Origin of the sequence: Microcoleus sp. D2_18a_D3 (genome assembly GCF_036702455.1) — a bacterium.
GTDB lineage: Bacteria > Cyanobacteriota > Cyanobacteriia > Cyanobacteriales > Microcoleaceae > Microcoleus.
On sequence record NZ_JAUBTK010000003.1, the window covers coordinates 1 to 115,343 of the forward strand.

The window sequence follows — 115,343 nt, forward strand, 5'->3', positions numbered from 1 at the left end:
CTTCCTTCTTCCTTCTTCCTTCTTCCTTCTTCCTTAGTCAGTAGTCAGTAGTCATTAGTCAGTAGTCAGTAGTCATTGCTAATGAGGAAGAGGGAATTCATATTCCTTCTTCCTTCTTCCTTCTTCCTTCTTCCTTCTTCCTTAGTCAGTAGTCAGTAGTCATTAGTCAGTAGTCAGTAGTCATTAGTCATTGCTAATGAGGAAGAGGGAATTCATATTCCTTCTTCCTTCTTCCTTCTATCCTTTACATCCGTTACATCCGTTACATCCGTTACAGAATCCGTTGCCGAACTTCCTTCTTCCTTCTTCCTTCTTCACCCTTGGGAAAGCAATTTTAAGTATTGCCGAATTAAGCCAATCGTGACAGCGGGAATTTCTAACTGCGGAGTCAAACCTACGTTTTCCAGAGGTTGAAAAACTTTGATTGCGTCGGGGTTGAGATTTGCCAACCGCTGGCCGATATCGGGCCCGGTAAACTGCGATTTTTCTCCCCAAATAATCGCTGTCGGCGTTGTTAGCTGAGTGATGTACAGCGACAAATCAAAGCACAAATCTCCCCGCACAAAAGACAGGGCTGCATATTCTGCATTTGGTTCCAAAGCAGATTCGAGGTAAGCATCAACAATTTCTTGGTAAACGCGACGCGAATCGGCAAATTGGCGTTGTTCTAGGAAGCTACGGATGCCGCCGTCTGTGGCGATTCCGGTACTGTATAGCAATTTGTCTAAAATCGGCGTGTTGACTAGCTTAGCGAAGAAACTGCTGCCGTAATCTTGTCCGAAGTCCGACAAACCGCTGGGTATGGTCAAAATTAGGGATTTGAAGAGATCCGGCCGTGCGATCGCAGCTCGAATCGCGATCGCCCCCGTTAGTGAAGAAGCAATCACATCTGTCGGACTGCCGCAAGTTTTTTCTAGAAATTCGATCAAAGTTGTGATATAATCTTCAACCTGATAATTTCTTGCCGGATGTTCCGATCGCCCCCAACCGATTAAATCAGGTGCTAAAATTCGATATTCGGTCGCAAAAGCCGGATAAACTTTCGACCATTCGTAGGCACTCGACCCGCCACCAAAACCGTGAAAAAATACTAAGTTTGGCTTATTTTCCGAAGTTGAGGTCGGCAACCCCATCCAAGGCATTTTTTCAGCAGTGTAGTAGACCATTCTGCCGAGAGAAGTAACTATTGATCGCTGACCGAAGCCGAGGGGTACAAGCATAAACTAACCTCAATCGCTGTTATATTTTAGATTCTTTTCCGTCGCCCCGTCTCTGTTTAAAAAACTTGCAAAGCTGGTGGCGTTTTTGTAAAGATTGAGTAATGATTTAAATCTATTTTAGTACAGGTGAAGCGTGAAACTACAGACAGCAAGTAACTTTTGCGATTTGGGCAATTCGGCTGTGTAGTTATCCTTACCCTTGCAAACTAGCGCCGATCGGAGATAATAGCAAAATGATGGGTAAGACCCCTCAACAAAATAGAGTCTGTTCGCCAGCCCCGAAAGCAGGCGCTCGGAAAGCAGGAGTATTAGAACTCGCTTTCAGGCAGGCGGCAGGTTGGCTGAGGCTCGCCAATCACGAATTATTAATCACGATATTTTGCGGAGCAGTGGCTTTTGAGGTCGAAAGTCTTTGTTGGAGGGCGGGCGATGGGGTTTCGATTCCTAATTGCAGGTTTGGCAATCACTGGCCTCGCCGTTATCAATTCCAAAACACAAGAAACAACTAATCTCAGGGAGGTCTACTAAAATGCAACTGCTCAGAAAAAGGGATCGCGAGGGTTTTATGGTTGATGCGAAAAGTCTTCAATCGGACGGGTTGGCAGAATTTGACACAGCCTGTCGAAGCATGGATTTAAACGGCAAAAAGTCTTTTGTCGCTACTCCAGAACGATCGGGCGCAGGCTCAGATGTGCGATCGCGCGCCACGGTACCTGCGATCGTCCGCGTAGCTTTAGAAGACTTGAAATGCTTTGAAGTAGTAGAACACCAGTTTGCACATTGGGGGGTGACTTTTAGTAATGCCGTCGCCATCCAACCTTCAAACCCAGCATTTTTCACGGGTTCAGGGGCAACAGTGTTAATGGGAGCCCCCAAAAGCGGACTGATAGAAGTAATTTTTAAGTATCCAGTTCGCTGGGTGTCAGGACTTGTCACCAGTTCGCGACGAACTGTTTTATCTGCTTGTGATATTGACGGCAACCCAATTGTTCAGGATGAAATGCCGGCGCCCAATCTGATCGGGTCTAATTCTCCGATCGCCCCTAGGGCTCCCCTGCGCGTAAAAGCTCCGAATATTCATCGAATTACTTTTTACGCTTTTGACGGTCAGCTAGTAGTCGATGACTTGATTTTTGGATTTTAGACTTGAACTAAATCACCCCATAGTTCGCTAAACTTATCCATAGTTAATCCTTAAGAGGAATTTCTATGTGGAAAGTGGCAGAATTTGGAAAATTAGTTGGAGTTTCGTCTTCTACCTTACGGCGTTGGGAAAGTGAAGGCAAGTTAGTCCCCAATAGGACACTAGGCAACCAACGTCTTTATACAGATAGTCACCTTAGTATCGCCCGAAATCTGAAAACAGGTAAAACACCAAACCGAGTTATCGTCTACTGCCGCGTCTCATGCGCTGGACAAAAACCAGAGTTACTTCGCCAGACACAGGCTATGGAACAATTTTGCTTGGCGCAAGGTGTCTCCATCACTGACTCGATTCAAGAGATTGGGGGAGGACTGAACTTCAATCGTCCCAAATTCCTGCAAATCATACAATGGGCGATACAGGGCGAAGTCAAGATGCTATACGTGGCTCACAAAGATCGACTGTGCCGATTTGGATTTGAATTGGTCGAGCAAATTCTACAGTGGAATGGCGGAACGATTATCGTCGCCAACGCCGAAACCCTTTCACCGCAGGAAGAATTGACTCAAGATTTACTGTCGATCATCGACGGCTTTTCTTCCCGCCTCTACGGATTACGGAAATATCAAGCAAAAGTTAAGAATATTGTAGAGGATATAGATCCTTGTTCAGAGTCCCATATACCTCACCAAGTAAAAAAGTCAAAGTAAGTTTAACTATGTTTGCCGTCAAACGATCGCTAAAATTGAATAACAACGAAGCGACTTTGAGGGCAAAACACGAAGCATGGAGGCAGGTTGTGTTTAATTTCGGGTTCTTGCGAACCCTGATTTATAGTGAGGGCAAGCTTTCGGACTCGAAGGCGATCAAGGAAGTCAAAAAAGTTCTCACCAACTACCTCAAGAAGCAATCTGAATTCGCTTAGATAAATCGGTTGTCTAGCCGAGTCTACCAAAATGCTTTGATTGACTTGAAAGATGCGTTTACTCGATGTTCTAAAACAAGCTCAAATTGTGGGAATAAAAAAGATATGCCACTGGGCGTTCGGACTTATTATTGTCCTGGTTGTGGTAGATATATCGATCGCAATTGTTGGAATGCAAGCGTTAATATTTTGAACTCTTAACCCTCGGCAGCCAGGGGGATAGCCGACTCCCTCCACTACGTTGGGCCCAATAGCGTAGGAAGTAAACTCGGATTATCTAAAGATAGCTTTAGATAAGTTTAGATAATTTGTCCGAAGCAACAAAGCCATAAGTAGCGTCCCAAGTCTGCAAACCTTCGAGAAGGGCATTGCGGACTAAAGCTTCTGGTTCCCGACTCAGCATCAGGCGAAAGCACTCGGCAGCGCGGGAACGGGCGATCCTCTGCGAGGGCTTCGCTAACGAACTTTTGACAGAGCTCAGAGGGCCAAACCCACCCTGATTCACCAAATCGGTCATTTGCCGCACTGCAATCAAACGCTTCACGGGGTCAGCATCAGTCAAATCCGCCAAGATGCGATCGAGCACCACTTCATCTTTTGCGGCCCCCAGACTCAACCCTTGCCGCAGCAACAGCCAGGGAATCGCGATCGTGCCCAAATTCTGCAAAATTAGGCTCAAAGCCATCCAGTGGCTGCTTGAGTCAGCCCAAATCGCCAAACTCATGTAAGCGCCCAAGGTAGCAATGCCGCCGGTGCCGACGGCTAAAACGAACCGCCGGTTCGGGCCCTCCCAAAATTGCTCGCCTTTTGCTCGCAGCAATTGCCAGTCCCACGACTGCCCTCGGTAAACCAGCATCATCGCTGCTATCCCCAGGCCTGTGGAAAACAGTAACTGACTGTTCCACCACCCCCAAACTGCTGCCAGGGTGACAACTGCCAGCCAACCTTTCGATCGAGTCAAACTCTCTAGCAGCCACTTGAGAAACGCAGTAGAAACCACAGGCGATCGGGCCCACTCGCTCTTGCCATCTGTCCCCCGGCGCATTGTTTCGGCAGTCCGGCCTGTGGCTGTTGGGGTTCCCGGCGGATCGTCCGAACTAAATTTCCTCAAAGCTTGGCCATCCGTCATTTCTATAGACAGGTCGCTCAAGGGGAGATTACCGAGTTCCAAAGTGCGATCGGACACTTTCACAGGCGATCTATTCAGCTTGGTTGTAGTTTTTTTAACTTGATTCATACTGACTTCTTTGAAAAATAACTTAAAGTTATCCAGGCTTTTTTAGCACTGATTTAGATTCTCGGTAAACAAGAGTCTAAGACTCTATGATACCCGAAATTCAAACCCGTGGCCAGTACCGCAACTGCGCCAAATTCCGAGAAATCCTTACCAAAAATAGGGCTATAGAAGATAGTTGAGAAAAGCACCACAGGTTAACAGGGAATATTTCTGCATCACTCTTGAGACAGAATGGCGATCGGAGTTGGCATGATGGCAAAAACTCGAAATTTTTTAATTTCCGAAAATAGGGGAATTTTGATTGACACTCCCCGGCAGACCAGCGCGGGGATTCTTAAGACAGCAATTTGAGTCTTAAAGGCGATGCCAAAGCACCTCTACCGATTCCACTTAGATCTAGTCCAAGCATTATCGCTACTTTTCTAGCAATATTTGCACAACCATTACAATCTGCATTGATTAGCCAACCTTGAGCCGTTCTGTACAAACCGCGCTTAATTCGTTTGCCACTAGGAAGCCACCCTTCGGGTTTTTCGCCAAATTTAGGTAGCAAGTCATTATCGACAAACGAAGCTTTGGAAGAATAGGATTCTTCAGCTTCAACAAACCTTAAACCGTATTGCTCGCACAGTTGAGCTATTCTATCTTTCAGTCTGCCCGTAGGGATTTGCACAAACTTTTGATGAGTTTTGCTTCCCATATTGACAGACTCTTTTTGTCCTTTGTTCCAACCAAAAATAACTGGACCGATTTGGTTGTCTAAGCAGTGCTGAATTACTTTTCTTGCTGCTTTGTTGACGGCATCTCGCATTTGGCGATTACGTTTTTCAGTTAAGCCTGCCAATCTTTTAGACCAGTAGCCGTTGGCTTTCCCTTTCATGAGAAAAGCAACCCGTTTGTTATATCCTTGATTGAGGGACTTGAGATGTTTGCCGTCAACGATAAAACTTGTGCCGATATTGCTCAAGCAGGTTAGCCAGTTGTCTATTCCGTGGTCAATTGCTAAGCATTTGGCAGGGTCTACATTCGCTTGGACATCCTCTGTTTTGTAAATCAATTCCAAGTAGAAACAGCCATTCCGGGGAAGAATGCGATACTCTCGAATTGTTGTAAAATCTAGATTAGATGGCATTGGTAGGAAAAACGCATCTAACCCGAACCACGCTTTAACCTTGCTTCCCAGAGGAAATCGCAGCATCCCATTCTTAAGTTTTACGGATCTTCCTGTAAACGTTACAAGTGCCATTCCACCTTTACGGTATCCCGGCAATTTAGGGTGTTGCGTAACCGTTCCATTTTTGATTCCTCTGAGTAAGCCCATAAAAGACTTAAAAGACTCTGCTACCCCTGTCAGAATTTGCTGAGCTGTATCTGAATAGAACGCTTGATAGTGCAGGTTTCTATCTTCAGTTCCCAAGACTTTATGTAGCTTAGCCCGGTTCGGAATCTTGCCAGTTTTAAAGTATATTTGGCGAGAATAATAGATACCGCAATTAGTAAGCTTTGCCGACTCGGAACACAGATATTCAAGAATCGCTTGAATGCTTGAATCAGCTCGAATTAGATTTTGTTGACAACCAAACATTGCTGAATCCTCCTATAATTTATAGTACAGCAAAAAGCAGGACAATCTATTAAGAAATATTTAGATTTTATATTAAAAAGGCGAAGAAAAAACCGGCCACTGAAGAAGGGGCTTCAGACCCAATAATTTGGTGATTCAATTCGTCCGCCAAGAAATGCACGACGAAAATTTAGCCTTTTGCCCGCTGGCTGGGGATGTCGCTGCTACCCCGGTGTCTGATGAGGCTGGGTTCAGCTTGACCGCTAGCTGGACGAACCGCCGCCTCTGGGCGGGCAGACAATCCAGACAGTATTGCTTGATAATTAATAGCAGAAGCATTCCTAAACTGCTAAGATTTTGGAATTAATGGGAGTTGAGTTAATTAAACCGGGTTCTGCTAAAAAGGAGTCCCTGATGCTCATGGGCAGGGGTTAAATGGCGGAACCATCTCAAGTCGGGTAAATTAACCGTCATTCTTGTAGAGGCGCCTTTAGGCCCGATCGGCAACATCAGCCAGATATCGGCGCAAAACAGCCCCGACACCTGCATATTATGGTCGCTAAACCGGACTAGATAGCAGGAAAGCCATCATCCGCGTTCCAACCCGTAAAGCAGCAGGGCAAACAAGCAACCGCGCGATCAGGTTCGGCAAATGCGGAGGCTGGAACAAACAGCGGCTTTTGACCAAACTCAGACAGAACTGCTGCCCCAAAGTGTGTCTGCGGAGGTTAGGCTAGTGAAGAGAGGAAAAGAATAGTTACGATCGAGACTTGATTAGTCTACCTTGTAATTTATTGCTCAGTTGTCAAGCCCAACAGTTTTGCATTCTCGCGATGAGCGAGACTCTTGGCACTTCCAACAAGTGGGGAACTCGACCGTCAAAGAGCTTGGGTTTGATCGCACAAGCCCTTAGTAATATGTAAACACCTTATCGATAACTCGCCGGAACAATCTTGCAAGAAAACCCATGTCTAGTATGCACAACCAATTCACGGTTCACTTCTGGGGCGTTAGAGGTAGCATAGCGTCTCCCGGGGCAGAAACAGTACGTTACGGGGGCAACACGCCCTGTGTAGAAATGCGAGTGGGTGACAGTCGCCTAATTTTCGATGGCGGTACTGGATTGCGGGTTTTGGGACAAACTCTCCTGTCCCAGATGCCCGTAAAAGCTCATATGTTTTTTACTCACTCTCACTGGGATCACATTCAAGGATTCCCATTTTTTGTCCCAGCTTTTATTCCGGGGAACTGCTTTCACATCTATGGGGCTATTGCTCCTAATAAGGCTACTATCCAGCAGCGCCTCCACGACCAGATGCTGCACCCCAATTTTCCGGTACCCCTGCAAATTATGGGGGCAGACCTGAAATTTAACGATATAGAAGTGGGCAAACCGCTGGAAATCGGAGAGATTAAGGTGGAAACTGCTTTGCTCAACCATCCGGGCGAAGCTATAGGCTACCGCGTAAACTGGCGGGGGTATTCGGCTGCTTACGTGACTGATACTGAACATTTTCCCGATCGTTTAGACGAAAATGTGCTGTATTTAGCTCAGGATGCTGATGTGCTGATCTACGACGCTACTTATACCGATGAGGAGTATTATGCCCCGAAGAGCAGCAAGGTCGGCTGGGGACATTCGACTTGGCAGGAAGCGGTGAAGGTGGCAAAGGCTGCTAATGTCAAAAAGTTGGTGATTTTTCACCACGACCCGCTGCACAATGACGAGTTTTTAGACAGGGTGGGAGAAGAAGTGGCTCAAAGGTTCCCGAATAGTTTGATGGCGCGGGAAGGTTTGTCGTTACAATTGCTGCCTCCTGATAACGATTTGTCTGAAGCGTCGGTGCAAGCGCCTCAAGTGTCTGTCTGATGGATTTGAGATTGTCAGATGGTTCTGAAATCTCGATCAGTGAAATCTGACATTTAAGCGAGGGCTGACCGAAAGCATCCAGGATACAAGCCCCCGGATTCATTCCGAAAGCAGACTCAGGACCGGTGAAATAAAAAACCTGTATCCCATGAAACTTGCCCCCCGAATTTATCCGTGGGGTCAATGCTTCAATCGAAAATCTAAAATCTAAAATCTAAAATCGATTGACCTCAGTCAAAGACGGATACCGTGCCACGTACTCCTGTCGTGGAAAACCAAAAAGTTTAGACCAAAGTTCAACCTTCCAGATTTATCTGTGGAGTAAAATCTAAAATCTAACATCTAACATCTAACATCGACTGGCGATCGCAATCTGGCTAAGTATGTCAAAATTTTAAGCGTGTGGGTAACTTCTTCTTGTACCGCTGCTCTGACTCCAACTTCTGTTGCCTTGGGAAACTTTGATGGTTTGCACCTAGGGCATCGACAAGTCGTGCAGCCAATTTTAAATCGATCGCCTGGGCAAAATTCTGCGACGGTTATTGCGTCGGGGCAAAACTTGCGCTCCAACGCTGGCAAAGATCAAAATTGGGAAACAGAACATCCGGCGACCTGCGAAAATGACTCAGCAGCACCGCCCGATCGAGCCGGCAGCAGTCATAATTTCGATGGTTTGATAAGCCTTAAGGCCGACGGCAACAGCCTCTCTGGGATCGATTCTGATGGGGTCGATCGACTTTACAGCACTGTGCTGACATTTGATCCGCACCCGCAAGAATTTTTTACGGGTCAACCGAAAAAACTGCTAACACCTCTGGCAGAAAAGGTAGAATTGCTCGCAGCAATGGGCGTCGAGCAACTTGTGCTGCTGCCGTTCGATCGAGAATTGGCGGCTTTGACTGCTTGTGAGTTTGTCGAGGAAATTTTGGTGCGGCAACTAAAAGCGAGTCGAATTAGTGTGGGGGTTGATTTTCGGTTTGGACGGGGACGCGCTGGGACGGCTGTAGATTTACAGTCGATCGCCGCCGGTTACGGTATTGATGTTGCTCTTGCACCGCTGCACAATTGCGGTGAGGGCGATCGGATCAGCAGTTCTGCAATCCGCGAAGGTCTGGCATCCGGCGACCTTACAAGAGCGAATCAGTTGCTGGGCCGACCTTACAGTTTAGTCGGGACTGTGGTTGGCGGACAGCGGCTGGGCAGGACGATCGGATTTCCTACTGCTAATATCGAACTGCCGCCGGAAAAATTTTTGCCACGTTTTGGCGTGTACGCGGTGCGAGTCTCGGTAAAGCATGGATGGGAAAAGATGAAAGATGGAAGTTCTTCCTATCAGCAGGAAAATGCCAAATCTCTAATCCCCGCAGTATCATCAAATTTATCTTTTGTCAATGGGGTGATGAATGTTGGCTGTCGCCCGACGGTAGACGGGCTGCAACCCACTGTGGAAGTTCATCTGTTAGATTGGTCTGGGGATTTGTACGGTCAAACCTTGAGCGCGAGTTTGGTAGAGTTTTTGCGACCCGAACAAAAATTCGCTTCTCTGGATGCTCTCAAAACTCAAATTCAGGCAGATTGCGATATTGCTAGAAGCCTCTTAACTGCTAAAGTCTAATAATTATGTGATCTAGAACAGCGTCATAGGTTTAAAAAATGGTGGAAGATGAGTCAGAATCAATTGTAGTTTTACGAATACGAAGTTCGCAAGGCAAAGACTCAAGATTTTGGTCATTTGATGTTTGATCCACAATTAGCAATTAGCACTTAGTAATCAGGGATATGAGACAACATATTGAGCGACTCAAACAAAATCTAGGCAAAACTATGGTGGGCAAAGCGGATGCTATTCGCTTGGTGCTGGTAGCCGTGCTTTCGGGTGGGCACGCGCTGCTGGAAGACGTGCCGGGTGTGGGAAAAACGCTGCTGGCGAAGTCTTTGGCGCGATCGATCGATGGGAAGTTTCAGCGGATTCAGTGCACTCCCGATTTGTTGCCGACGGATATCACCGGTACTAATATTTGGAATCCGCGCAGCGGAGAGTTTGAGTTTTTGCCCGGGCCAGTTTTTGCTAATGTTTTGCTTGCCGATGAAATCAATCGGGCGACGCCGCGAACTCAGTCAGCTTTGCTGGAAGTGATGGAAGAAAAGCAGGTGACAGTAGATGGAGTTTCTCGGAATGTTCCCGCGCCGTTTTTTGTGATTGCGACTCAGAACCCGATCGAATATCAAGGCACTTTTCCGCTACCGGAAGCGCAAATGGATCGGTTTACTTTGTCTTTGACTTTGGGCTATCCCGCTGCGTTGGAAGAGTTGCAAATGTTGGAACGGCTTTCTGATAGTTTGGCTGTTGAAGATTTGCAGCCTTGTATTTCTTTGGAAGAAGTGCAGGAATTGCGCCGTTTGTGCGCTGCTGTGAAGGTGGAAGGCTCTTTGAAACAGTATATTGTAGATTTGGTGCGATCGACGCGCGAGGATGAGGAGATTACTCTGGGGGTGAGTCCCCGGGGTGCGGTGGCTTTGCACCGGGCATCCCAGGCTTTGGCGTTTATTTCGGGGCGGGATTTTGCTACCCCGGATGATGTGAAGGATTTGGCACCGCACGTACTATCTCACCGGTTGATTCCGGCGGGGGGAAGGAGGGCTAAGACGATTGTTGACAAGTTGTTGCGGTCTGTCCCTATTCCTTAAAAAGTTTGTAAATAGGTTGCTTTAATTAAAGGAACAGGCAAGATGCCTGTTCCACAAAGAATTACAGCTTAATTAAAGGAACAGGCATCTTGCCTGTTCCACAAACAATTAATTTTCCTGTGGGGAGTAGGGGTTGGGCATCCTGCCCGCCCTTGAAAGACTTATTAATAATGGTGCAAGATGTCAGTTAATCAATAGGTTTTGCACCATTCTCAAGCACTCTCAAACAGCGCCACTAATTTCTTTGCCTCTAAATCAACATTGTGTTGTTGAGCAACCCGTTCTGCTCCTGTTTTCCCCATTTGTTCTAGTTTTTCTAGAGGTGCTTCCAATACCGCGCGCATCGCTACGGCTAATGCTTCTGCGGAACCGGGAGGAACTAACCAACCGCAAACACCGGGTTCTACGAGCTCCGGGATGCCAGCAACATAGGTGCTAATTACGGGCCGATTGAGAGCGAGGGCTTCCATAATTACGACGGGCAAACCTTCAGCAAAACTCGGCAATACCATTGCCCGTGAAGCTAAAATCTCTTGCTGAACTCGATCGCCACTGGCCCAGCCAGTAATTTCTATATGGTTTTGCAGGCCGAGTTGCAGAATCTGCTTTTCAATATCCGATCGCAGCGGCCCGTCTCCTACGAGTACCAACTTAAACTCTAAGCCTTGAACGGCTAGCAAGTTAGCAGCTTCTAGCAATAACAAATGACCTTTTTGTTCGCTGAGCCGCCCAACGCAAGCTAAGCGGGGTGCTGCGGGTATGGGGACGTAGGGTGCAGCTAAAAATGCGGCATCTACGCCGCAGTGTATGACGTGAATTTTTGACCAAAAAGTGCGATCGCACCACCGAAAAAGCTGACTTTTACCGAAGGAACTAACTGCTGCTACAAAGGTCGATCGCTTAATTTTTTCGTCTAAGGAAAGAAGTGTCGCTTTATCAAATTCTTCAGGGCCGTGAACGGTGAAACTGTAAGTGGGGCCGCCAAGCACGCGGCACAGCATTGCGACTGTTGTGGAATTTGTCCCGAAATGAGCGTGAACGTGTGCTGTACCGGATTCTGCAAACCAATTTAAAAGAATGCAAGCTTCTGCTAAATAAGCTAGATGCAGCAAAATCCCCCGTTCCGAGTGCCAGCCAACTTTGAACATTAACCGCACAGCTTCGATGAATCGAATGGGTCTAGTTGCGACAACGCGGAGCAAACCCCACGCTAACCCCTGTACACCAACTCCTAAGATTACTTTAGTCAATTCTTGCTCTAGTTTGTCGGCCTCATCAACGAGTTCTGACTCGCAGGATCGGATCGAAAAACGTGCGACTTTCATGCCGCAATTTTCGACTGCTAGGACTTCTCTGCGGACAAAGCTGTGGCTGACTTTGGGATATTGGTTGACTAGATAAGCGATGTTCATGAACGGGGATAAAATTTTATGGTAAAGCTTAGATCAGTCTAGCCTTTAATCGATCGAAGTCAAGTGATTTTCTGTAAACGAGCGCTTATTGTTGTCAATCATGACTGCAACTTATCTGAATTGCTCAGTAATTCGCACTGTTGAAATACATAATTTATGGCAGCAAAAAGTTTGTCTAAATCGTCTATTAAATAAGATTTTTGGTTGAGAGTAAAAACATTAGTTTTGAGTTTGCCAAACTGCCATAATTTGCCGTTGGAAACAATGCCGAATACATCTTGTTCGGGTTTGTCATTAAGCCGTTGAGCTGCGATCGCTTCGGCTAAACATTGCGCCCATCCAGCCTCAAAATCATCTTGTTTGGCTTCTATAATTACAAAATAAGGTCGATCGAATACCAATTTACCTAAAGGAGATTTTTGAGCTAAAATATATTCAGGAAATCCGTTAAGATTAGCATCGCAGTTTAAGGCTTGGTGGCTCCACAAAATGAAGTTTTTGCGATATTGCTTCCAAACTTCTTTTAAAATCGGCACAATGATGTATTCACAAATAGCGTATTCTGAGTTGTTGACGACATTATCTTGCCTGACAATTTCTAAATCTTCTCGAAAGTAGTCAGGAATATTAAATGCACTTTCAACAATAAAATTTGCTTCAATATAAGTGATTGTAAATTCTTTGAGAACGGCAGCGATCGTTTTATAAGCACTGAAAGGCATATCGAGATCCCCAACAAATGTTTCAGCTTAATTATAGCGGGCTAAATTAAAGCCACCTACTTGGTCAGGTGGCTGGGAAAAAATGCAAGATTACGAATTGGCTAAGCAAAGTTGTTGCCGAAGTTCTGGGGGAATCGCTTCAAAATGCTCTAACAGAAAATTCATCAAGGCGAGGTGACGCAAGTCGTGCAGTTGGGGATGGCGGTGCTTGCCTCCCCTGGTAAACCAGCGACGCACAGTAGAAAGCGATCGACAGCAAATGAGAGCTAGAGCTTCTTGCGGGACATCCCATTTTGCGTAGAATTGCTGCGGAGTCATCGCCAGTTGACAGTCCGCGTAAAGCTGAATGATTCGTTTTTCTCGCTCCGTAATCGGGCGAGGCGTGAAAGAATGGTGTATCATAGAGGTGATTTTTTAATTTTGAATCGGCCAGTGCCCAATTTGCGGCGCTGGCTTTTGTTTTTGGGGGCTTTGTTTTTTGGCGCGATCGCACTTGACGATCGCCTATCTAAACTGCCATATTGACAATATATACGTCTACCTTTAATATGTCAATAGTCTAATCCGAATTTTCAGATTCCTCTCTGTATTTGAATCCTGCCATCTCGGCTATCAAATCCAAATGTTTTGATGTGGAACGAGCAGGCAATTGCCCGTTCTCCCAATCGCTGACTGTAGCCTGTCGCACGCCTATGTGTTGTGCAAATTTTGCTTGTGTCAACCCCATATGGAGACGCAAAGCCTTGATGAGTTCGCCATTCCACTGCACGCCATCGCCCGCCTGCCGAACCTGAATTTTCGGAATTAACTTGCGAAAAGTTACCCGTTGTGAGTCCAGATCGACAGTTTCCACCCGATATCCTGCCTCCATCCAAGCGGTAGCTTGCAGAGCGCCCTTTTTGCGGTTGCTCCACCAAGCTTGCTGAGTGCGTGCGGAAGGGGGGAGTGCGTCGTTTAGCAATGCCTCTATTTCGGCGAAGTTGAGGGTTACTTCGTCGAGATGGCGATTTTCGCGCAGATAATCTAAGAGCGACTGGTACTTGCTGCCCTCCTTCATGCGGTGTTTTGTGAGGTTTTCAGATATAGAATGCCACAAATCGGGGGATGACGGGGAGCGGATGGGAGTGGGGGTGCGATCGGCAATTATTTATTTAGCCAGACACTTCCATTGTGTCGGTTGCCTAATATTTGGAATTCTTATCAATATAAAACATAAAAAATTGCGATCGCCCTTGACGGAATGGATTCGGAAAGGGCGATCGCGCGTCTGAAAAAGTGTGGGAAGCAATTAGGTCGATCGATTAAAGTCCCCTTGCGGGGAAGAGGTGAAAACTGAATCAACTGTTCAATCACCATACTAGAGGCGTGTTTCCATCCCCTTGCGGGGTAAGTTGAAAGACTTGTTGAAGTCTTTGGAAAATTTTCACTCTCCAGTCTTCTAAAGAATAGCTGTCATTTTGATAAAAGTCAAGCCCTTCTCTGCAAAAAAGAGCCGGATGATGATAATCTCCCGAACTCTTTTTTGTTGTCGATACTATTGAGTATTACTTACTCGAACTGAGCAAGAACGATTTCCTTGTCAGGAAAACTAGCTACTAATTTTAGACTCCCACCAATAGCTTGGATGTAGCGAGAGAGGGCAGATACTTGAAGAGCATCTAGGTTCTCCAAATCAGAAAAAGTAGAATCAACAGCGTTGATGTCTTTTTCTATATCTTCCTCTGTGTACCCCAACGACTTTTGAAGTTCCAAAAGGGTAAGATGGAGTAAGGCGAGTTGAACTCGCGTTTCAATCTTTGCCCTTCACTCTGGCGTCATCCGCTCTCGTAATACACTAAAAGGCTTTGTTCTGATATCAACCATTAGACAGCTATTACTTGTAGATATCGTTGTTTCAGCTTACACATTTAACCTTGTTGATGGTGCCGTCTTCTGCAATATCAACAATCTCAACCTTAACTGTTTGTCCTTCAGAAATATCTCTAGCTTTTTTGGGTTCATTCTTTGTGATTTTGACACTCCCCAAAATTTCATAAGTCACTTTATTCCCTTTTATGCGTGTTACCTTGGCCTCCAAAATTTCACCAACTGCAAAGTCATGACTATCGCTTTCCAACTCCTCAAACAGTTCATCAATGGTTTGAGGTTTAACAGTGCGAGCTTTAGCTTGGTCTAAGGCAGCATATAGACAAGCTGCATTAGCAGGTGAGCTAAGTAAGTAGATAGTTTCTTCCATGCTGCTTAACTCATCAGCAGCAATGAGCGCAACGTTCTTACCATCCTCTCTTTCGAGAATAACCACATTCTGGCTCTCAACAACTTGGTTGCAGAGTTGATCTAGATTGGATTGAGCCTGTTTGTAAGTTTTGTAGGTTAACATTTCCTAAGTTTCCTAGTAATTCCATGACCTCCATTAAAGCGAGTGAAGTCAAAATACTATGTAGGCTTTACGGGCTACTAGAGGTGTCTCCTGGAGCGTGATTGCTACTGACTCCAGGAGAGTAGAATCTACAACAAGCTTTGTGCTTGCATCACAGGTTCAGTTTTTAGTTGTTTGTGTAATGAAATCGAGCTTGCAGAAAATCAATTTGGTCAGGGCTGACGAAATAAACGATACGATGCTTGTCGTTGATACGACGAGACCACACATCAGCGCCCATATACTTAAGATGCTCTGGTTTTCCAATCCCCTCAAATGGATGATGCTGGATATCCTCAATTAACTTGCGGATACGCTTTAACTTTTCGGGATCTTTCTTCTGCCAATACTTCAGGTCTTTTTTGAACTGATCCGTAAAAACCGACTGGCGTAGATTCTGCTCCGGCTCGTCACCAGGGTATTTTGTCATTACTTCCTCGCTTGTCTTTAAAAACGATCTAGCTGATGGTTGAAGAATTGATTCAGTTGCTCTAGCTGAGGCTTGAAGAGTTGGTTCAGGTAAGTCCGGTTTTTTGAGTCTGTACATAGGTCGCTCGCTCCCAAAAAGTATCAAATTTTACAAACAAGGCTCACAGTTTAAAATGTGAGCCTTACTTTTCATATTACACTATATATTACACTCTGAACACGCTCGGTATGGTAAAAAATTATCACTCAGAGTATTTTACCTTTTTGGGACTGCCATCCTCCTTAAGGTCTAAAATTTCAACCTTAACCGTTTGTCCTTCAGAAATAGATTGGGCTTTTTTCGGTTCTTTTTCAGTTAGCCTGATAGTTCCCAGAATTTCATATGTCACCTTGTTTCCTTTTACAGCAGTAACTTTTGCTTCGACAATTTGACCCACTGCAAACTCATGACTGCCGATCGCCTTAGCAATTTCAACTTGTCTCGCTGACTCTACAACTGGGGCCACAACTTCTCCAATCGGCCCCGCTTCTTTGTAGTAACGCATCAAACGAGATGCCCAACCTAAAATTTGCAGCAAAGTGCTAGCATCCCCTTGAAATCCTTTGAGACAATCGCTACAAGCTTTGTCGATGCTGCGGTAATAATCTGTGGTTTTGCCACTGTGTCCGATTTGTCTGCCATTACCGACTAGGGTTTTAAGATACTTGAAAAACCGGGAATTGGCATCAGCTTGATTTTGATTAACTGCATTGCGGAGATAGGCGATCGCCTTTCCCAATTCATTTACATCGGTTTGTTCTTTAACTAGAGTTTGAGCGATCGCGTGGGCAATTCCCCACTGGTTTTCCGTCAAAGATTCTCTCACTAATTCAGTATTCGACATCTTTAATACATTCCTGTTGGAGGTTCGCGATCGGTCGGATATTTCAACACTTCAGCTAGTTGTTGCAATTGAGTTGCTTGCACTAAGCTAGAATGAGCAGCTTGAATATTTTTTTGCATAAATTGTTGCAATTTTGTGCCAGCCATGCTGTCAGATTCGGGAGGCTTGTAGGAGGAATAGCGATCGCGCAAATCTCCCTTGTTCTGCAAAACCTTTGCTGCTGTTACCTCCACAGTCATCGTTCCCATGCCGATCGGCTTCCCGCCGCCTACCTTGAGGGCGATCGCATATTTTGGATCTTGTCCCAACACAATCAAAAGCGTTCCTAACTCTGCTGCTGTTAAGTTTTTGAATTGTATCTGTGTTTTGAAAGTATACTCTTTAGCCGCTTGCTGAACGGTAATTCCTTGATTTTGACCTTTGTCGATCGCCCGAATTGTGTGATAGTAAAATTTGCGCCCTGCTACGTTGCCTCTTGCGTCAAAATATGCTCGTCTTTGATCGGGGCGGGGACGATATAAAGATGGCATAAATCCCGTAGCAAAGCCCGTATTTTGGCATTTAGCATCGCTGAATTCAATTAGCCCTTGCCAATCTAAGGCACCGAATACTTGACTTGCCGGACAGAGTTCTTGTTTATTTTTACATGGCAAGCGTTCTTGCGGAATTTTATCTCTGTATCTGGATGTAATTACTGCTAAGGTGCTGTTAGTAATGGCTTCGTATGCTGACCGGATGCAGCCTTTGAGAGAACTGCCTTGAATTGATAACTTTTGGTCAATATTTTGAACCATTGTTTTGATTAAAGGCACGCGACTGCCTATGTCGCTACCCATGACAACTACCCCTGTAGAGACGTGCAAAGTAGTCTGAACTTTCAAAGTTAGAAACAAAGTTCCGTGCAGGCGATCGCCCAAATATTGGTGATGTCCGGCCGGAGGCTTTTTTGGCGGTCGTTCCTTGGGGAAACTAATTAATTCATAAGGTTTAGGTTCTCCAGTTTCAGCGGGATTATTAGAAACTGGACTACTTGGCGGCGGTGTAGAACGCCGGGGTTTTGGCAGGGGATTATTAGTCATTTATACTCCTGACTGTGAGAGCGACAAAATGAACGGTAGCAGTTCTTTTTTCTTGAAAGTATCGCTGACCTATGCTAATATTGTTAGAGACAATCTTTTCATTCTTTTCTCCTTTATAGACAAAAGTTTTAGGGAATTTGGGTTCGTTAAGGGGGTGAAAGTAAGCCGTGCGAGCGCAAATTTGCCACTCGCAATCTTTATCGATCGGCTCAAATCCTTCTAAATCGGCTTCAACTCGACTCAGCACTAACGCTTGATATGCACTTCCCTGCTTTTTCCAGCGCAATTCGCGATCGGCATTAAACATTTGCCCTTCAAAACCGGGGAAAAACTCATCGGGCAATTTCATACAAATGCCGCTGACTGCGTGGGGCGATCGCACAAAATAATAACTTTTCTCAGTGGCTAATTTGTCTAGCAAATTCTTAAGTTCTGCTGATGATGAAACTTGTTTAAAACCAACATATCCTGTCATGCTGCGGCCCCTCTTAAAAATTCACTCCAAGCCTGAACTGCACATTTAAATAAATTGGGCACACCAGTCTCACCGTCGCCTTGCCATTTTAGCTGCACTCCAAAATCTAAATCCATCGGTTCAGCAGCAATAGGGGTTTGTTCGCGATCGGGTTTAGAAAAGCCATAATTTGCGGCTTCTTCAGTATCTAAAAATTCTCCTGCACCCAGCAAAAAAGCGTGTCCCCATCGACCGGGTTTGACTATTTGTTGAATTTGGCGAGTATCTCGATCTAATTTACAACCGGGATATTGAACTACGGCTTCGTTATATTTGACTGTCACCGTCCCCAAACCGCGAGATTTAGCAAAACCGATCCCAAACCAACCATCATTTAAGTCTCGCAAAACTAAGCCAATTAAGCCTAATTGTGCTAAGGAAAAGTTTTTGAGATGTATTTTAGTGCGAAATTCTCCGGCGGTGCAGACTTGGTAGTTAAAGGGGCCAACGGCTACGGAACCGAAAACGCGATCGATCGCAACTCCATTGCGTTCTTGAATTTTGAGCTGTTTTTTATCAATTGGGTGAGCATCTTCTATTCTAAGTCTGCTAGCAATTGAAGTGTTGCCGAAAAGGCGATCGGTAAAAGAAGAGAACTTGTAAATATCGCTGGATGATTTATCTTTCAAGTAATCATGCTTGTCATTCAATGGATCGTTAGCCCAGAGAACTTTCGGATCGTTAGGATTGCTATCTCTTCCTAGGGTTCTGACAATTCTCTCCGCATGAGCGCGAATAGCACCTTTTAAACTGCTTCCCGGTAGATAAATTGACTTCCCTCCTGCATGGTAAGTCTCGACAAATTCCATATCCGGTTTAGTTGGATCGGCTCCTTCTTTACCAGATTTGATGAGAATTGGGCCGTCGGGAATTATAGTGAGGGCGATCGTGCAATGATTGACAAATCGTTTGTGCATGAGTGAGTAAATTAAGAGATAGTTAGAAATTAAGCAGCTACTAACTCATCAAGCTGAATTTCGCATTGCTGAAAAACATAGTTGACAAGAGCAAATAGGCGATCGATTTCCTGAATAGTGTAGAAAGCTTGATTGTGCATAAAATTCTGATTTTCAAGTTTGCCAAACTCCCATCCTTTTCCATTAGAAACAATCCCAAATATTGTTACCTGCAAATCGCCATTTAACCGCTGTGCTGCAATCATCTCAGCTAAACACTGCGCCCACCCTTCGTCGAATTTATCTTGCTTAGCCTCAACTAACAGAAAATAAGGTTTTTCAAACACGAATTTTCCCAAAGGAGAGCGTTTAGCCAAAATATATTCAGGAAAACCAGACAGATTCAGGTCGTAGGTAAGAGATCTATGGCTCCAGAGAACAAACTTACTATAATAAGATTTCCAGACTTCTTTGATGACTGGATATATCAAATTTTCGCACACAGCAAACTCTGAATTGTCCACAACTGCTTCCCGCATCATAAATGCTAAGTCTTCCCTAAAATACTCAGGGATATTAAATTCAGTTTCTCCCATGAAATTAGCTTCAGTATAAGTAATCTGAAACTCTTTGAGAACTTCACCGATATCTTTATAACTGCTGAAACCCATAGGAACCTCCTTTATGCAATATTTAGTTTTACCCTTGAGCTGTTTGAGTAGGGGATGATTGAGAAATGTTATTGTTCAGTCGATCGATCAGCTTTTGTACCCACTCATCTTTATAATCGGCCGCATCTTCATAAGCCGTTTCATCTCCCATCACTAACTTTTTTAAGTATTCTAACAAAAATTCGGGATGGTCTTCGACATCAACCCAGCGCATCTTATCAATTTCTAGTTTAACCACTCCTAAACCGCGCGATCGCCCGCCTCCTAGGGGTATTTGTTCGGTTTCAAATTGATGCAAACCAATCATTAATAAACCCAATTCCCAATCCTGAGCATTTTCAACTACTGCTTTAAAATCAAAGGGAGTTGCGGCGGGGACAACTTGGTAGTCGTAGAGTTTGCCATCTGCGGCGGTTTCTGTGTCTCTGTCAATGGCTACTCCATCTCGTTCTTGATATTGTCCGAACCACGCATCGGGTTGTACGGTTAAATCGCGGACTTGGAATTTGCTGGCCATCCAGGGAGAACCAAATAAGTGGGATACCATATCTGTTTGTTGTAGGGTCACTGCTGTTAAAGCAAAGTCATAGGTATATTTTTGCTTCAACGAATTGAGTTGGTCTTCAGACAGTAATGTTTGATTTGTTACTACCTGCACTAAGTCTCTTAAAGAAAAATTCCTGAATTCATCATTCTTTTTCACCGAATGTAATGTCACTATTTTTTCTAAATCTAGTTCTTGGATAAATGGAAATCTATTGTTCTTAACTTCCTCAACTATATTCACTACAGCTAAATTCTTGAATTCGTCTTCCTCCATTAAAAGATAGACAGCTAATAATTGCTTTAAATCGCACTCTTTAATGCTTTTAAGCTCATTAGCTGTCAGTGACCATTCATTCTCAATAGCTGGATTTGCTACCAGCTTGCGATCGCTTCCTAAAATTCCTCGGAGGAAGCTTTCGAGGCGCGATCGTAAAGCCCCTTTAAAACTCGAACCGGGAATCAAAGGTCGCTTCAAAGCATCTTTGATTACTGGTAAATCGGAGCCGATCGGTTCTGTGGAACGTCCAGCACTAATCCGTAATGCCGTTACTGTTGTGAGGATTCCTGTGATTTCCAGTCTATTTTTGAAAGTGTCAAACATAATTCACCATCATTAATTAATTTACAAATTCCATACGCATGAAAGGGGCATACGATCGCCGATCAGTAGCAGGATTGACATTAATATTACGTGCATATTGCGCTCCTTCCTGGTCTTCGCGGATTGCTCTCCACACCAGCATACGCCAACCTTCCACAGATACTAAATAGCGATCGGTCGTTCTACCAGGCTTGAGCCAGCGCAACCCATTCCCAACGTTAATATGTTCATATTGTTGAAAACTATCTTTGGAACTAGCAGCCTTCAACAAAAAAGCAAATGGATCGCACTGTTGTAGTTGTGCCAAATTATCAAAACAATCTCTGATAGCCTTTTGAGAAAGAAAGGGAACTAAAACTGAAGGCTTACGCATTTCCTCAAGAAACAAGAAACCTACACCCGAAATAGTTACTCCTTCCTGGGAAAACTCAATTAGCGGTTCAAACGCTGCTCTTTCAGGATAAGGGACACTATTTTCCCATTCTGCTTGAGGAATTGCTGTCTCACGCTCAATCTTTTCAAGTAAATCTTTATAAGCTTCAAATTGCGATCGCTTAAATTCTACAGGAAGTGGAGGTAATTCTATAACTGTAGTTGACTGTTCAAAAATATAATCACACTTAACTCCTTTCAACATCCCCAGTAAAACTGTATAAGGAACCAGTGCTTTGTATCCTCCTGTCGGATTCAGAATAATATTACTTGCCTCATAGCTATTAACTTCTTTAATAATGCGCTGTACAAATTCAACTACTCCTGTTGTTCGGAAAAGATCGGGATCTATAACTTGAAGCCCCGGAACTGATTCTGCTTTGGCATATATACCCTCCCAATGATGTTTGAGATATTTCTCAACCGCAAGAGCGCAGCAATATCCGTCGTCCGTACTTGAAGCAAGCAAAATTATTCTATCCTGATTGGTAATCCCAATCCGAACAAGAGAATGAATTTCCGCTGATAAGTCGTTCTTCAAGCTTTCTCCTTCTGGACGGATATCACGGAAAGTAGAAAATATTGTTTCAGCAGCACATTCCATATTTTGTTGCTGTCTAACCCAATTAGTTAGCTCCCGTGGTTTAACTCCTGAAATTTTTCTTGCAGCGCTGATACCTACAGAACATATAACTGTCTTAACCATTTCAAAATATCCTATTAATTTATGGAATACTGTTGTAGATAGTTAGAGGTTTTGCCCATCTCGCAGATACTTGAGGTGACGAGAACCGTAACCCAAATAACGGCGAATCAGTTCTAGCCAAATCGGCTTAAAATCTATTTGCGAACATTCTGCAATGATTTCGGCAGTTTTTTTGATGTTACCATCAATATCTTGAATTAGCCTTTCAGCTAAAGATTCTTTCCCCCTTCCCCATTTTTTATCCCTTCCTACTTGATATCGGATAAAGTTTTTAATAGCTTCTGCACTATCTGTTGTGTCAGCTACACGCACTAAATTGCGAAATTGAGATTCTTCTAAATCGCCATATTTGGTGTTATCTAAAGCATCCTGAATCCAAATTACTAAATCATCTTCTGATTGGCGAATAGCTCTTTGTACTTGTAACTCAACTTTTTGTTCGGTTGTTATACTCATACTCGATTCTCCCGAAATATAAGGTGAAACTCGTTGCAAATTTGAATTTGTCCGAAACCTTCGCAAGTTCGATCGCCCACTCCTTTTTCTTCTAACTCTCCTAGTTTATCGATCCAAATATCTGGTCGAGTCGTGCTAAATAAATACACTCCTCCTTTATTCGTGATTAGCTCGACATCTTTCATCAAGCCCCAGCCCGCATTCCAACCAGACAGAAAATCATAACTGCTGTAAGCCGCCTCCAAATGCAAAGAGTCAGCTTTATCTTCAATCCCTGCAAACTGGTGCAACATCTTTTCGGATATTACAGTGGTACGCCGCCAATTTTCAGTCAGTATAGCATCGGATTGCAAGTCGAGAGTGAAGTAAGTTCGATTTGCTGGTAACTCTTTGATAGGATTGCCAAAAACTCCCCATTTATGCCATCGCCATTCTAGCTTTTGATTGAATTCAGCGATGCGATCTCTCACATCTGTTTTAGCATCAACAGGCTTTTTTGTGTTTATTTCAACTTTTCCTAATCCTCTGGAAGTCGAACCGCCCAACCGAAAGTTTTGATGACGCTGCTGAATAAAATCCCGCAAAGATTCTGCTAAATCCTCCTCCTCGACTAAAATCGCACCTCGATAGTAAACAGGATTTTGTTTGTTCTCCTGAGATTCATTCAAAACTTCCAGACTGTAAAGTATTTCTTCCTCCGATGTACCTCTGCGGCGATTAATCCCAACTCGCGTTAACAGACGCTTTTTAACGCTTAGGCTGTAATATTTATTTTCAACTACACAGTAAAAACTAATGCCAGCAGGATCGACTCTCCCTCCGTCTTCCGGGCAATTCGGATCGTAAGGATATCCATAAGCTTCGGCACAAAAGCGATCGATTAAACTATCAAAAACACCATGAGTTTTAGGTTGGGAACCAATCTTATTTTCAGACGTGAAACCAGGCTTATTTTTAGAACTGAGTGCAGTTGCAGGTAAAACTCTAATTTCTTTAATCCTGGATTGAGGAACCGGGTGTTTTTTTATTTGTAATGCAGAAGGATAAGCATTTTGGAAAATTGCTGCATTGTCACTCAAGAATAAAGCTTGAAAATCGCCGCCATTTTCGGTCAAATCAGCCGATCGCCCATTCGATAGATCCAAAATCTGAGCAGCCACAGCACCCCGAATCACCGTACCGGGAATATAGTCTACAGCTTCGCCAATCGAACCGCCCGCTTTCTGACGGGCGATCGCCAAAGCAGACAAAGCCTTAATTTCCAGTTCAATTCGCTGCATTTTTCCTTCCCCTCGCTAGAAAATCCCAATCTGCTTCAGTCCCTTCAAACTGCGGTAAATTTTCCCAACTCAGCCATCCCAAACCAGCCGATTTACTTCCACCCAGTGCGTGAATGTGTTTGAAACCAGCCAACATCAAAGGTTTGGCGTAGCTGGGGCAATTTGGCAACAGATGAATTTGACCTTCAAACTTTAGTGAAACATTAGGTGGAGAAGTCTCCAAAAAGTAGAGTTTTTTCTCTTCTGCGGTGCGGCGACGGCGATTCACTGTCACCCCCGGACGTAGAAAATCTGCCAAATTTTCCGGGTCTTCCGTACAAATCAAATCGTCAAAAATTACCCGGGATGGCAAAACAGGATCGCCGAAAATTTGACTTATTAAACAGTGATAAGTCTCATCATATCCCGATACTTCGTATTCGCGGCGCTTAAATTTATCCGGTGCATTTTCTCTGCGGATTACCATTTTTCCCGGACTAGGAGACTCGCAAATCTCCCAACCCAAACCTCTAGCAATTTTCTCGCATTCGTGGCGGAGGCGACCTTTGATTTGAGAACCGGGAATTAACAAGTTTCCTTCTGCATTGCGGACAATTGGCTTATCTGCAATGGAAGCGGAGGAACCGCCCGCGCCTACACACAAAGCTGTATCAATTACTGCAGTAACTGTGTAAGTGTTAATTGAGCTTGATAGCGTCCTGACAACAATCATGATTCAACCTCCGTCTCTACCAATTCTTCGGAAATCAACTCGGCATCTTCTAATTCAATGAAATCGTAAATATCCAAAAGTTCCCGCCAGATGGTTTCATAAACTCCCTCTTTTAAATCGAACATCCAAGGTGCAACATTGCCTTCATTAGTTTTAGCTTTGCACCAAGCTTCTTCAAATTCTTGTCTTAATTCTTTCTTTCCCTGCTTGAGTCTGGTTCGGAAATAGCGGTAATTGAGGATGGTTGTTTGTTTTCCTTGTTCTAGGAAACTGCGAATTTGGTAGAGTTGCGATTTCGGAAATTCAGCCTTTTTCAGCGCTTTGACAGACTCTATCAATCCCCCAATTTCGTGCAAAGTGTAAGGTGCGGCGTATAGCTTAAGTTTTTGAGGACTTTCTTTGGTTAATGCTTCTTTGCGGAAGTCCTCAATGCTGGAGGCGATCGCAGTTACAGATTTCATCACAAAAAAATCCACTGTACCTCCACAGTATCCGCGGTCTTTTAAATCTTTAGCACGTTTTTTGGCGGATTTTAGTAATTGTTCGTAAAGTTTTTTTGCGTAGTAAATCGGAGTTTTATAGTCCGCAATCAACACGCCGATCGATGTACTTAATTGACAATTAGCAGTTCCTGCATTTTGACTTAAGTAGCGGTGACACTTACTGAGATCGATAGGTTTTTCTGATGGCTGAGTTTGATAGTCACCTTTGATTTCCACACCGGGTATCTGAACTTGTCTGAGCAAAATTTGTTCAAACTGTTCTCCGATGGTTTTGGCGATCGCCAATGCCCGATCTGCTGGTACAATCAAGATAATATCATCGCCACCAATGGTAATAATCTCAAAGGGATGAATCCAAGCGCCATCTGGAAGAGTCGATTCTGACTTGTTATTTCCTTTAAGTTGGCGAGGATGAAGATGCTCGGCTAAGGCTTGAAAAACAGCATATCTAGTAGCATTGTCAACATCATCGCTAAATTCTTGATATTTTTGGGGAGTGGTAATTTTTTGAATATAGCCACCCATGTTATTACCATCAGCATAGATGTAGGCTACAAAGCCATTACTCACACTGCCAAGCTGAGTTAAAGATTGAGCTATTTCAACGTCTTCAAGGTTGTAGTTGTAACTGCCGCAGTATTTATTAAGTTTTTCGGAAGGCTTTTTTAAGAAATCCTCAAACTTGTCCACCCAACCTTCAATGACATCAGGATGCCATTCTGTGTACCAATGAGTTTCCTTTATTTTTCCCTGCTTAGCCCGATCGCCCGCTTTGCGTTTGCGCGCAGAAACCTCAGAAAACCAAGGATTGCCCGGAAGACCTTTTTGATTGGAATTGTCGGGATTGTCGGTAGCCCGAGTAATCGCCGATCGGCGATCGGCCTCATCCCTTTGTAAATAAGGGTGCGTTTCCAAGATCGGCGGGTAGCGACGGCTGGGCCGATTTTCAAATTTATTGCCACTCCGTCGCTGATTAAAAAGCACAGCCAATTTAGTAGTTAATTCATTAAAACTCTTGCGATTTGCAAAGGCCTCTTCCACACAAGATGGGTCAGCAATACAGGGTTCGTTTGGCTGTTTATCCAGCTTGCCAAAATAAGCCTCTACCACGGGATTTTTATATTCTTGGCGGTATCGCTCGAGCCAAAAGGTTTGTTCTATCGCGTCTCGCAGCAAACCAAATCGAATTTCTAAAAGCTTAAACGTATCTCCAACCGCGCATGAATTAGCAGTTATGGTTTCAAAGGAATAGCGTTTTTCAATGGCATCAGTTAAGTCATTCACAAAAGCTGCTGGGCAGAAAGCTAAGATATTTCCGCCAGTAGAATAAACAATCATTTCAGGAATCAAAGCTTCTGAAAGCTTGGGTTCGCCAAGCTTGGGTTCGCATGGAAAGTTTTCCTCCAGCCATTTTCTTACTTTTTGGAAGTGAACATTGTAACGTTTGGATTCAGGAGTTTTGTTAAAAAAAGCAGGCAAATCAACTAAGTTTATCCGATCTAGAAGTGCAGATGCACCGCGAATATCTGGGAGTTTCGCCTCGTCAAAAACATACTGCTTAATCTTAGTTGCACCGCCGTAAACTAAGCCAATTTGCCCGGTTTGATTCCACAAGTTCGGGTATTTATTTTGCAAATCAGTAATTGTTTCGGGAAACTCTGCTTTGGGAATCTTGTCGGGAATATTCAGAAGTTCCCGAACCCGATCGACAATTTCCCTCACATCCTCCGGAACTTCCTCCCCAGAATTCAAAGCCCGTCGCATTTCCTGCAACACGCCCATCTCAAATTGAGGTTTGCGTCGATCGCCCCAAGCCAGACACCAAGCAATACCAGTCGCGATCGAACTCCAACAACTTTTCATATGCAAACCACTCCCAATCAGGTTTAACAGCCCCCAGATTGCCTCAATAATTGGTAATTATTCAACCTGCAATTCCATCTAATTTCCTATTGTCACCTAAATTTTCCAGAAAATCACCAGCCCGAAAAATAATCGCCCAAATCCCCAAAAAACCAGCCACTCTCGCAACTCTCACAACTCCCCCAACTCTCACCACCAAAGATTTTTCTGAAGCGACTTGCTCTGCATCTACCCAAGATGACAGCAAATAAGGTAAAGTAAACGGCACAAGAGTCTAGCACTCTCGAACTGCCGCACCTCGGCAAACCCGCCCTTGACCAGCAAAACTGACTGGTACAGGCGGCATTAACCGCAAACCGTCAACCCCTAACAACCGAGAAAAATGCAAACCTACTACTACGTTTTAGCCAGCCAACGCTTTTTGCTAGAAGAAGAAGCCCTAGATGAAGTGTTTAAAGAAAGAACTCGCAACTACAACGAACAAGAAAAAGAAATAGACTTCTGGTTAGTCAAACAGCCCGCTTTCCTAGAAGCACCGATAATGGCAGAAGTTAAAGCAAAATGCCCTCAGCCAGCCGCCGCTATTATTTCTACCGATCCAGTCTTCATCACCTGGTTGAAACTGCGATTAGAATATGTACTGACAGGTGAATTTCCAGCACCATCACCAACTATTCCCGATGCCCTCGCATCCCTACAGACAGCATGACTAAAATAGCCAAATATCCGACAAAACAACTAACAACAATTAGGGGTAAATTGTACAAATTTATTTTGTCTCTCCCCCTATTTTCTGCTACTTCAACCGCCCTTTTGGTATTGACAATTTTATCGAGTTCTGTTAAAGCTCAGTCGAGCTGCCAACCGCCTCAGCCCGATGAATATCTACTGTTAATTGTCACCCCAACACCTGAACAGCAAGAAAGAGCAAAACGCTCTTTCCCTGGAAATACTAACAACACAGTTTGTCGGTACATCAATGACACGGTGACGCGAGTTGGTGGCTTTCGCGACTCCCAAATTGCCAGCGATTGGGTTAAATACATCGAAGATGTTGTCGGATTGCAAGCTTACGTAGTACGATCGCCCGCAGCCGCGCTACCCCAAAATTTGCCAGTCTACAACCCTCAGCCAGCGCCGGATTCTGAACCAATAACCAATCCTTCAACGGGCAATCTTGCCTTCAATCCCCAACCCCTGGGCCCTGGTTATGCAGTGTTAGTAGATTACTTCAACCAACCGGAATTAGCCGCCCAAGTCAGGCAAGCATTAGGCACGCAAGTAGGCTTAGCTTCCTACGGTCAGCGTCCCTTTTTATTCGTCGCTTATACAACGGATCAAAACGCCGCTACTGCTGCAGTAAAAACATTGAGCGATCGAGGTTTTTGGCCGATGTTAGTAGACAGCCGCCGAGTTACCGTAATTGCTCCCGCTGTTCGCTAAAAGATAAAACTTGGCAATTCAAATTGCTTCTTGTCAAACAAAGTCCGCTTAAGGGAACTAATAACAATTATTGTTGTGGTTGGGATTCTAGCGGGCTGCTTCCTAGCTGACTTTCTGCCCGCTTTTTTGCTTCTATTGCCGCTCCGTAATCTGGTTTGTAGCGAATTGCTTTGTCATAGGATGCGATCGCATCTTCGTATCTTTTTACCGCCACAAGCGCATTGCCGTGGCTGTACCAGGCTTCCGAGTAGTCAGGCTTGACATAGACAGCTTCATTGTAAGATACTAGCGCATCTTCGTACCGCTTTAAATTGGACTGAGCATTTCCTCTATTGTACCACGCTTGATACTCTTTCGGGTTTAAATCTAAGGCTCTGCTGTAACACTCAATTGCTTGTTCATACCTCCGCAATTCGTGGTAAGACCAGCCTAAGTTATACCACGCTTGATAATAATCCGGTTTTAATTTAACCGCTTTTTCGTAAGCTTCTACCGCTTGTTCATGCCTCCGCATTTTCAGCAAAGCGATGCCTTTACTGTACCACCCTTGATAAAAATTTGGCTGAAACCGCACGGCTTTTTCGTAGGCTTCAAAAGCTTCTTGGTTTTTGTTTAATTCTAAGAAAACATTGCCTAAATTGTACCAAGCTTCATAATTATCGAATTTAATTTCAACTGCTTTTTGATAGGATTCTACGGCTCGATCGTACTGTTTTAATTTTTGGTGAGCTTGTCCCCGATTGTACCAGGCACGGTACAAATTGGGCTGAAATTTTACAGCTTTTTCGTAGGAGACGAGCGCTTCTTCGTACCGCTGCGAATCTAACAGAGTATCGCCTCTGCCTTCCCACGCTGCGGCATAGTCGGGCTGGATTTTCAAAGCGTTATCAAAAGATGCGATCGCCTCTTGAGACTGTTGCAACTTATCCAAAGCATAACCGCGTCCCGTCCAAGCTTCCAAGTATTCCGGCTTTAATTCTATGGCTTTATCATAAGCTGACTGCGATTCTCGATATTTTTTCAATTCGTACAAAGTTTTGGCTTTTTCCTGCCAAACTTCCGCGTAGTCCGGCCGGAGAGTTATTGCTCGCTCGTAAGCTGCCAGAGCTTCTTCAAATCGGCTTAAATTGTAAAGAGTATTGCCTCGGTTGTACAGGTCAGTTGCATTAGCCGAATTCAAACTATTTACACCATAAATAGATGCTATAATACTGATGCCAATTAAACTGGCGATCGACAATATTTTTAAATACAGTTTTTTGCGGTGTTTTACAGGCTTATTCGCAGCAGCAACCGGAGGCAATACAGGAACTGTACCGCTGAAAGAATCTTTCAATTCTTTAATAGCTTGCAGCGTTTCGCCGGCACTAGAATAACGCTGGCGAAAATCGTACTTTACCATCTTATCTAAAATCTCCGCAAATTCAGGACTGACTGATGTTTTGTCCTGCCAAATAATTTCCTCTGTATCGGGGTTTTTTGGCATTTGGTGAGGATTTATGCCAGTGAGGAACTGAATTGCGATCGCACCTGCGGCATAGATATCGCTGCTGAGTTTCGGGTTGCCGTGAGCTTGTTCGCTGGGCATATAACCGGGAGTACCAATGCTGACACTCAAGCTATTCTTGGGCTGAGGAGTGGTGATTTGAGTAGTAATTTCTTTGACTGCGCCGAAGTCAATTAAAACTAATTTTCCGTCTCTATCTCGGCGGAGGATATTGCGGGGATTTACATCGCGGTGAATGACATTTTGCTGGTGTACAAAATCTAAAATTTCCAGAAGTTCTTGCAATATACAAATAACTTGATCTTCCTGCATGACTCCCGCATTCCCAGGAGAAGCGGGCGTAATTTCTTGACTTAAATCGTGACCTTCTATAAATTCTTGAACTAGGTAAAACTCTTGGTTCTCTTCAAAAAAAGCAAAAAGTCGGGGAATGCGATCGTGATTTCCCAACTTGTACAAAACTTGTGCTTCCGTATCGAATAAACGTCTTGCTACCTTTAGAGTTTCGGGATCGGTTGCGTGAGGTTTAAGCTGCTTGACGACGCAGAGGTGATTGCCTGGTAGCTGCTTATCTTCAGCTAAATAAGTTTGAGCAAATCCGCCGCCTCCCAAGTGACGGATAATACTGTAGCGATTGCCGAGTGTTATTCCAAGCATGAGATTTACCTAATATTCCTAGTCTTTTGGAGAATTAGCTTCCAACCAAGCTGTTAAATCTTCGGCATCAGAAAAATCTAACATGGCTTCTGCAAGATTCTCTAATTTGTCGATCGGCAATTGGCGAATGCGGCTTTCAATATCGGGGTTTATTTGACCTAAACGGCGACTCAGCAAGCGCATAATTAACCCTACTTGTCCTTCTTGTCTGCCTTCTTGTCTGCCTTCTTGTCTGGCTTCTTCTCGGCCTTCTTCTCTGGCTTCCTCGACCAAACTTTGCATATCTTGCACAAAAAACTCTTGCTTCTGTAACGTATCAGATTCCTCAGAAGTCAAATTAACCTCATTAGCCATTTCAAAAGCTCTCCGAATTTGCGGAATTTCACTCATTTTTGCTGGAATTTCTTCTAAAATACCACAATGTTTGAGAAAGTAAATCCACTTATCTTTAATATTTTCTAGTGGCTCCAATTCCTTCTTGAATTTTGGCAACTCCACAAAAACCAACTCAATCTGATTGTAGGGATAATCAAACAGGTGAGTTTTTTCTTGAAAAATAAATCGGTAAGTAACATCTTGACAATTATCAAACATTTCAAATTCTGCTATCATCAAAGAAATTACAGGTTGAAATCCTTTGTACAATTCTCCTCTCATTAATTGAGTTCCATAAGTTTTTGCGCTATTGTACAAAACTAGCTTAGCCAATGTCTCCACGTATAGAACTTGGATTTCAATAATTACAGACGTGCCGTTGTTAAGTTTTGCTATAACATCTAAGTAGCTATCTTTTGCTCCGACTATTTTGAGGACAACATAAGGGTCGATTATCTCTAACCTTTCAATTATGGGTTGCCCTTCATAAAGGATAGCATTCAAAAAACTAATCAGAATATCCGTATTTTGGGCGGAACCAAATATTTTTGTGAAGGCAAATCTAATTTTGGGATTGATAAATCTCATGCTATTTTTCTCCCTTGAGATTGGTATGGTGCGCGCGGCACACCATACTTTAATTTTACTTTAAACGGCTTTCAAGATTTCGTCATCTACTGAAAAATCTATCTCGGCTTTGTCCCGTCCCGAAATTAGATAATCATTCTGGAATGAATCTTTTAGCCCCGAAACTAAGTCAAATTCCGGCTGCCAGTTAAGCTCGGTGACAGCTTTATTAACTGAAGCGAAAAAGTGCTGCAATCTCATCGGAAAAGCTTTCTTTTTGCCGAAGTCAAATTGTTTCGGATCGTAGTGTACAATCTTAATAGCATCAGGGGATTTGCCTGCGGCTTGAATGCAGGCGCGGGCTAAACCGTCAAAGGTGACAAATCGATCGCCCGAAACGTTGTAAATTTGCCCGATCGCCCTTTCGTTGCCCAAAACCGCCGCCATTGCTTTAGCCAAATCCTGACAGTGCCCCAACTGCGTGAAGTGCATGCCGTTACCGGGAATCGGAATCCGTCGATCGCGTACAATGCGATCGAAAAACCAAGCCTCTAAATCGTTATAATTTTGGGGGCCGTAAATGTAAGTCGGGCGAATCGAAGTCCAAGGCAAACCCGATGTGGCCAAGTAATTTTCGGTTTCGCATTTACCCAAGTGCCGGCTTTTAGGATCGGTAGCGTCCCCTTCAATATGAGGCATTTGATCCGATTTCAAATAAACCCCCGCAGAGCTCATGTAAACAAAGTGCTGCACCCGCCCTTTAAATATTTCAGCTAAAGGCTTTGTATCGCTGAGTTCGCGGCCGTTGTTGTCAAAAACAGCGTCAAACTCGACCGTCGATAACTTTTCTTGCAGTTGTTCAACATTTGTGCGATCGCCCTGAATCTGTTTTACGCCCGGAACCGGTACAGGCTTGTTGCCCCGGTTAAACAACACCACTTCATGCCCTTGTGCTGCTAAAATCTTAGTAAGATAAACCCCGATAAACCGAGTACCGCCCATCATTAAAATTCGCATTATTTTCGATGCTCCTTACAGTTAGTGTAAATATCTTACAATAAAGTTATGCCCTAGGGCGTGTTTTCTATCCCCGGACATCCCCCTAAATCCCCCTTAAAAAGAGGGACTTTGACACTGATTATTTCACCTTTTTAAGGAGGCTGGGATTTTGAATCTCATGAGAAATCACTCAGAGTAGATAATTCATCCGTGTATCCGTGTCCTCATCCGTGTAGTGCTTTCCTTCTCCAATACTTTCAATTTGCCTAAAATAGCCCTATGCAAGTTCCCCGGCTGCATCCCGAAACAATCGAAGAAGTTAAACAAAGAGCCGACATAGTAGACGTTATTTCCGGTCGCGTCGTGTTGCGTAAACGCGGGAAAGAATTCGTAGGTTTGTGTCCTTTTCACGACGAAAAATCTCCCAGCTTTACAGTCAGTCCCGGCAAACAAATGTATTATTGTTTCGGCTGCGGTGCAGGCGGCAATGCTTTTAAGTTTCTCATGGAATTGGAGAAACGCCCTTTCAGCGAAGTAGTATTAGAATTAGCTAAAAATTATCAAGTTCCCGTCAAAACTGTCGAACCAGAACACCGACAAGAATTGCAGCGGCAAATTTCTCTGCGGGAACAACTCTATGAAATTTCAGCACTAACAGCCAACTTTTACGAACACGCTTTGCGGCAAACCCAAGGAGAAGAACCCTTAGCATATCTCAAATCAGAGCGCCAGCTAAGCGAAGAAACTATCCAACAATTTCAATTAGGTTATGCACCCCAAGGTTGGGAAGCACTTTACAGTTATTTGGTAGAACAGAAAAACTATCCGGCGCAATTAGTCGAACAAGCTGGATTAATTGTACCCCGAAAAAATGGCGGCAGCGGTTATTACGATCGCTTCCGCAATCGCATTATGATTCCCATTCGCGACACCCAAGGCAGAGTCATCGGTTTCGGCGGCAGAGCCCTCGGCGACGAACAGCCGAAATACCTCAATTCTCCCGAAACAGAACTGTTCGACAAAGGCAAAACTTTATTCGCCTTAGATACAGCGAAAACAGCCATTAGCAAAGCCGATCGCGCAGTGGTTGTAGAGGGGTATTTTGATGCGATCGCACTTCACGCCGCCGGCATCTCCAACGCCGTCGCTTCCCTCGGCACCGCCTTAAGTTTAAACCAAGTGCGGCAGTTATTGCGGTACACTGACTCCAAACAAATTATCCTCAACTTCGACGCCGACAAAGCAGGAACTCAAGCAGCAGAACGCGCAATTGGAGAAATAGAAAAACTCGCTTATCAAGGAGAAGTGCAACTGCGGGTACTCAACATTCCCGACGGCAAAGATGCCGACGAATACCTCAAAACGTACTCCCCAGAACAATATCGAGAATTGCTCGAAAATGCTCCGTTGTGGATCGACTGGCAACTGCAACAAATGCTCGTCAATCAAGATTTGAAGCAAGCCGATACTTCCCAGCAAGTCACCAAAAAAATCATTAATTTATTAACCAATATCACTGACGACAATCAGCTAGCACATTACCTGCAAAAGTGCGCCGAACTTCTCAGTAAAGGAGATTTTAGACTCACAAAAATGATTGCTGAAAACTTGCTCAATCAAGTAGTCAGCGATTGGGCAAAGCGGCAAAGTCAAGACGAATCTTTAACAATGCCCCTGTTAATTAGAAACAAGCTGAAGCCGAACAAACAATATAAAAAGCAGCGGGCAAGCGGCGAAAACAACAACTCAAAATCCAGCTTATCTGCTGTAGCCCGCAGTCTTTTAGAAGAAGCAGAAGCGCAATTATTGCAGATTTATTTGCACTGTCCCGAATACCGCCAAGATGTTAGAGAAGCAATAGAAGCTAGAGACGTGCAGTTTAGCCTTTCTCACCACAGATTTTTGTGGCATCAGATTGTGAATGCCGAAATATTGCACAAAATGTCTTTACAAGTAGCGCCTTCTGAGTTAATATTGAAATTGCAAGATAGCTTCATAGAATATCCAAATCAACTCAATCAAATCTCGCATTTATTTCACTTAAATGAGTTCTCGGAAAGAAACGTTTATCGCGCCCCTCTAGTAATTAGATCGGCCCTCGCCTGTATCGAGCAAATTATCAGCATGAAGCGCCGCCGAATTGCACTCAATATGTGGGAAAAAGCCAAGAGCGCTAGCAGTGGCGAAGAGGCTATAGAATATCACAAACAATTCTGTGCCGAACAAGAATGGCTCAAGGAATTAGAGAGGCTGCGTCAAGTTAATTTTTACGATTTAACCTCCGTACCTTGGGGCTAATATCCTTTTATATTTTAGATTTTAGATTGGGGATGACTCGTTCGATAGAGATTGGAAGCTTGCCTGCGGTTACATTTTTTTAACTGAGATAAGGAATTTATTCCTTACTACAAACCTGTTTGTAGTAAGGAATTTATTCCTTTATTCAACGAGCCTTTTAATAGTCGCAAAAAAGAGTTTCGCGAGTATCTCTACCCGTCACCGGATTAGTACCTTTTGCCACTTTACAAAGTTTTTCTATCATATCATCTCGCAGCAGTGTCTCTGTAAAATCAGCACCGTCAATGACTGCTCCTTCGAGTCTGGTATTGTAAGCGAAAGCACCCTCAAGGATAGCATTAGTTAAATTTGCTTTCATCATGCGAGCTAAATCTAAAGTAGCACCCGTGAAATTAGCGCCTTCAAAATTTGCCTCTTCCATATTGGCCGCAAAAAAGCTGACACCCCGCAAATCTGCATTAGTAAAATTGCTGTTGCGAAGATTAGCTTTATTAAAACTGTCGTCAGTCAGAACTTGTCCACTAAAATCAGCCCCGACTAGGATTTCTTTGTCGTGATCCAAAGCGAAAGCAGGTGCGGGATTAATGCCGATCGCCCCAGCGGCAATTACTGCTAAAATAACAAAACTCAGCAAGAAAGTATAAATATGTTGGCGAATCCGAGAAATCATCATACAAGTTCAAGCTAATGGGCAGTCGTGACAGTTCAGAATTGAATTCTACCAGAAAGCGCGTCAAGCGTAGCTATCCCGTAGGGAATCGCCCGCTCGCCACCGCTGACTCCAATTCCCCCCAATCCCCAAACTCTAGGGATATCGGCACATTGGGAGAAAACTTAGTCGCCGAGTGGTTGCAGCAGCAAGGTTGGGAAATCCTGCACCGGCAGTGGCACTGTCGCTGGGGAGAGATTGACATCATCGCACTCGGAAGAGATGAAGAAAGCGCAAAAAACCAAGTTCTTCCCAATCACCATTCCCAAACATTAGCATTTGTAGAGGTGAAAACTCGCCGCCGGGGAAATTGGGATGCTGGTGGAATGCTAGCTGTTAGCACAACAAAACAAGCCAAACTGTGGCAGACAGCCGAAATATTTTTAAGCACTCACCCAGATTTAGCAAATAATTCTTGTCGCTTTGATGTCGCCTTAGTCAGGTGCGAATCTTCACTACCAAACACTAAACAAATATTACCACCATTAACAGCAGCGAACTCTCAATCCGCCGTTGCCGGAAACTACCGACTCACCCTGCAAGAATACATTCGCTCGGCTTTTAGCATTTAAAAGTATATAATTAAAATTTAGAGGGTAAAATCTCAAAGCAATGGCACTAGGTAATTTTTAATTGTTAACTTGCCTAGGCTGTCGCGCATTTCTCTCTTGAGCTTTAACGGAGCTGAAAAAAGCGTTAAATCTTCTCCCGCTTTCCCATTCTCTCGCTCTCCTGTTCTGTCATCACAGTTAATGTATATGCGTAGCAATCTAGGCGAGAGTTTCCGGGCAATATCCCAGACCCTTGACAAACTGCTGGCGAAACGCTTCAATTTCCTTACGGTCAGGGCAGCCGTGACAAACCACTGCCACCTGGTAGCGGCGCATCACGCTCAGGGGCGATTGTCCGGTTTCCAAACTCCAAAGCGCCATTTGCAAGCGAATTTCAGGATCGTAAGGAATCCCGAGTTCGTTCATAAAAGCCCGAAAATCCCCGTGCATTTCTGGAGTTAAATATTGGCTCATTTTCACCTTTACCACCCATCCGTCAATTTGGTGAATAACAGTGATAAATTGCAAGGGAAGATGATGAGCCGTGCGTAGGTAATCCACGACTCTCAGAGTAAGGCTAGTATTGGCGATGTAGTAGAGGTATTCCATAACGATCCTTATGAGCAAAGCTGATGCTACACCTCTATCATGGCGGGCTATACCCGCTGCCACAAGGGGAAAAGCACCCGACTTTGGATGGGGGTTTTTACCCAATTTGTTACCCAGTTGACAGATCGATCGCACAGGAATTCACTTGATGACAGAGCTTGACTGGTCTTTGGACGGCTACGACTACGAACTTCCGCCCTCGCGCATTGCCCAAAATCCCGTAGTGCCGAGGGACAGTTCTCGCTTGCTGGCTGTAGATTCTCCCAGCAGCCACCAACACCGGATTTTTAGGGATTTACCCGATTTGCTGCAACCGGGAGACTTGTTGGTACTCAACAACACCCGCGTGCTGCCAGCGAGGCTCTACGGGCACAAACCGAACGGCCCGGCTGTTGAGATATTGTTGATGGAAGAACGGCAGCACAACTGTTGGCTGGCTTTGGTTAAACCGGGGAAACGCTTAAAGTTGGGAGCAAAAATTGAGTTTGATCCCATCGCCCCTGCCTGTGAGGACTCGACCACAGCTCCTTGCTGTTGCCTTCCCGATGCCACGATGCCCGATCGTCGTCGATTGACTGCAACAGTTATAGAGAGGGACGACGCAACAGGGGGACGGCTGCTGGAGTTTGACATCCCCACAGATGAGAATCTGGTGAAGTTTTTGGACGAATACGGCCACGTACCCCTGCCGCCCTACATCGACAATTCCCAAGCTTCAGCGGAACAGTACCAGACTGTTTATGCCGATCGGCTTGGGGCGGTGGCTGCCCCCACAGCAGGCCTGCACTTCACCGAAGAATTGTTCAGCCGCTTGGAACAGCGGGGAATCGAAAAAACTTTTGTCACCTTACACGTCGGAGTAGGGACGTTTCGCCCGGTGGAGGTAGCAGACGTGACGGCTCACAAAATGCACGGCGAATGGGTGGAAGTAACCCCCGCCACCGTCGAGAAAATCCGCGAAACTAAAGCCCGAGGCGGGCGGATCATTGCCGTGGGTACAACAGCAGTGCGAGCTTTAGAGGGAGCGGCAGCCGCGAGCGGCGATTTTTCCTTGCAGCCTTTTTGTGGCGCGACCAATTTGTTTATCTACCCGGGCTACAAGTGGCGGGTTGTAGAGGGGATGATTACCAATTTTCACTTGCCCCGCTCTACTTTGATGATGATGATAAGTGCGATGATTGGAAGGCCTCGGCTGTTGGATTTGTACCGAGAAGCGATCGAGCAACAGTACCGCTTTTATTCCTTTGGCGATGCCATGCTGATTTTACCAACAGCAAAAAAGGATTGATCGATCGGGCATCGGGTTCGCCCCATGCCCGGTATTCCGTTTCTATTCTTCCTCCTCTTCTTCATTGCCGGGATACACGAAGCTGTTGGAACGTCCAGTCAGAACAGATTTGCCCAGAGACAGAGCTTTCTGAGCTGCCACTACAGCTTTGCGCTTCCATGTGGCCTTACGCATATTCTTCTTGGATTTGGAGGTTTTCTTCTTAGGGACTGCCATGACGCTAAATACTTTCTGCTTGCTTATATAGACAAACAAACATTCTAGCCGATTTTGCCGGCAATGCTTACTCGAAAAACGGCAATAACTGCTCGGTAAGTAATATCCAGTAGTAGGGTGCGTCAGCGATTAGCTTCGGGAAAAATCGACCAAATCCCCTAGGTAACGCACCCGCAGCAGCTAAAGTTCGTGAAAGTGGTAGATCACAACGCCAGTTACGGCATCGTTCTCGATACTCACATAACCGGTTTTGAGCATTGCCGTGAAAGCCTCTTCCACTTCGGCAAAAGTAGCGCCGGTTGCCATCACCCCTTGGGTGACAGATAATCTTCCGTTCTTGGTATAAGCTGCCTTCAGGAGTTTAACCCCTAACTGGTCTGGAGTTTGCTTGGGGTATGTCGCGGCGATCGCCCCGCTGCTGGGATATAGCGGTATACCTTCGCGAGATACGCCGAGTTTGCCCCTGAGACTGGCATTGTGTTCGTCCACCATGTTCGGCAGCAGCAGCAAGTCAAACAATTGCCCAAACCCAAACAAACCAAAGGTAAACAGCCACAGCAAACCACTACCAATCTTGCCGTTGTAGAGGCGGTGGAGTCCGAAGGGGCCGAAAAAACAAGCTGCCCATAAAAGGTAACTAACACCTAAATTGCTCATTTTCTGACCGTCCTGCCTGATTATTCTAGAATTGGAGTCCCTCTATACATTTTGTACTTTCTATGTCGTGTTTAAACAGCTTGACACCAGCAGATATTTGTGAATTGTCCGAAATTATTGGTTATTTACTACCAATTCCCCAATTCCCTGTTTTGCCCATGCCCCATGCCCATGCCCAGTGAGTAATTCTGCGTAGCAATTCTTAACGCCAGCAACATATTTGCGCGGGCGAGAGCTTGGTAAACTGGAGGGCGTGGAAATTACAGCAGCTTAGACCTAGATTCCACACGGAGCGCCAAAGCAAGCGCGCCGCCAGCGCTGGCCGGACATACACGAGCGCGATCGCCCGCAGTACCCGACAATGGAAACAAGCGAGTAGTTATAAGCAGAAATCCAATAAAAATATGGTAGATTCCCTCAAAAAACCCACTTTTGAAGAACTGCGGCCGGGAGTGAAAGCCCCAGCCAAAGAAACTATTCTCACGCCGAGATTTTACACAACCGACTTTGACGAGATGGCCAAAATGGACATCTCGGTAAATGAAGCCGAACTAGAAGCAATTATCCAAGAGTTCCGCGTTGACTACAACAAAAACCACTTTGTGCGGGATGAGGAGTTCGCTCAATCTTGGGATCACATTGACGGCGAAAAACGCCAGTTGTTCATTGAGTTTCTAGAACGTTCATGCACCGCTGAGTTTTCTGGGTTCTTGCTTTACAAAGAATTGGGACGCAGGCTCAAAGACAAAAATCCAGTGCTCGCCGAGGGTTTCAACCTGATGTCGCGGGACGAAGCGCGGCACGCCGGATTCCTCAACAAAGCCCTCTCGGACTTTAATTTGTCCCTGGATTTGGGTTTCTTGACAAAGAGCCGGAGTTACACATTCTTTAAGCCGAAGTTTATTTTCTACGCGACTTACTTGTCTGAAAAGATCGGTTATTGGCGCTACATCACGATTTATCAGCACTTAAAAGCGCATCCTGAAGACCAGATTTATCCGATTTTCCGATTCTTTGAAAATTGGTGCCAAGATGAAAACCGCCACGGAGATTTCTTTGATGCGGTGATGAGAGCTCAGCCTCAGATGTTGAACGATTGGCGCGCTAAGCTTTGGTGCCGTTTCTTCTTGCTGTCAGTGTTCGCGACAATGTATCTCAATGATATCCAGCGCGCCGGTTTTTATCGATCGCTCGGACTCGATGCTCGCGAATACGACATCGAAGTGATTAAAAAGACCAACGAAACAGCAGGCCGCGTATTCCCCGTGATGCTGGACGTGAACAATCCTGAGTTTTACGAACGGCTGGATGTTTGCCTCAAGAACAATCAGCAGTTGACCGCAATTGTTGCTTCTAATACTCCGAAATTCTTGCAGTTCTTCCAAAAATTGCCTTTGTATCTGTCGAACGGCTGGCAATTAGTGAAGCTGTACTTCATGAAAACAATTGAATCACCTTCAGTACAGGGCGCTGTGCGTTAAGTTTTGATTTTTCATCCTCTGTGACGGCGGTTCTGCGACAAGCAGAACCGCTTTTTTTTGGATATAATGTTAGATTAGTTTTGAGGGGCGATCTAGTTTCAAATTCAATTGAGCGAAATTTATGAAGGAGTTAATTGTGAGATGAAGGGTGAGTAATATGATATCGGGAAGACGCAACTCTTTTGCAGACTACAAACCAGATGGACACAACTGGATAACTTTGATGACAGGAGAATACTATCCAGATATATTACAAGAGGCTTGCCAACTTTACGAACCAGTTTTAGTAATGTTTGGGCAATTACTCAGGACTTCTGAATCATCAGTGCGCCTATTTATACAGATTTCTGAGGTTCCTAGCACATGGATGCGAGTTCAACTTCTCAGGGTGTTTCGCAAGTATGTTAGCCCTGAGATTCCAGTTGAAATGCTCAGAAGGAAAAAAAAGACAGCGGATATTTGCAATCAGTTTGGATCTCGTTTTAGGTCTGTTCAAGAAGTTCAAGCTGCATACATGACTCGTCCAATTCCCGACGAGGCAATGTCAGCTTTGTTGTGGGAATACAAAAGTCGTGGCAACAAAGGATACGACCTAACTGAAAGATTTTTCTCCTTATTCCGCTTACACTTTCCCTACTTGGCAATCAGAGGGCCAGAGCGAGCAGGAAAAGATATCCTGATGGGAAATGTCTTCGTCAACTATCCCAACCCGAAACGTCCTGTTGATTTTGTGATTTACGATATTAATGAAAATGACTTGCTGGCAATAGGATTGGCAAGATATGATTCAGATAGAGGCGGTGCACAAGAAGACGACCGAACAGGTGGTTATCGTAGCTGCGCTGATGAAATCCTCAGTTATACACAAAATCATAACTTAAGAACTAAAGTAATTTTCCTGAATGATGGGCCTGGTCTCTTACTCGGATCGATGTGGGATGACTACGCAAATATTGAAAATAGCTGGCAAGATAAGATTATTGTATTGACACTGCGTATGGTTCCAGATCGGATTACAGTGGAATGGCTGCGTTCTTGAAAATAGGAGTGACAATGGCTACGGGTATTTCAAAAAAACAATCGCAGGGTGAAGCTGCATCTAATTTTAGTGAAAGCCAATTAAACAATAGCTTGGATGCGTGCTTTTCATATCCAGGAAAAGTGCCTGCAAGTGAAGTTTTAGACACTCATCAAGCTGAATGTGTAAAACTGTGGTCTAGCAATGAACAGCTAAGTCTGGCAAATGAAAACCGTCTTTACTATGGTGATAATTTACCAATTATAGCATCTTTACTTAAAGATAGTTCAGTAAAAGGTAAAGTAAGATTAATTTATATAGATCCGCCTTTTGCCACTAAAAGTGTGTTTCAATCACGTTCTCAGACTGAGGCTTATTCTGACTTATTAGGAGGGAACAGCTATATTGAATTTATTCGTCAGAGGTTGATACTCTTGAGAGAGTTATTAGCTGATGACGGCTCAATATATGTCCATCTTGATGATAAAATGGCCTTTTATATCAAGGTGATTATGGATGAAATTTTTGGTCAACGCAATTTTAGAAATTGGATTACTCGCAAAAAATGTAATCCAAAGAACTACACAAAAAAGACTTACGGCAATGTTTCAGATTTTATCCTGTTTTATAGTAAATCAGATACTTATGTCTGGAATCGTCCTGTTGAAGAATGGACAGATAAGCGCGCCAACAAAGAATATGAATACATTGAAAAGGAAACTGGACGGCGATATAAAAAGGTTCCGATTCATGCGCCTGGAGTGCGAAATGGCGAAACTGGAAAGTCTTGGCGAGGGATGAATCCGCCACCAGGAAAGCATTGGCAATTTCCACCTCAAACACTAGATGAAATGGATGCTAGAGGGGAAATATATTGGTCTGCAACAGGAAATCCCCGTCGCAAGATATATTTGGATAGCAGTAGCGGGATTCCCGTACAAGATATTTGGCTAGAGTTTCGCGATGCTCACAATCAGAATATTAAAATTACAGGTTATCCCACTGAGAAAAACCGTGATCTAGTTAGTAGAATTATTCGAGCTTCATCAAATCCTGATGATTTAGTGCTCGATTGCTTTGCCGGTTCGGGTACGACTTTGAGTGTTGCTTCGGAGTTTGGGAGGAGATGGATAGGAATTGATAATAGTTCTGAGGCGATCGCAACTACTTTGCGCCGTTTTGCTAAGGGTTGCGAACGGATGGGCGATTTTGTCAGCCAGCAAACATCCCTACACCAGAATCCATCGGATGACGAGTCTCGCCAATTATCGCTTTTTAACTTAGATGAATCTATATTTCAAGCTGAGTCTCCCTTAGAAAAAAGCGAGATGATTAATAACTTTGATCTTTATGCAACTGATTCGTTTGCTGGGGAACTAGAAAATATTGTGAGGCAATGGATAGAATGGCAGTAGCAGCGTACAAAAAAAAATCACAAAAAGCATTCTGCCAAATCGCAAAAATTTGCTCGACTATTACCATATAAGATTGATCAGCAATTAATCAAACTTGATATCATAACTGTTTTTCATAAAATTTATCGCCATTCCCCCTGAAGCGTAAAAGCCGCCCAATAATAAGGAGAACGCCACTCTTCCTGCTTCAACATTTCCAGTTGCGCCGCCCTCAATGCTGCCGCTGGCGTTAACCCTTTTTGCAGCATTCCCTGATAGAAACTCGACATTAACGTAGCTGTTCCTTCATCATCCACACTCCACAAACTCACCACAACTCGCTGAGCCCCCGCATACATAAATCCCCGCGTTAACCCTACCATGCCCTCGCCTTGAATGTTCTGCCCCATTCCGGTTTGACAGGCACTTAACACTACTAAATCTGCTGCTAATTTGAGATTGAAAATATCAGTAAGTCGCAGGAATCCGTTTAAGGGATTGCCCTTTTCGTCTACCAGTGACAAGATGATTCCTGATAGTTCCGGGTTAGTGCTATTCGCTAAACCGTGAGTGGCAAAATGAATGATTTTATATTGGCTTAAGTTCTGACTGGTTGCTGCGGCGCGGCTGGCTGCAAAATCCAAAGATTCGGTACGAGAATTGGCTGGTACTAATGCTTGAATGATTTGAGCTTCTTGGCGTGTAAATTTTAAACGGCTCAACTGTATGTTATTGGCGCGGCTAGAGCGGCTTAAACCGAGATTTACTGATTCGATTGCTTGGGGATTGCCGCTATTAGACTGGGTTCTGACTCGTTCATCCTTAGCGCTAAAAACTGGATCGGCGAGCATTGCTAAAGTCCGAGTTGGGGGTTGTCTGTCATTGTAGTTTTGTCTTAAGATTCCCAAGGTGGAAGCAGAAGGCAGCAGCACAATTTCATGGTCTACAATTAAAGGCGGATTCGGATTTCTACCTGGTGTTTCGGGGAGCGAGAGGGCGGCAAAGGGGAGGTAATTGAGAATGCCATCGCCAACAATCAGCAGGCGTTTTTGAGCGAGTTGTGCTGCTACGGGCTGTAAAATAATTTGACTGAGCGTGTTGTTAGCTTCAGCAACTCGATCGGGAATGTTGCGGTAGCGCGGGTTAGTCACAGCATTGCGGAAATTGCGGGCGGCTTTTTCGATGTCAACCTGTTTGGGCAATTCATAACTGGTGATGCTGGTTTTAGTCACAGCCCAGAGATAGCTACGATGTTTCCCTAAAGAATACTGGAGTAAAATGGTATTGTCATCGAGGATTTGTTGTTGAATCTGTGCAAGCGTTAGAGGTTGCGGTTGGGTGAGGGCGGCGTACCGGGGGCTGGTGGAGCGGATTTGGGCTTGAATGTCCTGATATTGTCCTAGTAAAGTTTGCCGTTTTTGGTCTAATTCTGCTTTTTCTGCGGGGGTATGATTGGGGCGGCTTATAGTTTCGATTCGCCGTGTTTCTAAGGCATCGAGTTGCTGTTGTAAATTGCGTTCTTGCTGCAATAATTCCGGGGCTACACCTTGGCGAATATCGGCGTTTGCTTCTTGAAGAAGTTCGAGAAGGCTGCGGGCGCGGGAACTTTCGCTGGCTTCTAAGGCTTTGCGATCGTAACCAGAGTTGGGATTGGTTTTGTGCAGTTCCATTAACAGGTCAATGTATAACTGGTAATAGTGTTGTACGGTGGCAAAGTATGATATGCGGAGCTCGTGGTTGGTAATTTTGGTGCGGAGGTTTTCGATGATTTTGATGGAGGTTTCAATGTCAGTGAGGGCTGCGATTAAATTGCCTCGATCGCCTTTGAGAATAGCCCTATTGTAGAGGGTGAGAGCTTCCCCAGGACGATCGCCCACAGTGCGAAACAGCGGCAGGGCTTGGTTGAAATATTCTTCTGCTTTCTCCAGTTTTCCCAATTCTGAGTAAGTATTACCTACATTGTTGAGGCTGTTGGCTTCTCCACGCCTATCGCCCGCTTTTTGTCTCAAATCGAGGGCTTGTTTGTAGTAGTCGAGGGCTGTTTGTTTTTCTCCCAAATCATAGTAGACTATGCCAATATTGTTGAGGATAGTGGCTTCCTTAGTCCGATCGCCCATAGCCCGGAATAAGGGAAGGGCTTGGTTAAGATACTCTTTTGCTTTCTGTTTTTCTCCCAAATCGTTGTAGGCTAAGCCGATGTTGTTGAGTGTGGTGGCTTCCGCAGTGCGATCGCCCAAAGATGTATCGCTGTTTGCGGGTAGGTTCGAGATGTTGCTGAGGTTGATACTTGCTTCAGGGCGATCGCCCATTTCCCGAATTAAGGAAAGGACTTGGTTATAGTAGTCGATGGCTTGCTGTTTTTCTCCCAAAGCATAGTAGAAGGCGCCGATATTGTTGAGGATGAGGGCTTGCATCTGGCGATCGCCTACAGTCTGAGACCCAGAAAGGGCTTGCTTGTAGTAGTTCAGGGCTTGCTGTCTTTCTCCTAATCTATTACTAATCAAGCCCATTATATTCAGCGTCTCAGCTTCCTTGTCCCGATTTCTAAGCATTTGATAAAGCGAACGCGCTGCATCAAACTTTTGCAATGCCTCCTGGTAAGATGCTGCTGTTTCCCGATCGAATAGTCGCCCAGCTTCCTCAACCAATCGCTCGGCTTCATCTGTTTTTTGATTTAATAGTTGTTTGTTTTTCTGAATTAATCGATCGGCTTCCCCATCCGGGATTTGATTTCTACTGAGATCCAGGGTGGTCAGATATACCAATCCCGCTAAAGGTTTGGCATCTGCGATTTGATTTCTACTGAGGTCTAGGGTGGTCAGATTTGTCAATCCCGCTAAAGGTTTGGCATCTGCGATTTGATTTCTACTGAGGTCTAGGGTGGGCAGATTTGTCAATCCCGCTAAAGGTTTGACATCTGCGATTTGATTGGATGCTAGGAAAAGCACTATCAGATTTGTCAATCCCGATAATGGTTTCAAATCTGCGATTTTATTGCCACTCAAATAAAGAAAATTCAACTCCGTCATTGTCGATAAAGGTGTCACATCTACAATTTGATTAGATGCGAGGGACAGCCCTGTTAGATTAGTCAATCCCGCTAAAGGTTTTACATCTATGATTTGATTAGCTTCGAGGAAAAGCTCTGTCAGATTAGTCAGTCCCGATAATGGTTTCACGTCTGAGATTTGATTGAATTTGAGGACGAGGGCTCTCAGATTAGTCAGTCCCGATAAGGGTTGCACATCTGTTATTTGATTTACACTGAGGTTGAGCCTTCTCAGATTGGTTAATTTTGATAATGGTTTGATATCGACTATTTGATTGTCAGCTAGGTAAAGTAGTGTGAGATTAGTCAGTCCCGATAATGGTTTCACGTCAGAGATTTGATTGGAAGTGAGGGTGAGAAATCTCAGATTAGTCAGTCCCGATAAGGGTTGCACATCTGTTATTTGATTTATACTGAGGTTGAGCTCTCTCAGATTGGTTAATTTTGATAATGGTTTGATATCGACTATTTGATTGCGAATTAGGGAAAGTTCTGTGAGATTAGTCAGGGTTTTTTGAGCGCGATCGCACTCTTGTGTTTTTGCTTTTGATAGCAACACCTCCACCGTATGTCTGGTTTCAGGGGGCAAATTCTCTTTGTTGGTACAGAAATCAGCAAAACTTTCAAATGTCTGGGGATTTGGCGCGGCCGCAGATCCCATCAGGATAGTCGCACCTACAGCTAACCCGCAACGCCCCCAAATCGAAAGTATGGGATTCATAAGCACTCGCTCAAAAAAGACATGATTAGCTGCTATCATAATCTATCGCACCTTGTGATGCACCCTTTTCCTTCCTGCTTGCCAATTAGATCGGGAGCATTTGGTGAAACAATAGTCGCTACTGCTTCTCGCTGCACTCTCCAAGCATTATTAGAAACCGGGTTTAAGAAACCGAGTTGTTCCAAAAAACCTGGTTTCCCCTAAAAAATTCGGTTTCGGCACAAGTCCTATTTTACGTTAGTCTCAACTCAGGAATTTTAAATTAGCGATCGCCCTCAAATCTAGCATCCACTATTTGCTGCTGTTTTATGAAAATCAACAAAAAACAATTTAACAGATCCACTTTTATTTTTTCCCTAGGAATGCTCGGCATTTTCCTCGTGTCCTTAAGTCTGCGCTTTTGGGAATTAGAGCGATTTAACACTTTAGTATTTGACGAGGTTTACTACGCTAAATTTGCCAACAATTATCTCACAAAAACTCCTTTTTTCAACGCTCACCCACCTCTTAGCCAGTACATAATTGCGATCGGCATTTGGATCGGCACTCACCTTCCCTTCGGACAAACAGCCGTCAACATTAGGGCTGGCTCCCTGCTTTCTCCTTGGGATTACCGCTGGCTGAATGCTCTCACAGGTTCCTTTATTCCCCTAGTTGTGGGAGCACTAGCTTATCAGCTAGTTCCGCGCCGCACCTTTGCTTTTATTGCTGCTTTATTTATCGCCTGCGACGGTTTGTTTTTAGTGGAGTCTCGCTACGCGCTGAACAACATTTATCTAGTTTTATTTGGAATTTTAGGTCAGTTATTTATTTTAAAATCCGTAGAAGCCCAAGGTAAAAAGCGCTGGATTTGGCTCGTACTCGCCGGAATAGGTTTCGGCGCATCTGCTGCTATCAAATGGAACGGATTGTGGTTTCTTTTCGGTACTTATCTAATTTTAATCTGTGCTTGGGCAGTTCGTTTGTTCCAGGGTAACAGAGGAAATGAAGAACAAAGCCGCGAGGTAGATTCACCTCTAATTCCTGCCGAAAGTCCCGTACAAAAACTGACTCAACTCAATTTTATAGAACTCTGCTTAAGTCTAGCTATTATTCCTATTCTAGTTTACAGCATCTCTTGGATTCCTCACCTGCACTTTAATCCAACTCCCAATTTCTGGCAGATGCAAACGGAAATTTTGACTTATCACCAGCGGATTAAAAGCGGCCCCGATGTACATCCTTACTGTTCCACATGGTACAGTTGGCCTTTGATGCTGCGCCCCATAGTTTACTTCTACAAAACTGCTAGCAGCAATGCCCAACCAGATCCGGAGTTGCCGCCGTTACCTGAAGGTGCAACTCAGGCAATTTTTGACGTTCACGCAATGGGAAATCCATTGCTTTGGTGGCTTTCAACCTTAGCTTTACTGCTAGTAATAGGAGTTTTAGTTCACCGGGTTTTGGTGTGGGTGCAAACGCGCAGCGAGGCTTCTGTTGACACGATAGAACAGCAGCGGCCGATTTTGTTTCCGCCGACTGCTGAAATGTGGCTGGGGTTATATTTAATAGTTAATTGGGCCGCTAATTTGCTGCCTTGGGTGAAGGTGACTCGCTGCATATTTTTGTACCATTATATGGGCTGTTCTGTGTTTGCAGCCTTAGCGCTTGCTTGGTGGACTGACAGGTGGCTGCACAGCCCTCAAACTCGACTCCGAGGGATGGGGGTAACAATTATTTTTCTGGTTTTGGGTGCTTTTATTTTCTGGATGCCTATCTATTTGGGACTGCCTTTGTCGCAAATTGAATGGAAAATTCGGATGTGGCTGCCATCTTGGGTTTAAGTTAAAAATAATTTTTTTATTAACGGGCAAGATGCCCGTTCCACAAGAAAATTAAGTTTTGTGGAACAGGCCGGAAAGCGGTTTCACAAGAAAATTAAGTTTTGTGGAACAGGCATCTTGCCTGTTCCTAACGGGCAAGATGCCCGTTCCACAAGAAAATTAAGTTTTGTGGAACAGGCATCTTGCCTGTTCCTAACGGACAAGATGCCCGTTCCACAAGAAAATTAAGTTTTGTGGAAAAGGCCGGAAAGCGGTTTCACAAGAAAATTAAGTTTTGTGGAACAGGCATCTTGCCTGTTCCTAACGGGCAAGATGCCCGTTCCACAAGAAAATTAAGTTTTGTGGAACAGGCATCTTGCCTGTTCCTAACCAAGGTGCAAGATGTAAGTTATAACATTTATGACAAAGGTGAGTTTGCAAAAGCGAGCATTATTTTTGATAGAGTGCTCGATAAACTGGTTCGCCCCGTTTCAAAGTAGCAATTTCTCTTTCAGTAGCCACAGGTAGGGGATTTTCTGCTAGCCAGTTGTCGCCGTTTTGACGTTTAAAACTGGGGTTAGATGAAAAGCGATCGCACATTTCTCTTTCTACTTCCTCAATATCTGACTGAATAAAAACTTCGCCGCCAATTGCCAGATAAATTGCCAATTCATTAACTAATTCCTGCTGCACTACCCGCCGTTTGTGGTGCTTTTTCTTGAACCACGGATCGGGAAATTGAATGCTAACTCGCTGCAAAATACCTGCGGGTAAAGTTTCTAAAATGGGCTTCAGAGAACTATTCGCATTGCAAAACAAATAATGCAAATTTGTCAAGCCTTTTTCGTCCCGCCACAGATTCGCCTCTTCTACCAGAGGTTCCCGAATTTCTAAGCCGAGAAAGTTCCAGTCTGTTTGGATTTGCGCCATGTGCCACAAAAACCGTCCTCTGCCGCAGCCGATATCTAAATGCAGCGGTAAATTTAAGTCGGCATAGATTTTAGTCCAATCCGGGGGACTTGCAGATGCTTGATATCTAATTGATAGGGGATTGACGTGTTCCCGCACTCTTACTCTGGCCAATTTTGCTGTCTCCTGAATGTAATTTTTAACCGCAGATGAATGCAGATGAACGTGGATTAACGCAGATAAATATTGATTTTTGCGATGTTGTTCCCTACTTTTTAATTAATGAGCAATCTTAAATTGCAGAGTGACAATTTTAAATTGCTCATTATTGCATTAGGCCTCTGGTTCGAGGCCTGCTGCTCTTAATTGTGCAGCTAGTCGATCGGCCCGCTGCCGCTCCCTTTCTACCATCTCTGCTCCCCACAATAACATCTCTCCGCTCTCATCCCACCAGCGCAACCAATATCCGGTTCTTTCGGCTTTTGTACCCTGCCAAATACCTAGAAATAACCCAATTCCTTCAATCCAATAACGACCGTTTAAATCTGGTTTCTGTATTTGATAATCTCCTGATGAATCCAACTGGTAGACTTCTAACACTCCTGTGGCTGGCTCAAAAAGTGCATAAATTGGTACTCGCAATACTTGTCTATAAAAAAACCATTTCCCCGGTGGATAAGTTGGCTTGTTAGAATATTCATCGTAGGAAGTAGTTGACAAGAACTCCATGACGAATGCCGGAATTTCTCCTTCTAAGTTCGGAGTGTAACTGCGGCGGATTTCTTGACTAGAAAGCGGCTGTACGTTGGGAACATAAAACAAATCGGGAGCTTTGATAACTAGCTTATTATCTAAGGTGGCACAAATCCCCATATTAGGGGCAACTAATGTTCCCTCCAAAATTAGCCCCGCGATTTCTAAGATTTCTCGCAAGGCGGCAGCGAGTAAGGGTTGGTCGATATTTTGCAGAGGTTGCTCCTCTAAAATGAAATCATCTGGTAATTTTTCCCAGATAATTTTCAAGTCGGTTGTACGGACTGTCACGGTATTTTACCTCTTATTGTTTTAGGCTTCAGGTTCAATGCCTGCTGCTCTTAATTGTGCGGCCAATCTTTGCGATCGTTCTCGTTCTTGTTCGGCCCGTTCTCGTTCTTGTTCGGCTTGCTGTTGAGCGATTACTCTTTCTTGCCTTTCTCTTTCTACCATTTCTGCACCCCACAATAACATCTGGCCGCTTTCATCCCACCACCGCAACCAATATCCCGTTCTTTCGGCTTTTGTTCCCTGCCAAACCCCCAGAAATAACCCAACTCCTGCAATCCAATAACGGCCGTTTAAATCTGGTGGTTGTACTTCATACTTTCCTGATGAACCCAACTGGTAGACTTCTAACACTCCGGCGGATGGTTCAAAAAGTGCATAGACTGGCACTCGCAATATTTGCTCGTAAAAATACCATTTTCCGGGGGGATAAGTTTTTTTGCTAGAATATTCTTCGTTGGCAGTAGCTGATAAAAATTCCATGACTATCGCCGGAATGTCTCCTTCTAAATTGGGAGTGTAACTGCGACGAATTTCTTGACTAGAAAGCGGCTGTACGTTGCGGGCATAAAACCAATCTGGAGCTTTGATAACTAGCTTGCTATCTACTGTGGCACAAATGCCCATATTTGGAGCAATTAATATTCCTGCTTCTATTAGCCCCGCGATTTCTAAGATTTCTCGCAAGGCGGCAGCGAGTAAGGGCTGGTCGATATTTTGCAGAGGTTCCTCGTCTAAAATGAAATCGTCTGGCAATTTTTCCCAGGTAATTTTTAAGTGGGCTGTACTGACTGTCATTGTATTTCACCTCTGAATGAGATTACTGGAGTGCGGCTCGTAATACTTCGCGATGAAAGAGCGATCGCTCTACTATGAATTTTATCCGGTCTGGAGATAAGGCGTCGCCGTTGGCATAGTGTTCAATCCAGGTTTTGCTGATTAAATAAGGATCGTCTGGCAATTCTGATAATAAGTATCCTGGCATTTCTAGCTCTTCCATTAACTGGCTGACTTTCGGATCGTAGCTGAGGGCAAAACAGCGGCATTCTTCGGATGCTGCCATAATTAAACTGTGGTAGCGCATCCCGATCGCCATTTCGACTCCCCGGAACACTCCTTTCAATTTTCTCGGATCGTCTAAACTGAGGATGCGGCTCGTTTTCGGCAGGGCTTCGTGCAAATGTTGGGCAATTTCTAAGTCGTGAGACGCTTGAAAAGGCAGCAGCAAAATTAAGGTGCGAGTTGCTTTTTGAAAGTCAACTAAAGCTTGAGTTAAGATTGACAAACGGGCGGGAGTTAGTGTAGAATGAGAACGCAAACAAACAGCAACTCTGGGCGCAGGTAAATCCCACAAACCTGACACGGGAGAATTCTCCAAAGCCCACACAGGATCAGGCGCTAAAGTAAAGGGAATTTGCCAATCTGCAAGTAAAGTAGCTGAACCTTTATCCCGCACGCTGACGCCGGTGCATCCCGCAAAACAGCGCTGAGATAACTTGCGAGTCATTTCGCGCTTCAAAGGCCCAATTCCCTGGGCCCAGGCAACAGTTTTTAAGCCCATCCGCTGCGCTAATCCCATCAAACCCCCATAATAGAAAGGGCTCGCAATGCTAGTAGCGTCTTGGATTAAACTACCGCCGCCCCAAATTAGCGCGTCGGAGGTGCGGAGTGCTTCGAGAACTTGGAACGCATTCATGCGATCGCGCGCAGCTACCCCGTACCGCTGATTTGTCTCGACAGGATTGCCAGACAGGACGATCGGCGTCACCCCATCTGGTAACATTTGCAGTAGCGATGCCAACAGCGCCTCGTCGCCGCCGTTGCCTTTACCGTAATAGCCGCACAAAATTGCTCGCATTTCTACTCTTTTCTTTGTTTGTGATGGGGAATCTAACTATTTTAGATTTTAGATTTTAGATTTTTTTGATATTTGAGATTTGATCCTACTACCAAAAAAATGCTACTGTCAGCAAGCTTCAAGGCTTTACGTCATCAGTCAGCTCAAATCGCAAATCTCATAAAATCTCAAATCGCTAATCTAAAATTGTATGACGCATCATACTTTATATGACACTTTCGTAAGTCCCGATAGATAAATCTTTCATCTTCGTTCACAATACAAAAAATGCACGCTTTGTCAATTCCCACCTGGATTATTCACATCTCTAGCGTCGTCGAGTGGATTGCCGCCATCTGGTTAATTTGGACTTACGGCGAAGTCACTCAAAACCGAGCTTGGTGGGCCCTTTCCGCCGCAATGCTGCCCGCTCTCGTCAGCGCTATGTGTGCCTGTACATGGCACTATTTTGACAACTCTCCGGCCCTAGAATGGATCGTTACCCTGCAAGCGGGGATGACTCTCATCGGCAATTTTACTCTGTGGGCGGCGGCTTGGTGGATTTGGCGATCGGCTCAACCCGAAAAAATTAAAGATTGAAAAAGAGGTAAATATTTTGAAAAAAATCACTATTTGGGTCAAATTAGCCGCGAGTTCGCTGTTGTTAACAGCCGGATTTTTGCTTCCCAGTAAAGCCAACAACACTTCCTTACAACTCGCCCAACAGCCTAACTGCAAAAGTCCTCAAACTACACAGGAGCAGAATGCGTGTTCCAGTCAAGAGTTTAAGGCAGCAGACAGAAAACTCAATCAACTATATCAGCAACTTCAGCCGAAACTCAACAGCAAACAAAAGCAAAGATTGATAGTATCACAGCGTAGTTGGCTCAAGTTTAGAGATGAATCTTGCAATTATGAAATGGGGCAGTTTGAAGGTGGAACTTTGGCTGCTTCTACCTACGGTTATTGCAGAGCAAGGGTGACACAAGAACGGGTTAAAGATTTGGAGCGTTATTTGCAACAAGCAAATTTGTAAAAGTTCGATCGCGAGCGAGAATAATTTACCCATTCAATCATCAATACCGCAACAACCTCATCTTTTGCGCTTCTAGAAGCCCCTGCACAAACCAGCTCAAGAGGGATATAAAGCTTTGTTTTTTATTTTACGCTTTGACACGCCAATGGTGTAGAATCTAAATTCTCAAATCTTATATTTTAAATCCCTATGTCTTTCGTTGGTTTGCACATTCACAGCGATTATAGCTTACTAGATGGGGCTTCTCAGCTACAACAGCTCGCAGAACGGGCGGTGGAATTGGGGATGCCCGCGATCGCCCTTACAGACCACGGGGTGATGTACGGCGCGATCGAGCTAATCAAAGTTTGCCGAAATAAAAATATTAAGCCGATTATTGGCAACGAAATGTATGTCGTCAACGGCGACATTGAAGTAAAAGTTAGAGGTAGAAGAAAATACCATCAAGTGGTTTTAGCTAAAAATACCCAAGGTTATAAAAACCTCGTCAAACTAACCACAATTTCCCACTTAAAGGGAATGCCTGAAAGAGGTATTTTTGCCCGACCTTGCATCAATAAGGAACTGCTAAAACAATACTCCGAAGGTTTAATTGTCACCAGTGCTTGTTTGGGTGGCGAAGTTCCCCAAATGATTCTGCAAAACAAGCTAGATGCTGCCCGTGAAGTAGCCACATGGTATAAAGAAGTATTTGGGGAAGATTACTATATAGAAATTCAAGACCACGGTTCCCCGGAAGACCGGATTGTTAATGTTGAAATCGTCAAAATTGCCCGCGAACTCAAGATTAAGATAATTGCCACCAATGATTCTCACTATATTTCCTGCAACGACGTAGAAGCACACGATGCTTTACTCTGCATTAACACCAACAAACTGATTGAAGAAGACAAGCGGATGCGCTACAGCGGCACTGAGTATCTTAAGTCTGCGGAGGAGATGGCGCAACTGTTTCGAGACCATTTGGATGATGAAACAATCAAAGAGGCGATCGAAAATACTCTAGAGGTCGCAAATAAAGTATCGAGATACGAGCTCACAGGAGAAGCTCGAATTCCCACAATTCCTATTCCCCCAGAACATACAGCCGATACTTATGTAGAAGAAATATCCTGGCTGGGACTCTTAGAACGCCTCAAAGCCCGCACCCGAAATGAAATCCCCCCCGTCTACAAACAAAGACTAGAATACGAACTGAAAATGCTTCAGCAGATGGGCTTTTCGGAATACTTTTTAGTAGTTTGGGACTACATAAAATATGCTAGAGACAACGATATTCCAGTAGGGCCAGGACGCGGTTCTGCCGCAGGTTCTCTAGTTGCCTATGTCCTCAAAATCACCAATATAGACCCCGTACACCACGGACTACTATTCGAGCGATTTCTCAATCCCGAACGCAAATCCATGCCAGATATTGATAGCGATTTCTGCATAGAAAGGCGGGACGACATGATTAAATACGTTACTGAAAAATATGGTAGCGACCGCGTAGCGCAAATTATTACTTTCAATAGAATGACATCAAAAGCGGTCTTGAAAGATGTTGCCAGAGTGTTAGGCATTCCCTACAAAAAAGCCGACGAAATGGCAAAATTAATTCCCGTATCGCGTGGAAAACCGGAAAAACTTAAAGTGATGATTTCCGATGATACACCTGCACAAGAATTTAAAGAAAACTATGAAAAAGCTATTTGCATTAATGAAGAAACAGGTACAGAAGTCCCCGTTCGTCAGTGGATTGACATGGCAATTCGCATTGAAGGAACTAACAAAACCTATGGCGTTCACGCCGCAGGTGTGGTAATTTCTTCAGAGCCCTTGGATGAAATTGTACCGCTGCAAAAGAATAATGAGGGTGCTGTAATTACCCAATATTTCATGGAAGATTTGGAATTTCTGGGTCTGCTGAAAATGGACTTTTTGGGATTGAAAAATTTAACAACCCTACAGAAAACAGTTGATTATATTAAGCACACCCAAAATCAAATTGTCGATCCAGAAATGCTACCTTCTGATATAGAGCGCAGAGCTCAAGAGACTTTTGGCAGAATCAAAAAGTTACCTGATGATGTAGATAAAACTTATAGACTTTTAGAAAGAGGAGATTTAGAAGGTATTTTTCAGCTAGAATCCTCTGGAATGCTGGATGTAGTGAAAAAACTCAAACCTTCCTGTCTCGATGATATTTCTTCTATTTTGGCACTTTACCGACCTGGGCCGCTGGATGCAGGTTTGATTCCTCAGTTTATTGACTGCAAGCACGGTAAAACAGTTGAGTACGATCATCCGCTATTAGAACCGATTTTAAAAGAGACTTACGGAACGCTTTGCTTTCAAGAGCAAATTATGCGGATGGCTCAAGATTTGGCAGGCTATTCTTTGGGGCAAGCTGACTTGCTTCGGCGCGCAATGGGCAAGAAGAAAGCTGATGAAATGCAGAAGCAAAAAGAAACGTTTATCGACGGCGCAACTAAGAATGGAGTCAGTCAAAGAATTGCTGAAAAGTTGTTCGCGCAGATGCTACAATTCGCTGAATACTGCTTGAGCTATGACACGAAGATATTGACGGTGGAATATGGGCCGATGGCTATTGGCAAAATCGTTGAGGAAAAAATTGAATGTACTGTTTATAGTGTTGATAGCAACGGTTATATTTATACACAGTCAATTGCACAGTGGCATCGCCGTGGGCAGCAGGAGGTCTTTGAGTATTGCCTGGAAGATGGCTCGATAATTCGCGCCACAAAAGATCACAAGTTTATGACTGTTGGCGGTCAAATGCTGCCCATTGACGAAATCTTTGAACAAGGATTAGACTTAAAACAAATCAACTCTAGCTCAGATATATAAAATGTATCTCGACTATAGGCAGCTAAAATCGGAACACAAGGATCAAATCATTTCTGCTTTTAATCAGGGCATGGAGTGTCGAGACATTCCTAACTACCTTGGTGTGAGCGAGAGAGCAGTTTCAAGGGTTTTAAAAGAAGCGGAGATTAATACTAAGCGGCGAAACCGCTATACTTTAAATGAGAGCTATTTTGATGTAATTGACTCTCAAGCTAAAGCTTATTTGTTAGGATTGATAGCTGCTGATGGCTGCGTTACTCAAACTAATTATGTAGCTTTTGAATCTATTGACAAAGAACTCACAGAAATGCTCAGCATAGAGCTACAATACTCTGGTGAGATTAGAATTGTTCAGCCTCAAAATTATGCTCCTCACTACCGAATAAATTTTTCTTCTGAAAAGCTGGCAAGCTCTTTACAGGGCTACGGCATCATAACAGGAAGAACTTTTTCGGAAGTTACCTATTTCCCTAACTTAAAATATTTAGGGTCTTATGTGTTAGGCTATTTTGACGGTGACGGTTGTGCTTATGCAAACAAAGGTAGAAGTGGCGGTTTAGTCTGCATTGTTGGTTCCTTTGAATTTGCCCGCGAACTAGCAATGCACCTAGGGATGGGTTCTGTACAAGAGCATCAATTAAAAAAAGTTTATTATTGGAGAATCTTTAGTCGAAAAAATATACAAGCATTCTATGATTTTGTGTATCAATATCCCCGCTTGGGATTGCAACGAAAGAAAACTAAAATAGAGGCTATTCTCAGGAGTTACAAACATGGTTAAAATTATTAGTCGAAAATCACTAGGAACTCACGAAGTCTATGACATAGGCGTTGAACGAGAACATAACTTTATCCTAGAAAATAGTTTGGTGGCATCTAACTGTTTTAATAAATCCCATTCAATGGCCTATGCCTATATCACTTATCAAACGGCATATTTAAAGGCGAATTATCCTCTAGAATACATGGCTGCACTGCTGACTGCTAACAGGGGCGATCAGGATAAAGTACAGAAATATATTGCCAATTGTCTCAAGCTGGGTATTGAGGTTGAGCCGCCAGATGTTAATAGCTCGGAACTTACTTTTACACCGCTGCCCAAACTGATGACTGGCTCTGCAAAAGATAAAATTTTGTTTGGGATTTCTGCTGTTAAAAATGTGGGAGAAGCGGCAATTGAAAATATTTTGGCGGCGCGGCAGGAAGGGGGTAAGTTTAAATCGTTGGCTGATTTGTGCGATCGCGTAAATCTCCATTCTGTTAACCGCCGCGCTTTAGAAGCATTAATTCAATGCGGTGCTTTTGACAAAATTGAAAATAACCGCAAGCAATTAGTAAACGACCTAGAAGGAGTGATGAAATGGGCCGGGGAGCGCAAAAGAGACCGAGAAAGCGGCCAAGGTAATCTCTTTGATTTGTTAGGTGCGAATAGCTTTGGCAAGTCAGTCAATACCTATGAGTCTGCACCTAAATCTAAATTGGTACAAGATTATGACCAACAGGAGAAATTGCGTTTAGAAAAAGAATTGCTGGGCTTTTATGTATCAGAACATCCCCTAAAGTTTCTCATGCAAGTAAACCCAGACCCCGATGTAGTGACTCTCGAACAGTTAGCAGATAAAAAGGGGAAAGTATCAGTTATTGTCATGCTCAGCGCTATCAAAATGGTAGTGACCAAAAAAGGCGATGCGATGGCTATTTTGCAGTTAGAAGATTTGACACATCAAATAAAAGCTGTGGTGTTCCCCAAGGCTTACGAACAAGTGAAACCTTACATTGTAGAGAATGCGATCTTACTGATTAGTGGAAAAATCGAGAAAGATGGGGAGGAAATTCAGATAATTGTAGACACTGCAAAGCCGGTTGAAACAGTACAGGTTGAAGAGGAAATCGAGAGGGTTCAACCGGAAACACCAAACTCTTGGCCGACGGAACCGGAAACACAAAACTCTTGGGCGGCGCAACCGGAAACACAAAATTCTTGGGGGGCGCAACCGGTCAACATTGTACGATCGACAAAACCTGTCGAAGTTTTAGAAATGGTGATTGTCAAGCTGACACCGCAGCAAGTACAAGACGGCAAAAAACTCAATTCCCTCAAAGCTATTTTGCAAGAACTTTCCAATCGTGGAGAAGGTGCTAGCGTTTCTGTGGGAGGAATTGTTGTCGGTGAATATTCCTGTCAACCCCTTCGTATTAACCCTCAATTGTGGGTGCAAGATGGCGAGGGAACTGTTAGCCGTCTTAAGTCGGCTGGATTTGATGCTTGGGTTTTTCCTCTAGACAATCGCGGGGATGCTGCGGTGTTTCGAGAAATGCGATCGCAACTTAATGTACATTCTTGGGCCAGTCGCTTACTTGACACTAACACCGATCGCCTTCACCAGTATCTCAATTATCTCGCCCAACTAAACAGACGCCCGCCAAATTAACACTTCGCCACCATCCGCACCGGTGACTAAAGTTTGACCGTCAGGACTAAAAGCCACCGGATTGCACCCAGCAACAGAGCACAAACATTCTCCTGTTTCCAGGTTCCAGAGTTTAACCGTACCGTCTCGACTGCCGCTAGCCATAGTTTCGCGATCTGGACTAATCGCCACCGAAATCACCGCATCAGAATGCCCCCTCAAAGTATTAATCAATTCCCCTGTATCGGCATTCCACAATTTAACAGTAGCATCGGCACTTCCACTGACAATCGTTTTTCCGTCTTGACTAAATGCGATCGCATAAACCCAATCTGAATGACCGACAAAAGTCCGTATACTCTCCCCAATACCTACCAGCCACATCTTGATAGTTTTGTCAGCACTGCCGCTGGCAAGCATCATACTTTGAGGGCGAAAACTAACAGATAAAACCTTATCAGAATGTCCCGAAAGTTTTTGAACCAATTCTCCGTTGCGCTGGTTCCACAATTTAATACTCTGGTCGCCGCTGGCACTCGCAATCGCTCCAGAGTCGCAACTAAAAGCCACCGAGTAGACGGGACCGTAGCGGTGACTGTACGGCGAACCAAAATCGCTATAAAATTCGCGAATCATCGCCTTTTTATCCAGCTTCCACTCAATAACTTTTCTGTCAAAACTGCCGCTAACTAGCATTCTCCCGTCTGGGCTGATTGCCACAGCATCAACCGTTGCGGAATGGCCGAAAAAAGTATGGATGAATTCACCTGTTTGCAGGTTCCACAGCTTAATTGTTTTATCGTCGCTGGCGCTCGCGAGAATATTGCCTTGAGGATTAATAACCACAGCATTAACCGGGGCGGAATGGCCTTGGAGAATGCGATCGCACCGCCAGTTATTAGACGAGAATAATCTCGGATTGCCAGCGGATGGCACAACATGAATCTTCTGGGGCGGCGCGGCCGAGACGGCGGTTGCTGTATTGGGCTGCGAGTTAGTTACTGGCGAATTAATAGCTATTTTTGTGGGCGAATTATAACTGATTTGAGAGCGGGGATATTGCCCAACATTTACCAAATCTTGCAACACTTCAGCAGCGGATTGATATCGCTCTCTTACCGAATCTTTGAGCAATTTATTCAAAATAGTTGCTAATTTTTGGCTGACTTTTATGCCTTTTTGTGCCAAGTGCGATCGCCAAATCCATTTGCATTCCAAAGCATCGAACAAATCCTTCAATACCGCCCCAGTTAGCAGGTGAATGCAGGTAACGCCCAAACTGTAAAGGTCGCTCGCCGGATACGCCTTGCCACTGCGAATTTGTTCAATGGGCGCATAGCCAGCAGTTCCAGTTATCGTCCCAGTTTGCGCCTCCGAAAGGCCGGTAATGTGCTTAGCAACTCCAAAATCTACTAGCACAAACTGACCCCCCCTGGCATTCCCCTGTACAGCAGGAGATTCAGCGACAATTTGCCCTTTCATGCCACCAGAAGATTGAGTTAAATTTGCCCCTCCTTTTCCTTTACTAGGAGTCGAGCTGGGATATCCCGCCACCCACAAAGTTTGGGAATTTCTCCGCACAATATTTTCCGGCTTAATATCGCGATGAATCACCTGCTGCTCGTGAACAAATTGCAAAACAGGCAACAAATTGATCAACAATTCCCAAATCTGTTCCTCGCTAAAAGCTCCCCGCTGCTGCAACTCCTGAAACAAATTATTTCCCTCGATTAACTCTTCCACAAGATACAGACGTTTGGCTTGTTCAAAAGAAGCCAGCAAACTTGGAATTTGCGGGTGTTCTCCGAGTTCGTGCAGTCGGTGAGCTTCTTGTTTGAACAGTGCAGTTGCCTTTTCTAATTCAGCTTTTTCTTGAACTTGGGGGAAAAATTGTTTGATGGCGCAGGGAGTTTTCAACCTATCTTCATCGACAGCTAAAAAAGTTCTGCCAAATGTTCCTTCACCGATAGGTTGAAGGGCGCGGTAACGCTCTTTCAGTAGCAATTTAGAGCCGCACGCCAGACAAAAATTGGTTGAGTCAGCATTCTGCGGCTTTTGGCAATGGGGATTGAGGCAATAGCTCATCTTTTTTCCGGCCTGGAGATTCCCACCACAGCTAAACTTAGCAACATGGTAGTCTGTTTCCACTCACGCCCAGAGCACCATTCTCGATAATACCTGAGAAACTCGCTTTCTTGACCCAAAATCTCGGCTCTCAAGTTGAGCCCGTGGCAAGAAACCAAGGTGAGGACACTAGAAGTGCTTGATGTGAGTTTCCATATATTCTAATGCTTTCCTCAAATTTTGCAGGTTGGCGGCTCACAAACTGGTATGTCAACAGTTAACTGGTAATTGCAGCTATTCGGGAGCATTTCTGCCCAGAGCAAATACAAAGCTGAGACGATCCCGGCTATTCTCCCCCGTCTAAAAGACCCTCTGGCTCCTCACCGCCCTTCTGTGAGGATGCTTTGGCTTTAATCACTGCTTCTCTAAAGCCTAAAACTAATAAAATATTGGCAAGTGTCAAGAATAGTTCCGCAGAACCGTGCAGCCAATCGACATTTGCTAGTGACTCGTTGTAGGCCACTTTTGCGTAAATTGCTGCGGGAATCGTCACCGCTACAAAAACGAGAGTCCCGTAAAATCCCATCAGAGCTAAACGGGGTGTTTTTCCCGATCTAGTCAAAAACCAGAGAAATCCCAAGTAGGGAAATAGAGACAGAACAAATAAAGTTTCTTTTGAAATCATTAGTAATGGGTGAGCGACCAGATACTATGATAAATTAAAATATCAAAAATTAGTGTGAATAATTTTTAACTTTTGATATTTAGTTTTTACTATTTAATTAGACAGATGCAGCCGTTTCTACCGAACCGCTATAGAGTCACCCAAGACCATAGCTCTTAACCCAAGCCGCAGCAGTTTGGCAGTATTCAACACCCCTTACCCACGCGGTGACCAAACCCGTAACTTTTCCCCTAACACCGTTTTTAGCATAACACATTTTTCACCCCGCCCGTCTGTTAATTGTCCATCACTCCCAAGCTAGCCAGCAATTAGAAATAGAGACGGTTCCAAAGTTTTCTGTCTGCTAGGCATCAAGCAAGCATCGTTCAAAACCTCTAAATTCAAGCCGTTATTTCTATCTGCTGCCAGAATTTCATTCAGCTTAGCATCAAAATCAAAACACGGGCCGCAATCCCAAACTTTGAGTTCCAACCGTCCCTTAAACACCCTAATTTCTAGTTGAACAGGAGTTTCTACTGGCAAATTTTTGTGAGCGTGGCGAACTGCATTAGTGAAACTTTCAGCCAACGCCAACTGAAAGTTCCACCAAACTTCATTGGGGAGCGATAAACCTTTCAACTGCTCAAACCACAACAAAACTTGAGTTAAAGCATTGACATCTGTTTTGACTTGCAGGCTAATATGTTGAACACAAGTTTCATGCAGTTCTTCTTCCTGCTCTGTTTCAGTCTGCCAATCCCAGGTGTTTAATAAATTCATTAACCCATCTAAAACGCTAGCCTTTTTTATATTTTGGGATCGATCGCGATTTTCTACTTCGTAAGTTTTGCTCAGCGACAAACAGTTTCGATTGTCGAGAGTCCGCGTGTAACTGAGTTCGTCTGCAATCTGCCACATGAGTTTGAGCCCCCTGCCGCCTTCTGCAAGTCGATCTATGCTGTTAGACATCTATTTTCCTCGTTTGAAAGTATTAGCTGTACTCAATTCTCCCACCCGCCGAGACACGTGGTATTTTTTTTATACTTGCTTGCTCGGTATTATTTCGGGGATCACACAAAAATGCTATCTTTTTTATAGAAAGCAGCGCATCAGCAATATGTCTTAAGAGTCTAAGCCAATTGGCTTATTTACCTATCGCCTGTACGGAGAACGATCGCCCTGTGCAGCTAAATCCGACTCCATCGATTACAAATACTGATCCGCTGTCGGAGTCAGCCACTTGTTCCAGCCGTCGCAAGCTCCCGAATCCCTGGTATTCAGGGCATCCGGCCGTTGGCCGCTCGCTGCAAAGAAGCCTTGAGGTGCGCGCTTTCATCCCCAAGGCCTAAGTAATATCCGTGAGGGCGATCGAACCTTACACCGTCGAGTCACGTCCATCCACTAGACTAGGACTTACGCAAACAACCCAGTTTCTGCTTAGAATATTGGGTTTGGCAGCGAGGAATGAACGAGGAAACCGGGTTTTTGGGCCCGCGCGCGTAAGTCCAGCAGACAAATCGGTGATGAAAGGCAGTTAGAGGACTTACCCAGACTATGACCAAAATCCAACTGAAAATTCTGACTGCAGCGATAATGCTACTCCCATTTTGCGCCGCACTTCCCTTACAAGCTCAAAATCTGTCTCTAGTCAAGCGGCTGCTAGAAACCAGAGGATGTCCCGGATGCGACTTATTTGGCGCTTCGTTGAGCCGTGCAGATTTGTTTGGCGCTTCCTTGAGCCGCGCAACTCTCAGCAGGGCCGACTTAGTTGATGCCGACTTGACTGCGGCTGACTTAATGGAAGCTAATTTAAACAACGCCAACATGAGAAACGCCTTTTTGGCTGACGCCGACCTCAGCAAAGCCGACATGAGCAGGGCAGACATCAGGGGAGCCAACTTAGAAAATGCCAACCTCAGCGAGAGTTTTCTTCGAGAAGCATCCCTCCAGTTGGCTAATTTAAAATGCAGTAATTTGAGCGCCGCTAAACTAAGTAGAACCGACCTGAGAGTTGCCGATTTAAGCGGCGCAAATCTCCGCGGTGCAGACCTCCAAGAAGCCGATTTAAGCGGTGCAAATCTCCGCGGTGCAGACCTCAGAGCGGCCGACTTGACCGATGCGAGATTGAGCAAAGCTAATCTCACAGATGCCAATCTCTGCGGCGCCCGGATGCCGGATCGCAAAATATCTCGGCGAGGCTGCGGAGTTAAGAAAGAACAAGCTATAAGCACGAACAATTACTGCAATTATTGCTATGCCTTGAATGACTGGTGGCTGGATGTATTAAGGTTTTACTAAGCGGTATCATCGCCATAAATGCTCCGCTTTAGATATGTACTGTTAGAAGTGCAAGCAGGCGGTACAGATATTAAACTAAACCTGTTACCGCCAAGACCTTTTATCTACTTTGAAGAACCTAAAAATTGGCTCAGTATTTGCAGATATTCTGCGCCCCCGATCTGTGCCACATTAGTGTGACCTCCATCAGGAACTATGTACAACTGTTTGGGCTCAGGTGCTGCATCAAACAGTTTTTTGGTCATTTCCACTGGAACTACATGGTCAGCAGTCCCGTGAATAAAGAGCACGGGCATTTGCAGGCGATCGACTTTTGAAAGAGAATCAAACCGCTGTGTCAGCAAAAAATCGATCGGAAACATCCAAAACAGCCCTTTTTGGAAATTCACCATCGCCCGCGTCGAAGTAAAAGAGCCTTCTACGATTAACCCCGCAGCCTCCGGGTGACGCACGGCTAGATCGATCGCGATCGCCCCTCCCAAAGAATGACCGTAGAGATAAATTTGATTAGGGTTAATCCCCCGCTGTTTCACCAAATAATCCCAAGCAAGTTGAGCATCCTCATAAACCTGAGATTCACTCGGAAAATCGCCCTGGCTTTTTCCATAACCACGATAATCCATCACAAATACCGACAAACCTAATCGATGAAATCGATAAGCGTGTTCGACATTTGCTCCCACATTTGAAGCATTGCCGTGCAGGTACAAAACTACCCCCCCTAACCCCCCCTTGTTAAGGGGGGGAACCGGAGCGACGGCCCGTGTCTCACTTTGCGGGGACGTTCCGACTCCTCTAGCTCCCCCCCTTGGCAAGGGGGGGCTGGGGGGGGTATCCGAATCTCCGGTGTTAACAGAGGGCACAGCCTCCCCCTTTCTTGCTCCACCCCCAGCTTTGGGGGGGCTGGGGGGATTTTCCGAGGCAGGAATCCACCACCCGTGCACGCTGTCCACCCCGCCTGTTTTAGTTGGAATTGGCAGCCAAACATCTTGATATTTCAACTCAAAATCATCTGGCGTAGTTTCGATCGCGCGCGCGGGAAAAAAGATAAACTTACCTTGTGCTACAAATAGGAATACACAAGCAGCAGAATAAGCAACGGCCAACACTATCCCAAAAGCTATTAGCGATTTAGACAAAAGGAATACTAGCAACTTGTTCATAGATAGAGCACGCGGGAAAGTAGAGATCGCTCAAAAGCTAATGGCAAATGATTAATTCAGACAATTAGCCAAGATCGATTACTAACTTCCGCCGCAGCATTCCGCCCATTTTCAAAAATTAATGCAATTCCGGGTGGTGTAAGTGCCAATTTGTAGACTGTTCGTAAGCGTGAGCCACTTGAAACAACCTAGATTCTTGCAAAACATTACCAATCAGTTGTATACCCACGGGCAGTCCTTTCTCATCAAATCCGCAGGGCAAACTCAAAGCTGGCAAACCAGCAAGATTCACGGGAATAGTCATCAAATCTGACAAATACATACTCAGAGGATCATTGAATTTTTCGCCTGCCTTAAATGCGGTAGTAGGAGCAGTGGGACAGACTAAAACATCAACTTGAGAAAAAGCTTTTTCAAAGTCTTCTTTAATCAAAGTCCGAACTTTTTGAGCTTTTAGATAATAGGCATCGTAATATCCAGCCGACAATACGTAAGTGCCGATCGCAATCCGGCGTTTAACTTCCGCACCGAACCCTTGAGAGCGGGTTTTGGCATACATATCCAAAAGATTATCGGGATCTGGAGATCGGAAACCGTATTTAACTCCATCATATCGCGCCAAATTTGCCGAAGCTTCCGAGGGAGCAATAATGTAGTAAGTGGGCAAACCGTAGCGGAACCGGGGACAAGAAATGACTTGAATTTCTGCGCCCAATTGTTGAAATTGCTCGATCGCCTTAGTAACAGCGTCTTTAACCCCCGATTCCAGCCCGACACCAAAAGTTTCTTTAATTACACCAATTCTAATCTGACCCTTCGGTCGCAAACTGGGTCTTAAAGCTTGAGCGTAGTCAGGAATTGGGACATTAAGACTCGTGGAATCTCTCGGATCGTAACCGGCGATCGCCCCCAACAAAATCGCCGTATCCTCAACATTTCGGCCAAAGGGCCCGATTTGATCGAGAGAAGAAGCATAGGCCACCAAACCGTAGCGAGAAACCAACCCATAAGTCGGTTTCAGCCCCACCAACCCGCAAAAAGCAGCAGGTTGGCGGATTGATCCCCCAGTATCCGAACCCAAACTCACGACACATTCTCCAGCGGCTACCGCTGCGGCAGAACCGCCAGAAGACCCTCCGGGCACGCGCTCCAAGTCCCAAGGATTCGCGGTAACTTGATAAGCAGAAGTTTCCGTCGAGCTCCCCATTGCAAACTCGTCCATATTCGCCTTACCCACAATCACCGCACCGGCTGCTTGGAGTTTCGAGACGACGGTTGCATCGTAGGGAGGGACAAAATTCTCCAAAATCCGAGAGGCGCAGGTTGTGGGAACGCCCTCGGTGCACATATTATCTTTAACGGCGATCGGGATACCGGCCAACAGGCCAATTTGCTCTCCGGCTGCGATTTGGGCATCCACTTTATGGGCCTGCGCCAATGCGCTGTCTGCTGTCACGCACAGAAAGCTTTTCAACTTCGGCTCTAGCTGGGTAATTCGGTCTAATGCTTCTTGAGTAATTTCCACAGCAGAGCGTTCTTTATTGACCAGTTGTCGGTGCAACTCGCGGATGGATGCCATGCTCGTACCTTTATCATTTCTACTTTGAGACAATACAGTTAATATAACTGGCAATTGTACCTGCTTACAGCCCGAAGGCAAAGTCGGCTATTTTTGTGGCGAAAGTTCGAGCCTCGAAGAGGGCTCCGCTAACGGGCGATCGGTCATTTTATATACAATAGATTAAATTCCCAAAATCCCACGGGACACAAAATAGCGATCGAGTTTTTCACCTCATCTTTTAACCTACCAAGAATGCAACTGTATCAGGACTGATGCAAAAAGTGGTTTGACGCTAGATTTATATAAGTAAGGGGTAAGGTGTGCAATGCGGCCCCTACATAATTAGGTTCGGTATCCAAGAATGTCTATGCAATAGCGCAATCATTAGGAAATCAGTCCTTCCCAATTCTGTAATCTAAATTCTCAAATATTAGAGCCCAGTTTCTCTTCGACGCCACCAGGATTTATGGTAGAAAAAATGCAGGAAAAATAAACTAATCCTAGATTATGACTGCTTTATTCCGGGCAATATTCAGACTCTACTAAAATTTGTTTGTGTTATAAGAAAATTCCATCTAACAGAGAGGAGCTTTATTCTTAATAGCAGACTTACCAGCATCTGAAGATGATTTTTTACATAATTAATAGCGTCCTGCGACTCCCGAAAAAGATGAAATAAAAATATAAAATGATGCTAATAAAATATTAGAGAAAAACGCTCGATACCCTAATAATTAGGGTCAGATTAGGAAGAACACTTTTTTAGTCAAAAATGACTGAAAGTTATCAGTCATCCGAGTGAATTAATGGGGGCGGCGCGATCGAAGAAAATAGCGATCGACCTTTTCCGATACACGCCCATTGTGCCAGGGATCAAAAAGCCTGCCAGAAATCTGGGGTTCACAAAAAAGCTCGAAACCCTCACCGCCACGCCGAGGTCTCCTGTGGCGCGCACCTGCAAAAAAACAGCAGTCCTTCCTCAAGTGCGACTAGCTGCGTGCATCGGGGGTAAAAAAAGCTACTTATTTGCCACCACGATCCCCAGGAAAATAATTTCATCCGGAATTATCCCCAAAACCAAAGATATATGGTAAGAAGTTCCCGATGCCCCGTTGGAGGAATGCCACCTAAAGCTCACTTAGAATCCCACCTGACGGCAGAGGAACTCAAAATTCGCTACCGGCAGGCACAAAACACCACAGAGTCGCGCCGCTGGCACTTGCTGCTGTTAGTTTCCAGAAATTGGACTATCAAACAAGCAGCCCAAGTCGTAGGCCTCAACTACGACTACGCCAAAGAAATTGTCCAGCGCTACAACCGAGAAGGGCCTAACTCTGTGAGAAATCGCAGCGGAGACCGCCAGCCCCCTCCTGCGAAATCCTTGCTGAATCCTGAACAGCAAGAAGAACTGCGACAAGCGCTGCAAGGCCCAGCCCCCGACGGCGGAGACTGGACAGGCCCCAAAGTAGCTCGCTGGATTGCCGAAAAGACCGGTAGCGATCATGTCTGGCCCCAACGCGGCTGGGATTACCTCAAGCGGTTGGGTGCTGACTGGCGACGGCGGCGCAGAAAGTAGATAGTTCCCCATATTTAAAGGGGGTTGATTGCCTTCGTGCGATCGCTCCCTTTATTTTGGTTATTTTGCCACATTGGCGCGATCGAACTATTTTAGATTTTAGATTTTAGATTTTAGATTTGTTCTCCTATCTAAAATCTAAAACCGTTTGACTGATGTAACAATAGCTGCTTATATTGAATAGGGTTGTGTGGAGGATATTAAATATGCGAGATATCAGGTGTTTTTTGTCGATCGCCAACAAGATGGCGGCAGTAGTAGCCGGCATTGGACTGGTTCAGATGTTAACCATCGCAAGTTCATTCTCTCAATCATCTAACCCGCGTTCCCTAGACGAACTATACAAAATTCGCGATGGGCTGATCACCGAATTAGAACAACCCTCATCTCCCTCCCCAGAACCAACCCTGCTCTCGCGCTTAGTTCCCGTTGCCGCCAATCCTCAAGAACAACTGCTACAGCAGTTGCAAGCGGTGGAAGCTCAAATATTAGTAGAACAGAGGGCTAACGACAACTTACAGCAAGCAGTCCGTTTAGCTAACAGAGCCGTAGAAACTAAACGGCAGCAAAATAAGTCGATCGAATCTTCGCAGCAAACTCAATTTTTCTGGCATCAGGCCCTCAACAACTTGCAGGAAGTTCCTCAAAATTCATTTTTAGCTTCCCTCAGTGCCTCAAAAACTCAAGAATACCGGGAAAATTTAACAGCAGCAACCTCTCAAGTGCAGCAAGCAAAATCTGATTTGTTGGGTGCGCTTGCCAGGGAAAGCGGTTTGTCGGCTCAAGCTTCGATCGGCATTTGCAACCTTTCTAGAGAGTGCGTAAACCTGCGGGGCGATGTGCCTCCTGTCAGTCCAGCCAGCTTAATTAAATTGCCCATTGCTGTGGCGCTGATGCAAAAAGTCGATAAAGAAAAAATTAGTCTGAACCAGGAAGTATTAGTCACTCGCGGTAATTTCACCGAAGACGCATCGGCAAAGATTAGGTCTAATCGCAATTATCCGCTACAGCTACTGTTAGAAGAAATGATCTATCGCAGCAGCAATATCGCCACCAATCAACTAATCGATTATTTGGGATCGGATTACATCAATCAATATTTAGATAATAGCGGTTACGAAGTCACCCGCGTCAACTTCAAGTTGATGGGGGAAAGAATTATGCCCTCCAACCCCGGTTCTGGTCGCAACCGCCTGACTGCTAACGAACTCACCGAAATGATGGTGCAAATTTACAACGGCGAAACACCCGGTGCTAAACTGTTAATAGAAACTCTCAACCGCCAGTACGATCACGCTCTGGGATTTGCCGCCTTGCAAGGAACTAAAGCTCAGTGGTTGGGCGAAAAAACCGGTCAAAATTCCAAGGTGCTCGGCACAACTTTAGCGATGAGCATTGACGACGAGGCCTATGTGATTACTGTGATTGACAGCCGCAGCGGCGAGCTACAAATGCGCCAGTCTATTTCTAAAATTGCCGATTACATGGTCCGAAACCCCAGCTTTTGACCGCTGGAATATACAATTTATAGCGGGGACAACGCACCGCCCAAACAGTTAAAAAATGCCGCATCAACAACTCAGTGTTTCCGTCAAAGGCCAAGGGTTTCCGATTCTCTGCTTGCACGGCCATCCAGGTTCCGGCGATTGTATGTCGGTATTTACACAACACCTATCAAAGCGGTTCCAGACGATCGCCCCAGACTTGCGCGGCTACGGCAACAGCCGCACCTCAGCTTTCTTTGAAATGACCGATCATCTGGTCGATTTAGAAGCACTATTAGACAGATTAGGAGTCGATCGGTGTTTGGTGATTGGATGGTCTTTGGGAGGGATTTTAGCCCTGGAATTAGCCATGAAATATCCCCAGCGAGTCACCGGTTTGATTCTCCTTGCATCCGCAGCCAAACCACGAGGAAGTCACCCTCCCATCTCTTGGCAAGATAACCTTTACACAGGTTTAGCCGGAATTATCAATTGGGCCCTACCCGGTTGGCAGTGGAATATTGATACTTTTGCTAGGCGATCGCTCTTTCGCTACTTGATACAGCAGCATACAGCCACCCCTTACCGCTATTTAGCACAGGCAGGTACCCCCGCCTACCTCAAGACTTCCAACACGGCCACCAAGGCGTTAAATACCGCTCTGAGGGCTGGATACGATCGACTGATGCACCTGGGCGACATTCATTGTCCGTGCTTGGTGTTGGCCGGAGAGGGCGATCGGCACATCACCTCCGCATCCAGTTTAGAAACCGCCCGCCACCTCCAGGATTGTCAGTGGCAGTGCTATCCCAATACAGCCCACTTGTTCCCTTGGGAAATTCCCGATCGGGTACTCGCAGACATCGATCGCTGGATTGAGAGTCACCCCGAAGCAGTTGGCAATTGCGAGTGTTGAGTTTTGAGTTTGTCACAAGCAATTTATCACGCAACACTCAAGAGTTTTGAAGTTATAACTAACAACTCAAAACCGCACAGCGTTGCGAGGGAAGCGTAGCCCTCTCAAAACTCAAAATTCCCCCGGCTTCTACTGACCGCTCAAAACCGGCCACAGCCCTCCATCACCAAGCTTTCCCAAATCTTCTGCAACCGTTAAAGTAATTGGTTTGCAGCGGTGAATCGAAACACTAACACCTTCTGCCCCTTCATTTTCTATGTCTTCTACATATCCTGCTTTTGCAGCTTCCGCCTCTCCATTGGTTAAGAACGGGCCAAAATAGTAAATGCACCGCGGCGCTGAAGTTTTAACTTCAACCCACCAAGCCAATCCGAAAAAATTGAGCAAGCTAATCAAGAATTCTTTCATGTGCTTTTCTAATGTATTTGACGGTGTTTTCAGGGTGCTGCGAACACGCCTAGGCTGTTGTTATTTACACGTGGCTGACTGCTGCCAAGAACCGATCCAAACCTATTTAAATATATCTAAATAGATTTGTGTCGAATTCCTGTTTGAATGTAGGGGCAAGACCCCTTCTACTTTCGCCTGAACAAGTAACGACAGTCGATCGGCTATCCTTACTTGTTCCCGGTGTGGTGCCACTCCATTCTGGGCGGCATTCACAATAAGCTACTCTGTTGTGCTCTTTTTTTCAACCACCTTTACGATCCGTGTACGTGAAACTTTTTGGGCCCGCGCTGGCGGTAAATTTCGTATAAAGCCATCCCCGTTGCTACCGAGACATTCAGGCTAGGAGTATGGCCCCTTAAAGGAATTGAAACTAATCCGTCACATCCGCGCTGTATCAAAAGGCTCAAACCGTCAGCTTCACCACCCACCACTAAAACAGTGGGCCCGGAGAACTTGACTGTCTCTATAGATTGACCGACGCCTGCTGCAGTGCCATAAATCCAGAATCCAGCCTCTTTCAGTTCTTCCAGCGCCCGGTTAAGATTGACAACCCTGGCCACGGGCAGGCTTTCCAATGCCCCTGCTGCCACTTTTCTCACTGCCGAGGTAATCCCAACAGCGCGCCGCTGCGGAATCACCATCCCCTGAGATCCCAATGCTTCTGCGGTGCGAATAATCGCCCCTAGATTGTGCGGGTCGTTGAGTCCTTCTGCTACCACAATTACTGGATCTTCGCAAGCCGACTTAGCCTTTGCGATCAGTTCGCTCAAATCCAGGTATTCGTAAGCTGATACTTGAGCGGCTACGCCTTGGTGGTTTGCTTTGCGCGTGATGTAGTCGAGGCGCAAATCGTCAACTTCGTCAATGATGCTGCCGTTGGCTTTGGCTTCTGTTAGCAAGCTGTGAAAGCGGGGATCGTAGCGCAGGTGGGGAACAACCCAGATCCGGTTGAGGACTTGGTTTGTTTCTAAAGCTGCTTGCACCGCATGGCGGCCGTAAATCATGTCGTCTGTGTCTGCGTCTGGTTGCACGACTGTATTTGAGGCACTGTCAACAGGGCGAGTGTCTCTGTCTTTGTCTCTGTCTCTGAAATGGTTGCCCCGGAATTCCTGCGGGCTATTGTCTTTGTCTCTGTCTTTGTAATAATTGCCCCTGGATTCCTGGGGGCTGCTGTCTCTGTTTCTGTCTCGGAAATTGTTGCGGGCCGGCTGCGGGCTGCTGTCTCTGTCTCTATCTCGGAAATTGTTGCGGACTGGCGGCGGGCTGCTGTCTCTGTCTCTGTCTCGGAAATTGTTGCGGACCGGCTGCGGGCTGCTGTCTCTGTCTCTGTCTCTGTCTCTGTCTCGGAAATTGTTGCGGGCCGGCTGCGGGCTGCTGTCTCTGTCTGGGTAATAATTGCCCCTCGATTCCTGCGGGCTGCTGTCTCTGTCTTGGAAAGTATTATTTCTGCGAAGGGATGGTTGGCTGTCGGAATCGGCTCTCCGTTTGAAAATTGCTCTCACGGGCATTTCTCGCGATTGCGGGGCGAAGGTCGATCGCTTTTGAGGCGCGTCTACTCCGCGAGTGTCGGGACGGGGCTTGCGTTCAAAGCGGGGAGAGGATGGTTGTGAGTCCTGACGGCGGCCTTCGCTTTTGAATGGCTTACTGTCGGAATTCGATCGCGAAAAGTTGGGTTTGGTAAATTTTCTCATTGGTTTCTTGTGCTCAAAACGTTTTGGCTGAAGGCTAGTCGATTGTAGATTGTAGATGTGAGATTCTTGATTGAGGGAGCAATCTTTGGGCTTTGAGATTTGAGATAGTCTAGCGAGGGAGCAAGGATTTTGCTGTGTTCAAATAGCTAGTTAATAACTGATAAATCTTGTTTTGCCGATCGAGATTTTTGCGGTTTTATGTTAGCCGTGCCAGGATGGTTAATTAACCCCTCCCCATTCCCAACTCTTAACTGCTAAATCATTTCCTTCTCAAGTTCTAAAAGTGCCAGAATCTCGGTCAATCTTTCGGGATCGGTGAGGTACAAATATCCGATCAAAGTTTCTAAGCTGCTGGCTTGTTGGTATATCTCTGGATCTGCTCGCTTGGAACGGCCCGCTGCAGCATTGCGGCCGCGCTTGACAATTGCTAATTCTGTACTGTTCAAGTAAGGAGAGATCGATCGCAAATGACGCGCTTGAGTTTCGGCTCGTACTTGCCCCACCACTAATTCGTGATAAGCTTGCAATCTTTTGGGTGGGACTAAGTACGAACTGCGAACGTAGAGTTCGTACACTGCATCTCCCAAATATGCCCAGGCTGCGGGCGAAATTCTTTCTATTTCTGCTGGTGTAGCCCTCGCAGGATGCACTCGATTTAAACTGATATCCGTCAGACTCAGTTTGAGCCCGTCATCTGCGATCGGCGACATACTTTTTTAAATAAAACTTCCGCACAGCTTGGTTTTTGTAGTCACTTACTTATTTCGTCTTTCATCACTTCAGCAATTATAGCTTTCCCAGGAGTGTTCGCTGTCAGATCACGAAGCGAGATATATAGGCAAAGCTTGGCGCGACGATGGCACTCCTAAAAAAGGCTTTTTACCAAAGCGGGATGCTCTAATTTTTATACCATTTTTTCGCGTGTTTGCCACACATATTTTACTGCCCATCCACCGAAACTCTAAGCATCGGGGAAATAGCGGCTGGCGCGTGTCGCAGCTTCTGGGAAAATCGGTATTGTTTTACCAACAAAAAAATAAAAATTGGCTATCCAGCGTTGAGAACCGGATAGCTAATTTAATTCACTTTGGCGTCAAGCATCCTTGACGTTTTTTACCGCCTCATCAACCGAAGGCTGCAAAGACAAAAATTTCTCTAAGCGAACCAGTTTAACAGTCTGAGTTACGCGGGGATTTGAGACAATTTGCAATGTCCCTTCCAAGGTTTGGGCTTTTTTGACAAGTTGCACAAGTGCGCCCAAGCCTGAACTATCCACAAAGTCTATCTGAGACAAGTCCAAAATTACGTGTTTTGGGCCCTCGTCAATACATTTGCTTATTACCTTCCGAAAAGTTGCCTCAGAAAAAGCGTCCAGCAGGCCCGTCAGGCGAAATAACTGATAGTTATTCTTGACTTCGCGAGTGCCTCTGAGGCTAACGGTCAGGGTCAATGACTCAGGAATGACACCCTCCTAGCTAGATATGGCTTAAAGTCGAGGCTTCATTATAGGAGTTTTTTGGTCTTTTGTCTACAGTTTTTTAGTCATGAGTCATTAGTCATTAGTCATTAGTCAGAAGCGATCGACACAAACAGCCTCTGATGACTACTGACTAATTACTGCTGACTAAGGACTATTTACTGCTGGCTACTTTCTGATTGTCTCGCATTGACTGCACGAATCGATCGAATAAATAGTCGGCGTCGTGCGGGCCCGGACTGGCTTCCGGGTGGTACTGGACTGAGAACAGTGGCAGAGTTTTATGCTTCAATCCGGCTACAGTGCGATCGTTCAAATTGAGATGAGTAATTTCTACTTCGGGGGCTAGGGAATCGGGGTCGATCGCAAAACCGTGATTTTGGCTAGTAATTTCTACTTGCTCAGTTAAACCCGCTGGATGATTCAATCCCCGATGGCCGAACTTAAGTTTAAAAGTTTCTGCGCCCAAGGAAAGTCCCAAAATTTGGTGTCCCATGCAGATGCCGAATACGGGTTTGTCCGACTTTAACAAAGCTTTCGCAGTCGCGATCCCTTCCGTTACCGCCGCCGGATCTCCGGGGCCGTTGGACAGAAAAATGCCGTCCGGGTTGTATTTGAGGATTTCCTCCGGCGACGTGTCAGCGGGGACAACGATTACCCGACACCCGTAACTCGCCAGACGCCGCAGGATGTTGCGCTTGATCCCAAAGTCTAGCGCTACCACCGTCCACATTTCGCCGTTAGTAGGTTTGACTGTAGGACTGAACTCCCAAACCGAGTCCGTGGCTTCAGACCACTCGTAAACCTTGCGGGTGGTGACTTCCCGAACCAGATTGAGCCCGTCCATGCTGGGGGCGTCTTGTACTAGCTCCAAAAGCTCTGCTTGGTCGAGAATCGTGGTCGAAATGCCACCGTTGATCGCTCCCACCGTGCGAATTTTGCGAGTGAGGGCGCGGGTGTCGATCCCGTAAATGCCGGGGATATCGTACTGTTTTAGGTAGTCTTGCAGAGATTGCGAGCAGCGCCAGTTGCTGGGGCGGCTGCATACGTTGCGGGCGATCGCACCTCGAATTTGCGGGCGCGAGGATTCTTCGTCTTCGAGATTTACCCCGGTATTGCCCAATTCTGGATAAGTAAAAGTTACAATTTGACCACAATAGCTGGGATCGGTCAATACTTCTTGGTAGCCCGTCATTCCCGTATTAAATACTACCTCGCCAACGACGGTGGCGTCAGCGCCAAACGACCAGCCGCGGTAAGCAGTACCGTCAGCCAGGACTAGGAGAGCGGGTTGTGCAGTTGAAAGTGACATGGCATCCTTAATTACTTTCGTTTGGTTTCATTCTTACCACTGCCAGGGATTTGATGCTAGTCGGCAATATACAGATATTATTTTAATTTGTGCAAGGGGTCGGAAAAGCAAAGCACTTATGCCACAGGTAATCAAAAAGCAGCAATACAGCAGTTCGCAATCTTGGTGAGGTATGCCCTATGCCCTATGCCCTATGCCCTATGCCCTATGCCCTATGCCCTATGCCCTATGCCCTATGCCCTATGCCCGCTTATAAAGCGTGTACCTCATGTTACTGAGAAAGGCTATAAGTGCAAATTCTCCATCTCCCCCCGCGCCAGCAATTTCTCTGCCAGCAGCTTAGGTGGCGGGCGGAAATTCTCTATCTATACCAAATCTATACCAAAAGGCAGTTGTCGCTGTTACGATCGAGCTACAGCGTTTAATCAAACTATGGCCAGCAAATCTCCCTTGCCTTTACTCTCAAACTCAAAAAAGCCTCTACCGATCCCTCACAACCTGCGCCAACCTTTACTGGTTTTAGCAGGGGTTATTTCTCTGAGCAGTTCAATTTTAGTAGGGACTGTTGCCAACTCCTCGCGAGCAGTGGCTCAAGAAAGTGAGGGATGCTTCATGCGGAGCTCGTCAGGCAGAACCGTCAACCTCAGCCAATCAGTCTGCGGTTTTCTCCCTAAAGAATTGACTCCCAGCACTTCGGCGGCCGCAAAGTCGGGAGTGTTTCAGGCAAAAATCAAACGCCGAGAGGCTAATATCCCCGTCATAGAAGTCACGTTTAACGGCAAACAAAAGTTCGAGATGATGGTAGATTCTGGAGCTAGTGGCACAGTAATTACACCAGCAATGGCTAAAGCCTTGGGCGTTGTTCTCCAGGGAACAGTGCAAGCACAAACTCCCAACGGAGTAGCTACTTTTCCCCTCGGTCGCCTGACTTCTATGGAAGCTGGGGGTCTGGCGGTTAACAATGTAGTTGTCGCAGTCTCGCCATCCCTAGATATCGGACTGTTGGGTCACGACTTTTTTGGTAATAAAGATGTGACTATTAAGCAAGATGTCATTGAATTTCGATCGCGCTCTTAAACAGAAGGAAGAAGGAAGAGGGAAGAAGGAAGAAGGAAGAAGGAAGAAGGATTTTTTTTACTAACCAACAAGAAGAGAAGAGAGAAAAAAGTTTCCCAACTTGAAAAAGTATGAATGCAGAAGGCTGAGTTTTAGACGGTTTGAGCGGGAAGATTTTGGCGTTCTAAATTTTTCTTTACTTCTTCCCTCTTCCTTCTTCCCTCTTCCTTCTTCCCTCTTCCTTCTTCCCTCTTCCTTCTTCCTTCTTCCTTCATTTCAAAAACTCAATCAACTGCTGCAACTTCAACCAAGATTCACCGCTCAATAAAATGTCCTTAGCCATAGAAACTCCTGCTGCGTGAGAACCCATAGGAATTGCGCCTCCCACCTGAAAAGCCAAAGACGCATTCAAAGCTACAACATCCATTTGTGCGGGCGTACCTTTGCCTTGCAAAACGTTCCGCAAAATCTCGGCGTTTTCCTCAACATTTCCGCCTTTTAACGAGCCGATCGCACTTGGTGTCAATCCTACCTTTTGGGGGTCTAAAGTAGTGAGTTCCACTTTGCCATCCGACAAAACGGCCAAATCAGTCACATCTCCCAACCCCGCCTCGTCCAACTTTTCTCTGCCGTGAACGACTACAGCTAACTCAGTCCCCAACTCGCCCAAAGCTTGGGCAATAGTTGATACCAGACTAGGATCGAACACCCCAATTACCTGCCCTGTAGGGCGCATAGGATTGACAAGGGGCCCTAATAGGTTAAAAATAGTCCGCACCTTCAAAGTGCGCCGGAGCGACGCTACAGCCTTAAGTGCGGGATGCCACCCAGGGGCAAATAAAAAGGTGATGCCTACTTCGTCTACCGCAGCTTTTACCTTCGCGGGATCGGCGTTGAGGTTGACTCCGAGTGCTTCCAACACGTCAGCAGAACCCACTTTGCTCGATGCGGAGCGATTTCCGTGTTTCGCGACTCGAACTTTGCCGGCGGCGGCCACAAAAGCGACAGCAGTGGAAATGTTAAACGTGGAAGCGCCGTCGCCACCTGTGCCGCAAGTATCAATTAATTTGAGATTGGAGATTGAGGATTTGGGATTGAAAACGCTCTCCGACTCGCCTGCAAGCGACTGAGAATCCAATACCTGAGCCATTCCTACCAATTCTGGGGCAGAGATGCCTTTGGCTTGGATGGCCGCTAAAATTGCTCCTGAAAGGACGGGGGGAATAGCTTCTGCTAGCCATCCCTGCATCAAGTCGGCTGCTTGGGCGCGTGAGAGAGATTGTCTGTCTAATAGTTGTTGCAGGAGGGCTGGCCACACAGGAGAATCCGCCGTCTGGGTTGAAGCAAGGGATAACTCTGGCGTTGCTAGGAGAGGAGAATCTGTCATTTATTAGTTTTTAGTCAAATTTAGCTCGATCGAGCTTTGCGGCCAAACCGAGAATCGATCGGGATTTTACCAGACTTGCCGACCACATTTTGCGCGATCGCACCCAGATTTTTGCCCAACTGCCAGCACCGCTACAGAATTTTTCCCCCCACAGCAGCAGAATATGAATTTTTTGATACAACAATTACCCTATTGTTGTGCCAACTTTACATAGAAACCCCTGATCATACAACTGCCAGCCCGCAGTCTGCTGTATTATCTATCAGCAAGAATACTTAACAGTAACTCAGAGAACCCAAAGACCGATAAAAGTTTCCTACAGGAGTTGCGGAGACCCAAAAATTTTAGATTTTAGGAGAACCCCAGATTCATCTGTGGAGTCAACTTTCATCTAAAATATAAAATCTCAAATCGACTGACAGCTCCGACAGTGAGCATTTAGCTCATACAGGCGGGTTAGTTGTCTTGGGTAAGAGTCGATCCCACTCTCACCCAAATCCTAAAAATACACTTTTGCGGTTGTAGAAGTCGCAGCCTTTTATTGTAACAACATCCTTGCTACTAACTTATTTCAGGGTATTCAACTGCTAATATATTCAGGGAGATTTCAAGGAGCAGGTTTTGCTCGAACACCTGCACCGCAGGCCGATCGATATGCCAATGCGATCGTGACAGCCAGTCAAGCCTCAAATAAATACCCGAACAACTAAACTTTCTGCAGCAACCACTAACAACTAACAGCCCAGTAGGACAGATGAATAAACACACTCGTCTCCGGCTGCGACACACCATCTTTCAGCCTAACTAACGGCTCAAATTTAACAGGCGGTAGACCAAAAATATTCACCTCACACACAAGAGCAGGGTATTCACAAGTGGGAAATCAAAAATTAGAAAATAAAGCGATAGAATGCCTGAATGTCGCGGAGGCACTGCACCAAATGGAAGCAAAATATTATAGTATGTTTGAAAATGCTGTGTCTGGTATTTTTCAAACAACTCAATCCGGTCGCTACATCAGCGCTAACCCAGCTTTGGCTCGAATCTACGGATATAATTCCGCCGAGGAATTAATGGGCTGTCTGACTGATATCAGCCATCAGCTTTACGTCAATCCCGATCGCCGCGATCAGTTTGTTTATGCTTTGCAAGAACAGGGCATCGTATCGGATTTTGAGTCGCAGATTTATCGCCGAGACGGAACAATAATTTGGATCGCTGAGAATGCGCGGGCTGTCTGCGATGAAGCAGGTAAATTGCTCTACTACGAAGGTTTTGTAGAAGATATCACCCAGCGCAAGCAAGCAGAATCTGGACTTCGAGAAAGCGAAGAACGCCTGCGCTTAATAATTGAAGGCGTTAAGGATTACGCTATATTCATGTTAGATCCTGATGGGTATGTAGCTAGCTGGAATTCAGGTGCAGAACGCATTTTGGGATACAGAGCTCATGAAATAGTCGGCAATAATGCGGAGTGTTTTTTCACGAAAGAAGATATTGAAATCGGCAAGCCCCAAGAAAAATTAATCAGGGCAGTGGCAGAAGGTAGATACGAAAATGAAGGCTGGCGGCTTCGCAAAGACGGATCAAGATTTTGGGCGAATATTATTGTTACTCCTTTGCGCGATGAAAGGGGAAAGTTGCAGGGCTTTTCTCAAGTAATGCAGGATATTACTGAGCAAAAGCGGGCGGCTGAGGAAAAGATGCAGTTGATTGCTTCTTTGCAGGCGTCGGAAAAAAAGTTTCGCACTTTGTACGAATCGACGACTGATGCGGTAATGCTGCTAGACGAAGAGGGTTTTTTGGATTGCAATCCGGCTACTTTAAAGTTATTTGGATGCAGCACTGAGTCGGAGTTTTGCGGCAAGCATCCTGCCGAATTTAGCCCGCCGTTGCAACCGGACGGACAAGATTCTATGAGTCTTTCTCAAGAGCGAATTAATACGGCTCTGCGATCGGGAAATTGCCGTTTTGACTGGCGGCACTGCCGTTTGGATGGTTCTGAGTTTCCGGCGGAAGTGCTGCTAACTTCTATGGATATCGGCGGCAAAATAGGGCTGCAAGGCGTGGTGCGCGATATCACTTATCGGGTGCAGGCTGAGGAAGCGCTGAAGCAGGCTAATGAGGTATTGGAATGGCGGGTTAAAGAGCGGACAAGTCAGTTGGAAGAGGCTATTAAAAAGTTGAGATTATCGGAAGAAAAGTTTTCTAAGGCTTTTCGGTCGAGTCCAGATCCGATGATTATTACTACTTTTGCTGAGGGTCGTTTTATAGAAGTTAATGATAGTTTTCTGTCGATGACTGGTTACAGTTTAGAAGAAACGACCTGGAATACAGTACCGGGGTTAAATATTTGGGTAAGGCCTGAAAATAGACTTAATTTTAGGCGAAGTTTGCACGAACAAGGTGTTGTTCGCAATCAGGAATGCGAGTTTCGGATGAAGTCGGGATCGGTGGTGGTGTGTTTGCTGTCAGCGGAATTGATTAATTTGGACGGCGAACTTTGTATGCTGGCGGTGATGACAGATATTACCGATCGCAAACACGCCGAAGAAGCCCTACGGGAAAGCCAGCGGGCCTTGGCGACGCTGATGAGCAATTTGCCGGGAATGGCCTACCGTTTTCGCAACGATGCCGATCGCAGTATGGAGTTTGTCAGCGAAGGTTGCTATCAGTTAGCCGGCTATTCTCCTGAAGAATTTATCGGCACTCGGCAAGTTTCTATATCGGAATTGACTCACCCGGACGATCGCGAGAATTTGTGGAATGCCGTGCAAGTTGCCTTACAAGAAAATCGACCCTATCAGCTAAATTACCGAATTACTACTAAAAACGGCGAATTAAAATGGGTTTGGGAGCAAGGTTTGGGAGTGTTTTCCGACTCTGGAGAATTGATAGCCTTGGAAGGGTTAATTACTGATATTTCCGAGCAGAAACGCAGTGAAGAAGCTTTGCGGCGATCGCAAACAGAGTTAACCAAACAAAAACTTCAACTCGAAAATACTTTGCACGAATTGCAGCAAACTCAAGCTCAATTGATTCACACGGAGAAAATGTCTACTCTCGGTCAAATGGTAGCCGGTGTTGCTCACGAAATTAACAATCCCGTTAGCAGCGTCTGCGGCAATCTCGTCCACGTGGGCCACTACACCGAAGATTTGCTGAATTTGCTCGATATGTACCAGAAGCACTGCCCGCAGCCGCCGGCAGCAATTCAAAATCAAATTAAGGATATCGAATTAGAGTTTCTGCTAGAAGATTTGCCGAAAGCGATGTCTTCGATGCAGGTTGGGGCCGATCGCATTCGGGAAATCGTGCGATCGCTCAGAAATTTCTCCCGCAAAGACGATTCTCAAATGAGCAAAGTTAACCTGCACGAAGGGATTGAAGGAACGTTGCTGATTCTGCAAAGTCGCCTGAAAGCCAGAGGTAACTATCCTGAAATTGCGGTAATTAAGGACTATGGAAATTTGCCTTTGGTTGAGTGTTATGCCGGGAAAATCAATCAGGTATTTATGAATTTGATCGGAAATGCGATCGACGCGATCGAGGAATACAACGAAGGGCGTTCAGTTGCCGAAGTCAAAGCTAACCGCAGCAAGATTAAAATTAGGACTGAAGTCCAAAACTCCAATGCTGTAATTAGGATTTCTGACAACGGCCCCGGTATGCCCGAAGAAGTTTCCCAGCAGTTATTCGAGGCTTTTTTTACCACCAAACCCGCCGGCAAAGGCACCGGTTTGGGCCTGTCTATTTCCTACAAAGTTATCGAAGAACACGGTGGCAAACTTAGCTGCGTGTCTGCACTCGGCCACGGAGCCGAGTTTATCATAGAATTGCCGATCGAACAACCGTAGTCAGCAGTCATTAGTCATTAGTCATTAGTCCTTAATCAATAGTCAGTAGTCAGTAGTCAGTAATCAGTAGTCATTAGTCAGCAGTCATTAGTCATTAGTCATTAATCATTAGTCAGCAGTCAGTAGTCCTTGGTTATTACTAAAAATCACCAACTAACAACTGTCAACTACCAACTGACAACTGACAACTGTCAACTGTCAACTGTCAACTGTCAACTAACTACTGACACCTTTCCCAATAAATTCGAGCCACCTTATCCCCCGGATTTTGCCCCAAACAATCCGCAAAAAGTCCCGCAGCTTCCCTAAAATTATTCATATTGTACAAAGACAAAGCCTCAGTAAATATTTCCCTAGTCCCTAACTTCCCCGCTTTAACTTCCGGCAAATCCGCATCAAAAACTTCATAAACAGTCACCCATTCAGACTTACCCTTAACCTGAACTTTATCAATTACCCGAATAGCATAATCAGCAGGATTTGTCAAGCGATCGAAAGTCTGCTGAGTAATTAACAGCGACAGCCCGTAATTCTTCGTCAAACTTTCAATCCGAGAAGCCAAATTAACCGCATCGCTAATCACAGTACCGTCCATCCGGCTTTTTCCGCCCACTATACCCAGAATCAAAGAACCAGTATTGATTCCCACCCCAATCTCCACTGGCACATAACCCACAGAAGCGCGATCTCGATTGTATTCAGCAAGAGTATGCAGCATCGCAATTCCCGCTTTCAAAGCATCATCCGCCCCCTCGCTAAACAAAGCCATAATTGCATCACCAATATACTTATCAATAAACCCCTGATTTTCCACAATCAGCGGTTCCATTCGACTCAGAAAAGAATTGATAAATTTGAAATTTTCTTCCGGTGTCATTTGTTCCGAAAGAGTAGTGAAATCGCGGATGTCAGAAAACAAAACTGACATTTCCAACTCTACCGCTTCTCCCAATTTAATATCAACAATACTGTCACATCCCAAAAAAGATAAAAACTGATTGGGTACAAAGCGACTTGTCGCCTCCGCAATTTCTAATTCTGCATCCAGTGAAATTTCCAAATTGCAATTGACCTCAAAGAGATCCTCGATGAACTTTTGGCGTTCTGCCTCAGCTTCTTTGCGTTCCGTGATATCTTGAATAGTGTGGATAGCATAAACAATATTTCCTTGTTGATCGTAGATGGGAGTAGCGAAGATTTCTAGGGGAATAATCTTGTCGCCTTGATGAAATTCTGCATCGTCAGCCGTAGCACTTTCCCCATTCAAGGCGCGCACGATGGGCAAATTCTCCGTAGGATACTTTTGATTTGTGCCTGCTTGATAGAGTTGATAAACCTCTGACAATTGCTTGGAACTGGTATCGGGTACAACTCCTTTACCAAATATCTCTTTTGCTTTCCGATTGATGTAGTAAGGTTGGCCGTCCGCATCCAGCACACCCACACCAATCGGCATTGCTTCCAAAAACTGTGTCAACCGATTTTCGTTTTCGTGTAGTTTAGCAATGAATACGGTTTGCTGGCTGTTTAACTCGGCCAACTCCTGATTTATTTGCTGGAGTTGGGCGTTTTGTTGTGTCAGTTGTTTATCTTGAAGATAACTATTTAGCGCTTCTCTAACCGTCAATTTCAAGTCTTCAGCTTGCCAAGGTTTGGTAATATAACGATATAAGTTTGCAGAGTTGATAGCATTGGCGATCGCCCCAATATCTGCTTGTCCTGTCAGCATAATTTTTATAGTTTTAGGCGAAATTAGATGAGCCTGTTTCAACAGCTCATCTCCCTTCATATCAGGCATAATGTGGTCGGAAATAATTAAAGGAATTTCATCCCCCTCCTCTAGCAATTCTTCAATTAACTCTAATGCCTCTTGCCCACCTTCAGCAATTTCGATTATATAATCATTGCCAACAGCCTCTTGCAGTTCTGCTTTGAGGCTCCTGAGTACAGTTTTTTCATCATCAACACAGATAATTACCTGTTGGCTCATAGTTTAGATAAACCAGATTTAATAGTTTCTAGCAAATCGGATTCCAACCAAGGTTTAGATAAGCAACAATGAAGGTTAGCCTGTTTTTTTGCTCTGTCAATTGCTACTTCATCAGCTTGACCTGTTAGCAAAATTTTAATAACCTTGGGATATTCCTTGTGAATTTGAATCAGCAACTCATCTCCCCTGATACCGGGCATTAACCAATCAGAAATAATCACAATAACGCTAATTCCCTCCTCGTTGAGGTCATTAATTACATCTAAAGCCTCCTCAGCATCCTCAGCCCCTTCATAGATGTAGGCATCCCCAAATGCTGATGCTAGCTGCGTCCTGAGACTGTCTAACACCATTCTCTCGTCGTCAACGCACAAAATAACTGGTTTAGACATCTCTTTTTTCTCCTTTTTAATTGTTATTAGTAGCAAAAGTAGTCAAAGTAGTAAAGTGTATTAGTAGGCCCCATCTTATCTTAAGATGTCACAAGTCAACGGCTCCCCAGATCCTCTTGCCCTCCCCAGTAGCCGCAACCAAGCAATTTATCTGCGTAGCAGCTTAGCTGAGCATAACGCATCGTACTGCTGTTTTACATCCGTTTCCCGTGGAATCCAAGTTATTGGCATCATAACGCTTTAACTTTTGAAATACTCCCAGTTGGGTAGATTGCAGGTTGGGTGTAACTGACATCTTGCACCATTCTCAAGAACAGGCATCTTGCCTGTTCCACAAGAGATAAATTTTTTGTGGAACAGGCATCTTGCCTGTTCATAAAGGTTTATTGACAATGGTGCAAGATGTGAGGTGTAACCAAGTAAAACCCGACCTACTTACTACCTTATATCGTTTGCGAGGTTTGACCAGGAATTTCTTGATGGTACCCGCCACGTGATTTATCCCTGGAATCAATCCCAAATCGAAAATCGAAAATCCTCAAGCCCCCGCATTTATCCGTGGGGTCGCCTCTAAAATCTAAAATCTAAAATCTAAAATCGATTGACCTGCTTATACAGTGCTCATTGGCAGGAAAACATTAAATGTAGTTTTGCCCGGAATTGATTCGACTTCAATTTTTCCCTGATGCTTGTCCACAATCTTCTTGACAATATCTAGTCCTAATCCGCTGCCTTCTCCTGCCGACTTAGTAGTAAAAAACGGGTCAAATATTTTCGTTTTTATCTCTTCTGGTATCCCCCGGCCGCTGTCGGTAATGCTAATTTTAGCCTGGTAATCTTGAGCCGTTAACTCAATTGTTAGCGTGCCTCGATAATCCATTGCTTGCAAAGCATTATGAATTAAATTCGTCCAAACTTGATTGAGTTCGTCGGGATAGCACAGTAGCGGCGGCATTTCGGCATAGTTTTTGATGACCTCAACTCCCTGTTTGAGGAGATTTTGATACAGGGTTAAGATTGTTTCAATACCTTCTGTAATACTGGCTGCTGTTTTTTCGCCCGACTGTTCGTAGCGGGCATAAGTTTTTAAGGCAAAAACTACTTTTGATGCTCTGTCTGTGGCGGTGTTGATAGTAGCGATGCCTCTTTTTAATTCGGAAAGTTTGTAGGCGATTTCCAAGAGATGTAAACTATCGGATCTTTGCAACAAAGGGACAAAGGTATCAATTTCATTATAAACGCCCATGATCACTAGGCGATCGGCTACGGTATCGGCACTGTCAATTCCTAATTCTTCCAGTTGGCTTCTCAAAGCTCTCTTCAATTTGCGTTCTTCTTTGGTTGATAAGCTTGCTTCTTGTTGGAGCGATCGCTGAAGTAAACTCAAGAAATTATGTGCTTCTTCTGGGGAGAGAGATTGAAAAAGTGCGGGCAACTGTTCTAAAGTTTGATTCAAGAACTTAGAAACATTTCCTGCTGAGGAGCGAATCGCGCCCAGGGGAGTGTTAACTTCGTGGGCAACTCCGGCAACCAGTTGTCCTAAAGCGGCCATTTTTTCTGATTGAATCAATCCTTCTTGGGCGGCTTTGAGATTGCTTAAAGCTTGTGATAATTCTTGAGTGCGTTCTTCTACTTTTGCTTCTAAATTGGCATAGAGTTGGGCATTTTCTATGGAGATGGCGGCTTGAGAGGATAAAAGTTTTAAGACTGCTAATCTGTCGGGAGTAAATGCACCTGTTGTGAGGTTATTTTCTACGTAAAAGATGCCGATCGCCTTTCCTTGATGTTGAATCGGCAGACACAAAACCGACTTGGGTTGATGCTGGATGATATAAGAGTCAGCAGCAAAGGTAGCCTCAGTCGTCGCATCATTAATTACCAAAGTTTCTTGGGTGCGCGAGACATAGTTAATAATCGCGATCGGAATTTCGTTAGAGTCAACAACGGGAGTTGAGCGCAGGTTGCACAATTTACCGCTCGCACATTGAGCCGCGACGAAGAAAGAATCTTTTTCTCTCAAAATCATAGCTCCTTTTTCTGCGCCCGCATTCTCAATCATCACTTGCATCAAAGTGGAGAGCAACTTATCGAGGTTGATTTCTCCTGAAAGTGATTGAGAGGCTTTGATTACTGTTGCCAAGTCCAGAATTTTTGAAACACCTGAACTGGTACTAGCAACAGTTCCACTCATCATTTTCGCAAGTGTCTGACCTCTCTTTAAGCTCGTTTTCGGGTGAAAAATAGGCGTTAGTAATTGGAGATAGTGCTGTTCTAAATCCTCAAGTTTTGCCTTGGCTCCCCAGCGTGCATAGGCGTAGTAAGCATCCGTTAGGTAGACTTGGGCAATTTTTTCTTTTCCCCAGCTTAAATAGAATTTGGCTGCCAGCTCATTGCTAAGTGCTTCTTCGTTAATGTACTGATTTTCTTTAGCGAGTTTAATGGCGCGATCGTAATAATCCATCGCCTCCATATTTTGACCTAAAACTCGATGTCGTTCAGCCTCTACTAAATACCATTTATGCAAATAATTCATGGGAGCATTTTGCGCCCACTGATGCAGGGTGCTTTGATAGGTTTTCACCAAGGCAAGAATGGAAGCTTGCTCGGTTTCTGGCTGTGTCGGAAAAAGTGCCAGGTGGGTGAGGGCGGCATAAAAATGGAAAATGGGAACAAAAACCGATCCCGATACTCCCATCAAATACTGTTTGACTTGGGAAATGTGGTCTAGGGCAGCCGTATAATTCCCATAGCAGTAAGCAAGCAGCAGTTTGAAGATGCAGGCACAGGCGATCGCCGTGAATTCATTATCCTGATAGTGCTTGGGAATCATCACCGTTTCATCGTAGGCGGAGCCTATTAAGCAATCCGGCCGCATACGGGTTTCCCTCAAGTTCTGCACCGTCTGCTGAACCATATCCAAATAAATCTGAGCAGAATATTGTTTCAACTGCGCCATAACAGCCCTGTAACCTGCTATTTCTGGTTCCCAAGTGTCTAGTTCTACCCCAGCGAATAAATGCGTATAAAAATAAATATATATGTTGTAGCCAGCGTCTACAAAGTCGCCAGTTTCCATGCCAGCCGTAAAGCCATCTTTCACCGTCGGTATCGTTGCCAAAAGAGATTCTTGATGATGCTGAATCCAGCCACCAAACAAAAGTAGAACGGTGGGCTTGAGTTCGGGCACATTGAACCTATCCAGCAATGAGAGTGCCAATTGCCCAAAGCCGTAGCCCGTTTCCACCTCTTGTAAAAAGGCACATAACACCATCCCGTGCATCGCATACCCCACCGTCGATGCGGGCGCATTCCCAAAGGAGAGCGATAAACTCACCATCGTGGAGCTCAGCAGGGGCAGCAAACCGGGCATTCCCTGGAAAATGGGTGGAAACAACATACCAGACAGTTGCATAGCTGCCTGAGTCTGTGGATTTGTCATCACAGGTAGGTCAACCAATTCCTCAATCCTTCTGCCGCTTAGTTGGCTCGCAAGGGCTTGTAGCGCTTTGCTAATCTTGGCTTTATCAGGCTCGGCAGGGAGTTCAATCCCCAATTGCCAGAGTGCATCTCTTGCTACTGCGATCGTTTCTAACACCTTGCTCTGGGCTGTCTGAGCGGCAATTTGAATTTCGTAAATTTTAACTCGATCTAAAATTGTCTGAGCTTCTTGCAACACCAGTGCTGCCATCTCTTCCATGCCATCAAGGTCAGCATTCAAATAGGCGGCTTCGGCAGCAGCAACATAGAGATTCAGGGTCAATTCATACTGACTCTGCCAGCAGTTGGCCCTCAAGAGTTGAATCCCTGTTTGCAGATAGATATTTGCCGCAGCATAAGCAGTTGAAGCTTTAGCTTTACGTCCGGCAATTAAATTTAATTGAGCTAATTGATCTCGCTCAGTCTGATAGTCAATTAACTCCAACCCCATATTCAACTGGTTGACAATATCAAAAATTTTATCTTCTATTTCTGCTTCAGGAGTATTCCTCAACAGCAGTTGCCCAATTTCGAGATGGGTTGACTGTTTCTGGGATTCGGGAATCAGAAAATATGCTGCTTGCTGCACTCGGTCATGTAAAAACTTGTAGGGAACCGATAACTCCGACGCTTGTGCAACTTCAACTGATTCCGAGTCCTGAAAAAACTTGTAAACTTCAGTAATCGGAATAACTAACCCTTCTTGCAACGCTTTCCACAAATGACCCGCTGTCTCAGTATGAGATTTTTCATGAACAATTGCCAGGGTTGCTAAGTCAAATTGGTTGCCAATACAAGCTGCAAGTTTCAGAACATTCTGGGTATCTAGGGGCAACTTTTGCAACATAATCGCCATAAACTCGACCACATCATCGATCAAAGCTTGCGCCCTAACTCGGGCAATATCGCATTGCCACCCCCCCCCTGCACCCCCTTGCCGAGGGGGGGTTGGAGGGGTAAAATCAAAGGTAATTAACCCATCTTTATGAAGAGATTTGAGAAATTGAGTAGCAAAAAAAGGATTGCCTTTGGTTTTAGTAAAAATTAGTTCTGTCAGAGGAATCGTCCTTTCTGGCGGACAGGAAAGAGTATCGGCAATCAGGCGATTCAGGGAAGTTTTGTCTAGGGGTGCTAAAGTAATTTGGTTGACTGTTGCAGAGTCTTTGCGAAGCTCATCCAAGGTCAGGATCAGTGGGTGTGCTGGAAAAACTTCATTATCCCGATACGCTCCCATTAACAACACATAGCGGGTCTTCGTCTCGCTCCTCAACAATTGCATTAGCTTCAATGAATCCGAGTCGGCCCACTGCAAATCATCCAAAAAAATTACTAAAGGATGCTCTTTTGTTGCGAACACTCTGATGAAATTTTGAAATAATAGATTGAAGCGATTTTTAGCGGCTGTTCCCTCTAGTTGGGGGACTTTTTTCTGCTGGCCAATCAGGTGTTCTAATTCAGGAATGACATCAATAATGACCTGACCGTTTTCACCCAAAGCCTCCAATATTTTGACTTTCCATTTCTGCACCTGGGTCGCACTTTCGGTGAGTAATTGCCGCATCAAATTCTGGAATGCTTGTACCCATGCAGAAAAGGGAATATCGCGCTTGAATTGGTCAAATTTTCCTTTGATAAAGTAACCCCGTTGGCGGACAATGGGTTTGTGAACTTCATTCACTACAGCGGTTTTACCAATGCCGGAAAAGCCAGCCACTAGCATGATTTCGACTCTCCCTTGCTCCCCGTTGTTAAGGGTGGGGTGACTGATGCGATCGAAGGCCTCTAATAGCGTCTTAACTTCAGTTTCTCTACCGTAGAGTTTTTCGGGAATGACGAAGCGATCGCAAATATCCCTATTCCCCAAGGCAAACTGACTAATATTGCCATTTTTTTGCCATTGCTGCCAACAATTTTCTAAGTCATATCGCAGCCCAATAGCACTTTGATAGCGTGACTCGGGAGTTTTCTCCATCAATTTAATAATGATATTATTCACCATCACCCCAATAGCTGGAACCAGATTTATTGGGGGAGTTGGAATCTTGGCAATATGACAGTGAACTAACTCCATTTGATCGGTAGAGTTAAAGGGTAATTCCCCTGTAAGTAGTTTGTAAAACGTGACTCCCAGCGAGTAAAAATCGGTGCGGTAGTCGATACCCCGATTCATTCGTCCCGTCTGTTCTGGGGACATATAAGCTAGGGTTCCTTCTAAGACGTTTGGGTTGTGGATTTCCTGTTTTTCTCTGGGTAAAAGAGAGGAAAGGCTGAAGTCAATTAATTTAACTTCTTTAGTTTTAGGGTGAATGATAATATTCTGGGGCTTGATATCTTTGTGGATAATTCGGTTATGATATAATCCTTCTAGGGTTTGGACAATCTGAATCGCGATGGGCAAAAACTCATCTAGCGGTAGGGGCGAAGTATGGGGGGAAGAAACCTCAGAATTACTTGATAGGCGATCGCCCAAATTCTTCGCTTCAGCATTAGCAGTATACTCAGCAAGGGAAACACCGCCAACATCCTCCATTACCAGAGCAAAAGCATTGCGGTAGTTTAAGAGTGCAATGGGTTTGACAATTCCCGGAAGGTCAAGATTTTTGGTAATGGTGTACTGATTCCGCAACTGCACCAGTTCGCTAACAGTGGGATACTCGCTCAATAGCAGTTTGATAATTACTTTTTGGTTTGACTCAGAAAGTCCTCGATAAACCTGTGTTCTAGAGCCATTGTAGATTTGATCAATGATGCGATAGCCGGGAATTGTTAACAAATTATCAGTCATGCTGAAGAGGTTAAATAAAGATTCTATAGATGCTACCGGAGCCTGAAAATGATAAATTTGGGAATAGACTAAGACAACTCTATTGCTTAGCTCGTTTCTCTAACAAGTGATACACATTGTTCAGCCTGTACTAGCTGAATTTTTTAATCGGAAATTCTTGGTTTTTCAAATTTTATATAATTGCGCTGGAATTAGCTAAGTTTTTCACCGTAATTTTAAGATTTTCGACAAGGACTAAAAGACACTCGGTGAAAAGCCGATCGCCCGCAGCGTTCCAAAGCCAATTTATGTTTAGCAGTACCGTATCCCTTGTTATTTGTCAAGTCATATTCAGGATACTTAACAGCCAAACGTACTATTAATTCATCGCGCCAAACTTTGGCCACAATACTAGCAGCAGCAATCTGAATCGATCGCGCATCACCCTTGATCATCGTCTCTTGCTCGATCGACAAATTGGGAATCCTTTGATTCCCATCAACCAAACACAAATCCGGCGTCACCTTCAACTTCAAAATCGCCCGCTTCATCGCCAACAAAGAAGCCTGCAAAATATTGAGGCGATCGATCTCCCGCACCGAAGCCGCACCAATTTGACAGTCAACAGCCACAGCCCGGATTTTCACAGCTAACCGACTCCGGGCTGCGGCACTCAACTGCTTGCTATCTCGCACCCCGCAACTTGCTAATTCATCGAGAACTTCGTCGGGCAAAATGCAGGCGGCAGCCACCACCGGCCCGAACAAAGCGCCTCGTCCGACTTCATCCACACCCGCAATTAGTAGAGTGTTCGAGGGAGAGGGGGAAAGGGGAAGATGGAAAGATGGGAAGAGAGTAAAAATTTCTACTTCTTCCTTCTTCCCTCTTCCCTCTGACTTCTTCCTTCTTCCCTCTGACTTCATATCACTCATCCACAACGGCTGACGAGCGGCGGCGGCGACGACGGTTGATAGCCGGCTCCTCGGGTTCGCTGGGTTCGCTGGGTTGGCTGGGTTCGCTGGGTTGGCTGAGTTCGATCGGCTCATTGAGTTCGATCGGCTCATAGGATTCGATCGGCTCATAGGATTCGATCGGCTCATAGGATTCGATCGGCTCATAGGATTCGATCGGCTCATAGGATTTGATCGGCTCATAGGATTCGATCGGCTCATAGGATTCGCCCATCACATCGCTGGATTCCTCGATTCGCTCAAAACCATCAGTTTGGTCGATCGAACTCTCGCCGTAAATTTGGGCCTCATCATCCTCAGAAAAAACAGGCTCAACTACCGACCTTTCTGGATAATAATCCCGTTCCTGTGCATTCTGTACAGGCGCCGTCGGTTCAAATTCAAATTCGAGCTGCTCGAAAGGCGGCTTGTTCGGGGCCGCTCCGGGGAGAGTCACCGAAACGATCGCATTCTTAGGATTTTTCACGCTGCGATCGGTAAGCACCAAAGGAGAAACCCCCATCAGAGCATAAACATCCTGCTCCTCCGCCGTCATTTCCACCGAAATCACCTCTGGAGGCTCCACCATCGGCTTCATCAACTCAGACTTAGCGGGACGCACGCGATCGAAATCCTCGCGCCTGCCCACAGTCGCCATATTCACTAGCCCGAAGCCCTCCGACGCGGCCCGGATGCCGGGGGGTGCGAGATACTCAGAGCGCGTATCCGCGACGGGCGCGCTCGAAGTATTCGGCAGCCGCAACTTGCTGCGTACCGGTTCCTCCTCCGCCGGGAGAGCAAAAGGCTCTTCGCCAATCCGGCGGCGGCGGCGCCGTCTAGTTCCGTTCCCCAAATCCTGATAGCTGGGATGGTTGAGCAAGTCCAAAGGCGAGGCGTTACTGCCGGTCTCAAAATCCGAACTTTCGCTCTGAGTCTGAGGTTCCCAAGCAGCCCTAGCAGGTTCGGGGGGGCGTTCTTCCCGCACTGGTGCAGGAGTTGCAGCCGCCACAGGCGTCAAGCTGCGGCGTTCCAATCCTTCGGGCAAATTCAACAAAACGCGGTTCGACGTAGCAACAGTGCGATCGGCCGATTCCCGCACCGCTGTGGCGAAGTCTTCTTCTCCGGGCAAGCGCACCAGATGACCCAATCCGCTGCAAGTAGGACAACTGTGGCCGAACAACTCGTAAATATTTTGACCTTGGCGCTTGCGAGTCAGTTCTACCAGTCCCAATTCCGACAGTTGAGCGATTTGCGGTCGAGCTTTGTCAGCTTTGAGAGCTTTATTGAAATGTTCCAGCACCTGCAACTGATCGCGGCGGGATTCCATGTCAATAAAGTCAACAATAATCACCCCGGCAATATTGCGTAACCGCAGTTGTCTAGCAATTTCCGTGGCTGCTTCGCAATTTGTCCAGAGTACCGTTTCGCGAGCCGTCGCCGATCGAGTAAACGAGCCAGAGTTGACATCTATCACCGTCAGCGCCTCAGTCGGCTCGATAATCACATAACCACCCGAAGGCAAATCAACCCTTGGTCTGAGGGCTTCTCGAATCGCAGCGTTAACGCGGAAAAATTCTAAAATCGAGGCGCGCTCTCGGTGGTGGTCGATCAAAACTCCCGCAGGAAGTTTACCGCCGTTCCAGCTCATCAACTGCTGCTTCACCCGCTTAATTCCATTTTGCGAGTCCACCACAATCCGATTCACGTCACCGCTGAACATATCCCGCAGCACCCGCTGGATAAAATCGTCATCCCGGTTGAGCAGTGCCGGCGCCCGCGAAGTACCGCCTTCGAGTTGAACGGCTTCCCACTGTTTTTGGAGGACTTCCAAATCTTCCATGATCGCTTCTTCGGTCATCCCTTCAGCTTCAGTGCGTACCAGCAGCCCCATCCCTGCCGGTTTCACCAAAATAGCCAGGGCTCTGAGGCGGTTGCGCTCGGCTTCCGACTTGATCCGCCGCGAGAGATTGACTCCCCTGCCGTAAGGCATCAGTACCAAATAGCGGCCCGGCAGGGTAATGTTGCCTGTCAGCCGGGGGCCTTTGCTGCCCGTCGGTTCTTTCATTACCTGTACCACCACTTTCTGCTGGGGGGTCAGGAGTTCTGTAATTGCTCCTGCCGAGCGTTTAAGGCGCAGGGGGCCGAGGTCTGTGACGTGCATGAACCCGTTACGTTCTGGATCTCCAATATTGACGAATGCCGCATCTATCCCAGGGAGTACATTTTCGACAATTCCCAAGTAAATGTCACTGACTTGGTGGCTGCCTGTGGCTACCACAAGTTCTTGGATTTGATCTTCTGAAAAGACGGCAGCAATGCGATGCTGCTCTGCTATAACTATCTGCTTTGTCATTCAATTTCCTCAAAAAACTGGCAGCAAGTTAGAGACACTTACGCACTCATAGTGCCTCTGACTTAGACTGTAATTAGTAGTAGCTTGAAGAGTTATTAGCTGTGAGTTGGTGCAGGGTGGAAGGAAAGTTAACTGTTGACCGTTCACTGTTAACTGTTAACTGTTGACTGTTCACTGTTAACTGTTACAGATAAAGTAGTTAAACCCGCCCGTACAGAGTTATGAGTTATGCTCAGCAGATAAATCTGAGAGATAGAAATAAGGAGGCTTTTATCGAGTTAGCAATATTGAGATTTGAGTTGACAATTGCGAAATCAATACTCAAAATTCAACACTTACAACTCTTCCTTTGAACGAGCGCGAATAAATTCATTGACACCGTACCAATTTCTTAACACACAACTTAACACTACGAACTGATAACTCCGCTTGCGTGGTGGTAGAGGGTTGGTTTTGAGCGAAAGTAGGTAGGAGTGAAAGCGTAAGGACTTTTGTTGAATTCTTGTGCGATCGCACTCAACATACCCCAGCTTGGCATTCGACTGCAACCTCCGCCCCTGCCAACCCTAAAACCTCGTCAGTCGATTTTAGATTTTAGATTTTAGATTTTAGATTTACTCCACAGATGAATCTGGGAGATTGAACTTTAGTCTAAAATCTAAAATTTGGATTCTCCACGAATTAAGTCGGGGGCTTATTTCCGTTTTTTGACGGGTCAGTCGATTTTAGATTTTAGATTTTAGATTTTAGATTTACTCCACAGATGAATCTGGGAGATTGAACTTTAATCTAAAATCTAAAATTTTGGTTCTCCACGAATTAAGTCGGGGGCTTATTTCCGTTTTTTGACGGGTCAGTCGATTTTAGATTTTAGATTTTAGATTTACTCCACAGATGAATCTGGGAGATTGAACTAGAGTCTAAAATCTAAAATTTTTGGTTCTTCACCACTTAAGTCGGGGGCTTATCTGCGTTTTTTGACGGGTCAGTCGATTTTAGATTTTAGATTTTAGATTTTAGATTTACTCCACAGATAAATCTGGGAGCTGGAACTTTAATCTACAATCTAAAATTTTTGGTTCTCCACGACTTAAGTCGGGGGCTTATCTCCGTTTTTTGACCCGTCAAAAACATCTATTGTTGAATACCCGCTCTGCGGTTTGAACCGTGAGATTTTTGAATAAGCCGACCACCGACAACCAGTCGATCGATCGAAATTAATCGCTAAATTTGGTTCAGACCCCGCTCCGGCGGGTTTGGCGCTAGATTTAGCCCGTGAATGTACAACAAAAAGGCTTGAAGTCTTGAACAGAAGCAAATTGCACCCAGCCCGCGTTGCTGGTTGACGAGGGCGGCGAGCGACTAAAGCGCTCGAGCCACCGCGGCTTCCATAACAAGCGATTATAGCGTGAAAGGACACATCCCGATCGAGAGCCGAAGGTAAAAAATTCCACCACGGCTTCCCTATCTTAACCATAACCTAGGATTAGCTGACTACGCTCAACCTGCAGAAGCTGAATTTCCTGCTGGCTGACTTGTTCGAGCATGAAAACAATATGTTCTGGCTTTAGCAAGTTGCCATCGCTGCGACAACTGCCGGTAAAGCGCAAAACGGCTCTACCTTCGGATGTACCACTCCTAGCAGAGGTGCTGCTGTCTTGTTTCTGCTCTACAAGTTCTAGTTTGTGCAGTCGATCGCGCAAATTGACATCCTGCGTCTTTCCCGACTTAGTAGTATGCACCCGCCAAAAAGCCTCGGTTTCGACGATCGTCTTGACCCAAGCTTCCCAGTTGGCATCAGGAGCCACAGAGACAGGAGCAGCATTTTCCCGGTCTAATTCGCCATTTTCTGTCAACGAGCCTGCGGAGGCCACAGTAATTACGTACTCCGCTGCTTCTAACAACTGGTTAGCAGAAGGAGCCTTGAGATCGATCGACTCAACCTTGTAAATCGGAATATTTTCCGGCAGCTTAGCGGCCAACTTTTCCCGAAAACTCTCAATATCGATCGACTCCGTGAGCTCAAAGTCGGCAATTTCCCCTGTGCTGGTAACGCCCAGAGGCAGAGCATTTGCCAGAGAAATCCGAGGGTTCGGGTGAAACCCGCCGGTAAACGAAATCGGCAAATCGGCTCTGCGGACTACTCGATCGAACAATCGGATCAAATCCAAATGACCAACCAAAGCCATATCGCCCACCTTCCCGAACCAAACCCGCAAACGCTGTTTCCGCTCGGTATTCGGGACAAACTCCCCAGCAAACTCAGGAATTGGCAGCGCATCCACAACCACATTGTGTCCGAAATCCGTGCCACACACCCCACAGCGCGAACACCCTTCAAAGGAACAGTCGGGAACCGTCGCTGCTTCTAAAGCCTTTTGCAAGTCAATTTTCAGCCAGTTTTTGTCGATTCCCGTATCTAAGTGATCCCAAGGCAAATGTTGATCCAGTAGGGGCGGTGCCCCCGTGCCCGCCCCCGCCGTTAAATTCATCCGTGTATCCGTGTCCGCATCCGTGTCGTGCTCCTCTTCCTTCTCAAAAAGATTCCACTCGCCGCTTTCGACTTGGCGGTATTTCCAGGTAAGGCCCGATTCCTCTATCGCCTGAGTCCAAGCTTTGTAAGCCTGATCCAAGCTTTCCCACCACGCATCCATACCCGCGCCAAGTTCCCAAGCGCGGCGGACTACAGCAGCCAAACGTCGATCGCCCCGTCCGACAAAATCCTCCATTGCCGAAATCCGCACATCAGTGTAATTCACCTTGACGCCCCGCATCCCCCGAAACTCTTCCTTCAGGAGTTTTTGCTTGCGGGAAAACTCAGCAGTAGAAACCGAGTGCCACTGAAAAGGAGTGTGAGGCTTAGGCGTAAAATTAGAAATTGTCAAGTTAAAAATCAGTCCCCGCCGGCCATCCACCCTGCATTCCCTGTGCAGCCAGCGGACTGTTTCGGCGATGCCCACAACATCAAAATCGGTTTCTCCGGGCAAACCTATCATAAAATACAGCTTGATTTTATCCCAGCCGCGATCGACCGCAGTTTTGACACCCCGAAGCAATTCTTCGTTTGTCAAACCTTTGTTAACGATGTCGCGCATCCGCTGAGTACCAGCTTCCGGGGCAAAAGTCAAACCGCCTTGTCGCGTACCGCCGAGAATGTCGGCAATATTATCGTCAAATCTGTCAACCCGTTGGCTGGGTAGAGACAGAGAAATATTTTTATCTTTCAGGCGATTTTTGATTTCCATCCCCACTGCTGGGAGTGCCAGATAGTCGGAACAACTCAGGGAAAGCAGGGAAAACTCGCTGTGCCCGGTGGCTTGCATCCCCTGTTCGATCGCCTCTACGACTTGCTGCGGTTCGACATCGCGCGCGGGGCGAGTCAGCATTCCCGGCTGACAGAAGCGACAGCCGCGGGTGCATCCCCGGCGGATTTCTACTGTCAGTCTGTCGTGTACTGTCTGGACGTAGGGAACCAGGCCGATCGAATAAGCTGGTATGGGAGTTGCCACGCGGCGCAGAATTCGTTCTGGAACTTGCGGGCGGTTGGGATGAACAGAACCGTCGGCCGCCATATCGTAGAATTGCGGGACGTAGACGCCTGGAATTTGCGCTAAATCCAGCAGCAATGCTTGTCGGCTCAAATTATTTGTTTTGCCTTCTGCCAAAATCAAGCCAATTTCTGGCAGCAACTCTTCTCCATCTCCCAAAGCGATGAAGTCAAAAAAGTCAGCGTAGGGTTCCGGGTTAGAAGTTGCCGTTTGTCCGCCAGCAAAAATCAGCGGCATTTGACCGTTTTGGGGATTGGTCGCTCTTTCTTGCCAAGTTAGGGGAATGCCGGCTAAATCCAGCATTTCCAGAATGTTTGTTGCTCCGAGTTCGTAGCTGAGGCTGAAGCCCAGAATATCAAATTCTGTGAGCGATCGCCTTGATTCTACGGCAAACAGGGGAGTTTTGGTCGATCGCAGTTTTGCTGCCAAGTCGGCGGCGGGCAAATAAGCCCGATCGCACAACTGCCTCGGCACAGCGTTCAAAATGTTGTAAAGGATGATGTGCCCCAGATTGGAAGCACCAACTTCATAAACTTCTGGGTAAGTGAGAACCCAGCGCACAGACGCCGCGTCCCAAGGCTTGTGCGTAGCCCCCAATTCGTTTCCCAGATAACGAGCAGGCTGATTAATCTCTGCTGTAAGTAATTCTTCGACTTTTACTGCCACGGCTCGACTCGCTAAATAGTTGCGACTCTTAAGTAGCCTACCTTAAAATCTACCAACACGCCAATGACAGTCGTCTGTGTTTTCGGTCATCTAACCGAATTTACTGGGTTTTGTTGCTTGTTGTCGCCGAGGAGGAACCTCTACCAGTGCTGGTTTACGCAGGAGTTTTCGGCTTCAAAGCTATCGACATTTTCAAATATCTCAAACACTCGATCGAGTTGGCTGAGTTCCAGAATCATCTTAATGCCGGGGGATACCGAGCAAAGACTAAACCTGCGCCCCATTTTTTTCGCCTGCTTGAGGCCCGAAACCAATGCCATCAAACCTGCACTGTCAATAAATTTTACTTCGGCCAAATCTACGAGTACCGCTACAACTCCGGGGGCTGCAATTGCTGTCGCTAGTTGCCGTCCGAATTCTTCGCAGGTGGCTGCATTCAGGTAGTCTAGGGGTCGAATCACCGTAATTGGTTTATGGGCAAGAAGTGTCTGCATATGTCAAACCTATGATTGCTACGTATTTTCAACTACTGCGCTGGACGGATGTAAGCCTAAACCTACTTGATTACTCTGAGCCTAACTTAATTTGAGGCAAACTGACCAGTTGTTGTCAGTAGTTTTACTGAATCTTTATTTATTGACTCTTTTTTATGAAGTTTTGCGTAAGATTTGGGGAGGAAACGTAAGCTACTATACTATTTTTTATTTATGCCTGTAGGTTTAGTCTTGGCAACTATAAAAATTGCGATTGACTTTGCCGTAGCTGTTAGATAAAACTGAACAATGTAATTTAAATCACTTATTAGTTCTGATCTAGATCACCTGTTTGCTCGACAGTTTAGAGGAGAATAAAACTGTACGGAGTTCTCCGACTTACTATGCAAGCAACTCATGCTATTCGTCAACTTGTAGAAAAAGCCCTCTACATTAAGCAGTTGACGCCTGACATTGAAAACGAAATCAATTACGAGCTCACCCGTTTGGGGTACATCTCGGATATTGATTATGAGGCTTTAGAGTTATTAATGGATGAAATGGATGCCGGTCGGGTGCAATTGGTATCTAGTCGTCGATAGTGGGAATCGGGCGACGAGTCCACATCCAAGAACGAAAAAATCATTGCACGGCGGGCAATAGAGGAGTGTTATAAGCATTTACGCCGACCGAATATTTTTCTAATGAAGCATCTCGTTGCTGAACTTGATATTTGAGGAGATAGTGTTAGGGGCGATCGTCCCTGCACCTATGATCAAAAGCTAAAAACTTTGACTTAAATTAAATCTATAACTTTTGGGGTATGACAAATGAGGTTAATTGTGATTCAGTCCCTGGCTTAATGAAGCACCCAGTTGTGAACTTGATATTTGAGGAGAGACTGTTAAGGGCGATCGTCCCTGAACCTCATACAATTTTAGATTTTAGGTTTTAGATTTTAGAAGTCGGACTGCTGATGATTATCAGGGTTTGAAACTTTTCTACAGTTGCATTCCTTTTAGAAACTGCTATCAGTATCAAAAACTACAGACTGTGATCTAAATTAAATTTATAACTTTTGGGGCTTGACAAATTATAGCCTTTCTCAGAAAGATGAGGTACTCATGGGCATTGGGCATTGGGCATTGGGCATTGGGCATTGGGCATTGGGCATACCTCACTTTTTTGAGAACCGCTATAGCTCTAATTCTGATTAATACTAAAAAAAGTTTTTCTTGGATTCGAGCGATCGCTCGAATCCAAGAAAATTGATGTGTAGTCACGACCTCTGTCCTGGCGGAGTCAATCTAAAATCTAAAATCTAATATCTAAAATCGTTCGATCGCGCCGCCAAACTTGCCACCACCGCCACCAACTCAGCAGGCTCGATCGGCTTGGGCACGTAAATTTGAAAACCTTGCTGCAGCGCCCGTATCCGTTCCTCTACCCTACCAACCGCCGTGAAGGCCAACGCCGGAATTTCCCTGTCCGCCATCCGCGATCGCACTTGTTGCAGCAGAGCCTCTCCGTCAAGGGCCTGTATCCCGATATCGATCGCCAACACATCCGGATTCAGCCTTTCAATCGCCTCCAACGCACCCTTTCCAGAGCTAGCAGCCTCCACCTGGGCCCCGCAATCTTCGAGCACGGTACAGGCAAAATCCAGGGAATCCGCGTCTATATCGACCACCAATACCCGCACTCCAGAAAGATTGCTGTTGACAAAAGACTCCTTTACAGGGGCTCGCGCCTTGCTTTGAGGAACCGCAAACTCCCCGGGCCCGGGAACAGAAAATCGGCAGTCCCTATGCGGCTGTTTAATTGGCAATCTCACCAAAAAGCTCGCTCCCTGTCCCTTTCCGGCCGATGTCGCTTGCACCGTCCCCCCGTGCATTTCCACAAAATGGCGCACTAGGGCCAAACCCAAACCCAATCCGTTGTACGATCGCCTTGTAGAGCTGTCAGCTTGGCTGAACCGATCGAAAACATGGGGCAAAAACTCTGGCGTAATCCCTTGTCCCGTGTCGCTGACCTCAATTTCCACACTAGCGGGCGACAAATTTTTACAGCAAGCGGATTCATCAGGGGCCATCGTCCCCTCTACCTTCCGCAGCGCCACCCTCACCTGTCCGCCATCGGGAGTAAACTTAATCGCATTCGACAGCAAATTCCAAGCTACCTGCTGCAAGCGGCCCGAATCGGCAAAAATCCGCCCCGCAGTTGGGTCGAAATCCGTCACAATTTCAATATTTTTGGCGGCTATCGCGGGCGCCAGAGTATCGATCGCAGCCTCAACAGTCGAAATCACATCCACCCACCTCAAATTCAGCGACAGTTTCCCGGTAATAATCTGCGACACGTCCAGCAAATCATCGATCAGAGTTGCCAGCGAGCGTGTATTGCGGTCGATCGTTTCCAGAGCCCGAACAGTCGTTTTTTCGTCAAACTTGCGGTTTCGCAACAGTTGTGCCCATCCCAGCATCGCATTCAGCGGCGTCCGCAATTCGTGGGACAAAGTTCCTAGAAACTCGTCTTTAATCCGGTTCGCCCGCGCCAATTCCTGGGCTCGATCGTGCAGTTCTCTTTCCAACTGCTTGCCAACCGTCAAATCGAGAATAAAAGCCACAAATTCTTGGTGCTTTTGGGCAAGCAAAACATATCCGATCAGCACCGGAATCCGGCTGCCGTCTGGCCTCCGGTATTCCTTTTCGTAGGGAGTGCAAGCCCCCGTTGCTTGTGCTTCTGCAATCCCCTTCTTGTCGAGAGACTGGTACTCCGGGGGCGTGAGGTCAATCCAGTTTAATTCCCCGCGCTGCAACTTTTCCCGCGTGTAACCAACTATCCGCAAAAATTCGTCGTTAGCCTCGATGATAGCGCCGTTAACATCCCCGAAGATAATTCCTATCAAGTTAGCTTCGGCTAACATTCTCAGCTTTTCTTCGCTAGCTTGGAGTGCAGCTTCTGTTTGCTTGCGATCGGTAACATCTTGGATGTAACCCGACAAACCAGAATCGGAAGGATAAAAACGCATTTTCAACCACTTATTCCATAACGGTACGAATTCTTCATACTCGATTGTTATCTTTTCTGCTAATGCTTTGGTAGCCATTTTGTAAAACTGTAAATCGACAGCCCCGGGAAATATATCCCCATTTTTTTTACCGATCAGTTCAGCTTGTGACTTGCCTAAAAGCTCTTGAGCTTTCTGGTTAACATAGGTATAGTTCCAATTTAAATCTACTGCGATAAAAGCGTCGGTAATGCTTTCGAGAATGTTAGTAATTTGATCGTTTGCCGATTGCAGCGCTTTAGCTGTTTCTTCTGCTTGCAACCTCGCTGCTTGTTCGCGGGACAAAGCGGCAGCGCGTTCTTGTTCTGCCAGTTTCCGATCGCTAATATCGATGTAAGAACCGATGTAACCTGCAAAAGTGCGATCGGGCCTGTACCGGGGTACGCCCGTACCCAAAACCCAGCGGTATTCCCCGTCATAGCGTCTCAGGCGGCATTCGATCCGGTACTCGCTGCGCTCGTCGAAAGCTCTCCGGTAAATATCCCGACATTCTGGCAAGTCATCTGGGTGCAAGCTTTCCATCCAACCAGTACCCATTTCTTGCGCCAAACTTCTACCGGTAAACTCCAGCCAAACTTTGTTAAAGTAATCGCCAAGTTGGTCAGTGTCCGACATCCAAATCATCACCGGCGCGGTATCTGCCATAATCCGAAATCGAGCTTCACTCTCCTGCTGCTGTGCTTCGGCTTGCTTGCGCTCGTTCCGTTCTTGAACTTCCCGCAGGGCCCGCTCAATCGAGGGCACCAAGCGTATCAAACGGCGTTTGAGAACATAATCCGTAGCGCCGCTTTTCAAAGTTTCGATCGCCACTTCCTCACCCAAAGTAGCCGAAACAAAGATAAACGGCACTCCCGGACAAGTAGTGTGGGCGATTTCCAGTGCAGCTATCCCGTTAAAACAAGGCAGCATATAATCTGCCAAAATAATGTCAAAACGTTGTTTTTCCAGCGCCGTGGCAAAGTCTTCTCGATTTTCCACACACACCAGAGAAAATTCGAGCCCGCCATCCATTAGATATGCCTCAATCAGTTCGGCATCTAGGGGACTGTCTTCTACTAAGAGGATATTGAGCGTTTTCACAAAAATTCCTTTTACTTAAATATTAATTCTCGGATACAAAATTTGCTCTGGCTGCGGCTTTAAGTGAAGCCCAAAAAAGTCTTGCGTTTTGAATCGCTTAAAAAAATGTAAAAATCAATTGGTTTCATGAGTTGAGCATTCACATCTCAATCCTAACTTCTAATCAAGTCTATTGCTGCTTGCCGCGAGGTAAATCCCCCCTCTGACTTGATTGGCTAGTACGCTTGTTTTTCCTTAACTTTCGTCTGCGTCCCAGGAATCGGCACCGCTGGAGTCTTGCTTCTGTGCAACCGTTTAGCTATACCCTGTTGAACAAATAGTTTCGCGCTTCTGGCTAGAAACAACTAGCTATGTAGTAATTTATCTCGCTTGCTACTAACTACTGCTACCTCGTTTGGCAGATTATTTTTTTGTAGTGATGCCCATGTTAATTCTATATTGTTTTGTCCCTCCTCTCAAACTCTAATTCCCTTGAATTCTCCCCTTATTTCCTGAATATCGATCGATCCTGTCAAAAAAAGTCAAAGTTCCTAGTCTGTCTGCTTTACTTTTTGCGGGATTTGCCTGCCATGCAATACTTGCAACCGGGCCAACAGTTGGCTTGTCGATCGCCGTCGCCCCTCAAAAATTAAACACTATTTACTAACAATATTCATGCTGCATCTATCTAAAGATAGATTGTTGCAGAGACACTGAACTCAACCTGCAGAGATTGCCCTGAATTCGGTAAAACTCATAGGTTGCACCATTTTCAAGAACAGGCTTTCCGGCCTGTTCTGTCAAAGAGTGAATTTGATTGTGGGATGGGCAGGAGAGCCCGTCCATAAAAAGCTTATGGAAAATGGTGCAAGATATAAGTAAAACGAAGTGCAACCCCACCGAAAATCTGAGAAAGTTCGATCGACCAATTAATTCCCGATACAAATCACAGAAAATTTTATTTGGACTCGCTACACTTCGACTCCCCGGCTGTCTCAGACCACGAATTTCAAAGGTGGTACCCGCCACGTGATTTATCCGTGGAATCAATCCCAAATCTCAAATCTAAAATCCTCAAGCCCCCGCATTTATCCGTGGGGTCGCCTCTAAAATCTAAAATCTAAAATCTAAAATCTAAAATCGATTGACCGATCGGCTTATTGATTGAACTGACCCAAAATGTCTTAAAATATACAATACGGTGAGCTGCTGCACAGCCCGCATATATTAAAATCAAGCGCCAACTTGCAATAATTCTTTAAAATAGAGGTACAGCACCGGCGATCCCTAACTCTTCCCCCTCAGAAAGGGTAGGGTTTAGCAGAATTGAAGACGATCGTCTATGGTGACATCCAGTAAAGCCCGTGCAGTTGCTTTAGTCTCAGCTTTATTCAGGTTATTGGGAACCAGTTACGAGGAGATTTGACCCGCCGTGCTCCAACGCATCAAACAAGACTTAAAAAACGACCTGATCGCAGGACTATTGGTAGTGATACCCTTAGCTACCACCATCTGGCTGACAATTACCGTCGCCAGTTGGGTGATCAATTTTCTCACCAAAATTCCCAAGCAGATCAACCCTTTTGACGGACTCCACCCGATTTTGGTGAATCTGTTAAATCTTTTAGTAGGGCTGGCTGTACCCCTGCTGAGCATTTTAGTCATCGGCTTAATGGCCCGCAACATTTTCGGCAAGTGGCTGCTAGACTTTGGCGAACGGGTGTTGCAGGCAATTCCCCTAGCCGGTTCGGTTTACAAAACCCTCAAACAACTGCTGGGAACGCTCCTCAAATCAAACGACAAATTTCGCCGCGTGGTGTTAGTGGAATATCCCCGGCGGGGAATCTGGACTTTAGCATTTGTGACCGGTACGATCGAGAGTAACGATATCCCGCCTCACCTTTCCGGTGAAACCCCGATCGGCATTTTCATCCCCACCACTCCCAACCCCACCACCGGATGGTACGCTATAGTGCCGGAAGCAGATTTAGTCAATTTGTCAATGTCGATCGAAGATGCCTTTAAAGTCATCATCTCCGGCGGCATCGTCAACCCCAGCAACTCAGTTCCAGTAACCCCCGAAAAGATCAAGGGCAAAACACTCGAACCCTTGGTATCCGAATCAAGATACCAGGCTGTCCCAGTCGAAGAAGACTAAACCAAGACATCTTTAGTGGCCCTTCAGTTGACAGTAGACAGTAGACAGTAGACAGTTGACAGTTGACCGCAAAAGGGCGACCTCTAGCTGGAAGGAAGAGGATTGGAGTAATGAATAGTCTTCTTTTAATTTCTCCCGATCAGGGTTCCGGCTTTAAACCAATTCTTTCTGGTAAGGCCGTGTAAACTTTCCCCATAGCAGATAATATTTCGACAAAACCAGCCCAAACCGAGAAAGCCTATACTCAGAAACCCGGTTTCGAGCATAAATCTTGGGTTTGACAGCGAAGTATCTGTAAACTACCCGCCGCTGGCGAGTCAGACGGCTGGTTTTGTACCGCTTTTAGTCGAGTTTTCTGCTAAAGTTCAAGTCCGCGCGCGATCGAAAAACTTCCTAAATTCTCAATTCCTATCTAAAAACTATGAAAAAAGCCCGCGAAACAGCACGCGAACTCGCACTCCTCGGCATCAGCCAACTGCCGACGAATCCAGAACTCTTAGAAGCCAAGAAACTGCAAGATGTTCTCCTCGCCGCTATCCGTACCCTGACAGCAGAAGTTCAAGAATCCCTAGAAGCAGCAGCATCCGAAGTGCAGCGGAGTAGCGACAAACTGCTTGCCAGCGAAATCCGCGCCGGCGATATACAAAGTGCTAGAGCAATGGTGCGGGAAGCAGTCGAACTCACCCAAACCGCCATCAACCGTCTCGGTTCAGCAATGGAGTTTCCAGAACTGATCCAGCTAGCCAACCAGCAAGATGTCCGCACCTACGCTTTGCAAATCCTGACGAAAGTCAGCGCCAACCGTGTTCAAATTGATGAATTGCTCTCGGAAGCCCTTGTAGACTGGCAAATAGAACGCTTGGCCCGGATCGATCGAGATATCATGAGAATCGCGATCGCCGAAATGCTATATCTCGGCTTACCCGAACAAGTCAGCGTCAACGAAGCCGTCCAACTCGCAAAACGCTACAGCGGCGACGAAGGACATCGCTTCATCAACGGAGTCCTCCGCCGAGTAGTCGATAAAATCAACGCAGAAGTTGTTAGTCCCTAGTCCTTAGTCAGTAGTCCTTAGTCAGCAGTCATTGGTCAGCAGTCATTGGCAATCCGCAATCGGCTCTACACTAGGGACTGAGGACTAATGACTAATAACTATAGTCCTTAGTCAGTAGTCCTTAGTCAGCAGTCATTGGTCATTAGTGATTGGCAATCGGCAATCGGCTCTACACTAGGGGCTGAGGACTAAGGACTAATAACTATAGTCCTTAGTCAGTAGTCATTGGTCATTAGTGATTGGCAATCGGCAATCGGCTCTACACTAGGGACTGAGGACTAATGACTAATAACTATTCTCTATTCCCAATTTCCTATGGTATTTAATTGGTTTCGTCGCCAGTACAGCGAAAATAAATCTTCTGAAACAGAGGCAACCCCCGAACAGCAGCAAGATGAGTCGGCAAAATCAGCACCGGTTGAGCCTCAAACAGATGCAACCGAGCAAGGTTCTCCTGCTGTAGCGGAAGATTATCTCAATTGGGCAAAAGCTGCTTACAAAAATATTCAAAAACAGCAAAAACCCGAAACAGAAGTTTCCGAGACAGCAGCGCCCGATGTTCCAGCAGCCCAAGCAGAAATCGCGACAGTTGCAGAAGTTGCAGAACCGGCGACTATTGAAGCAATCGAGCCGATCGAACTTGAACCAGCACCCACAGCACGAACTGTTGCAGAAGTTCCAGAAGTTGCAGAACCCGCAGCACTTGAAGCTACCGAGGCGATAGAACTCGATGCAGCAACGCCCGCAGAAATTGCAGAAACTCTGCAACCAACAGCCGGGGCGATCGACATTGCACCTATTGCTCAACAATTAGAAGTTACAGCAGAAAATATAGAAATTGCCGAACCTGCAACTGAGGTTGTAGAAACCGAATCACTCGCATCTGAGGGCGAAGCAGCCGAAGCCCTGCCGTTTTGGGCCAGAGCTCAGGCCGATCGCATGGAGCGCATCGAACGCCTCAAAGAAACCGCCCTTGAAGAACCAGAGGTAATTGCAGCCGCCGCCGAGAGAGCGGCAATTATCGAAGAAATTCCCGGTTTCGCCTTTGACGAAGGCTTCCTGTGGTCTTCAGAAATCTTAGCCAGTCAAGGCCGCCGCCCAGACCAAGTATCCGTTGAAGAAATCAGTTGGCTGCAAAAACTGCGGAAAGGCTTAGAAAGAACTCGCCGCAGCTTAATTAATCAACTAAAGGCGATCGTCGGTCAAGGCCCGCTCAATCAAGACGCGGTAGCGGAAATTGAGACTTTGCTCCTACAAGCCGATGTCGGAGTCGCAGCCACCGACATCATTATCACTCGCCTCCAAGAAAGACTCAAACAAGAAGTGCTGCCCCCAGAACAGGCTCTAGCCTACCTGAAAACCATCCTGCGCGACATTCTGGACGCTCCCTGTGCCGAAACCGCCGCCGGTAATCCCGCCTACAGCCTGACATTTGCCCCGGAAAAAGACACTTTTAACATTTGGTTAATCGTAGGAGTTAACGGTGCCGGCAAAACTACGACGATCGGCAAACTTGCCCACATTGCCCAAAAATCCGGCTACAAAACCCTGATTGCCGCCGCCGACACTTTCCGCGCCGCCGCCGTCGAACAAGTGAAAGTTTGGGGTTCCCGTAGTGGGGTCGAAATTATTGCCAACCCAGGGAAAAATACCGATCCGGCTGCTGTCGTGTTTGATGCGATCGCCGCCGCCAGCGCCCGAAGCACAGAACTGCTGATCGTAGACACCGCAGGCCGCCTGCAAAACAAAAAAAATCTGATGGACGAATTAAGTAAAATCCGTCGCATTGTAGATAAGAAAGCCCCAGGCGCTACCGTAGAATCTCTACTGGTCTTGGATGCCACACTGGGTCAAAATGGTTTGCGACAGGCAGAAGTATTCGCAGAATCTGCAAAATTAAGCGGAGTGGTATTGACAAAACTCGACGGTTCTGCTAAAGGTGGTGTTGCCCTAGCCGTAGTGCAGCAGCTTGGTCTGCCAATCCGCTTTATTGGAGTCGGGGAAAGCATCGAAGACTTGCGCCCGTTTTCTAGTTACGAATTTGTGGAAGCCCTACTCGATTTTAGATTTTAGATTTTAGATTTTAGATTGATCAGGTATCTGTGGTCGTCCCGATTTTTGGAGGCGGATACAGAGGTTCAAAATCTCAAATCCTTAACCTCAAACTACCATCGCAGGACTTGCGCCGATCGCCCGTGGCGAGTAAAAACTAAATATCTAGAAACAATACCTTCGTTCTGTTATTGCTTGGTTGCCCTCAAAGCGCGAGCTAAAGCCAGGGTGTGAAAATAAGCTCAAATGTAGTATCAGTATGCTGTCTGATTGCATAGTCTTCCCGATCCCCCTGGCGCCCCCCTAATAGTGGGGGGGGACGGGAAAGGGTCAAAGTCCCCCTTCTTGTTAAGGGGATTTAGGGCGTATCTAGACTAAGCTATAAACGAGATTTCTTGAGAATTTCCCACTTAAGTTGATACCAATGTCCTAGTACCCAACTTACTTCCTCAAACCAAACTGCTTGCTCGAAAAAAAACGGGTTTCTGTTCAAGTGGCCCGTAATATCAACTCCGCTAGCATCGGAATTGTAAAATCGAATCAACAGTCCATACTCAACTATCATTCAGTTCTTCGACTGACAGTCAACAGTCAACAGTCAACAGTCAACAATAATTCCGGTGCAACCGGAATTGATATAAGTCCTCAATCATTCCGCCTCGGTCTAAAATCGAAAATCACAAATTTAAAATGACTGCTGTGCCTTTGCCTCGCCCCTCACCTCAACCTGCTGACCGCCCTCCGGGTCGCAATTCCACCGACGCGACGCCAGTATTTGCCCTCAAAGAACTGGTGGCGCGTTTGCACCGATATCAGCACAACGTTCAAGATATGTTGGGTTCGCTGGGATTTGCCCTGCGAAGTTTTAACAATCTCAACCAATTTTTGGAGTTGGTGCCTTTGGTGGCGACTCGCGTTACTGACGCCGACGGGGGAGCTTTAGTGCTGTTCAAACCCAACGGTCAAGTCAGGTTCCAGCAGTTGCATTGTCAGGAAGGACGGCAGTGCCAAGATATGCGAAAAGCGCTGGAAATAGCCACCAGGCAAGCTACAGCAGGTGCGGGCGCTACTGCTGGAACGTTTTCGGAAACCTCTGGGCAAACTTCTAGTCTAGACTTGCAAGTCGGTCGTTATTTGGGCCCGGATGTTCATTTGTTTGGGGCGCCAATTTTAGTCAACAATTTGGAACGGGGACGGCTTTATGTTTTTAGCAGTGATCCGCAATATCTCTGGACTCCCAGCAGACAGAAATTAGTTCGGTTGGTGGCGGATCAAACCGCCGTGGCTATTTGCAAAGACGAACTTACTGTTAAGTTGGCGGAAAAAGACCGCTTAGACAGAGAGTTAGAAATCGGGGCGGAAATTCAATTGCGGCTGCAGCCCCGGAGTTGTCCGAAAATTCCGGGCCTTGACGTGGCCGCCCGCTGCCAAACTGCTAGCAGAGTCGGCGGAGATTATTATGATTTTATTCCCGCTGACTATGACCCGATCGGCAAGGAGAATGAGGGGGAAAGCCCCCCATCCCTAATTAAAAATCTCAAGTCCAAAATCGACAAGGGCCGCTGGAGCATTGTCATCGGCGACGTGATGGGCAAAGGAGTACCAGCGGGCCTGTTGATGACGATGACACGGGGTATGCTGCGGGCGGAGGTTTTGAACCGCCACTCGCCGTCGAGAATTTTGCAACATTTAAACCGGGTTATGCACGCGGATTTGGAAAATTCCCACCGTTTTGTGACTCTGTTTTATTCGGAGTATGACCCGAAAACTCGCGTTTTGGCTTACAGCAATGCTGCTCACCACCCGCCTTTGCTGTGGCAAGCTGCAACTAATTCGATTCTTCAGCTTGATACTTTGGAGGGAATGTTAATTGGGCTGGATGCTGATTCGCATTACCAAGAAGCAAGCGTGCAATTGCAGCCAGGAGATACTATTATTTATTACACAGACGGATTTACCGATGCTGCTAATCAAAGGGGCGATCGGTTTGATGAGGATAACTTGACCTCTGCTTTTCAGTGGGCCTGTCAAAATTACCAGCAGTCTGAAGAAATTTTGGATTATTTGTTCGATCGCGTACACCAGTTTATCGGCATCGGCAATCGTAACGAAGATGACATGACACTGGTTGTACTGAGGGTAACACCTTTAGCAGGAGAAAATCACCATGATAGTTAATTTAATGCCGGAAATTACTGCTGGATTAACCAGTTCGATTAATTGGAACGATGTCGCTCACGTGTTAGTTTTGAAATCTCATTTGAGTTCGACGGTAGTTTTGGCTCAAAGCTACGAAATTTTTACGAATTTCCAGAAAGCTTGGAACAATTTTGTTACGAGTGGTCAAATAGGAGCTTTTTTTATAGGTATTTTTGTGGGCTGGTTCTTTAAAGGGATTTTTCGTTAGAGTTCTTGTCGAAGAAGCTATCGGTAACTGATTTAAAAGGTTTGTAGCCCAAACTTCACTTCTTTCTGATGCAGCAAAAGTTTCACAATTTTGTAGTCAAGACTTCAGTTTTTTCTGGTCAAAAGATGTATAAAAACTTTGTAGTCAGGACTTGAGTTTTTTCTTACAAAATTTGGGAGGACTAAAGGGCCGACTACAAACCGGAAGAAGGACTAAAGTCTTTGCTACAAACCGGTTTTTATAGACTTCTGCAACAGAGATATAATCTAGTTTTAGCTTGAGCAATGACAACACAACAAAAAACTTGGAGTCAAAGATTTGAATCGGCGCTGCACCCGGCGATCGCCCGATTCAATGCTAGTATTGGCTTCGATATTGAATTGATTGAGTATGACTTGACGGGTTCTGTCGCTCACGCTAAAATGCTGGCAAAAACGGGGATTATTTCCGCAGCAGAAGGCGAACAGTTAGTCAATGGTTTGGAACAGATCCGCCGGGAATACAGCCAAGGACTTTTTGTTCCGGGAGTTGATGCAGAAGACGTTCACTTCGCTGTAGAGAAGCGGCTGACGGAGATCGTGGGGGATGCGGGGAAAAAGCTGCACACTGCCCGATCGCGCAACGATCAAGCCGGCACTGATACTCGCTTGTATTTGCGCGATCGCATCGCCGAAATTCGTGAGCAATTGCGGGAATTTCAAGGGGTTTTGCTCGATCTTGCCGATCGTAACGTGGAAACTTTAATTCCCGGTTACACTCATTTGCAGCGCGCTCAGCCGATCAGTTTGGCTCATTACCTGTTAGCTTATTTTGAAATGACCGATCGCGATTGGGAACGTCTCGGCGATATCTACAAGCGGGTGAATGTTTCGCCGTTGGGTTGCGGCGCGCTGGCGGGGACGACTTTCCCGATCGACCGACATTATACTGCAGAACTCTTGCAATTTGACAAGGTTTATGCTAATAGCTTAGATGGAGTGAGCGATCGAGATTTTGCGATCGAATTTCTCGCGGCAGCCAGCTTGATTATGGTACACCTGAGCCGCTTGTCAGAAGAAATGATTTTGTGGTCTTCTCACGAATTTGGATTTATTACGCTCAAAGATAGCTGCGCTACGGGTTCGAGCATCATGCCACAGAAAAAAAATCCCGACGTGCCGGAGTTGGTGCGGGGCAAAGCGGGGCGGGTGTTCGGTAACTTGCAAGCCTTGTTGGTAGTAGTGAAGGGACTTCCTTTGGCCTACAACAAAGATTTGCAAGAAGATAAAGAGGCTTTGTTTGATACCGTGAGAACGGTACAGGGTTGCTTGGAAGCAATGACGATTTTGCTGCGCGAAGGAATCGAGTTTAATGGCTCACGCCTCGCTGCTGCTGTTACGGAAGACTTTTCTAATGCTACAGACGTAGCCGACTACTTGGCCGCCAAAGGCGTTCCCTTCCGGGAAGCTTACAACCTTGTCGGCAAAGTCGTCAAAACTTGCCTTTCGGGGGGCAAACTCCTCAAAGATTTGACACTTGAGGAGTGGAAAGACTTGCACCCAGCCTTTGAGACAGACATTTACAGCGCGATCGCACCTCAGCAAGTGGTGGCGGCTCGCAATAGTTACGGGGGTACCGGGTTTGAACAAGTGAGAAAATCACTTATCGCTGCGCGCGATCGACTCGCCTAAACATCGTTGAATTATTGGACAAATTCCGGCTGGCTATCTCTACGAAAGAACGATCGTGTTTTCCACTCTGGTTCTAACTTCGGCAGATAGCCTGACTCAATTAATCTTCAGCAGCAGCCATGTCTTTGTCTCTGCCGCCACCGCTCATGGCGCCCATGCCACCGCCGTTACCGCCGTCAAATCGTCTTCTCTTGTTGGAGAACATATCTTGATTTCTCCGCTTGCGAAACTTGCGAGCGTATGCTTGATTTCGTTGTGCCTTCTCTTTCTTGAGATTGCGGCGCTTAGCCATTCTGACCTCACTAATAAACATTGACAGTCCCCGGGCTTTCACGCCCAGGGATTCTTAAGTTTGACACTCTGTGCACTTTTGGTGACTGAGATTCTTGGTTCAGCGAAGTCACTTACTGGCGACAGGATTTCTCCAGCCAAAATATAGGTGTCTTCTCCCCAAGCGTTAATTCCGGTATGCCCTACCGTACTCGATCAGTTCTCTTTATGTAGTTAGGTTTTCTTCAAATTTCGCTTTCCTAAACCGCAACACCGTTAGGTGTGACTACGCACTCAACTAATCCAGTTAAGTTTTTACGTTGGCTAGTTATACTCAATTTTAGACCGATGACGATCATAGCACACCCGGTACAAGACCAAGAAAAAAGAACACCGGGATTCAAGTCGCTGGTGGGAATCTGGGTGCGATCGGGACGCAATGTTGTCAATCTTGCAGAAGATTCTATAAACTCTTGACAGAATACGACAAATGACGATTTATCCCGGTGACTTAGCTCCTCTCTTCAGCCTGCCCGACGCGCAAGGCAATGTCGTCAGCCTTGCAGATTTTCGAGGGCGGCGAGTTGTACTTTACTTTTATCCTCGGGACAACACCCCAGGCTGTACTAAAGAAGCTTGCGGCTTTCGCGATATTTACTTAGACTACCAGTCGCGCAATATAGCAGTCCTCGGCGTCAGTACAGACGGGGCCGGGGCCCACGCCAAGTTTGCAGCTAAATATCAACTGCCTTTTTCCTTGCTGTGCGACTTAAACGCCGAAGTTGCTACCGCCTACGGCTGTTACGGACTGAAAAAATTTATGGGAAAAGAATTTATGGGAATTACTCGATCGACCTTCGCGATCGACCCTGATGGTAGGATTGAAAAGGTTTACCGCAAAGTCAAACCAGAATCTCACGCAGCGGAGATATTAGCAGATTTGCCAGACCTCTGGCCTGAATGAAAAATTAAAAATTAAGACTCCGGAGCTGCAAGCTAGGAGCCCTGAAATTACTATCTCCTAAACAAGCTTTTGAGTTTATGCGTCGATTGTGGCAAATTGTACAAACTGTGCTGGGACTGATTTTTCGACATCCCGTCACTGGTACTGCGGTGATTCCCGTATTGCCTGACGGGCGAATTGTGTTAATTCGCCGCCGCGACAACGGTCGCTGGGGACTGCCGGGAGGTATGGTGGATTGGGGAGAGGATATTCCGACGACAGTGCGGCGGGAATTAGCGGAGGAAACAGGACTCGAGTTAGTCAAAATTCGTCGCTTGGTGGGCGTTTATTCGGCTGCCGATAGAGACCCTCGGCTGCACTCGATTTGTATCGTGGTGGCGGCAGAGGTAGAGGGCAAGATGCAAGTTCAGGATACGCTTGAAGTCAGCGAGGTTGAGGCTTTTTTCCCCGCATCGCTGCCGGAGGGCCAGCTCAGCCACGATAACGACCAGCACTTACAGGACTATTTTCAAGGCCTGACAACTTTGGCGTAAATCGGCGGGGTATCCAAATTTGAGAAAAGTCGGAAATTACCTCGCGGTCAAAAGTTGTCTGTTATGAATGTGGAATTAATTTTCACCAAAGAACTGGGCGGAGCGTAGCGGAGGGCTGAAGCCCCGTCCTTATAGGACGGCTTTGATTCTCTTCATTTTCAGTTAATTGTATTGATAATACATGGTACAATAAAGCAATCAAGCAATAGTAAACAATGAAAGCAAGCTACAAGTACAGAATCTATCCGACCGACCAACAGAAACAGAGCTTGGCTCAGTTATTCGGTTGCGTTCGCGTTGTCTGGAATGATGCTCTTGCACTTTGCAAACAATCCGAAAAAAAGCCGAAATCGACAGAACTTCAGAAAATAGTAATAACTGGGGCAAAACAGACTGAGGAAAGGACTTGGCTGGAAGAGGTGTCATGCGTTCCCTTGCAACAGTCTGTAACCGATTTAGAAACGGCTTTTAAGAATTTCTTTGATTCCTACAAAGGGAAAAGAAAAGGGCAAAAAGTACGGTATCCTAGGTTTAAAAAAAAGACAAGCCGTCAATCGGCAAGATTTACTCTTCGTGGATTTTCCCTGAAGAAAAACGGTGGCGTTTACTTAGCAAAAATTGGAATTGTCAAGCCAATATGGTCTAGGGAGTTGCCGTCAGCACCTAGCTCGGTCACGGTAATCAAGGATTGCGCTAATCGCTATTTCTTAAGCTTTGTTGTAGAGGTCGAACCAGTTCAATCCGAGGCTTTGCATCCAAGTATTGGTATCGACTTAGGGATTAAAACCTTTGCGGTAATGAGTAATGGCGCAAAAGCCGAAAGTCCAAGTTATAAAAAACTGGACCGGAAAGTTCGCAAACTGCAACGCAAGTTAGCTCGCCAACCTCATGACTCCAAAAGAAGGAATATAACTAGAATCAAGATCGCCAAGCTTCATAACCGTATTTCTGATGTTCGTAAAGATTTTATACACAAATTATCCACCAAAATAGTCAACGAAAACCAAGTGATTGTTTTGGAAGATTTAAATGTGTCGGGCATGGTTAAGAACCGCAAAGTGGCTAGAGTAATCAGCTTGCAAGGTTGGAGAGAATTCAGGACTTTGTGCGAAGCTAAGTCGGAAAAGTTTGGCAGAGAGTTCAAGGTGATTAGTCGATGGGAACCCACCAGCCAGGTCTGTTCGGACTGTGGTTTCAAGTGGGGTAAAATCGATTTATCTATTCGCTCAGTGCTCTGTTTGAATTGTGGTACCGAGCAGGATAGAGATGAAAATGCGGCTAGAAATATAGCTCAAGTCGGGATGGGGAATCGCCACGACTCTAAATGGAGTGCTGAGGGATTGTCAGACTATTTCGGTAGCAGAACCCGATGAAGCGTCAAGAATCACCGCGCCCTGACTGCCGGTGAGTATTTCAATGTTTTCCTACTTTTATTCACAAACTCTGAACATTAAATTAATCATCTTTTTATTGTTAAATATTTAACCGGATGTACTCACCGCTACGCAATTCTCGGGTCAAACTCTCTGTAGGGCAAATCTTTTGGCACGAAGTCGGTCAAGGCCCGAATTTAGTATTTTTGCACGGTTCTTGGCACGACAGCAGTCAGTGGCTGAGGACGATCGAACATTTGAGCCCCTACTACCACTGCTTCGCACCGGATTTGCTGGGGTTTGGCGACTCGGAACACCCAAATCTTCATTATTCGATCGACCTGGAAGTAGAATGTCTCGCCCAATACCTCGATACTTTGAAGCTGCGACAGGTTTATTTAATCGCTCACTCTGTGGGTGGTTGGGTGGCCACCAGCTACGCTATCAAATATCCCGATCGAGTTCAGGGTTTGGTGTTGTTGGCCCCAGAAGGCGTCAAGGTTGGCAACCGGCGGGGGCGGTGGCAGACGGCTAGCTGGCTGATCGGTCAACCTCCGCTGGCTTTGTGGTTGCTGCGATCGATCTATCCAATTGCTAAGTTGCTGGGTAGCCAAAACAAGATTGACGGATTGCTAAAGTTCAGACAGCAGTTGATGCAGTCCCCAGTTGCCGTGCAGTTGCTGTTCCAGCGGCGGCGGGCTGAAATTACAGCGGAATTAGTTGAGGAGAATTTGCCTTTGCTGAAAGCGCCTGTTTTGCTGTTGCACGGTTCGGAAGATAATCCCGCAGCTTCGTCTTTGTGTCAATCCTATGCTGCTCTGGCTCCTAATGCCGAACTGCAATTGGTCAGTCCGGGGGAAAGCAATTTGCCGCAGGAAGTCCCGGATGTTGTTGCTAAATATATTCGCGAGTTTGCTAAGTGAATTGGGAATTGGGCATGGGGCATGGGGCATGGGGCATTGGGCA

102 protein-coding genes are annotated in these 115,343 nt (G+C 45.7%); 43 read left to right on the top strand and 59 right to left on the bottom strand.

Going from position 1 to position 115,343, the window contains the following annotated elements; genetic code table 11:
* Positions 1-314: 314 nt before the first annotated feature.
* Positions 315-1,220 (bottom strand): alpha/beta hydrolase, encoded by a 906-nt coding sequence (locus QUB06_RS02350; protein WP_333433939.1) that lies wholly within the window; start codon positions 1,218-1,220, stop codon positions 315-317.
* Between the two features lie 529 nt (positions 1,221-1,749).
* On the opposite strand from QUB06_RS02350, the gene QUB06_RS02355 reads away from it, so the two are divergent.
* The 4 genes from QUB06_RS02355 to QUB06_RS34645 all read left to right on the top strand — a co-directional run bounded on the left by QUB06_RS02355 (position 1,750) and on the right by QUB06_RS34645 (position 3,490).
* A complete protein-coding gene (locus QUB06_RS02355) occupies positions 1,750-2,364 on the top strand; it encodes a hypothetical protein (RefSeq protein WP_333433940.1) in 615 nt (204 codons plus the stop codon).
* Positions 2,365-2,429: 65 nt separating this feature from the next.
* Positions 2,430-3,074 (top strand): IS607 family transposase, encoded by a 645-nt coding sequence (locus QUB06_RS02360; RefSeq protein ID WP_333290285.1) that lies wholly within the window; start codon positions 2,430-2,432, stop codon positions 3,072-3,074.
* 8 nt (positions 3,075-3,082) lie between these two features.
* Positions 3,083-3,289 carry a hypothetical protein gene (locus tag QUB06_RS02365; protein ID WP_333433941.1) on the top strand — a complete coding sequence of 69 codons (207 nt, stop codon included), beginning with the start codon at positions 3,083-3,085 and terminating at the stop codon, positions 3,287-3,289.
* A 45-nt stretch (positions 3,290-3,334) separates the two neighbouring features.
* Positions 3,335-3,490, top strand: coding sequence for a zinc ribbon domain-containing protein (locus tag QUB06_RS34645; RefSeq protein WP_333313422.1), 156 nt, complete (start codon positions 3,335-3,337; stop codon positions 3,488-3,490).
* 88 nt (positions 3,491-3,578) lie between these two features.
* Here the strand turns inward: QUB06_RS34645 and QUB06_RS02370 are convergent, their stop codons facing one another.
* Both QUB06_RS02370 and QUB06_RS02375 read right to left on the bottom strand, forming a co-directional pair.
* Complete coding sequence (locus QUB06_RS02370; RefSeq protein WP_333433942.1) at positions 3,579-4,526, bottom strand: hypothetical protein; 948 nt, start codon at positions 4,524-4,526, stop codon at positions 3,579-3,581.
* Positions 4,527-4,860: 334 nt separating this feature from the next.
* A complete protein-coding gene (locus tag QUB06_RS02375; protein ID WP_333433943.1) occupies positions 4,861-6,111 on the bottom strand; it encodes a transposase in 1,251 nt (416 codons plus the stop codon).
* A 130-nt stretch (positions 6,112-6,241) separates the two neighbouring features.
* Here QUB06_RS02375 and QUB06_RS02380 point away from each other — a divergent pair, with 130 nt between their 5' ends.
* The 4 genes from QUB06_RS02380 to QUB06_RS02395 all read left to right on the top strand — a co-directional run bounded on the left by QUB06_RS02380 (position 6,242) and on the right by QUB06_RS02395 (position 10,648).
* Positions 6,242-6,457, top strand: a complete 216-nt coding sequence (locus tag QUB06_RS02380; protein ID WP_333290273.1) for a hypothetical protein — start codon at positions 6,242-6,244, stop codon at positions 6,455-6,457.
* Between the two features lie 600 nt (positions 6,458-7,057).
* The gene (locus QUB06_RS02385) at positions 7,058-7,960 is read left to right on the top strand and encodes an MBL fold metallo-hydrolase (RefSeq protein WP_333433944.1); all 903 of its coding nucleotides are present in this window, start codon (positions 7,058-7,060) and stop codon (positions 7,958-7,960) included.
* Between the two features lie 400 nt (positions 7,961-8,360).
* Positions 8,361-9,575 (top strand): bifunctional riboflavin kinase/FAD synthetase, encoded by a 1,215-nt coding sequence (locus tag QUB06_RS02390; RefSeq protein ID WP_333433945.1) that lies wholly within the window; start codon positions 8,361-8,363, stop codon positions 9,573-9,575.
* 164 nt (positions 9,576-9,739) lie between these two features.
* The gene (locus QUB06_RS02395) at positions 9,740-10,648 is read left to right on the top strand and encodes a MoxR family ATPase (RefSeq protein WP_333433946.1); all 909 of its coding nucleotides are present in this window, start codon (positions 9,740-9,742) and stop codon (positions 10,646-10,648) included.
* 212 nt (positions 10,649-10,860) lie between these two features.
* Here the strand turns inward: QUB06_RS02395 and QUB06_RS02400 are convergent, their stop codons facing one another.
* The 4 genes from QUB06_RS02400 to QUB06_RS02415 form a co-directional block, all read right to left on the bottom strand.
* Positions 10,861-12,060: a glycosyltransferase gene (locus QUB06_RS02400; RefSeq protein ID WP_333433947.1), complete on the bottom strand. Its 1,200-nt coding sequence runs from the start codon at positions 12,058-12,060 to the stop codon at positions 10,861-10,863.
* Between the two features lie 98 nt (positions 12,061-12,158).
* A complete protein-coding gene (locus QUB06_RS02405; RefSeq protein WP_333433948.1) occupies positions 12,159-12,782 on the bottom strand; it encodes a hypothetical protein in 624 nt (207 codons plus the stop codon).
* Between the two features lie 90 nt (positions 12,783-12,872).
* Positions 12,873-13,184: a helix-turn-helix domain-containing protein gene (locus tag QUB06_RS02410; RefSeq protein WP_333433949.1), complete on the bottom strand. Its 312-nt coding sequence runs from the start codon at positions 13,182-13,184 to the stop codon at positions 12,873-12,875.
* 157 nt (positions 13,185-13,341) lie between these two features.
* Positions 13,342-13,839, bottom strand: a complete 498-nt coding sequence (locus tag QUB06_RS02415) for a helix-turn-helix transcriptional regulator (RefSeq protein WP_333433950.1) — start codon at positions 13,837-13,839, stop codon at positions 13,342-13,344.
* 10 nt (positions 13,840-13,849) lie between these two features.
* Between QUB06_RS02415 and QUB06_RS02420 the strand changes: the two genes are divergently transcribed.
* Positions 13,850-14,053 (top strand): hypothetical protein, encoded by a 204-nt coding sequence (locus tag QUB06_RS02420; RefSeq protein ID WP_333433951.1) that lies wholly within the window; start codon positions 13,850-13,852, stop codon positions 14,051-14,053.
* Positions 14,054-14,330: 277 nt separating this feature from the next.
* Here QUB06_RS02420 and QUB06_RS02425 read toward each other — a convergent pair whose 3' ends face one another.
* The 15 genes from QUB06_RS02425 to QUB06_RS02495 all read right to left on the bottom strand — a co-directional run bounded on the left by QUB06_RS02425 (position 14,331) and on the right by QUB06_RS02495 (position 27,041).
* Positions 14,331-14,534, bottom strand: coding sequence for a hypothetical protein (locus tag QUB06_RS02425; RefSeq protein ID WP_333433952.1), 204 nt, complete (start codon positions 14,532-14,534; stop codon positions 14,331-14,333).
* A gap of 142 nt (positions 14,535-14,676) precedes the next feature.
* The gene (locus QUB06_RS02430) at positions 14,677-15,162 is read right to left on the bottom strand and encodes a type II toxin-antitoxin system Phd/YefM family antitoxin (RefSeq protein WP_333433953.1); all 486 of its coding nucleotides are present in this window, start codon (positions 15,160-15,162) and stop codon (positions 14,677-14,679) included.
* Between the two features lie 166 nt (positions 15,163-15,328).
* Positions 15,329-15,748 carry a Txe/YoeB family addiction module toxin gene (locus QUB06_RS02435; RefSeq protein WP_333433954.1) on the bottom strand — a complete coding sequence of 140 codons (420 nt, stop codon included), beginning with the start codon at positions 15,746-15,748 and terminating at the stop codon, positions 15,329-15,331.
* A gap of 124 nt (positions 15,749-15,872) precedes the next feature.
* Positions 15,873-16,514, bottom strand: a complete 642-nt coding sequence (locus QUB06_RS02440) for a hypothetical protein (RefSeq protein ID WP_333433955.1) — start codon at positions 16,512-16,514, stop codon at positions 15,873-15,875.
* A 2-nt stretch (positions 16,515-16,516) separates the two neighbouring features.
* On the bottom strand, positions 16,517-17,593 hold the full coding sequence (locus QUB06_RS02445; protein ID WP_333433956.1) for an RAMP superfamily CRISPR-associated protein: 1,077 nt from the start codon (positions 17,591-17,593) through the stop codon (positions 16,517-16,519).
* Positions 17,586-18,068, bottom strand: a complete 483-nt coding sequence (locus QUB06_RS02450) for a hypothetical protein (RefSeq protein ID WP_333433957.1) — start codon at positions 18,066-18,068, stop codon at positions 17,586-17,588. Before QUB06_RS02450 ends, QUB06_RS02445 begins: the two co-directional genes overlap by 8 nt.
* The gene (locus QUB06_RS02455) at positions 18,065-19,024 is read right to left on the bottom strand and encodes an RAMP superfamily CRISPR-associated protein (protein WP_333433958.1); all 960 of its coding nucleotides are present in this window, start codon (positions 19,022-19,024) and stop codon (positions 18,065-18,067) included. Before QUB06_RS02455 ends, QUB06_RS02450 begins: the two co-directional genes overlap by 4 nt.
* 29 nt (positions 19,025-19,053) lie before the next feature.
* A complete protein-coding gene (locus QUB06_RS02460; protein ID WP_333433959.1) occupies positions 19,054-19,674 on the bottom strand; it encodes a hypothetical protein in 621 nt (206 codons plus the stop codon).
* A gap of 28 nt (positions 19,675-19,702) precedes the next feature.
* Entirely contained in the window at positions 19,703-20,821 is a 1,119-nt protein-coding gene (gene csx7 / locus QUB06_RS02465; protein WP_333433960.1) for a type III CRISPR-associated RAMP protein Csx7, read from the bottom strand.
* A 16-nt stretch (positions 20,822-20,837) separates the two neighbouring features.
* On the bottom strand, positions 20,838-21,959 hold the full coding sequence (locus QUB06_RS02470; RefSeq protein ID WP_333433961.1) for a putative CRISPR-associated protein: 1,122 nt from the start codon (positions 21,957-21,959) through the stop codon (positions 20,838-20,840).
* Positions 21,960-22,001: 42 nt separating this feature from the next.
* Complete coding sequence (locus tag QUB06_RS02475) at positions 22,002-22,415, bottom strand: hypothetical protein (RefSeq protein WP_333433962.1); 414 nt, start codon at positions 22,413-22,415, stop codon at positions 22,002-22,004.
* Complete coding sequence (gene csx10 / locus QUB06_RS02480) at positions 22,412-23,695, bottom strand: type III-D CRISPR-associated RAMP protein Csx10 (RefSeq protein WP_333433963.1); 1,284 nt, start codon at positions 23,693-23,695, stop codon at positions 22,412-22,414. The genes QUB06_RS02475 and csx10 overlap by 4 nt, the downstream gene beginning before the upstream one ends.
* Positions 23,682-24,407: an RAMP superfamily CRISPR-associated protein gene (locus QUB06_RS02485; RefSeq protein ID WP_333433964.1), complete on the bottom strand. Its 726-nt coding sequence runs from the start codon at positions 24,405-24,407 to the stop codon at positions 23,682-23,684. The genes csx10 and QUB06_RS02485 overlap by 14 nt, the downstream gene beginning before the upstream one ends.
* Positions 24,404-26,773: a type III-B CRISPR-associated protein Cas10/Cmr2 gene (gene cas10 / locus QUB06_RS02490; protein WP_333433965.1), complete on the bottom strand. Its 2,370-nt coding sequence runs from the start codon at positions 26,771-26,773 to the stop codon at positions 24,404-24,406. The genes QUB06_RS02485 and cas10 overlap by 4 nt, the downstream gene beginning before the upstream one ends.
* Positions 26,774-26,834: 61 nt before the next feature.
* The gene (locus tag QUB06_RS02495; RefSeq protein ID WP_333433966.1) at positions 26,835-27,041 is read right to left on the bottom strand and encodes a hypothetical protein; all 207 of its coding nucleotides are present in this window, start codon (positions 27,039-27,041) and stop codon (positions 26,835-26,837) included.
* A gap of 114 nt (positions 27,042-27,155) precedes the next feature.
* Between QUB06_RS02495 and QUB06_RS02500 the strand changes: the two genes are divergently transcribed.
* On the top strand, positions 27,156-27,482 hold the full coding sequence (locus QUB06_RS02500) for an MgPME-cyclase complex family protein (RefSeq protein WP_333106166.1): 327 nt from the start codon (positions 27,156-27,158) through the stop codon (positions 27,480-27,482).
* Positions 27,479-28,216 carry a hypothetical protein gene (locus tag QUB06_RS02505; protein WP_333433967.1) on the top strand — a complete coding sequence of 246 codons (738 nt, stop codon included), beginning with the start codon at positions 27,479-27,481 and terminating at the stop codon, positions 28,214-28,216. The genes QUB06_RS02500 and QUB06_RS02505 overlap by 4 nt, the downstream gene beginning before the upstream one ends.
* Positions 28,217-28,283: 67 nt before the next feature.
* Here QUB06_RS02505 and QUB06_RS02510 read toward each other — a convergent pair whose 3' ends face one another.
* From QUB06_RS02510 to QUB06_RS02520, 3 genes are read right to left on the bottom strand one after another with little or no spacing between them, the layout of a single operon-like run.
* The gene (locus QUB06_RS02510; protein WP_333433968.1) at positions 28,284-30,380 is read right to left on the bottom strand and encodes a tetratricopeptide repeat protein; all 2,097 of its coding nucleotides are present in this window, start codon (positions 30,378-30,380) and stop codon (positions 28,284-28,286) included.
* A gap of 18 nt (positions 30,381-30,398) precedes the next feature.
* Complete coding sequence (locus QUB06_RS02515; RefSeq protein WP_333433969.1) at positions 30,399-31,343, bottom strand: Rpn family recombination-promoting nuclease/putative transposase; 945 nt, start codon at positions 31,341-31,343, stop codon at positions 30,399-30,401.
* Positions 31,344-31,403: 60 nt separating this feature from the next.
* Positions 31,404-32,339 (bottom strand): NAD-dependent epimerase/dehydratase family protein, encoded by a 936-nt coding sequence (locus QUB06_RS02520; RefSeq protein WP_333433970.1) that lies wholly within the window; start codon positions 32,337-32,339, stop codon positions 31,404-31,406.
* Between the two features lie 261 nt (positions 32,340-32,600).
* On the opposite strand from QUB06_RS02520, the gene dnaG reads away from it, so the two are divergent.
* Positions 32,601-34,619 carry a DNA primase gene (gene dnaG / locus QUB06_RS02525; RefSeq protein WP_333433971.1) on the top strand — a complete coding sequence of 673 codons (2,019 nt, stop codon included), beginning with the start codon at positions 32,601-32,603 and terminating at the stop codon, positions 34,617-34,619.
* Positions 34,620-34,776: 157 nt separating this feature from the next.
* Here the strand turns inward: dnaG and QUB06_RS02530 are convergent, their stop codons facing one another.
* On the bottom strand, positions 34,777-35,292 hold the full coding sequence (locus tag QUB06_RS02530) for a pentapeptide repeat-containing protein (RefSeq protein WP_333199170.1): 516 nt from the start codon (positions 35,290-35,292) through the stop codon (positions 34,777-34,779).
* Positions 35,293-35,306: 14 nt separating this feature from the next.
* Here QUB06_RS02530 and QUB06_RS02535 point away from each other — a divergent pair, with 14 nt between their 5' ends.
* Complete coding sequence (locus QUB06_RS02535; RefSeq protein ID WP_333433972.1) at positions 35,307-35,900, top strand: YraN family protein; 594 nt, start codon at positions 35,307-35,309, stop codon at positions 35,898-35,900.
* 198 nt (positions 35,901-36,098) lie between these two features.
* Here QUB06_RS02535 and QUB06_RS02540 read toward each other — a convergent pair whose 3' ends face one another.
* Entirely contained in the window at positions 36,099-36,488 is a 390-nt protein-coding gene (locus tag QUB06_RS02540; protein WP_333057186.1) for a hypothetical protein, read from the bottom strand.
* A gap of 148 nt (positions 36,489-36,636) precedes the next feature.
* On the opposite strand from QUB06_RS02540, the gene queA reads away from it, so the two are divergent.
* Complete coding sequence (gene queA, locus QUB06_RS02545) at positions 36,637-37,776, top strand: tRNA preQ1(34) S-adenosylmethionine ribosyltransferase-isomerase QueA (protein ID WP_333433973.1); 1,140 nt, start codon at positions 36,637-36,639, stop codon at positions 37,774-37,776.
* A 42-nt stretch (positions 37,777-37,818) separates the two neighbouring features.
* On the opposite strand, the gene rpmF is transcribed toward queA, so the two are convergent.
* Positions 37,819-37,992: a 50S ribosomal protein L32 gene (rpmF, locus tag QUB06_RS02550; protein ID WP_006632406.1), complete on the bottom strand. Its 174-nt coding sequence runs from the start codon at positions 37,990-37,992 to the stop codon at positions 37,819-37,821.
* 180 nt (positions 37,993-38,172) lie between these two features.
* Positions 38,173-38,649, bottom strand: a complete 477-nt coding sequence (locus tag QUB06_RS02555; protein WP_333350238.1) for a TM2 domain-containing protein — start codon at positions 38,647-38,649, stop codon at positions 38,173-38,175.
* Between the two features lie 404 nt (positions 38,650-39,053).
* Here QUB06_RS02555 and acsF point away from each other — a divergent pair, with 404 nt between their 5' ends.
* From acsF to QUB06_RS02570, 3 genes are all read left to right on the top strand, one after another.
* On the top strand, positions 39,054-40,130 hold the full coding sequence (gene acsF, locus QUB06_RS02560) for a magnesium-protoporphyrin IX monomethyl ester (oxidative) cyclase (RefSeq protein ID WP_333154677.1): 1,077 nt from the start codon (positions 39,054-39,056) through the stop codon (positions 40,128-40,130).
* Between the two features lie 157 nt (positions 40,131-40,287).
* Positions 40,288-41,169: a hypothetical protein gene (locus tag QUB06_RS02565; RefSeq protein ID WP_333433974.1), complete on the top strand. Its 882-nt coding sequence runs from the start codon at positions 40,288-40,290 to the stop codon at positions 41,167-41,169.
* Between the two features lie 14 nt (positions 41,170-41,183).
* On the top strand, positions 41,184-42,563 hold the full coding sequence (locus tag QUB06_RS02570; protein WP_333433975.1) for a site-specific DNA-methyltransferase: 1,380 nt from the start codon (positions 41,184-41,186) through the stop codon (positions 42,561-42,563).
* A 122-nt stretch (positions 42,564-42,685) separates the two neighbouring features.
* On the opposite strand, the gene QUB06_RS02575 is transcribed toward QUB06_RS02570, so the two are convergent.
* The gene (locus QUB06_RS02575; RefSeq protein WP_333433976.1) at positions 42,686-46,312 is read right to left on the bottom strand and encodes a CHAT domain-containing protein; all 3,627 of its coding nucleotides are present in this window, start codon (positions 46,310-46,312) and stop codon (positions 42,686-42,688) included.
* Between the two features lie 308 nt (positions 46,313-46,620).
* On the opposite strand from QUB06_RS02575, the gene QUB06_RS02580 reads away from it, so the two are divergent.
* Both QUB06_RS02580 and QUB06_RS02585 read left to right on the top strand, forming a co-directional pair.
* On the top strand, positions 46,621-48,135 hold the full coding sequence (locus QUB06_RS02580) for a phospholipid carrier-dependent glycosyltransferase (protein WP_333433977.1): 1,515 nt from the start codon (positions 46,621-46,623) through the stop codon (positions 48,133-48,135).
* 182 nt (positions 48,136-48,317) lie between these two features.
* The gene (locus tag QUB06_RS02585) at positions 48,318-48,614 is read left to right on the top strand and encodes a hypothetical protein (protein ID WP_333433978.1); all 297 of its coding nucleotides are present in this window, start codon (positions 48,318-48,320) and stop codon (positions 48,612-48,614) included.
* Here the strand turns inward: QUB06_RS02585 and trmB are convergent.
* The 4 genes from trmB to csaB all read right to left on the bottom strand — a co-directional run bounded on the left by trmB (position 48,565) and on the right by csaB (position 51,922).
* Positions 48,565-49,197, bottom strand: coding sequence for a tRNA (guanosine(46)-N7)-methyltransferase TrmB (gene trmB, locus QUB06_RS02590; RefSeq protein ID WP_333433979.1), 633 nt, complete (start codon positions 49,195-49,197; stop codon positions 48,565-48,567). The genes QUB06_RS02585 and trmB overlap by 50 nt on opposite strands.
* 159 nt (positions 49,198-49,356) lie before the next feature.
* A complete protein-coding gene (locus QUB06_RS02595; RefSeq protein WP_333433980.1) occupies positions 49,357-50,067 on the bottom strand; it encodes a Uma2 family endonuclease in 711 nt (236 codons plus the stop codon).
* Positions 50,068-50,088: 21 nt separating this feature from the next.
* Entirely contained in the window at positions 50,089-50,862 is a 774-nt protein-coding gene (locus QUB06_RS02600) for a Uma2 family endonuclease (RefSeq protein ID WP_333433981.1), read from the bottom strand.
* A gap of 22 nt (positions 50,863-50,884) precedes the next feature.
* Entirely contained in the window at positions 50,885-51,922 is a 1,038-nt protein-coding gene (gene csaB, locus QUB06_RS02605) for a polysaccharide pyruvyl transferase CsaB (protein ID WP_333433982.1), read from the bottom strand.
* 267 nt (positions 51,923-52,189) lie between these two features.
* Between csaB and QUB06_RS02610 the strand changes: the two genes are divergently transcribed.
* The 5 genes from QUB06_RS02610 to QUB06_RS02630 all read left to right on the top strand — a co-directional run bounded on the left by QUB06_RS02610 (position 52,190) and on the right by QUB06_RS02630 (position 58,219).
* Positions 52,190-52,501 (top strand): DUF2499 domain-containing protein, encoded by a 312-nt coding sequence (locus QUB06_RS02610; protein WP_333433983.1) that lies wholly within the window; start codon positions 52,190-52,192, stop codon positions 52,499-52,501.
* Between the two features lie 16 nt (positions 52,502-52,517).
* Complete coding sequence (locus QUB06_RS02615) at positions 52,518-52,937, top strand: lysozyme inhibitor LprI family protein (RefSeq protein ID WP_333433984.1); 420 nt, start codon at positions 52,518-52,520, stop codon at positions 52,935-52,937.
* A 189-nt stretch (positions 52,938-53,126) separates the two neighbouring features.
* On the top strand, positions 53,127-55,787 hold the full coding sequence (locus QUB06_RS02620) for a DNA polymerase III subunit alpha (RefSeq protein ID WP_333433985.1): 2,661 nt from the start codon (positions 53,127-53,129) through the stop codon (positions 55,785-55,787).
* Position 55,788: 1 nt separating this feature from the next.
* On the top strand, positions 55,789-56,568 hold the full coding sequence (locus QUB06_RS02625) for an LAGLIDADG family homing endonuclease (protein ID WP_333433986.1): 780 nt from the start codon (positions 55,789-55,791) through the stop codon (positions 56,566-56,568).
* Complete coding sequence (locus QUB06_RS02630; RefSeq protein WP_333433987.1) at positions 56,561-58,219, top strand: helix-hairpin-helix domain-containing protein; 1,659 nt, start codon at positions 56,561-56,563, stop codon at positions 58,217-58,219. Before QUB06_RS02625 ends, QUB06_RS02630 begins: the two co-directional genes overlap by 8 nt.
* On the opposite strand, the gene QUB06_RS02635 is transcribed toward QUB06_RS02630, so the two are convergent.
* The 3 genes from QUB06_RS02635 to QUB06_RS02645 form a co-directional block, all read right to left on the bottom strand.
* Positions 58,196-60,283, bottom strand: a complete 2,088-nt coding sequence (locus QUB06_RS02635) for a serine/threonine-protein kinase (protein WP_333433988.1) — start codon at positions 60,281-60,283, stop codon at positions 58,196-58,198. The genes QUB06_RS02630 and QUB06_RS02635 overlap by 24 nt on opposite strands.
* Before the next feature lie 325 nt (positions 60,284-60,608).
* The gene (locus tag QUB06_RS02640) at positions 60,609-60,947 is read right to left on the bottom strand and encodes a DUF3593 domain-containing protein (protein WP_333146651.1); all 339 of its coding nucleotides are present in this window, start codon (positions 60,945-60,947) and stop codon (positions 60,609-60,611) included.
* Positions 60,948-61,244: 297 nt separating this feature from the next.
* Positions 61,245-61,895, bottom strand: coding sequence for an ATP-binding protein (locus QUB06_RS02645; RefSeq protein WP_333433989.1), 651 nt, complete (start codon positions 61,893-61,895; stop codon positions 61,245-61,247).
* A gap of 170 nt (positions 61,896-62,065) precedes the next feature.
* On the opposite strand from QUB06_RS02645, the gene QUB06_RS02650 reads away from it, so the two are divergent.
* Both QUB06_RS02650 and QUB06_RS02655 read left to right on the top strand, forming a co-directional pair.
* Positions 62,066-62,275 carry a hypothetical protein gene (locus tag QUB06_RS02650; protein ID WP_333433990.1) on the top strand — a complete coding sequence of 70 codons (210 nt, stop codon included), beginning with the start codon at positions 62,066-62,068 and terminating at the stop codon, positions 62,273-62,275.
* 205 nt (positions 62,276-62,480) lie between these two features.
* The gene (locus QUB06_RS02655) at positions 62,481-63,224 is read left to right on the top strand and encodes a pentapeptide repeat-containing protein (protein ID WP_333433991.1); all 744 of its coding nucleotides are present in this window, start codon (positions 62,481-62,483) and stop codon (positions 63,222-63,224) included.
* 104 nt (positions 63,225-63,328) lie between these two features.
* Here the strand turns inward: QUB06_RS02655 and QUB06_RS02660 are convergent, their stop codons facing one another.
* Positions 63,329-64,387, bottom strand: a complete 1,059-nt coding sequence (locus QUB06_RS02660; RefSeq protein WP_333433992.1) for an alpha/beta fold hydrolase — start codon at positions 64,385-64,387, stop codon at positions 63,329-63,331.
* Between the two features lie 118 nt (positions 64,388-64,505).
* Entirely contained in the window at positions 64,506-65,966 is a 1,461-nt protein-coding gene (gene gatA / locus QUB06_RS02665; RefSeq protein WP_333433993.1) for an Asp-tRNA(Asn)/Glu-tRNA(Gln) amidotransferase subunit GatA, read from the bottom strand.
* 1,102 nt (positions 65,967-67,068) lie between these two features.
* Here gatA and QUB06_RS02670 point away from each other — a divergent pair.
* The 3 genes from QUB06_RS02670 (at position 67,069) to QUB06_RS02680 (ending at position 69,924) form a co-directional block, all read left to right on the top strand.
* Positions 67,069-67,524, top strand: coding sequence for a helix-turn-helix domain-containing protein (locus tag QUB06_RS02670; RefSeq protein WP_333434063.1), 456 nt, complete (start codon positions 67,069-67,071; stop codon positions 67,522-67,524).
* A gap of 206 nt (positions 67,525-67,730) precedes the next feature.
* Positions 67,731-69,032 (top strand): serine hydrolase, encoded by a 1,302-nt coding sequence (locus QUB06_RS02675; RefSeq protein WP_333433994.1) that lies wholly within the window; start codon positions 67,731-67,733, stop codon positions 69,030-69,032.
* Between the two features lie 55 nt (positions 69,033-69,087).
* Positions 69,088-69,924, top strand: a complete 837-nt coding sequence (locus QUB06_RS02680; protein WP_333433995.1) for an alpha/beta hydrolase — start codon at positions 69,088-69,090, stop codon at positions 69,922-69,924.
* A gap of 129 nt (positions 69,925-70,053) precedes the next feature.
* On the opposite strand, the gene QUB06_RS02685 is transcribed toward QUB06_RS02680, so the two are convergent.
* The 5 genes from QUB06_RS02685 to carA all read right to left on the bottom strand — a co-directional run bounded on the left by QUB06_RS02685 (position 70,054) and on the right by carA (position 74,854).
* Positions 70,054-70,332 carry a DUF1816 domain-containing protein gene (locus tag QUB06_RS02685; RefSeq protein ID WP_333150821.1) on the bottom strand — a complete coding sequence of 93 codons (279 nt, stop codon included), beginning with the start codon at positions 70,330-70,332 and terminating at the stop codon, positions 70,054-70,056.
* 293 nt (positions 70,333-70,625) lie between these two features.
* The gene (gene rlmB / locus QUB06_RS02690) at positions 70,626-72,065 is read right to left on the bottom strand and encodes a 23S rRNA (guanosine(2251)-2'-O)-methyltransferase RlmB (protein WP_333433996.1); all 1,440 of its coding nucleotides are present in this window, start codon (positions 72,063-72,065) and stop codon (positions 70,626-70,628) included.
* A 254-nt stretch (positions 72,066-72,319) separates the two neighbouring features.
* On the bottom strand, positions 72,320-72,775 hold the full coding sequence (locus QUB06_RS02695; RefSeq protein WP_333433997.1) for a ribonuclease III domain-containing protein: 456 nt from the start codon (positions 72,773-72,775) through the stop codon (positions 72,320-72,322).
* Positions 72,776-73,158: 383 nt separating this feature from the next.
* Entirely contained in the window at positions 73,159-73,515 is a 357-nt protein-coding gene (locus tag QUB06_RS02700) for an STAS domain-containing protein (RefSeq protein WP_333037230.1), read from the bottom strand.
* Positions 73,516-73,696: 181 nt separating this feature from the next.
* On the bottom strand, positions 73,697-74,854 hold the full coding sequence (carA, locus tag QUB06_RS02705; RefSeq protein ID WP_333433998.1) for a glutamine-hydrolyzing carbamoyl-phosphate synthase small subunit: 1,158 nt from the start codon (positions 74,852-74,854) through the stop codon (positions 73,697-73,699).
* 432 nt (positions 74,855-75,286) lie between these two features.
* On the opposite strand from carA, the gene QUB06_RS02710 reads away from it, so the two are divergent.
* Positions 75,287-75,931, top strand: coding sequence for a retropepsin-like aspartic protease (locus QUB06_RS02710; protein ID WP_333433999.1), 645 nt, complete (start codon positions 75,287-75,289; stop codon positions 75,929-75,931).
* A 131-nt stretch (positions 75,932-76,062) separates the two neighbouring features.
* Here the strand turns inward: QUB06_RS02710 and QUB06_RS02715 are convergent, their stop codons facing one another.
* The 3 genes from QUB06_RS02715 to QUB06_RS02725 are packed head-to-tail and all read right to left on the bottom strand — an operon-like array spanning position 76,063 to position 77,478.
* Positions 76,063-76,185 carry a hypothetical protein gene (locus tag QUB06_RS02715; protein ID WP_333434000.1) on the bottom strand — a complete coding sequence of 41 codons (123 nt, stop codon included), beginning with the start codon at positions 76,183-76,185 and terminating at the stop codon, positions 76,063-76,065.
* Entirely contained in the window at positions 76,182-77,297 is a 1,116-nt protein-coding gene (trpD, locus tag QUB06_RS02720) for an anthranilate phosphoribosyltransferase (RefSeq protein WP_333434001.1), read from the bottom strand. Before trpD ends, QUB06_RS02715 begins: the two co-directional genes overlap by 4 nt.
* A 10-nt stretch (positions 77,298-77,307) precedes the next feature.
* A complete protein-coding gene (locus QUB06_RS02725) occupies positions 77,308-77,478 on the bottom strand; it encodes a hypothetical protein (protein WP_333434002.1) in 171 nt (56 codons plus the stop codon).
* Positions 77,479-78,172: 694 nt separating this feature from the next.
* On the opposite strand from QUB06_RS02725, the gene QUB06_RS02730 reads away from it, so the two are divergent.
* The gene (locus tag QUB06_RS02730; protein ID WP_333434003.1) at positions 78,173-81,154 is read left to right on the top strand and encodes a PAS domain S-box protein; all 2,982 of its coding nucleotides are present in this window, start codon (positions 78,173-78,175) and stop codon (positions 81,152-81,154) included.
* Between the two features lie 220 nt (positions 81,155-81,374).
* Here QUB06_RS02730 and QUB06_RS02735 read toward each other — a convergent pair whose 3' ends face one another.
* From QUB06_RS02735 to QUB06_RS02775, 9 genes are all read right to left on the bottom strand, one after another.
* Complete coding sequence (locus QUB06_RS02735) at positions 81,375-83,144, bottom strand: adenylate/guanylate cyclase domain-containing protein (RefSeq protein WP_333434004.1); 1,770 nt, start codon at positions 83,142-83,144, stop codon at positions 81,375-81,377.
* A complete protein-coding gene (locus QUB06_RS02740) occupies positions 83,141-83,536 on the bottom strand; it encodes a response regulator (RefSeq protein ID WP_333289999.1) in 396 nt (131 codons plus the stop codon). Before QUB06_RS02740 ends, QUB06_RS02735 begins: the two co-directional genes overlap by 4 nt.
* Positions 83,537-83,699: 163 nt before the next feature.
* Complete coding sequence (locus QUB06_RS02745; RefSeq protein ID WP_333434005.1) at positions 83,700-83,831, bottom strand: hypothetical protein; 132 nt, start codon at positions 83,829-83,831, stop codon at positions 83,700-83,702.
* 315 nt (positions 83,832-84,146) lie between these two features.
* A complete protein-coding gene (locus tag QUB06_RS02750; RefSeq protein WP_333434006.1) occupies positions 84,147-89,798 on the bottom strand; it encodes an AAA family ATPase in 5,652 nt (1,883 codons plus the stop codon).
* Positions 89,799-90,013: 215 nt separating this feature from the next.
* Positions 90,014-90,700: a ribonuclease HII gene (locus QUB06_RS02755; RefSeq protein ID WP_333290013.1), complete on the bottom strand. Its 687-nt coding sequence runs from the start codon at positions 90,698-90,700 to the stop codon at positions 90,014-90,016.
* Position 90,701: 1 nt separating this feature from the next.
* A complete protein-coding gene (locus tag QUB06_RS02760; protein WP_333434007.1) occupies positions 90,702-93,080 on the bottom strand; it encodes an Rne/Rng family ribonuclease in 2,379 nt (792 codons plus the stop codon).
* A gap of 409 nt (positions 93,081-93,489) precedes the next feature.
* Positions 93,490-93,618 (bottom strand): hypothetical protein, encoded by a 129-nt coding sequence (locus tag QUB06_RS02765; protein ID WP_333434008.1) that lies wholly within the window; start codon positions 93,616-93,618, stop codon positions 93,490-93,492.
* Positions 93,619-94,549: 931 nt separating this feature from the next.
* Entirely contained in the window at positions 94,550-97,294 is a 2,745-nt protein-coding gene (locus QUB06_RS02770; RefSeq protein ID WP_333434009.1) for a TIGR03960 family B12-binding radical SAM protein, read from the bottom strand.
* A 140-nt stretch (positions 97,295-97,434) separates the two neighbouring features.
* A complete protein-coding gene (locus tag QUB06_RS02775; protein ID WP_333434010.1) occupies positions 97,435-97,788 on the bottom strand; it encodes an STAS domain-containing protein in 354 nt (117 codons plus the stop codon).
* A gap of 383 nt (positions 97,789-98,171) precedes the next feature.
* On the opposite strand from QUB06_RS02775, the gene QUB06_RS02780 reads away from it, so the two are divergent.
* Positions 98,172-98,369: a hypothetical protein gene (locus QUB06_RS02780; protein ID WP_015176637.1), complete on the top strand. Its 198-nt coding sequence runs from the start codon at positions 98,172-98,174 to the stop codon at positions 98,367-98,369.
* A gap of 719 nt (positions 98,370-99,088) precedes the next feature.
* Here the strand turns inward: QUB06_RS02780 and QUB06_RS02785 are convergent.
* Positions 99,089-101,917, bottom strand: coding sequence for a PAS domain S-box protein (locus QUB06_RS02785; RefSeq protein WP_333434011.1), 2,829 nt, complete (start codon positions 101,915-101,917; stop codon positions 99,089-99,091).
* A 1,411-nt stretch (positions 101,918-103,328) separates the two neighbouring features.
* Between QUB06_RS02785 and QUB06_RS02790 the strand changes: the two genes are divergently transcribed.
* The 3 genes from QUB06_RS02790 to ftsY all read left to right on the top strand — a co-directional run bounded on the left by QUB06_RS02790 (position 103,329) and on the right by ftsY (position 107,181).
* Complete coding sequence (locus QUB06_RS02790; protein WP_333434012.1) at positions 103,329-104,054, top strand: DUF502 domain-containing protein; 726 nt, start codon at positions 103,329-103,331, stop codon at positions 104,052-104,054.
* 421 nt (positions 104,055-104,475) lie between these two features.
* Entirely contained in the window at positions 104,476-105,108 is a 633-nt protein-coding gene (gene nusB, locus QUB06_RS02795; RefSeq protein WP_333434013.1) for a transcription antitermination factor NusB, read from the top strand.
* 315 nt (positions 105,109-105,423) lie between these two features.
* Positions 105,424-107,181 (top strand): signal recognition particle-docking protein FtsY, encoded by a 1,758-nt coding sequence (ftsY, locus tag QUB06_RS02800; protein WP_333434014.1) that lies wholly within the window; start codon positions 105,424-105,426, stop codon positions 107,179-107,181.
* Between the two features lie 358 nt (positions 107,182-107,539).
* On the opposite strand, the gene QUB06_RS02805 is transcribed toward ftsY, so the two are convergent.
* Complete coding sequence (locus QUB06_RS02805) at positions 107,540-107,725, bottom strand: hypothetical protein (protein WP_333434015.1); 186 nt, start codon at positions 107,723-107,725, stop codon at positions 107,540-107,542.
* A gap of 125 nt (positions 107,726-107,850) precedes the next feature.
* Between QUB06_RS02805 and QUB06_RS02810 the strand changes: the two genes are divergently transcribed.
* The 3 genes from QUB06_RS02810 to argH all read left to right on the top strand — a co-directional run bounded on the left by QUB06_RS02810 (position 107,851) and on the right by argH (position 111,237).
* Complete coding sequence (locus QUB06_RS02810; RefSeq protein WP_333141458.1) at positions 107,851-109,338, top strand: PP2C family protein-serine/threonine phosphatase; 1,488 nt, start codon at positions 107,851-107,853, stop codon at positions 109,336-109,338.
* Positions 109,328-109,567, top strand: coding sequence for a hypothetical protein (locus QUB06_RS02815; protein WP_333434016.1), 240 nt, complete (start codon positions 109,328-109,330; stop codon positions 109,565-109,567). The genes QUB06_RS02810 and QUB06_RS02815 overlap by 11 nt, the downstream gene beginning before the upstream one ends.
* A gap of 284 nt (positions 109,568-109,851) precedes the next feature.
* Positions 109,852-111,237, top strand: coding sequence for an argininosuccinate lyase (gene argH / locus QUB06_RS02820; RefSeq protein WP_333434017.1), 1,386 nt, complete (start codon positions 109,852-109,854; stop codon positions 111,235-111,237).
* Between the two features lie 100 nt (positions 111,238-111,337).
* Here argH and QUB06_RS02825 read toward each other — a convergent pair whose 3' ends face one another.
* Positions 111,338-111,529, bottom strand: a complete 192-nt coding sequence (locus tag QUB06_RS02825; protein ID WP_190738786.1) for a hypothetical protein — start codon at positions 111,527-111,529, stop codon at positions 111,338-111,340.
* Positions 111,530-111,855: 326 nt separating this feature from the next.
* Here QUB06_RS02825 and QUB06_RS02830 point away from each other — a divergent pair, with 326 nt between their 5' ends.
* The 5 genes from QUB06_RS02830 (at position 111,856) to QUB06_RS02850 (ending at position 115,300) form a co-directional block, all read left to right on the top strand.
* Positions 111,856-111,984 carry a hypothetical protein gene (locus tag QUB06_RS02830; protein ID WP_333434018.1) on the top strand — a complete coding sequence of 43 codons (129 nt, stop codon included), beginning with the start codon at positions 111,856-111,858 and terminating at the stop codon, positions 111,982-111,984.
* A gap of 13 nt (positions 111,985-111,997) precedes the next feature.
* Positions 111,998-112,471, top strand: coding sequence for a thioredoxin-dependent thiol peroxidase (gene bcp / locus QUB06_RS02835; protein WP_333434019.1), 474 nt, complete (start codon positions 111,998-112,000; stop codon positions 112,469-112,471).
* 77 nt (positions 112,472-112,548) lie between these two features.
* Positions 112,549-113,004, top strand: coding sequence for an NUDIX hydrolase (locus QUB06_RS02840; protein WP_333290519.1), 456 nt, complete (start codon positions 112,549-112,551; stop codon positions 113,002-113,004).
* 215 nt (positions 113,005-113,219) lie between these two features.
* Positions 113,220-114,377 (top strand): RNA-guided endonuclease TnpB family protein, encoded by a 1,158-nt coding sequence (locus QUB06_RS02845; protein WP_333434020.1) that lies wholly within the window; start codon positions 113,220-113,222, stop codon positions 114,375-114,377.
* A gap of 116 nt (positions 114,378-114,493) precedes the next feature.
* Positions 114,494-115,300, top strand: coding sequence for an alpha/beta hydrolase (locus tag QUB06_RS02850; protein WP_333434021.1), 807 nt, complete (start codon positions 114,494-114,496; stop codon positions 115,298-115,300).
* Positions 115,301-115,343 lie beyond the last annotated feature (43 nt).

What these genes read in the sequence shown, in the direction of transcription:
- acsF (WP_333154677.1), top strand. Translation starts at nt 39,054, where the DNA reads ATGGTAGATTCCCTCAAAAAACCCACTTTTGAAGAACTGCGGCCGGGA.
- QUB06_RS02530 (WP_333199170.1), bottom strand. Translation starts at nt 35,292, where the DNA reads ATGATGATTTCTCGGATTCGCCAACATATTTATACTTTCTTGCTGAGT.
- QUB06_RS02375 (WP_333433943.1), bottom strand. Translation starts at nt 6,111, where the DNA reads ATGTTTGGTTGTCAACAAAATCTAATTCGAGCTGATTCAAGCATTCAA.
- QUB06_RS02440 (WP_333433955.1), bottom strand. Translation starts at nt 16,514, where the DNA reads ATGTCGAATACTGAATTAGTGAGAGAATCTTTGACGGAAAACCAGTGG.
- QUB06_RS02355 (WP_333433940.1), top strand. Translation starts at nt 1,750, where the DNA reads ATGCAACTGCTCAGAAAAAGGGATCGCGAGGGTTTTATGGTTGATGCG.
- QUB06_RS02825 (WP_190738786.1), bottom strand. Translation starts at nt 111,529, where the DNA reads ATGGCTAAGCGCCGCAATCTCAAGAAAGAGAAGGCACAACGAAATCAA.
- QUB06_RS02755 (WP_333290013.1), bottom strand. Translation starts at nt 90,700, where the DNA reads ATGAAGTCAGAGGGAAGAAGGAAGAAGTCAGAGGGAAGAGGGAAGAAG.
- QUB06_RS02610 (WP_333433983.1), top strand. Translation starts at nt 52,190, where the DNA reads ATGCACGCTTTGTCAATTCCCACCTGGATTATTCACATCTCTAGCGTC.
- QUB06_RS02365 (WP_333433941.1), top strand. Translation starts at nt 3,083, where the DNA reads ATGTTTGCCGTCAAACGATCGCTAAAATTGAATAACAACGAAGCGACT.
- QUB06_RS02840 (WP_333290519.1), top strand. Translation starts at nt 112,549, where the DNA reads ATGCGTCGATTGTGGCAAATTGTACAAACTGTGCTGGGACTGATTTTT.
- QUB06_RS02445 (WP_333433956.1), bottom strand. Translation starts at nt 17,593, where the DNA reads ATGACTAATAATCCCCTGCCAAAACCCCGGCGTTCTACACCGCCGCCA.
- QUB06_RS02710 (WP_333433999.1), top strand. Translation starts at nt 75,287, where the DNA reads ATGGCCAGCAAATCTCCCTTGCCTTTACTCTCAAACTCAAAAAAGCCT.
- QUB06_RS02675 (WP_333433994.1), top strand. Translation starts at nt 67,731, where the DNA reads ATGCGAGATATCAGGTGTTTTTTGTCGATCGCCAACAAGATGGCGGCA.
- QUB06_RS02385 (WP_333433944.1), top strand. Translation starts at nt 7,058, where the DNA reads ATGTCTAGTATGCACAACCAATTCACGGTTCACTTCTGGGGCGTTAGA.
- QUB06_RS02555 (WP_333350238.1), bottom strand. Translation starts at nt 38,649, where the DNA reads ATGAGCAATTTAGGTGTTAGTTACCTTTTATGGGCAGCTTGTTTTTTC.
- QUB06_RS02695 (WP_333433997.1), bottom strand. Translation starts at nt 72,775, where the DNA reads ATGTCGCCGATCGCAGATGACGGGCTCAAACTGAGTCTGACGGATATC.
- QUB06_RS02775 (WP_333434010.1), bottom strand. Translation starts at nt 97,788, where the DNA reads ATGCAGACACTTCTTGCCCATAAACCAATTACGGTGATTCGACCCCTA.
- gatA (WP_333433993.1), bottom strand. Translation starts at nt 65,966, where the DNA reads ATGGCATCCATCCGCGAGTTGCACCGACAACTGGTCAATAAAGAACGC.
- QUB06_RS02515 (WP_333433969.1), bottom strand. Translation starts at nt 31,343, where the DNA reads ATGAGATTTATCAATCCCAAAATTAGATTTGCCTTCACAAAAATATTT.
- QUB06_RS02810 (WP_333141458.1), top strand. Translation starts at nt 107,851, where the DNA reads ATGACTGCTGTGCCTTTGCCTCGCCCCTCACCTCAACCTGCTGACCGC.
- rpmF (WP_006632406.1), bottom strand. Translation starts at nt 37,992, where the DNA reads ATGGCAGTCCCTAAGAAGAAAACCTCCAAATCCAAGAAGAATATGCGT.
- QUB06_RS02410 (WP_333433949.1), bottom strand. Translation starts at nt 13,184, where the DNA reads ATGATACACCATTCTTTCACGCCTCGCCCGATTACGGAGCGAGAAAAA.
- QUB06_RS02580 (WP_333433977.1), top strand. Translation starts at nt 46,621, where the DNA reads ATGAAAATCAACAAAAAACAATTTAACAGATCCACTTTTATTTTTTCC.
- QUB06_RS02470 (WP_333433961.1), bottom strand. Translation starts at nt 21,959, where the DNA reads ATGGTTAAGACAGTTATATGTTCTGTAGGTATCAGCGCTGCAAGAAAA.
- QUB06_RS02400 (WP_333433947.1), bottom strand. Translation starts at nt 12,060, where the DNA reads ATGAACATCGCTTATCTAGTCAACCAATATCCCAAAGTCAGCCACAGC.
- QUB06_RS02475 (WP_333433962.1), bottom strand. Translation starts at nt 22,415, where the DNA reads ATGAGTATAACAACCGAACAAAAAGTTGAGTTACAAGTACAAAGAGCT.
- nusB (WP_333434013.1), top strand. Translation starts at nt 104,476, where the DNA reads ATGAAAAAAGCCCGCGAAACAGCACGCGAACTCGCACTCCTCGGCATC.
- rlmB (WP_333433996.1), bottom strand. Translation starts at nt 72,065, where the DNA reads ATGAGAAAATTTACCAAACCCAACTTTTCGCGATCGAATTCCGACAGT.
- QUB06_RS02635 (WP_333433988.1), bottom strand. Translation starts at nt 60,283, where the DNA reads ATGAGCTATTGCCTCAATCCCCATTGCCAAAAGCCGCAGAATGCTGAC.
- QUB06_RS02600 (WP_333433981.1), bottom strand. Translation starts at nt 50,862, where the DNA reads ATGACAGTCAGTACAGCCCACTTAAAAATTACCTGGGAAAAATTGCCA.
- QUB06_RS02680 (WP_333433995.1), top strand. Translation starts at nt 69,088, where the DNA reads ATGCCGCATCAACAACTCAGTGTTTCCGTCAAAGGCCAAGGGTTTCCG.
- QUB06_RS02685 (WP_333150821.1), bottom strand. Translation starts at nt 70,332, where the DNA reads ATGAAAGAATTCTTGATTAGCTTGCTCAATTTTTTCGGATTGGCTTGG.
- QUB06_RS02575 (WP_333433976.1), bottom strand. Translation starts at nt 46,312, where the DNA reads ATGAATCCCATACTTTCGATTTGGGGGCGTTGCGGGTTAGCTGTAGGT.
- QUB06_RS02845 (WP_333434020.1), top strand. Translation starts at nt 113,220, where the DNA reads ATGAAAGCAAGCTACAAGTACAGAATCTATCCGACCGACCAACAGAAA.
- QUB06_RS02805 (WP_333434015.1), bottom strand. Translation starts at nt 107,725, where the DNA reads ATGATAGTTGAGTATGGACTGTTGATTCGATTTTACAATTCCGATGCT.
- QUB06_RS02565 (WP_333433974.1), top strand. Translation starts at nt 40,288, where the DNA reads ATGATATCGGGAAGACGCAACTCTTTTGCAGACTACAAACCAGATGGA.
- QUB06_RS02830 (WP_333434018.1), top strand. Translation starts at nt 111,856, where the DNA reads ATGACGATCATAGCACACCCGGTACAAGACCAAGAAAAAAGAACACCG.
- QUB06_RS02660 (WP_333433992.1), bottom strand. Translation starts at nt 64,387, where the DNA reads ATGAACAAGTTGCTAGTATTCCTTTTGTCTAAATCGCTAATAGCTTTT.
- QUB06_RS02815 (WP_333434016.1), top strand. Translation starts at nt 109,328, where the DNA reads ATGATAGTTAATTTAATGCCGGAAATTACTGCTGGATTAACCAGTTCG.
- carA (WP_333433998.1), bottom strand. Translation starts at nt 74,854, where the DNA reads ATGTCACTTTCAACTGCACAACCCGCTCTCCTAGTCCTGGCTGACGGT.
- QUB06_RS02350 (WP_333433939.1), bottom strand. Translation starts at nt 1,220, where the DNA reads ATGCTTGTACCCCTCGGCTTCGGTCAGCGATCAATAGTTACTTCTCTC.
- QUB06_RS02435 (WP_333433954.1), bottom strand. Translation starts at nt 15,748, where the DNA reads ATGTACAGACTCAAAAAACCGGACTTACCTGAACCAACTCTTCAAGCC.
- QUB06_RS02740 (WP_333289999.1), bottom strand. Translation starts at nt 83,536, where the DNA reads ATGTCTAAACCAGTTATTTTGTGCGTTGACGACGAGAGAATGGTGTTA.
- QUB06_RS02745 (WP_333434005.1), bottom strand. Translation starts at nt 83,831, where the DNA reads ATGTCAGTTACACCCAACCTGCAATCTACCCAACTGGGAGTATTTCAA.
- QUB06_RS02505 (WP_333433967.1), top strand. Translation starts at nt 27,479, where the DNA reads ATGACTAAAATAGCCAAATATCCGACAAAACAACTAACAACAATTAGG.
- dnaG (WP_333433971.1), top strand. Translation starts at nt 32,601, where the DNA reads ATGCAAGTTCCCCGGCTGCATCCCGAAACAATCGAAGAAGTTAAACAA.
- csaB (WP_333433982.1), bottom strand. Translation starts at nt 51,922, where the DNA reads ATGCGAGCAATTTTGTGCGGCTATTACGGTAAAGGCAACGGCGGCGAC.
- QUB06_RS02540 (WP_333057186.1), bottom strand. Translation starts at nt 36,488, where the DNA reads ATGGAATACCTCTACTACATCGCCAATACTAGCCTTACTCTGAGAGTC.
- QUB06_RS02405 (WP_333433948.1), bottom strand. Translation starts at nt 12,782, where the DNA reads ATGCCTTTCAGTGCTTATAAAACGATCGCTGCCGTTCTCAAAGAATTT.
- QUB06_RS02625 (WP_333433986.1), top strand. Translation starts at nt 55,789, where the DNA reads ATGTATCTCGACTATAGGCAGCTAAAATCGGAACACAAGGATCAAATC.
- QUB06_RS02485 (WP_333433964.1), bottom strand. Translation starts at nt 24,407, where the DNA reads ATGATTGTTGTCAGGACGCTATCAAGCTCAATTAACACTTACACAGTT.
- QUB06_RS02455 (WP_333433958.1), bottom strand. Translation starts at nt 19,024, where the DNA reads ATGCACAAACGATTTGTCAATCATTGCACGATCGCCCTCACTATAATT.
- csx10 (WP_333433963.1), bottom strand. Translation starts at nt 23,695, where the DNA reads ATGCAGCGAATTGAACTGGAAATTAAGGCTTTGTCTGCTTTGGCGATC.
- QUB06_RS02750 (WP_333434006.1), bottom strand. Translation starts at nt 89,798, where the DNA reads ATGACTGATAATTTGTTAACAATTCCCGGCTATCGCATCATTGATCAA.
- QUB06_RS02850 (WP_333434021.1), top strand. Translation starts at nt 114,494, where the DNA reads ATGTACTCACCGCTACGCAATTCTCGGGTCAAACTCTCTGTAGGGCAA.
- cas10 (WP_333433965.1), bottom strand. Translation starts at nt 26,773, where the DNA reads ATGAAAAGTTGTTGGAGTTCGATCGCGACTGGTATTGCTTGGTGTCTG.
- QUB06_RS02430 (WP_333433953.1), bottom strand. Translation starts at nt 15,162, where the DNA reads ATGTTAACCTACAAAACTTACAAACAGGCTCAATCCAATCTAGATCAA.
- QUB06_RS02510 (WP_333433968.1), bottom strand. Translation starts at nt 30,380, where the DNA reads ATGCTTGGAATAACACTCGGCAATCGCTACAGTATTATCCGTCACTTG.
- QUB06_RS02715 (WP_333434000.1), bottom strand. Translation starts at nt 76,185, where the DNA reads ATGAAGGAAGAAGGAAGAAGGAAGAGGGAAGAAGGAAGAGGGAAGAAG.
- csx7 (WP_333433960.1), bottom strand. Translation starts at nt 20,821, where the DNA reads ATGTTTGACACTTTCAAAAATAGACTGGAAATCACAGGAATCCTCACA.
- bcp (WP_333434019.1), top strand. Translation starts at nt 111,998, where the DNA reads ATGACGATTTATCCCGGTGACTTAGCTCCTCTCTTCAGCCTGCCCGAC.
- QUB06_RS02500 (WP_333106166.1), top strand. Translation starts at nt 27,156, where the DNA reads ATGCAAACCTACTACTACGTTTTAGCCAGCCAACGCTTTTTGCTAGAA.
- QUB06_RS02655 (WP_333433991.1), top strand. Translation starts at nt 62,481, where the DNA reads ATGACCAAAATCCAACTGAAAATTCTGACTGCAGCGATAATGCTACTC.
- QUB06_RS02645 (WP_333433989.1), bottom strand. Translation starts at nt 61,895, where the DNA reads ATGTCTAACAGCATAGATCGACTTGCAGAAGGCGGCAGGGGGCTCAAA.
- QUB06_RS02370 (WP_333433942.1), bottom strand. Translation starts at nt 4,526, where the DNA reads ATGAATCAAGTTAAAAAAACTACAACCAAGCTGAATAGATCGCCTGTG.
- QUB06_RS02765 (WP_333434008.1), bottom strand. Translation starts at nt 93,618, where the DNA reads ATGCCAAGCTGGGGTATGTTGAGTGCGATCGCACAAGAATTCAACAAA.
- QUB06_RS02780 (WP_015176637.1), top strand. Translation starts at nt 98,172, where the DNA reads ATGCAAGCAACTCATGCTATTCGTCAACTTGTAGAAAAAGCCCTCTAC.
- QUB06_RS02630 (WP_333433987.1), top strand. Translation starts at nt 56,561, where the DNA reads ATGGTTAAAATTATTAGTCGAAAATCACTAGGAACTCACGAAGTCTAT.
- QUB06_RS02535 (WP_333433972.1), top strand. Translation starts at nt 35,307, where the DNA reads ATGGGCAGTCGTGACAGTTCAGAATTGAATTCTACCAGAAAGCGCGTC.
- argH (WP_333434017.1), top strand. Translation starts at nt 109,852, where the DNA reads ATGACAACACAACAAAAAACTTGGAGTCAAAGATTTGAATCGGCGCTG.
- QUB06_RS02760 (WP_333434007.1), bottom strand. Translation starts at nt 93,080, where the DNA reads ATGACAAAGCAGATAGTTATAGCAGAGCAGCATCGCATTGCTGCCGTC.
- trpD (WP_333434001.1), bottom strand. Translation starts at nt 77,297, where the DNA reads ATGACAGATTCTCCTCTCCTAGCAACGCCAGAGTTATCCCTTGCTTCA.
- QUB06_RS02570 (WP_333433975.1), top strand. Translation starts at nt 41,184, where the DNA reads ATGGCTACGGGTATTTCAAAAAAACAATCGCAGGGTGAAGCTGCATCT.
- QUB06_RS02620 (WP_333433985.1), top strand. Translation starts at nt 53,127, where the DNA reads ATGTCTTTCGTTGGTTTGCACATTCACAGCGATTATAGCTTACTAGAT.
- QUB06_RS02360 (WP_333290285.1), top strand. Translation starts at nt 2,430, where the DNA reads ATGTGGAAAGTGGCAGAATTTGGAAAATTAGTTGGAGTTTCGTCTTCT.
- QUB06_RS02520 (WP_333433970.1), bottom strand. Translation starts at nt 32,339, where the DNA reads ATGCGAATTTTAATGATGGGCGGTACTCGGTTTATCGGGGTTTATCTT.
- queA (WP_333433973.1), top strand. Translation starts at nt 36,637, where the DNA reads ATGACAGAGCTTGACTGGTCTTTGGACGGCTACGACTACGAACTTCCG.
- QUB06_RS02450 (WP_333433957.1), bottom strand. Translation starts at nt 18,068, where the DNA reads ATGACAGGATATGTTGGTTTTAAACAAGTTTCATCATCAGCAGAACTT.
- QUB06_RS02460 (WP_333433959.1), bottom strand. Translation starts at nt 19,674, where the DNA reads ATGGGTTTCAGCAGTTATAAAGATATCGGTGAAGTTCTCAAAGAGTTT.
- QUB06_RS02415 (WP_333433950.1), bottom strand. Translation starts at nt 13,839, where the DNA reads ATGAAGGAGGGCAGCAAGTACCAGTCGCTCTTAGATTATCTGCGCGAA.
- ftsY (WP_333434014.1), top strand. Translation starts at nt 105,424, where the DNA reads ATGGTATTTAATTGGTTTCGTCGCCAGTACAGCGAAAATAAATCTTCT.
- QUB06_RS02395 (WP_333433946.1), top strand. Translation starts at nt 9,740, where the DNA reads ATGAGACAACATATTGAGCGACTCAAACAAAATCTAGGCAAAACTATG.
- QUB06_RS02735 (WP_333434004.1), bottom strand. Translation starts at nt 83,144, where the DNA reads ATGAGCCAACAGGTAATTATCTGTGTTGATGATGAAAAAACTGTACTC.
- QUB06_RS02640 (WP_333146651.1), bottom strand. Translation starts at nt 60,947, where the DNA reads ATGATTTCAAAAGAAACTTTATTTGTTCTGTCTCTATTTCCCTACTTG.
- QUB06_RS02670 (WP_333434063.1), top strand. Translation starts at nt 67,069, where the DNA reads ATGCCACCTAAAGCTCACTTAGAATCCCACCTGACGGCAGAGGAACTC.